This is a genomic window from Neisseria sp. 20925_1_37, from assembly GCF_041433255.1.
Lineage (GTDB): Bacteria > Pseudomonadota > Gammaproteobacteria > Burkholderiales > Neisseriaceae > Neisseria > Neisseria flavescens_D.
In genome coordinates this window covers 1-115,343 of sequence record NZ_JAPWBC010000006.1, presented here as the reverse complement: position 1 = coordinate 115,343, position 115,343 = coordinate 1, and the positions used below count along the sequence as shown (strand labels likewise).

Sequence of the window (115,343 nt, the reverse complement as noted above, 5' to 3'; positions counted from 1 at the left end):
GCTCCTCATGGCACTCGTATCCATGCGCCAATTATTGGACCATGCTGCCGAAAACAGCTACGGTCTGCCCGCATTCAACGTTAACAACCTCGAACAGATGCGCGCCATCATGGAGGCGGCCGACCAAGTTAACGCCCCCGTTATCGTTCAAGCATCCGCAGGCGCACGCAAATATGCAGGTGCCCCATTCCTGCGCCATCTGATTTTGGCCGCAGTCGAAGAATTCCCGCACATCCCTGTCGTGATGCACCAAGACCACGGCGCATCTCCTGATGTGTGCCAACGCTCCATCCAACTGGGCTTCTCCTCTGTGATGATGGACGGCTCGCTGATGGAAGATGGCAAAACCCCTTCTTCTTACGAATACAACGTCAACGCCACCCGTACCGTGGTCAACTTCTCCCACGCTTGCGGCGTGTCTGTCGAAGGTGAAATCGGCGTATTGGGCAACCTCGAAACTGGCGAAGCCGGCGAAGAAGACGGCGTCGGCGCAGTGGGCAAACTTTCCCACGACCAAATGCTGACCAGCGTTGAAGATGCCGTACGTTTCGTTAAAGATACCGGCGTTGACGCATTGGCTATTGCCGTTGGTACCAGCCACGGCGCATACAAATTCACCCGTCCGCCCACAGGCGACGTATTGCGTATCGACCGCATCAAAGAAATCCACCAAGCCCTGCCCAACACCCACATCGTAATGCACGGCTCCAGCTCCGTTCCGCAAGAATGGCTGAAAGTCATCAACGAACACGGCGGCAAAATCGGTGAAACCTACGGCGTACCGGTTGAAGAAATCGTCGAAGGCATCAAACACGGCGTGCGCAAAGTCAACATCGACACCGACTTGCGCCTCGCCTCTACCGGCGCCATCCGCCGCTTCATGGCAGAAAACCCATCCGAATTCGACCCGCGCAAATACTTGAGCAAAACCGTCGAAGCCATGAAACAAATCTGTCTTGACCGCTACCTCGCATTCGGTTGCGAAGGCCAAGCCGACAAAATCAAACCGATTTCTTTGGAAAAAATGGCAACCAAATACGCCAAAGGCGAATTGAACCAAATCGTTAAATAATCCGTATCTCGGATTCACACTAAGGCCGTCTGAAAACTTGAAAATAAGGTTTCAGACGGCCTTAGCTTTTGGAAAATTTATAGTAAAATCTTCCACCGACTACACATCAAAACACATCGAAAGCAAACATGAAACTCGCCGTTATTTTGCCGGCCTATTGTGCCGAAGCTTATTTGCCCGAATGCTTGGATTCACTATTGAGTCAAACATTCCGCGACTTTTTCGTCATCGCCATCAACGATGCTTCAACAGACAAAACCGGCGAAATCCTCGAGGCTTACGCAGCTAAAGATTCACGTTTGCAGGTTTTCCACCTTCCGGAAAACAGGGGCGAGCCGTTTGCCTGCCAATTTGCCATGGATATGCTCAAAGACGTAGAGGTCGAATATGTGGCACGAATGGACGCGGACGATATTTGCGCCTTGGATCGTTTTGAAAAACAGATTCAGTTTTTAGACAGCCATCCCGAAATCGATATTGTCGGCAGCCAAGCCACCATCTTTTTCGACGACCAAACCGGAAGAGAACCCGTTTTAAGCGACCTCCCCCTGCTCGACAAAGACATTAAAGCCTTTCTCTCCTTTGCCGCCCAAAACATGTTCAACCCCACCACTATGTGGCGGCACGACAGCATTAAAAACCTCGGGATAAACTACACCGCGACAGAAACCGCGCCCGATTTCCATATGTGGGTGCAATGCGCCCTACATGGCAAAACCTTTGCCAACCTGCCCGAACCTTTGTTGTTTTACAGGATACATCAAACTCAAGAAAGCAAAAAAAGAGACAAAATCAGCAGATCCGTCCAATACACCATGGAGTTGTGGATCAGTCATCTCTTCCCTGATTTGAACGCGACGGAAGTAACGCTCTTAAGCCGCATCTTGTACGAAAAGCAACTGCGCTTGACCACTGAAGAGCTGAAAACCATTTTTGCCGCCTATGACAGAATCAGCAAAGACCGCAGCATTTCATTGTTTGGCGAAGACCGCAATACAATGTTCGGCATGATAGACAATTTCTTCAATTTCTTAAAAAGCCGGTTGAAATTCACTTAAATTATAAAAGGCCGTCTGAAACCTCGGTTTCAGACGGCCTTTATCTATTTCAAAATCAATCCAAATCAGAACAAGCCGTGAATCACGCCGTCTGCGTCCACATCGATTTTCTCAGCAGCCGGAACTTTCGGCAGACCCGGCATTTTCATCATATTGCCGCACAACGCAACGATGAAGCCTGCGCCTGCAGAAACAGTGATACCGCGCACGGTAATGCGGAAGCCTTCGGGGCAGCCCAACAGTTTGGCGTTGTCGCTCAAAGAGTATTGGGTTTTCGCCATGCAGATCGGCATTTTGTCCAAGCCCAGTTTTTCCAGTGAAGCGATTTCGGCAGACGCTTCCGCGCTGAAATCAACATCTTCCGCGCCGTACACTTTTTGGGCAATCGCACGGATTTTGTCTTTAATGCTCAGCCCAACATCGTAGGAAAAATTGAAGTTGTTCGGTTGGTTTTCGATGGCGTTAACGACTTTGTACGCCAAGTCTGCACCACCCGCGCCGCCTTTGCCCCATACTTCGGTCAGGGAAACTTCAACGCCGTGTTCCGCGCAGGCTTTTTCAATCATAGCCAACTCGGCATCGGAGTCGGACACAAAGCGGTTGATGGCAACCACCACAGGCAGGCCGAATACGTTTTTCAGGTTGGAAATGTGTTTCAAGAGATTAGGCAGGCCTTTTGCCAAGGCTTCGAGGTTTTCTTCGCCAAGATTGGCACGTTCCACGCCGCCGTTATATTTCAAAGCGCGGACGGTGGCGACGACAACAGCCGCATCAGGTTTCAAGTCCGCCAGACGGCATTTGATGTCGCAGAATTTTTCCGCACCCAAATCCGCGCCGAAGCCTGCTTCGGTTACGGCATAATCGGCAAGGTGTTTCGCCAAACGGGTAGCGGTAACGGAATTACAACCGTGGGCGATGTTGGCGAACGGGCCGCCGTGTACAAAGGCCGGAGTGCCTTCGATGGTTTGTACCAAGTTAGGCTTAATCGCATCTTTGAGCAATGCCGCCATCGCGCCATTCGCTTTCAAATCTTTGGCGTAAACAGGACTACCGTCTTTGGCATAGGCGACAAGGATGTTGCCCAAACGCTCTTTCAAATCGCTGATGTCTTTGGCAAGGCAGAATACCGCCATCACTTCGGAGGCAACGGTAATATCAAAACCGTCAGGACGCATCACGCCGTCAACAGGTTTGCCCATGCCGTCGATGATGTTGCGCAACTGGCGGTCGTTCATATCGACCACGCGACGCCACAGCACACGTTTCGGATCGATGTTCAACTCGTTGCCTTGGTAGATATGGTTATCGAGCATGGCGGCGAGCAGGTTATTCGCCGCACTGATGGCGTGGAAGTCGCCGGTAAAGTGCAGGTTGATGTCTTCCATCGGCAAAACTTGGGCATAGCCGCCGCCTGCCGCACCGCCTTTAACACCAAACACCGGACCCAAAGAAGGCTCGCGCAGGGCAATAACCGAGTCTTTGCCGATATGGCGCAATGCGTCCGCCAAACCGATGGTTACAGTGGTTTTACCCTCACCCGCAGGAGTCGGATTAATGGCGGTCACCAAAATCAGACGGCCTTGCTTTTGCGGCAGCTTGAATGCCTCGGCAGGATTGATTTTGGCTTTGTAGTGACCATAGGGCTCGATGTTGTCAACGTTCAAACCCAGCTTGGCGGCAATTTCACCAATCGGGCGCATGGTGGAAGACTGGGCAATTTCAGCATCGGTTTTGAAGCTCATGATTTTCCTTTATTGAGAGAGGGAAAGGCCGTCTGAAACAATATAATAGAGACGGCTGGAAGAAAAAGAATATTAGTTCTATTATAGCGTTTTCCAAAGACAAACCGCAGTGAAAATTTCGATATTTCATCAACAAGCGGATTCATATTGTCAACAATTTGAAACAAAGGAATAAAACATGAGCAGCAACGCATGGCTGTTTTGGGCATTGGCATCGGCAGGCTTCGCCTCATTGACCGCCATTTTCGCCAAAATGGGTTTACAGGGCATAGATTCAGATTTCGCCACCTTTATCCGCACCTTGGTCATCCTCGCCGCTTTGGTATTGTTTTTAACCTACACCGGCAAATGGCAGGGCGTGAACGGCTTTACCGGCCGCAACTGGACATTCCTCATCCTATCCGGCCTCGCTACCGGCGCCTCTTGGCTTGCCTACTTCAAAGCCCTGCAACTGGGTAATGCCTCACAAGTCGCACCCGTCGACAAATTCAGCCTGGTCTTGGTCGCCCTGATGGCCGTTGTTTTCTTAGACGAACGCCCAAGCACGCAGGAATGGATAGGCTTAGGCTTGGTAACCGCAGGCGTATTGACTTTGGCTTTGAAACGATAAAGATTGGGACATCAAAAAAGGCCGTCTGAAAAATTTCAGACGGCCTTTGCTTTACTTCAAACAATCAGCTCACAATTAATTTGAACCGACTTTGATTTTTTGCCACAAGTTGACAGACAGTTTTTTCGCATCTGCGCTCATTTGAGGCATGACGAAACCGTCTTTCATGTCTTGCTCGTTCGGGAAAATAGAACGTGTGTTCACCAGCTCGGCAGGCATTTTTTCGCGTGCAGGTTTGCTGGCCGGTGCGAAGGTTACGGCAATACCGTTTTTCGCAGCCACTTCGGGATCAAGTGTGTAGTTGATGTATTTATGGGCATTGACGATGTTTTTCGCATCGGCCGGAATCAACCAAGATTCAATCCAGAAACCCATGCCTTTCGGCGTCAACACTTCGACGCCGACATTGTTTTTCACTTCTTCAGAACGCGCTTTGGCCAAGTTCAAGTCGCCGCCGTTACCTGCTGCCAAGCAGATATCGCCGCGCGCCAATTCGTCAATAATGGAAGGGCTGAAACGTTTTACATCAGGACGGATAGACTTCAATACTTCCGCCGCCGCTTTCAAATCTTCAGGATTCGAGCCTTTAGGATCTTTACCCAAGTAGTTCAACAAGATTGGGAACATTTCGCTCGGTGTATCCCACAAAGCGATGCCGCAAGATTTCAGCTTGTTGGTGTATTCAGGTTTGAACAGCAAATCCCAGCCGTTTTCAGGCAATTTTCCGCCCAAAAGCTCCTTGCCCTTCGCCGTAATCGCAATCGTATTCACACCTGAGAAGTATGGAACGGCGTATTGATTGCCCGGATCGGCGGTTTCCAACATCTTCAGCAATTCAGGGTCGATGTTTTTGTAGTTCGGAATCAGATCCTTATTGATTTTTTGGTATGCACCTGCCTCAATTTGACGTGGCAGGAAGGCAATACCGGGTACAACCAAGTCATAGCCGGATTTGCCGGTCAGCATTTTGGCTTCCAGCGTTTCGTTGTTTTCATACAAATCGTAAGTCAGCTTCAAATTGTTGGCTTTTTTGAAGTCTTCGACTGTACTTTCGTCAACGTAGTTTGACCAGTTGTAGATATTCAAAGTATCGGTAGCGGCTGCCTCGGCATTGGCAGCAGGCGCGCTGCCTGCTTGAGGTTGCTCGGCTTTTTTCTCGCCACCGCCGCACGCGGCCAAAGACAATGCGGCCAATACGGCTAATACAGATTTTTTCATACGGGCAGATTCCTGATGAAAGAGTGGTTAATGTCAATAAATAAGAAACCCTGCACCCCATAAACACCCCGGCGCAGAGTTAGGCTATTGTAATGGAAACGTAAGCAAACGAAAAGCAATATCCATCTGATTTTTATTGAAATAAGGCAAAGCAACATCATCTTTTTCCCAAAAGCGTTGCACCGGCTGTCGTTTTTGGGCAAAATACGGCTGATTTGCGCGCGTTTATAGAGAAAAAACTTGCATATAAGGAAATCTGTCTTTAAAATTGCGCGTTTACAGAATTTATTTTTCAGGAGATATTCAATATGGCAAACAGCGCACAAGCCCGCAAACGTGCCCGCCAGTCGGTTAAACAACGCGCCCACAACGCCAGCCTGCGTACTGCATTCCGTACCGCTGTGAAAAAAGTGTTGAAAGCAGTTGAAACCGGCGACAAAGCTGCTGCTCAAGCAGTTTACCAAGAATCCGTTAAAGTCATCGACCGTATCGCTGACAAAGGCGTATTCCACAAAAACAAAGCAGCCCGTCATAAAAGCCGTCTGTCTGCTAAAGTAAAAGCTTTGGCTTAATACTGACGCAGATGCCGGAAATCCTGACAATCAAAACAGGATGAATCGAGCTGATACGATGCCCCTGAGGTCTTGCCTTTCAGGGGCATTGCCGTATTCACAGCCCAAACCGACTAAATAAACCTATTTACCCTTTCATCAGGCCGTCTGAAAAACAACGGAAACTCTCATGAACAAGATGTTGAAACATTCCCTAAGTATCGGATTCATTGCCACCGCCCCACTGGCTGCCGCCGATACCGCCCTACACTGCACCACCATTCAAGACAACGCCACCCGTTTGGCATGTTACGACAACATCTACTCGGCGCAACTCCCTCCTCAATCCCCACTGCCGCAAACGCAAACCGAAACGGCCAAAACACCGGTTGACCTCGAAAAAAGCGTGCGCAAGAGCATCGAGAAAAAAGAAGCGGCCATCGTATTCGACAACCCTACCCATCCGAATATTTCAGACGACGTATTAAGCGAAACTGCCGACAGCTACACGCCTTTAAGCCTGATGTACGATTTGGATAAAAACGACACGCGCGGCCTGTTAAGCGTACGCGAGCACAACCCTATGTACCTCATGCCCGTTTGGTACAATAGCAGCCCTAACTACCACCCGGAATCCCCCAGTCGCGGCATAACTACGCAGGAAAAATTCAGCGGGCAAAAACGCCTTGAAACCAAAATGCAGGTTTCCTTCAAAAGCAAGATTGCCGAAGATTTATTCAAAACCCGTGCCGACGTATGGTTTGGCTATACCCAAAAATCTGACTGGCAAATCTTCAACCAAGGCCGCAAATCCGCTCCGTTCCGCAATACCGACTACGAGCCCGAAATTTTCATTACCCAACCCGTTAAAGCAGACCTGCCTTTCGGCGGCAAACTGCGTATGGTTGGCGCAGGTTTTGTTCACCAGTCCAACGGTCAAAGCCGCCCCGAATCCCGCTCATGGAACCGCGTTTACGCCATGGCAGGCATGGAATGGGGCAAGCTGACCGTTATTCCTAGAGTTTGGATGCGCGCCTTCGACCAAAAAGGAGATGACGACGACAATCCGGACATCAACAAATACATGGGCTATGGCGACTTGAAAGTCCAATACCGCTTCAATGACAAACAAAATGTTTATTCCGTCCTGCGTTACAATCCGAAAAGCGGACGTGGCGCCGTTGAAGCGGCCTATACTTTCCCCATCAAAGGCAAACTCAAAGGCGTTGTCCGCGGTTTCCACGGCTATGGCGAAAGCCTGATTGACTACAACCACAAACAAAACGGCATCGGCTTCGGCCTGATGTTTAACGACTGGGACGGCATCTAAATGACCCCATATTGTTTCAGACGGCCTTTGCAATCAAAGCGGCCGTCTGAAACAATAAAACAAAACAAGCCATTCGTTTAAAATACTCGTTTCCTAGCGTCCAAACGCGTATAATGCAAAGTTTGGGCAAAACTTGCCGGAATGAAACAAAGATGACAGAAGCCGCAGCCGAAAGCGGAAAAATCGCCAAGGCTTTAAAGAAATACCTGATTACAGGCGTGCTGGTTTGGTTACCGATTGCCGTAACCATCTGGGCGATGAGCTACATCATCTCCGCCGCCGACAGACTGATCAACCTATTACCGGAAAGCTGGCAGCCCCAGCATTTCTGGGGATTCAACATACCCGGCTTGGGCATTGTTGCCGCCACAGTCGTCTTATTCGTTACCGGCGTATTCGCCGCCAACGTATTGGGCAGACGGATTCTCGGCGCGTGGGACAGCCTTTTGGGACGCATTCCCGTCGTCAAATCCATCTACTCCAGCGTTAAAAAAGTTTCCGAATCCCTGCTCTCCGACAGCAGCCGCTCGTTCAAAACCCCCGTACTGGTTCCCTTTCCACAACCGGGCATTTGGACGATAGCCTTTGTTTCCGGCCATATCCCCGCTAAACTCAAAGGCAGCCTGCCGCAAGATGACGACTATATTTCCGTTTACGTCCCAACCACGCCCAACCCGACCGGCGGCTATTACATCATGGTTAAAAAAAGCGACGTTCGCGAGCTGGACATGAGCGTGGATCAGGCATTGAAATATGTAATTTCGCTGGGCATGGTGATGCCGGATGAAATACAAATTAAAACCATCCAAGATAAAAAAACTGATAGTTTATAGCACTTATTAATCAAATTCTTAACAACAGAATAATGCATAAATATCTATTAATCATAATATTTAGACTATCCCAAAAAATATAACCACTAAGGAATTACCACAAAGCTCGCACTTACTAATTCATAATGACTGGCAACCTACACAGACTGCGAACTTACTAGAAGTATCTAAATATGATTGAATGTAATAGTAATTTTGCGATTTTTTGGAAACGTAGTTATTATAAAGCGGAGAACTGCGCGGTAACTGGAATAGCTCCCTGCATATTTAATTTCAAAGATATTTAGGAAATACTTTAAGCATGGTTACACAAGGCAAAGAGAATGACTCACACAACCATGCCAATATCATTACCACAGCACTAATCCGTAAATAAATCTCCTCACATTTTACTCACAGGAATAATCATGAAACGGGAAATACTATCTATTATTTTTCTAGCTACATATAGCTCACTAGCATTTTCATCAGGGGAGCTTTCATGCAAAAAAATCATACCCATTAATGTAACAGAGGGTTGGAAAAGGAATTGTACTTATCATGGCTCATCTATAAATGAAGCTTATCAAGAATATCGCAATCTAACTCAAAATCTAGGCGAGGCCCCAAACGTTCTTCCAAATAAAAATCGTCGATATAAAACTTCTAGAAATGAAGTAGAAATTAATATTAATTGGAAAAATAAGAATCATGTGTTTGTAGCACAGACTTATCCCGAAGCCGAAAACTCAGGAATGGAAGTAGGCTTTAAAAAAATTAAAAATGTGATTCAAATTACAGAAATTGGTTGGACACCATAATTACCAATTTCTTAGTTATAAATTAAACACTTCAATATATAAACAAGGAAATAATATGCGTACCAACTATTGCGGCCTTATCAGCGAGCAATACTTAGACCAAACCGTTACCGTCAAAGGCTGGGTACACCGCCGACGCGACCACGGCGGTGTGATTTTTATTGACCTGCGCGACCGCGAAGGCATCGTTCAAGTCGTTATCGACCCTGACACTCCGGAAGCATTTGCCGCTGCCGACTCTTCCCGCAACGAATACGTTTTGAGCATTACCGGCCGCGTACGCAACCGTCCTGAAGGTACAACCAACGACAAAATGATTTCCGGCAAAATCGAAATCCTTGCCAAAGAAATCGAAGTCTTGAACGCTGCCGCTACGCCTCCGTTCCAAATCGACGATGAAAACATCAGCGAAAACGTTCGCCTGACCAACCGCGTTATCGACTTGCGCCGTCCTACCATGCAACGCAACCTGCGTCTGCGTTACCAAGTGGCCATGGGCGTTCGCCGCTACTTGGACGCGCAAGGCTTCATCGACATCGAAACGCCGATGCTAACCCGCTCCACTCCGGAAGGCGCGCGCGACTACCTCGTACCAAGCCGCGTTCATCCGGGCGAATTCTTCGCTCTGCCGCAATCTCCACAATTGTTCAAACAACTGTTGATGGTGGCCGGTTTCGACCGTTACTACCAAATCACCAAATGTTTCCGTGACGAAGATTTGCGTGCCGACCGTCAACCTGAATTTACCCAAATCGACTTGGAAACCTCGTTCTTGAACGAGGATGAAATCATGGACATCACCGAAGGCATGGCCAAACAAGTCTTCAAAGATGCATTGGGCGTGGATTTGGGCGACTTCCCACGCATGCCTTACTCTGAAGCCATGTTCTACTACGGCTCTGACAAACCGGATATGCGCATCAACTTGAAATTTACCGAGTTGACCGACCTGATGAAAACGGAGGAATTCAAAGTTTTCCGTGGCGCAGCCGACATGAAAGGCGGCCGCGTAGTCGCTCTGCGCGTGCCTAACGGTGCAAAATTCAGCCGCAAAGAAATCGATGAATACACTAAATTTGTCGGCATCTACGGCGCGAAAGGTCTGGCGTACATCAAAGTAAATGATGTGAGCAACCTTTCCAACGGCGAAGACAGCGGCCTGCAATCTCCAATCGTCAAATTCCTGTCTGAAAACGCCCTGAAAGAAATTATCGAGCGTACCAGCGCGCAAAACGGCGATATCATCTTCTTTGGCGCAGACAAAGCCAAAGTCGTGAACGAAGCCATCGGCGCGCTGCGTATCAAAGTCGGTTTAGAACACGGCAAAGACAACGGCTACTTCGTAGACGAATGGAAACCTTTGTGGGTTGTCGATTTCCCAATGTTCGAATACGACGAAGAAGCCGACCGCTACGTAGCCGTACACCATCCGTTTACCGCGCCTAAAGAAGGTCATGAAGACCTGATGGTTTCCGACCCTGCAAACTGCCTGGCCCGTGCCTACGACATGGTATTGAACGGCTGGGAAATCGGCGGCGGCTCTATCCGTATCCACCGTGCAGACGTACAAGAGAAAGTGTTTGCCGCGCTGAAAATCAGCCCTGAAGAGCAACAAGAGAAATTCGGCTTCCTCTTGGACAACCTGAAATTCGGTGCACCTCCTCACGGCGGCCTTGCATTCGGCCTCGACCGTCTGGTTACCCTGATGACCGGTGCCGAATCTATCCGCGACGTGATTGCCTTCCCGAAAACACAACGTGCACAATGTCTGCTGACCAATGCACCTAATGTGGTCGACGACAAACAACTTCGCGAGCTAAGCCTGCGTCTGCGTCAGAAAGCAGTTGAAACAAAAGAAGCATAATTTATCGGCTTAACCTTTAAAATATCAAGGCCGTCTGAAATTTTTGAAATTTCTTTCAAACTTTTCAGACGGCCTTTCTGTATTTTAGTCGTTTATATATAATCAACTCATAAACTGTTTTATTTTAAACGTTCACTTTAATGACGTTAGAGTATAAAAAACAACCGTTTGTAAGAAAAACAAACAAATAAGCTCCACAAGCACTATCATGACTGTTACAACAATAAAGGAACCAAACAATGTTTCTGATACTGACGGGGCTGATACTGACTTTTTTTATTTTGTTGTTTATTATTACTTCAATTATTCACAAAAAACAGTTTGCCTATAACACACACCAAGACTATAACTATCCCTCCCTCCCCTCTACCGCGCATGCAACCCTCAAAGGCTGCAGCCTAACCTTGCCCGCCACTGTCAACGGACGGGATACCATCATTGCCAAAATCCGTATCAAGTCCAACTGGATGGGACTGCTGTTCTTGCCTTTTATCGAAACCATTTCATCCAAAGGCAAATGGAAGCAATATTTCGAATACGGCGCAAAAGGCGTGCGCTATATCAATCTGAGCGACACCTTCTCCGACAGCGACAAAACCGTCCGTTTAGAAGGCAAATACCTGACTTTGGCCGATCAAGAAATCGAACTCTCCGTTTATCCGCGTGAAAACCTCGACGGCAAAAAAATCCTTGTCCTCGCGCCCCATGCCGACGATGCCGAACTCAGCGCATACGGTTTATACGAAAAACATGCTGCCAATTCAATGATCTGCACCTTAACCGCCAGCGAAGGCGGCAGCTTCCACTATGGCAACCTTTATAGCACGTGCGACTGCGACACTCAGGCCCAATATCTGCAAAAAGGCCGGATGCGCGTTTGGAACAGCCTGACCGTTCCCCTTTTGGCCGGTGTACCGTCTGAAAACATCCTGCAACTGGGTTACTTCGACAGCACTTTGACCGCCATGCGCCAAAATCCAGAAAAAGAGATTAAATCGACCAAAATCGATACAACCGACGTCGATATTTTCCGCCGTGCCAATACCTCCTCATTGGCGAAACACCTCAAGCCCGGCTCAACCTGGAACAGCTTGGTGGACAATCTCGGCTACCTGATAGAAACGTTCCAGCCGGATATTATCGTGACGCCGTCTCCCAATATCGATGCGCATCCCGACCACCAACATACTGCGCTGGCCGCCATCGAAGCCCTGCGTAAAATCAATTACCGTCGCGGCAATCTGTTTTTGCACACCATACATTATCTGAGCGACGACTTCCCTATTGGCAAAGTAGGTTCTTCCCTCAGCCTGCCGCCATCCTCCGAGCAACCGTTTTACTTCCAAAGCATCTATTCCCATCCTTTGGATAAAGAAGAGCAAAACCGCAAACTTCTCGCCCTGGACGCCATGAACGACATCCGTCCCAATTCAGACGGCTATATGCGTTGGAGTACCATGATATTCAAAGGCCTAAACAAACTGCGGCACCACATCCTCCATCTCGACAAAGACTTGGTCAACCGCTTTGTCCGCAGCAACGAATTCTTCTATACCGTCCCCATCAGCGACTTGTACCAAGAAGATACGCTGAAACAAATTACTTATCAGGGCAAAGCCCAATAAACCACAAAGGCCGTCTGAAAAGATGTTTCAGACGGCCTTTATCACACCAAATCAAAACAATAAAATCACTGCATTACAAACGAAAAACACCAAGCCCAAATCCAAACGCGGCAACCCAAGTTATAATAAAACCCTTCCCATACGCCCCACATCATCATGCCGATTTACTTCATCGCCGATTTGCACCTGAGCGAATCCCATCCTCAGCTGACCGCACTCTTCCAAAAATTTATGCAAGAAAAAGCCGTCCACGCCCAAGCCGTATACATTCTTGGCGACCTTTTCGATTTTTGGATCGGCGATGACGAAAACAGCCCTTTGGTTCACACCATCAAGCAAACCATCCGCAGCCTGACCGAGCGCGGCATCGCCTGCTATTTTATCCATGGCAACCGCGACTTCCTCATCGGCAAAACCTTCGCCCTCGATACCGGCATGACCTTACTGCCCGAGTACGCCGTTATCGACCTGTTCGGCACACCCACCCTACTCTGTCACGGCGACACACTCTGCACCGACGACCATTCTTATCAAAAATTCCGCCGTACCGTCCATCAAAAATGGCTGCAACGCCTGTTCCTGCTCCTGCCACTTACACTCCGGCTGAACATCGCCACTAAAATCCGCAAGCAGAGCAAACAGGACAAACAACACAAAACCGCCGACATCATGGACGTCAATCCGGCCTTTACCCACGAAACCGTCCAACGCTTCCACACGCCCCTGCTCATCCACGGCCATACCCACCGCGAAAACATCCACCGCAACGCCGATTACACCCGCATCGTACTCGGTGACTGGCGCGACAATTACGCCTCCATTCTCGAAGTCGATGCCGAAGGCTACCGTTTTATCGCCTTATAAAACATCAGGCCGTCTGAAAACCGGTTTCCCGATTGTTCAGACGGCCTGACTGACAAACATTCTCAAACGGTTTACGCAAACCAACCGCGTATCCGCTCCAAACCACCAAAGCGCACGCACGCATCCGCATTCGCCTCAGTTTTCGGTTTCGCCCGATAAGCAATGCCGAATCCCGCCTCCCGTATCATCGGAATATCATTCGCACCATCGCCCATCGCCACCACCTGCCACGGAGCCAAACCCAGACGCTCACGGTATTCACGCAACAAATCCGTCTTAGCCTGCGCATCGATAATCCGCCCTTTCAGACGGCCTGTCAGCTTGCCGTTTTCCACTTCCAACACATTCGCAAAATGGAAATCCAAGCCCAAACGCCGTTGCAGGCGTTCCGTAAAGAACGTAAAGCCGCCCGACACCAGCATAAACTTCACATCATTCCGTTTACACGCTTCCAACAAAAATTCCGCGCCCGGCGACAGCTGCAACACATTCTCGTACACTTCTTCCAACACGAGCTCGTCCAAACCGGCCAGCAAAGCCACACGCTTGCGCAAAGACTGCTCAAAGTCCAGCTCGCCGCGCATCGACCGCTCCGTAATCGCTGCCACTTCATCCTTTAGCCCAACACCGGCAGCAATCTCATCCACACACTCAATCGTAATCAGCGTTGAATCCATATCGCTGACAATCAGTCCCAAATCAGCAAAAGCCACATCCGGCAACACCGCACCATCTATCTGCTGCGCAATCAATGCCGCACGCATCTCGTCCGTCAATTCAAAATCATCATCAACCGGCACACGCAACACCGACTTTCCTGATGACGCAGACACCAAACCGCCAAACGCAGACCAGTCGCACGCGCCCAAATCCCTATGTTGCAACACCAAAACTTTCTTCATCTCATTCTCCTCATACCCCAAAAACCTTTGCAAAAAAATCTGGTACACATTCAGCTTAAAACAACAAAACCATATTTTTGCAAAGGCCTTAAAAAACCAAAACAGCATTATAGCCGAACAACCCCGGCAATTTTCAGACGGCCTGTAACAATTCAGCTCAAGCTACCAATACCAATCCCAGCATCAACTAACCAAGCAATTACTTAAAAATTTGATTTTAGGCAAGCCGACTAAAAATTTTTGCCAGTAACAGGCAACTTGTGTTGATTTTTCTTACAGTTTCGATATAGTTACTTATAGCTAGTTTGGCACTACTCCTTATATCTAGCTTTCATTGCATTACCACCTCCATTCGTTGCCAACGGCTCCCCTTCCGATGGCAACCTTTTTTTGGCCCAATGGTTTAACAATATCAAAATTGAATGAAATAAATGATTTGGAAATTTATATTTTAAAACAAATCCTTCCTCATCTGCGCACGCATTTCATGCCTTTCAGCTATTTTATCAATCAGTTTGAAGAAGGCCTCACTTTAGTTCAACTCGGTTAGTCAGAAGGTTTCAGCTTCCCCCCGACTCAATCAATATGGCCATGTACACACACATCAGAGTAATGCTCAGAGTATGGCTGCTCCCAATCACTGATACCTGCCGTTTTAATTGTTCTTAGCCTATCCTCTATTACCATCATCTCAGAATTCGATCCCTATCTGATAGCTCACTGAATTTGAATGAAAAAATTATTTAAATGTTAAAATGTGCAAAGCACTTGCTTTCAACTCTAACAAGGGATATAGTACCAAGTAACTAGTTCTTATTGATGAGAGCTATTCCTTGGATACTTGCCTCCGGTCCTCCAACCCGGGGGCATTTTTTTGCGTTTTTATTTTGTATTCATATGGATAGGATAAAGACGAAATACCCACCACAAATCAACAGACAAATCAAACCGCAAACTGCGTTTTCCAAACGCTCAGGCCGTCTGAAATCCTCTCTCCAATATCGTTAATCCCATATTTCAGACGGCCTGTTTAACCCTCTATTGCAAAGCTTGGCACAAGCACCGCTGACCGACGGCAATTAATTACTATATAATCAAACGCATTGTTACCCCTACAAAGGAGCCACACCATGACCACAAAAATTAAAATCGGTATTGTCGGTGCAACCGGTTACACAGGCGTTGAATTGTTGCGCCTGCTCAGCAGCCACCCCAACACAGAGGTTACTGCCGTCACCAGCCGAAGCGAAGCCGGTATTGCGGTTGCCAACTACTTTCCCAGCCTTCGCGGCATTTACGACCTTGCATTCCAAACGCCTGAAGATGCCGGGCTTGACCGTTGCGACCTCGTGTTCTTTGCCACGCCCAACGGCGTAGCTATGAAAGAAGCACCGTCCCTTGTCGAAAAAGGCGTACGCGTGATTGACCTGTCTGCCGACTTCCGCATCCGCGACATCCCCACATGGGAAAAATGGTACAAAATGACCCATACCGCGCCGCAACTTGTTTCCCAAGCGGTGTACGGCTTGTGCGAACTTTACAAAGACGACATCTCCAAAGCCATGTTGGTGGCCAATCCGGGCTGCTACCCTACCTGCGTTTCCCTGCCCTTATTGCCACTGCTTCAGGCTGGCCGTCTGAAAGCCAACGCGCCTCTGATTGCCGACTGTAAATCCGGTGTTTCCGGTGCAGGCCGCAAAGCCAGTACCCATGCCCTGTTGTGCGAAGCAGGCGATAACTTCAAAGCCTACGGCGTCAGCGGCCACCGCCATCTGCCTGAAATCCGACAAACCCTGTCCGGACTGCAAGACCATGTTTCAGACGGCCTGATTTTCGTACCACACCTTGCTCCGATGATACGCGGCATGCACGCCACCCTGTATCTGCACCTGCAAGAACATACCGATCCTGAAGCCTTACTGCGCGAATACTACCGCGACAGTCCTTTTGTCGATATTTTGCCTTCAGGCTCAACACCTGAAACCCGCAGCGTGCGCGGCGCCAACCTTTGCCGTATCAGTGTTCAAAGAGCGCCCGATCAAGACGATGTGTGGATTGTTCTTTCTGTCATCGACAACTTGGTCAAAGGCGCAGCTGGTCAAGCCGTGCAGAATATGAACATTATGTTCGGCCTGCCCGAAACCACCGGACTGACTAATGCACCATTGATGCCTTAAGCCAGCCATTCTTATTAAAAACACAAGGCCGTCTGAAACTTTGATCGTTCAGACGGCCTTTATCGATTCATTCACAAACATCACTCATACACCACGCCGGCAAGCATTTCTTCTTCATTCAAGTTGCCGTACTGTTGCTCCCAATCGTGGGTAGCCTCCACCATATCGCATTCTTTAGCAAAAGCCAGCAGCCTGCCATCCATCTGATCCAGACTCAAGCTGCCCAAACGTTCGCATTCCGAAGCCGTCAAATTACCGTCCGCTTCATGCGCTTCCGAAGATCCGAAAGGCAGAGCAAAAAAACCCAGCACCAACGCCAGCAGCACCCAAAAAGTATTTTTACGCGAACGAGTCATTTCACACCTCTCATCATATCATATAGCAGGTTTAAATCAGAAAAACTAAACCAAATAAAATTAAACTAAGAAAAATCGAATAAAAAATTAGAAATATCGATTTATCTAAGATAAAACGAATAATACTAAGAAAAAATAGAATATGCAATACTTTTTCTTAGATGAAGTAATTTTTTTCTTACAATTTTATAAAAACTAAGGTAAAATACACTCAAATCGTCCAAACCATATAAAAAACATACCTCCATAAAGGCATAAACATGGATACCTTTAAAGACCGCCTGGCTTTCTTATGGAAAGATGAAGCCCGCCAAGCCAAAATAGCCGCCGACATCGATATGACCATCGCCGGATTCAGCCGTATCTGGAACGAAGGCGGCCTGCCGAAATCGGAAACGCTAAAAAAAATCAAACAACTTAAAGGCTGCAGCATAGACTGGCTGTTGACAGGCGAAGGTTCCCCCTTCCCCGATTCCGAAGCCCCAAAAGCCACGGCAACCGACACACTGGGCAACCCTGTCGATATAGACGAATTTGTCTTTGTACCGCGTTACGACATCCAAGCCGCAGCCGGACACGGCCAGCTCGTCGGCGACGAACAGCCGATGTTCGCCATGGCGTTCCGACGCTATTGGATTGAAAATTATGTGACGCGCGACATCAAAAACCTTTCCGTTATCTCAGTCAAAGGCGATTCGATGGAAGGCGTACTGAATGATGGCGACACCATCCTCATCAACCACGGCCAAACCACGCCGCGCGACGGCCTCTATGTTTTGCGCCTCAACGAAAACCTTTTGGTCAAACGCCTGCAACTGATACCCGGTGGCATCGTCAACGTCATTTCTGCCAACGAAGCCTACCCTACTTTTGAAATCGACTTGAAAAACCCGACCGACGACGTTGCCATCATCGGCCGTGTCGAATGGTTTGGCAGAAGCATCTAAATCTGACATACTGGTGCTTGAAATTTCTGCCATACCCTCCATATAAGCTGGCAGATCCTGTATGCACAAACTTGCCTTGACTAACGGTTTGCGCGACAATAGTAAAAATATTCATATAAAAGGAATCACATCATGTCAGACGAAAGCCCTATTATCTTTACTGACAGCTGCTGCACCAAAGTTGCCGACCTGATCGCCGAAGAGAACAATCCCGATTTGAAATTGCGCGTATTCGTCAACGGCGGCGGTTGCTCCGGCTTCCAATATGGTTTTACCTTTGATGAAATCAAAAACGACGACGATTTCGAAATCCAAAAAAACGGCCTGACGTTCTTGGTCGACCCGATGAGCTACCAATATCTGGTTGGTGCAGAAATCGACTACACCGAAAGCCTGCAAGGTTCTCAATTCGTCATCCGCAATCCAAATGCCGAAACGACTTGCGGTTGCGGCTCATCCTTCTCCGTATAAACAATCCGTTTCTTCATGAAAAACAGGCCGTCTGTATCTTCAGACGGCCTTTTGTGTGAATTTATTTTAAACAATATTGGATTTATCTTATAATAATAATATCGGGCGTGAATATTTACTCTACAATAGACATAACATTGGACATGCATATTGCCATATAAATAAAAAATCATTGTCCAGCCGATTAACGACACAAAGGCACCCCCTATCCGGTCTGCCTAAGACTGTGGCCTCTGTTTTTGCCTGCATCGCAAGCCAAAACAGCTCAAACACAATAACAAAACCTCAGGTCCAACCCATTTGGTTGCCGCAGTCGAAATATTCATGGGATATCAATGAGCAAACAAGAAAAATTTTTCGACGTATATGTTTCTTATCCGCCGAACACGGATAAGGAGCGCATCCATGCCTGCCTGTATGACAACCTGCCCGAAAACGAAGTCGAGAGCCTGATTCAGGCCTTGGCCGAGCGTCCGCAAGCCATTGTGGCCGAGAAATGCACCCAAGACGAGCGCGAAAATGCGCAGCATTACTTCAGCTATTTGGGTTTGGACGTGATTGTCCGTCAGGCTATGGAATTGGAAGCGGTCGAAGAAGAACCCGTTTCGGCAGTCAATATCCCCGACCCTATCCAATGCCCCGTCTGCATGACGATTATTGACGAATTAGATGCACAGGAATGTAAAACCTGCCACTTTGATTTGACAGAAAAAAATGAGCTGACCATCCAGCGCAAGCGCATTGAATGGCAGGAAAAAATCTCTTTCGAGCATAAAAAACAAACCGAAATTGCCCACAAGCTCAAATACGAACGTGAGCAGGAAGAGAAAAAACTGCGCAAAAAAATCCGTGCCGAATTGGAATCCCAATTACGCGAAGAGTTAGGCCAAAATCCTGAGCTGGCCGCACTTGCAGCAAGGAAGAAAACACAGTTTCTGCTTACAATGGCTATCGTATTCGCCGTTTTGAGTCTGCTTGCACTCGGCTATATCGCTGCAAAATTCTTCTAAACTGATTTCAAAACTTAAGGCCGTCTGAAAACAGATTTTCAGACGGCCTTTTATTTCCTTATGGATTGAATCATTCCAATCAAGCCTCTTGCACATCAACGTCCACCGACCATCGGATTTTACCGTCGCGGTTTTGCTGCAACACCTGCACCCACAAACTCACGGCGCGATACAAATCTTGTCGGGATGTCGATTCGAGGAAAATTTGCGCGCGTTCGCGTTCGGCAAGGCGCACCATCAGCATCGGAGCGGCACCAAACTGGGAGACGCTTTCGGGCAAAAGCGGAGCGAGGGTTTCTTTGGCGGCGTTGAGAAATTCCATCGCATCGGCAACATGCGGCGCATCGGCACGGACGGCCGCCTGAAAACCAAAAGGCGGCATGGCGAACATTTGCCGCTCGTTCAATTCGTTTTCGGCAAACACAGCGTAATCCTGCGCTTTGACGGCGGCGAAGACGGGATGTTCGGGCAGTTGGGTCTGTATCAGCACCTTACCGGGTTTGTCGGCACGCCCCGCCCTGCCGGATACTTGCATCAGCTCGGCGAACAGCCTTTCCGGCGCTCGAAAATCCGCGCTGTACAGGCTGCCGTCGGCGTTCAACACGATAACAAGGTTGAGCCGCGCGAAATCATGGCCTTTGGCGAGCATCTGCGTGCCGACCAGAATGTCGATTTCGTTGTCGGCGATACGGCGGTACAAATCCGCCCAGTCGTTTTTGTGCGCCGTGCTGTCTCTATCGACGCGGACGACGGCAGCCTTGGGCAGAAAGGCGCGCAGGGTTTCTTCGACGCGTTGCGTGCCGTGGCCGACAGCGGTCAGGTCTTGGTTGCCGCAGTCGGGGCATTTGTACGGGACGGATTCGCGGTGGTCGCAGTGGTGGCAGCGCAGTTGGCGGGCGCGTTGGTGCAGCACCATTTTGGCGGAGCAGTTCGGGCAGCCGAAGGTATGGCCGCAGTCGCCGCAAAACAGCGCGGGCGCGAAGCCGCGTCGGTTGAGGTACACCAGCGACATGCCGCCTGCTTCAAAGTTCTGTTTCAAAAGCTGCAAGGCTTGCGGCGAGAAGCCGTTGTCTAGTTTCAGACGGCCTACATTAAGTATTTCCACTTGTGGTAGTTGCGCTGAAGCATGGGCCCGTTCGGTCAGTTGCAGCAGGCGGTACGCGCCGCTTTGCGCTTTGTGCCAGCTCTCCAAGCTGGGCGTGGCGCTGCCCAATATGATGGGACAGCCGCTCTGCTTCGCCCTCCACACCGCCAAATCGCGGGCGTGGTAGCGCAATTCGTTGTCCTGTTTGAACGAGCCGTCGTGTTCTTCATCGACCACAATCAGCCCGACATCAGGCAAAGGCGTGAACACCGCCAGCCGCGTGCCGATCACCAGCTTCGCCTGCCCCAACATGGCGCGCAGATAATCCTGCGTGCGCTTGCCTGCCGCCATCTGGCTGTGCAACACGGCGGTCGGTACGTCGGCAAAACGGTTTTCCACCCGCTTCAAAAGCTGCGGCGTGAGATTGATTTCTGGCAACAGAAACAACACCTGCCGCCCCTGCGCCAACACTTTCGCCATCGCATCGAAATACACCTCGGTCTTGCCGCTGCCGGTAATGCCGTACAGCAGAAACGGCTGAAATTTACCAAAGGCCGTCTGAATTTCATCGGAAGCCTTCTGCTGGTCGGCATTCAACACAAATTCAGAGTGCGAAGCCTGCCCGTGGTACGACCTTAAAACGGGCTTCGCTGCTTCCGTCGTTTCAATCCAACCCTGCTCCGCCCAATCTTCGATTAATTTCGCCGCCTGCGCGTTCACCTGCTTCAACGCCGCCATCGTCATTTCGCCCGACAGCAACGCGTCCCACAAAGCCGCTTTTTTGTTGAACCGAGCCGGCGGCGGCGTTTGCGCCCTGCCCGCTTCGTTCAAAGCATAAAACAACGGCGGCTGCGGCATTTCCACCGCGCGCGTTTCCTTCAAACCTTGCGGCAATGCGGCAAATACTGCCTGCCCGGTCGGATAGTGGTAATAACGCGACGTAAATGCCAACAAATCACGCCAGCTTTGAGGCAACGGCTTTTCTTCCATAAAGGCCGTCTGAACACTCAAAATCCGCGCCGTATCCATATCGGGCGCAATATCCGTTTCCCACACAATCCCGACAACGGTTTTATTGCGGAAAGGCACAAGCACCCGCGTTCCCGGAGGAAGCGGCTCGGAATAGGAATACGTCAAAAGGCCGTCTGAAAGCGGCACGTTTACGGCAATACGGTGGTAGAACATACAAACAATCAAATCATTTTTTCGTATTTTAACAGCCGAAAGCTATTTTCAGACGATAATTTGAGCCTGAGTACAATGCAGACATGACAGAGGTTTGATACAATGCCTTACTTTCAACACACGCAAGTCTCTCGCATGAAAACCAAGTTAATCAAAATCTTAACACCGTTTGCCGTTCTTCCTTTGTTGGCATGCGGTCAACCTGCCGTATCCAACGCTAACGCGGCACCTGCACAGGCTGCCAAAGCGGAAGCGCCTGCCGACAAATCTGTTGCCGCTTCTTTGAAAGCACGTCTGGAAAAAGTCTATGCCGCCCAAGATTTGAAAGTTTTGAGCGTCAGTGAAACACCGATTAAAGGCATTTATGAAGTTGTCGTCAGCGGCAAACAAATCATCTATACCGACGCCAAAGGCGACTATATGCTCGTTGGCGACCTCATCAACGTCAACACGCGCCAAAGCATGACTGAAGAACGTGCCGCCGATTTGAACAAAATCGACTTCGCTTCCCTGCCTTTGGACAAAGCCATCAAAGAAGTACGCGGCAACGGCAAACTGAAAGTCGCCGTTTTCTCCGATCCGGACTGCCCTTACTGCAAACGCTTGGAGCATGAGTTTGAGAAAATGACCGACATCACGATTTACACCTTCATGATGCCGATTCCGAGCCTGCACCCTGATGCCGCGCGCAAAGCCGAGCTGTTGTGGTGTCAACCTAATCCGACCCAGGCATGGATCGACTGGATGCGCAAAGGCAAACTCCCAAGCGGCAAAGCAAACTGCGAAAACCCTGTTGCGGAAACCACTTCATTGGGCGAACAATTCGGCTTCAACGGCACGCCGACCCTGGTCTTTCCTAACGGCCGCAGCCAAAGCGGTTACAGCCCTATGCCCCACCTCAAAGAAATCATCGAGAAAAACCAGTAATACAGGGTTTAATCTCCATCAAGGACGCTTTACGCGTCCTTTTTTTATGTCGCCCGCCATCAACTGCCTTCAGACGGCCTCGATACAGACAAAGATAAAAAAGGACGTGTCCAACACGTCCTTTTTTCCCTTTACCTTACAGGTAGAATTTTTCAATTACTTTCAGGTTTTCATCTAATTTGTACACCAGCGGCTGACCGGTTGGGATTTCCAAGCCCATGATGTCTTCGTCGGAAATGCCTTCAATGTGTTTGGCCAAAGCGCGCAGGGAGTTGCCGTGTGCCGCAACCAATACACGTTTGCCGCTCAAAATGGCCGGAGCGATTTGGTCTTCCCAGAAAGGCAGGACGCGCTCGAGGGTAACTTTGAGGTTTTCGCCATCAGGTACGACATCGCTAGGCAGGTTGGCATAGCGGCGGTCGTTGTGGGCGGAGTTAGGGTCTTTAGGATCCAGCAGCGGAGGCAGGGTATCGTAGCTGCGGCGCCAGATGTGGACTTGCTCGTCGCCGTATTTTTCTGCGGTTTGTTTTTTATCCATACCTTGCAGCTGGCCGTAGTGGCGCTCGTTCAAACGCCATGATTTGATTTGTGGAACAAACAGTTGGTCGGATTCTTCCAAAACGATGTTACAGGTTTTGATGGCACGAGTCAGAACAGAAGTAAAGGCGATGTCGAACTCGTAGCCTTTCTCTTTCAGCTTTTTACCTGCTGCTGCGGCTTCTGCCAAACCTTGCTCGCTCAGCTTGACGTCGCGCCAGCCGGTGAAAAGGTTTTTCGCGTTCCATTCGCTTTGTCCGTGACGGATGAATACTAATTCCATGATAGTTTGCTCCAATGAAGTTTGGGAAAAGGTATTTATAGCACACTTTGCCGCCGCGCTGATAACGCCGGCGGTTTCTTTTGATATGTTGCAAGTTTGCTTCTAGTCTTCAGACGGCCTTGTCGGAAGGTAAACGTCAAAACGCGTGCTTTTGCCTGTGTATTGATAAGCAGGTTTGCGCCCATCAAGAAATTCGCCCAAGCGCGGGCGTTTGACGACAATGCGTTTTTTAGCGCTATTCAATGCTGCGTCCAATAACTCGGCTTCGTCTTGTGCCGCGCCGACCAAATGATGAAAGTAAGCCATTTCTTTTTTCACAGCGGCGGTTTTGCGACGCTCCGGATACATCGGGTCGAGGTACACCACATCGGGTCTGCCTTTTTGCGCAGCCAATTTCTGCATTAAATCAACGGCATTGCCGAAGTGCAAAGTAATTCGCTGGGCAATCTCCCGTGTCTCTTCACTTTGTCCTGCCCTGTTGAGGCCGTTTGAAAGTAGACAGGCAACAGCAGGATTTTGTTCAAAAGTTTGTACATTCAAGCCCAACGAGGCAAGCACGAAGCTGTCGCGTCCCAGTCCGCCGGTAGCGTCCCAGACAGTCGGTTGCGCAGTATGGTTGACGGCTTTGGCAATCAACTCACCTCCGCCTTTAGTACGCCGGTAATGGGAGGCACCGCCATCAAAATCAACGCGGACACGGCCTTTTTCACCTGCGCGGCACAAGCTGATGCCGCTTTCGTCAGCGATAAGGAAACTGCCTTCTTCAGGCTGCCGGTCGATAACGGTCAGCCCGAACGGCTCGGCAAGGCTGCGAAGTTCGGCAGATGCGGTTTCGTCAAAATAAATCTTGTACATGATGCCCATGTTTCAGACGGCCTTGAAAACTCAGGCCGTCTGAACGTTTTAATTGATGTCCAAGCGTTCCATGCGGTAGCGCATGGAGCGGAAGCTGATGCCCAAAAGTTTGGCGGCTTGGGTACGGTTGTAACGGGTTTGCTGCAAGGCCTGTTCGATGATGCTGCGTTCCACTTGGTCGAGGTAATCCTGTATCTGCATGGTGCGCGGATCAAACGGCGGAATGGGGCTGTGATTGAGCGTGGTTTCGCGCGCATCAGGTTCGGCGATGTCGTCAAAGGAGAGGCTGTTGCGATCGGCTTTGGCCTGCGGGGCGTTTTGAATCTGCAAGTCGTCCACTTGTATCACTTGGCCGACCGTCAATGCGACGGCGCGTTCGAGGATATTCTCCAGCTCGCGGAAGTTGCCGGGATAGCTGTAATGCAGCAGGGCTTCTTGGGCTTTCGGGCTGAGTTTGTAGGTTTGATTGCCGTGGCGGTGTTTGTACAGCAAATACAGAATCAGCGCGCCCAAGTCTTCGCGCATTTCACGTAAAGGCGGCATGTGCAGGGAGACAACATTGAGGCGGTAATACAAGTCCTGGCGGAATGCGCCGCTTTCAACCAAGGCTTCGAGGTTTTTATGGGTTGCACAAATAATGCGCACGTCCACAAAGGTTTCCCGCGCATCGCCGATACGGCGCACGGCTTTTTCTTGGATGGCGCGCAAGAGTTTGACCTGCATGGCAAGCGGCAAATCGGCAACTTCGTCGAGAAACAGTGTGCCGCCGTCGGCGTGTTGGAAAAAGCCGAGACGGTCTTGGTCTGCGCCGGTAAAGCTGCCTTTTTTGTAACCGAAAAATTCGCTTTCCATCAGGTTTTCAGGAATCGCGCCGCAGTTGACGGCAATAAACGGTTTGTCGGCGCGGTCGGACAGCTCGTGAATCGTGCGCGCCGCCTGCTCTTTACCGGTACCGGATTCGCCGGAAATATAAACGGGAACAAGGCTGCGTGCCAATCTGCGAATCAGGTGGCGTACTTCGACCATTTGCGGCGAAGTACCCAACAGGCGCGGCATATCGTCATCGCCTTTCAGGATAGGCTCTTCTTGCAAAGCAGGATTGATGTTGCCGGTTGAAAACCGCTCTTTTAAGGAATTGAGCCCTTCCGGAACAGTCAAAGGCCGGTTAAATTCGCTCTGTACGCTCTTGGGCGGCGTAACAACAGGCTTGACCGGCTGGGGTTCGGGTTTATACAGGGCGGCAGAAACAGGCGCAGGCTGAGATTTGACTTTTTCAGACAGCGTGGGTTCGGCAGTATTGTCTGAAACCGACACTGCCGATTTAACCAATGAACGCAACTGCGACAACGTAATCGGTTTTTGCAGATAATCAAACGCTCCTGCTTTCAAGGCTTCAACGGCTTGGTCGGCATTGCCGAAAGCCGTGATCACGGCGACGGGCGTGTCGAGCATCAACTCGTCGATGTATTGAACCACCTCGAGGCCGGAGCCGTCGGGCATACGCATATCGGTCAACACCAGCGAATAATCGTTGTTGTCCAGCTTGTCTTTGGCTTCTTCAACACCAGCCGCCGTATCGACACGCAGACCCATTTTCATCAGGGTCATTTCCATCAGGTCGCGGATGTCTGCCTCGTCATCGACAACCAAAACCGGCTCTTGCAATTTATTCATCCTGCGCTTGCTCCTTCGGTAAAATCAATTCGAACCCGTTCATTTCAGGGTGATAATGCAGCTGTCCCATATTGGCGTGTGCCAACTCGCGTGCGACGTAAAGCCCCAAACCAGTGCCTTGTTTTTCGGTGGTGTAAAACGGCTCGAACAGATGATTTCGTACATCCGGCGGCACGCCTTTGCCGTTGTCCGCCACTACGATGGAAATATGCATCCTGCCGCTAGAGCGGATAAGGACGGTAATGGCGTTTTCGTCCTGACGGCTATGTCGCCAAGCGTTGTTGCACAAGTTCCACATCACTTGCTGCAAGTGCATGGGATCGACCAATACGGTCAGGTTGTTGCCGTCCATATTCATGCGCAGACAGCCGATGGCATCGGGATTGTTCAAGGTAAATTCCTGCTTGAACTCCAACCAGAATTTCATCAGATTAATCGGCTGGCGGCTGATGTTGTCTCGTTTGTTAAGCAGGGATACGTCTTCCAACATCTTGTCGATGCGTTGGATATTGCTGTCGATGATGTTGTACAGCTTGGCCTTGAGCGGATCTGCCTCATCGCCCTCTTGCAACAAATCGCTGGCATGGCGGATGGCGGACATCGGGTTGCGGATTTCGTGGGCAAGGTTGGCAGTCAACTGTCCGAGCGAAGTCAGCTTGGTGGACATGGCTTCCGCAGCCACTTCACGCAATGAGCGGACGTACAACATCAGCAGCTCGGTTTGCTCCTGAATCAGCGGAACAGCACGAACGTGCATGGCGTGTTGAAAAATATGAATATCGGTTTCAAAAGGTTTGTCGGGTTGGCGCTGCCAGCGTGCCACCAGTTCGCCGAACACGATTTCCTGCTGATCGATAATCAGGCTGGGAAAATAGATTTTTGCCTGTTTGTTAAACAGCCACACGCGCTGGGTCGCATCAATCACCACCACCGCTTCCTGTACGCGGTTCAAAACCAAATGGTTCAGGCCGCTGATACGGCGGTAGGCCAATTGATGGCGGCTGGCGGACTCTGTGGCCTGTTCGAGATAACGGGCGGCAAACGAGGTCAGCATCGCCACCAGATAGCTGGCGCCGATCAGCATTAAAGAATTCGCCACTGATTTTGCGTCCCAATTAAACGAATCGAAACGCATACTGCCGTCTAAAAACAGGTTCAAAATAAACAGCATTGCCGTATAGCCTGCGTACAGCATGGGATAATGGCCATAACTGAGCAGACACGACGTGGCGACAAACGGCAAAACCAAAATCCCGAAACCGGAAGCCGTACCGCCGGAGATATACACCAAAACCATGATCATGGTGATGTCGACCACGGCGCTGGCATTGGGCAAATCCAAGGATTGCCACTGCCAGCCCGGGCGGAGCACGGAGAGCATAATCAGGAAGAAATACAGTGTTATCCAGATATAAAACTCAACCGCCGGCAACGAAACGCCAATCAAATTGCCGCCCGTGTAGCTGCCGAAAGCGTGCAAAACCAAAAGCGGCAAGACGATGGCTATTCGGGCGATGTTGATGACGCCGGGAATCCGCTCCCTCAGATTACCCAGCTCTTGAAGATTGGCTCTGTTCATAAGTGAACCTTTTTTATTTTCATGCAATGTCGTAGTAAATTTAATTTATTTGAATATATTGGTTTTTGCCTTAAGACAAACTTTTCAGACGACCTGAGATGTCCAAGACCTTCCCTTTTTTGCCGCGCTTGCCCTCGATATCGCAAATGCGCAATTTTTCCTGATGCGCCGCACCGCGCTTGCCGACGGTTTCAACGATGAATTCCGCAGCCGTGGTTACGAGGACGTGTTCCAGTGATGCACCGTCGGTCAGCGACATCAACTGCAAACCGCGCCCTTTGGGCATGACTTTGAGTTCGCCGATGGAAAACGCCAAGAGACGGTGGTCGCTACTGGCCAGTACGATTTTGCAGTCGGGATTGATGAGCGAAGAAGCATAGACGGCAACCGGAGGCAGGACGGTTTCACTGCTGTCCACAGTCATCACTACTTTGCCCGCTTTCACGCGTCCGACCATATCGGCCAACTTGGTGATAAAGCCGTAGCCGCCGCTGCCTGAGAGCAGGTAGTGCTGTTCGGGCTGGCCGGTGAGCATGGCGACAGGTTTGGCGCCGTTTTGCAGCTCGATTAAGGATGAAACTGGCACACCGTCACCGCGTCCGCCGGGGATTTCAGCGGCATCGAGCGTGTAGGTTCTGCCCAATGAGTCGAGAATGACGACGGGCAAAACGGTTCGGCCTTCAAGGGTTTGTTTGAGACGGTCGCCTTCTTTGAAGGCAGTTTGGCTCAAATCGAGGTTGTGTCCGGCACGGCTGCGTATCCACCCTTTTTCCGACAGAATCAGCGTGATGGGTTCGTCGGCGGTGGTTTGCGTCAGCACTGCGCGTCCGGCTTCTTCCACCAGCGTGCGGCGCGCGTCGCCGAACTGCTTCATGTCCGCCTGCATCTCTTTGATAATCAGCTTGCGTTTTTCGTTTTCGTCGCCCAAAAGGATATTCAGACGGCCTTGTTCCTCGCGCAACTCGTTCAATTCTTTTTCGAGTTTGAAACCTTCCAAACGCGCCAACTGACGCAGGCGGATTTCCAAAATGTCTTCGGCTTGGATTTCGGTCAGCCCGAACGCCGCCATCAGGTCGGCTTTCGGGTCATCTGATTCTCGGATGACTTTAATCACTTCGTCGATGTGCAGAAAGACTTTCAGACGACCTTCGAGGATGTGCAGCCGTTTTTCCACTTGGTTCAAACGGAATTTCAGACGACGTGTTACGGTCACGACGCGGAAATCCAACCACTCCTGCAAAATCGTTTTCAAATTTTTCTGCGCGGGGCGGTTGTCCAAACCCATCATCACCAAGTTCATGGACACATTGCCTTCCAACGAAGTTTGCGCCATCAGCGTGTTGATGAAGGTATCCGTATCGATGCGGCTGGATTTCGGCTCGAACACCAGACGCACGGGATGTTCGCCGTCAGACTCGTCGCGCACGCGGTCGATTAAATCCAGCATCAGCTTTTTGGTGTTGAGCTGGTCTTGGTTGAGCTGCTTTTTACCCGCTTTCGGTTTCGGGTTGGTTTGCTCTTCGATTTCGGCAAGAATTTTGGCGGAATTGGCGTTAGGCGGCAGCTCGGTCACAATCACGCGCCATTGTCCGCGCGCCAGCTTCTCGATTTCGTAACGCGCACGCACGCGCACGCTGCCTTTGCCGGTTTCGTAAATCCGGCGCAATTCGTCCGCCGGCGTGATGATTTGACCGCCGCCGGCAAAATCGGGCGCTGGGATGTACTGCATCAGGTCGGCGGTTTCCAGCGTCGGCTTCTTCAACAGCGCAATCGCCGCCTGCGTGACTTCGTTCAAATTGTGTGACGGAATTTCGGTCGCCATGCCCACCGCGATGCCTGATGCGCCGTTGAGCAAGACCATGGGCAGGCGGGCGGGCAGGTGCAGCGGTTCGTCAAACGCGCCGTCGTAGTTCGGCACGAAATCCACCGTACCCTGATTGATTTCGGACAACAGCAATTCCGCAATCGGCGTCAGCCGCGCTTCGGTGTAACGCATCGCCGCCGCCCCGTCGCCGTCGCGCGAACCGAAGTTGCCGATGCCGTCGATTAAGGGATAGCGCAAGGTAAAATCCTGTGCCATCCTCACCATCGCTTCATAGGCGGAACTGTCGCCGTGCGGGTGGTATTTACCCAAAATCTCGCCGACCACGCGCGCCGATTTCACCGGCTTCGCCCCCGCCGTCAAACCCATATCGCGCATGGCAAACAAAATACGCCGCTGCACAGGCTTTTGGCCGTCTGAAACTTCAGGCAGCGCGCGGCCTTTGACCACGCTCATGGCGTATTCGAGATAGGCGCGTTCGGCGTACTGACCTAACAGCAGGTAGTCTTCGCCGATAGGAGATGGACTGGGAGCGGAAATGTGTTCTGTCATCAGGATGGTAAAACGAAATCAATTAAAGAAGGATATTGTAAAGCAAAATCGGCAGTCATAGCCAATTTGAGTGATGAACGGTAGCTCGGCGGCAATAAGGCTTACCGAATCAAGTCGGCAAATATGATTTGTTTCGACCAAAAAGGCCGTCTGAAACCCTTTCATGTTTCAGACGGCCTTTTTATTTTGGTTTTAAATCAAAACTTCGTTATTCTGCAGTAGCCGGTTTGGCCGCAGTTTTAATGGTTAAGGTCAACGCGGCGGCAATAGCCAGGGAAACACCGGCAAAAGTCATCGCGTTGGCAGGGTTTGAACCCAAGAAAGTTCTGTACACCCAGCCGAAAGATACGGTTTCAATCAGCATTGGAATCACAATCATCATGTTCACAATACCCATGTACACGCCGTAACGTTCTTTCGGAATAGAACCGACCACAATCATAAACGGCACGCCCATCATACTTGCCCAACCGACACCGAAACCAATCATCGGCGCAAACATCAGGTATTTGTTGCCGATGTGCGGAATGGTGAGCAAGGCCAGCGCGGCAAGGGTTACGGCAAAGGCGTGAACATATTTGGCGGCGTATTTGCGCGCCATCCACATCAGGCCGAAGGCGGAGATAAAGGTTACCACGTTGTAGAAACCGTTTACCAGGCCGGTCCATGCAACCGCTTGGCTATACGCTTCGGTATTTTCAACGGTCGAGTCCCAGACGGATTGGACGATACTGTGGGAAATATATTGCCAGTAGATGAAGAGCGCGTACCATTGGAAGAGATACACCAAAGCCAGTTGCCACAGGGCAGTCGGCATTTCGCGCACGGCAACGACAATATCTTTAACAGCATGAGCCGGACCGCTCGGCTGGGCTTTAATGGCCGCCATTTCTTCAGGGCTGGGCTCGCGTTCGGCTGTTGATAAAACGGTAACCAAAACCGAACCGATGGAGCAGACCGCACCAATATAAAACGAACCGAATACCCAATACGGAATGCCTGCTTCGGAAGTTTGTTGCAACCAGCCGATTTGTTGGAAGATGTAGAGGGAAACGTTGGCCAGGGTAATGCCCAAGCCGGTAAACACGGACTGCATCAAGAAACCGGTGGATTGCTGGTGTTCAGGAACAGTATCGGCAATAAAGGCACGGAAAGGTTCCATTGCCGTGTTGTTGCTGATGTCCAAGAGCCACAGCAGCAATACGGCCACCCACAAGGCGGTAACGTGCGGATAAATAAAGAGGCAGAGGCTGCAACCGATGGCGCCGATCAAGAAATACGGACGGCGGCGACCCAATCCCGGCACCCAAGTGCGGTCACTCATTGCACCAATCATCGGCTGAACCAGCAAACCGGTAATCGGGCCTGCCATATTCAAAATCGGCAATTGGCTCGGGTCGGCATGAAGGAAGCTGAAAATCGGGTTAATCGCAGTTTGCTGCAACCCGAAGCTGTATTGAATGCCGAAGAAACCGAAGTTCATCAGCATAATCTGGCGAAGTGTCATCGCCACTTGTGGGGAGATTTTCATAGGAAGGCTACTCCTGGATAATAAACTATGGAAACAACAAACTCCAATTTCAGCGGTATGACGCTCTTATTGTATTGGGCCGCCTTTTTTAATGAGGCAACCCTGTTTTCAGACGGCCTTTATTTTGACCGTTTATATAATCTTGTTTTGATGTGTGTTTGTGTTGTTTAAAGCTTATTTTTAGGCCGTCTGAAACTATTTATTCATTACAGACTGACGCCAGATGGTTTCCCCAACGACCTTGACGGGCTGAGCCGTACCGGCCGGATGTTCGATGTATTGGAACAGCAAATCCGCCGCCATTTCGCCCATGCGCAGATAAGGCAGCTCGGTGCTGGTCAACGGCGGAAACAGCGTTTCCGCAATCGCACTGTGGTTATCATAGCCGGCAACGGAGACTTGCTCTGGAACCCGCACGCCGCGCGTCCTCAAAATCCCGTACACGCGCACTGCCATTTCATCGTTGCCGCAGCAAATTACCGTCGGCGGAAGCGGCAAAGACAGCAATTTCAAAATAGCCGAAATCAAAGACCCGCTGTCATTGCTGAAGTCAGGATACCCTGTCTGTACCAAATCAGGATCAAAGACAATATCCGCATCCGCCAAAGCCCGGCGGTATCCGGCCAATCTCAATCTCGTCGCTTCCACACCCGGCTGCAAAGTTACATAAGCAATCCGTTTGTGTCCGCTTTGGATAATCCGGCGCACCAAGCCATACTGCCCTGCTTCATCGTCCGGCAAAACCGACGGCGTACCTGCCAAATCAAAGCAGTTGACCAACACCATCGGGCAACGATTGGGCACTTCCGGCAACAATACTTCCTGATGGAAACCGGCGACATATAAAATCCCCTCGGCACGGTGTTCCATAAAGGTACGGATCAGCGACTCCATCTGACCGGGCTGACCCGGCTTGTTGTCGATGTCGGCAATCATCAAAATCTTGCCTTGTGCGCGAATCCGCTGCTGAATGCCCTTAATCAAGAACATATCCGGAATGCCGTGTCCGCCCGTATTCTCACCCGTCCGCGAAATGGCGCCGGTAATCAGGCCGACCAAGCCGGAACGGTGGGACCGCATAATCCGCGCCGCAGAAGACGGGATATAGCCCAAAGCGGCAATCGCTGTTTCTACTTTGGAACGGGTTTTATCGCTGACCGGCGCATCGCCGTTAATCACCCGGCTGACCGTCTTGGGAGACACTCCGGCATAAGCAGCGACATCATAAATTGTAGCCATCTTACGAACCCGCCCCGACAGGATTTCAATAATGTTACATAGGATAACACAGCAGACATCGGTGTCATACCCTTTTTTTTACAGAAACTTGATGATAATCAATCATTTCTTTTTCATTTTGCATACATTTCTTAAACAAAACCACCCCCGCCACCTCCCAAAACCTGTTCAAATTTGTTAAACTACAAGCCACTACAAAAAAGCAGGAAATACCTATCCATCCTGCTTATTTTACCGTTACATACTAAGGAAACGAGATGACCGCATACTCAGACGCATGGCAGGCCTTGGAAGCCCATCATGCCGATACGCAACACGTTACCCTGCGCGAACGTTTCGCTGCAGATGCCGAACGTTTCAACAATATGCACGAAATTCTGCACGGTTTGTTATTTGATTACAGCAAAAACCGTCTGGATGAAAATACCCTTGATTTATTGTGCCGACTGGCCGAAGCAGCCGATTTGCCACAATATATGCAGGCCATGATCAACGGCGAAAAAATCAACACCAGCGAACACCGCGCCGTCCTCCACACCGCCCTGCGCCTGCCGGCCAATGCCCAACCCATTTACGTCGACGGCGAAAACATCGTGTCCAAAGTTCATCACGAACTCAACCGCACCCTCGAGTTCGCACGCCAACTTTTGGACGGCACCCACGCAGGCATTACCGGCAAACCGATTACCGACTTGGTTCACATCGGCATCGGCGGCTCCGATTTAGGCCCGCGCATGGCCACACAGGCGCTGCAACCCTATTGGCAAAACATCCGCGTCCACTTTGTCAGCAACTCCGATGATGCCGACCTGACCCAAACCCTTCTCGGCCTCAACCCCGAGACCACCGTATTCAGCATTGCCAGCAAATCGTTCCGCACACCGGAAACCCTGCTCAATGCCTATGCGGCGCGTACTTGGTACCGCGATGCAGGGTTGCCCGATTCCGGCATCTACCGCCACTTCTGCGCCATTTCCGCCGATGTGGCCGCAGCCCAAAACTTCGGCATCTCCCCCGACAAAGTCTTCGCCATGTCCGACTGGGTCGGCGGCCGCTATTCCGTTTGGTCGCCCATCGGCCTGCCGCTGATGGTTGCCGTCGGTGAAAAAGCATTCCGCAAAATGCTGGCCGGTGCGCACGCAATGGATACCCACTTCTTCGAGACCCCATTCCGCCGCAACATTCCCGTCCTGATGGCACTCATCAACGTTTGGTACAACAACTTCCAACATTCAGACGGCCAAACCGTTGTCCCATACAGCCACAACATGCGCCTCTTCACCCCGTGGCTCAACCAGCTCGATATGGAAAGCCTCGGCAAACAGCGTACTTCAGACGGCCAACCCGTTTCCTGCACCACCGGCGGCATTGTCTTCGGCGATGAAGGCGTCAACTGCCAACATGCCTACTTCCAGCTTTTACACCAAGGCACGCGTCTGATTCCCGTCGATTTCATCGTCCCCATGACCACAATCTACGGCAACCACCGCCAACACCGCTTTACCGTTGCCAATGCCTTCGCCCAAGCCGAAGCGCTGATGAAAGGCAAAACCCTAGACGAAGTGCAAATCGAATTGGCCGCCCTACCCCAAGACGAACGCGACCGACTTGCGCCGCAGAAAGAGTTCCCCGGCAACCGCCCGAGCAACAGCCTACTCATCAACAGCCTGACACCTTTCAACCTCGGCATGCTGATGGCGGCTTACGAGCACCGAACCTTCGTTCAAGGCGTAATTTGGCGTATCAACCCCTTCGACCAATGGGGCGTGGAATACGGTAAAGAGCTGGCCAAAACCATCGAACCCGAACTCGAACGCGGCACCCCGGCACACGACAGCTCCACCAACGGTCTGATTGCCTTCTACCGCAACTGCAACGCAGCATCGAAGGCAGTCCGAAAATAAAATATCCGTAAAACAAACATATCTGCCTGTCTTACGGACATTTCAAAAACCTATCAGCTTGTTCCAACAAAAGGCCGTTTCAGACGGCCTCTTGTTATTCTATAAAAATAACAGAAGTTCATTCGCCATACCCCCCATCTTTGCTACAATATCCCTTTTCTTTTTTATTGATTCCACTATGACAACCGCACCCCAATCCGGCACTTGGCGCAAGATTTTTTCGCGCAAAATGCTGATCTGCATTTTCACAGGCTTCACTTCGGGGTTGCCGCTTTATTTTCTGATCAACCTGATTCCTGCATGGTTGCGCAGCGAACATGTTGATTTGAAAACCATCGGCCTGATGGCACTTATCGGGCTGCCTTTCACTTGGAAATTTATCTGGTCTCCCGTCATTGATTTGGTCAGATTACCTTTTTTAGGACGGCGACGCGGTTGGATGCTGGTTACGCAAATTGGTTTGCTGCTGACCTTGCTCATTTACGCCTTCCTAAATCCTACTCAGCATTTATATGTAATTATGGGCTTATCGTTGGTGGTCGCCTTTTTTTCTGCCAGCCAAGATATTGTATTGGATGCATTTCGCCGTGAAATTTTGTCAGATGAAGAATTAGGCTTAGGCAACTCTATCCACGTTAATGCCTACCGTATCGCTGCTTTGGTACCTGGTTCGCTCAGCTTGATTTTGGCCGACTTGATGCCTTGGCACAACGTATTCATCATTACTGCACTATTTATGCTGCCCGGTCTGCTGATGACCCTGTTTTTAGCTAAAGAGCCTGACATTCCACCATCTGTGTCGCGTACATTTGCCCAAACAGTATCTGACCCTTTCAGTGAGTTCTTCTCCCGCAAAGGAATCAAACAGGCCATATTGGTATTGCTGTTTATCTTTCTCTACAAACTGGGCGACAGCATGGCCACTTCTTTGGCTACACCTTTTTATCTAGACATGGGCTTCAGCAAAACCGACATCGGCCTCATTGCCAAAAATGCCGGTTTATGGCCTGCTGTCATTGCCGGTATTGTAGGCGGTATTTGGATGATAAAGCTCGGTATCAATAGAGCTTTGTGGATTTTCGGCGTGGCGCAATGGGTTACTATTCTAGGCTTTGCCTGGTTGGCAAATTTTGGCAAGTTTGAAACCATCACACTGACAGAGCAAATGATGCTTGCGGCCGTGATTGGTGCAGAAGCAGCGGGCGTAGGTCTGGGTACAGCGGCGTTTGTTGCCTACATGGCTCGTGAAACCAATCCTGCATTTACGGCCACACAATTAGCCCTCTTTACCAGCCTGTCAGCCGTTCCACGTACATTTATCAATGCTTCGGCAGGCTATCTGATTGAAGCGATGGGCTACTTCAATTTCTACTGGCTGTGTTTCGCTTTGGGCATACCGGGCATGTTGCTGCTGTTTAAAGTGGCACCGTGGAATGGTGAAAAAGTGAGTAACTAGATTGCCAGTCTAAAACATCTAGCAAAACAAAAGGCCGTCTGAATATTCAGACGGCCTTTATCATACAAAAACTTTATTCGGCAGCAGGTTTGACAGTACTGCGGACATCGCCGCTTTTTTCTTTATGTTTCAAAACAGCGCGGTCGAGCTTGTCCATCAAAATATCAATCGCAGCATACATATCCTGTTCAATCGCTTCAACGTGCAAATCTTTGCCTGCCAGATGCGCATCAGCTTCGGCTTTTTGATTGACTTTTTCCACCGAGAGCGTAATGGTCACGGAGATGATGTTGTCGGCGTGGCGATTGATTCGTGCCAACTTGTCGGAAACATAGTTTTTGATGGCTTCGGTAACATCAAAATTCAGACCGGTGATTTTTAGATTCATGATACAGCTCCTTCGGTTGATTAGTCCGTCAAAACGGATAGGAATATATCTACTCGGTAAATTTTCGTTTGTGTGCCGGTGGTATGTCTAATGATTCTCTATATTTTGCAACTGTACGTCTGGCGATTTCAATGCCGCGTTGTTTTAATAATTTGACGAGGGTCTCGTCCGAATAGGGTTTGCTGCTGTCTTCGCTTTCAATCAGCTGGCTCAATACGGCTTTGATTGCGCCTTGGCTGAACCCTTCGCCGTCATCGTCGGCATTCACTGCCTGTGTGAAGAAATAGCGTAACGCAAACAGGCCGCGCGGGCAAGACAAATATTTCTGATTGGCGGCGCGCGAGATGGTACTTTCCGCCAAACCCAATTCGGCGGCGGCATCCTTCATCAGCATGGGCGACAGGCCGATTTCTCCGAAGATGAAAAAATCTTCCTGATTTTTGACGATATACTCGGCAAGGCGGAGGACCGTGCTTTTACGCAGCTCCAAAGAATCAATGCGCTGCTTGGCTTCGTTGATTTTTTCCTTCCACTCCGGTGCGCCCTCTTCCGCTGATTTCATCAGGTCGCAATATTCCTGATTGAGCTGCAGCTTCGGCCAAGCCTCCTCATTACTGATGACTTCCCAGCCATCCTTGCCCTCTTTGACCCAAACGTCAGGCTGAATATAAGGCGTGGGCGTGGCAGAGGCGAAACCGTAGGCCGGATAGGGATTGAGCTCGGCAATCATATCGAGCGCGGCTTCTATGGTTTCGCTGTCGGTATCGGGATAGAGTTTGCGGAAACGCAGAACGTTTTGTTTGCGGTTTTTGCCTAACTCTTGAAGCGAACTTTGCACCAAATGCGCGGCCATTTGTCTAGCCGGAGAAGCCGGCAAACGCATCAGCTGCAACATGAGCGACTCGGTCAAGTCGGCCGCAGCCACGCCGGGCGGATCAAAGGTTTGCAATACATCCAGCGCATTTTGCAGAGCCTCTTCGTCCAGCATCCATTCCAACGGCGTGTGGTCGATGATTTCTTCGAGACTGTCGGTGAGGTAGCCTTGTTCATCCAAAAAATCAATCAAGACGTGAACATAGGCCGCTTCCACTTGCGAGAGCGGATGTTCGCACACTTGGGCATGCAGATAGTGTTTGAAATCCTCTTCTTCGGCGATGTTGCTCCAAATATCTTCGGCATCGTCGCCGCTCAACTGCTGACCTGCGCGCGGCATGGTTACCGCACGGTTGAGCCCGCTATCGGCAAACTCATCGGTTTCCGGACGCTCAAGCAGAGGATTGTCTAATAACCAGTCTTCCACTTCGCGTTCAAGCTCAAGACCCGACATCTGCAAGATGCGCAAAGACTGCTGCAGCCGCTGGTTGAGCTGCTGGGTCTGTTTGAGTTTAAGGACGAGTGAAGACATGGTGTTTGATAGTAAACGTGTTTTATGGATTTCAGACGACCTGTATCTGACGGGTCGTCTGAAAGTATCGGATATATTGTTTATATATTGGATGATTATTTCAATATATTATTCTTTTATCAACTGATAAATGAATTATTCAACAGTAGAGATGGTTTCTAATTTAAAATAAACGCAATACGTCGAGTAAAAAACATGGCAACAGGCTTCCCGCGATAGGTAGCGGGTTGAAATTTTGTCTGCAAAACCGCTTTTCGTCCTGCGGCATCTAAACGCGAGTATCTACTGCTCTTTTTTACCCATACAAATACTTTGCCATCTATATTGATAAAGGCATTTAATACCACAGTCCCTTCCTCACCATTCTCTGTAGAAAGCTCTGGATAAGGTGGGGGAGCAACTTGGACAGGTTTCGTCTTTATCTCTTCTTTGAATCCATTTGGCACAGTATAAAAGAATCTGAATTTTTTAAGGCTTTCCAGTGTCTTACAATCCGTTTGTTGGGTTTTCTGATTATAAGTACACTCTTTATAAGGCTCGACTTGTTTTGGCAAACCTACTTCTTGAGCAAGTTTCAACAATTCCAGCGCATCCACTTCCCAATGGAGGCTTTTTCCCAGCTTACCTTCTTTATCCACGATAGCTGTCGCCGTTACGATACCGGTTATCGGCTTGCCATTTTTATCTATCACGCCTTGGCGCACACCCATATCCTGCCATGACTGTTCGGGCATGGCATGCACAGCAGTAGCTGCCAAAACGGCAAAGGAAGACAAAAAAAATTCGTTTCAACACAGATGCACCTTTTCAGACGGCCTAAACTCAATATTTGAAATTTTCGCCCAAATAAACCGAACGGACTTGTTCATTGTTGACCAAATCATCCGGCTTGCCTGAAGCCAATACCGTACCATCACTGATGATGTAGGCACGGTCGCAGATGCTGAGGGTTTCGCGCACGTTGTGGTCGGTAATCAATACGCCGATACCGCGTGATTTGAGGAACTCGATGATTTTCTGAATATCGATGACGGCAATCGGGTCAACGCCGGCAAAAGGTTCGTCCAACAAAATGAAACGCGGCTGCATAGCCAACACGCGCGCGATTTCGACACGGCGGCGTTCGCCACCGGACAAGGACGGCGCAGGGTTGTTGCGCAGGCGTTCGATGTTCAAATCGGCCAACAGTTTTTCAAGTTCGGCATCGATGCGGCTTTTGTCCTTCATGCTGATTTCCAAAATGGCGCGGATATTTTGTTCCACGGTCATTTTGCGGAAAATCGAGGCTTCCTGCGGCAGATAGCCGACGCCGAGGCGGGCGCGTTCGTGAATAGGCAGGTGGCGCAACTCTTGGCCGTCCAACATCACACTGCCTGCATCGGCGGCAATCAGGCCGACAATCATGTAAAAGCTGGTGGTCTTACCCGCACCGTTGGGGCCGAGCAGGCCGATGACTTCACCGCTTTCGATTTCAAGGGAGAAGCTTTTGACGACTTGGCGTTTTTTGAAACTTTTTTGCAGGTTTTGAACCACAAGACGGCTGTTGTTTGCGCTCATATTCTGTTGACTTTCGATATTGACCTCAGGCCGTCTGAACCTTTTTCAGACGGCCTTTTTGTGTGTTTTCTTATTTGTTTTTCTGCGTGCTGGACGGCTGGATGACAACGCTGACGCGGCCGGATTTGGCGGCGGATTTCACACCAGATTTGGCGCTGCCGTTGATGGTATAAACCTCGGTTTTGGTGTTGTAGGTAATGACCGCACCTTCAGCCACATCGCCGCCGCGCTGTACTTTGGCATTGCCGATCAGAGTAACCAGACTGGCTGCGGAAGAATACGTGACGGTATTGGCTTGGCCGTTGACCACGCCTTTGCCGCCGTCCAACTCTTGGCTGAATTTGACGGGCGAGCCGGTTGCTTTCATCAACTGCTCGCTTTTGTCGTTGCGCGAAACGGTTACGCTGCCGGCGCGGATATTGAGCGTGCCTTGTTTGATGATGACGTTGCCGGAAAAAGTGGTACTTTGGTTGTTTTGGTCAAGCGAGCCTTGGTCGGCTTCGATTTGAATCGGCTGCTTGCTGTCGCTTTGCAGGGCAAAGGCCGGGCTGGCGGCAAAAACGGCAACAAGGGCTAAGGTTTTACAAATTTTTTGTATCATAAATTGTGGCTTTCACTTTAGAAGGGAAATTCAACAAACCGGTTTTGTGGTCATAAGTCATGCCGTTTGCCTGACCGCCGGACTGTCCGTATTGGAAAGTAACGGGGCTGTCGGTATGGGCGTATTGTGCTTCGGTATCGACATTCAAACGTTCGGTTTTGACGATGCCGGCCAAACGCTTGGCATCTGCCGCTTTGTTTAAGACAACATTCTGTTCAAAAACGACTTTTTTGCTTTGAATATTGTACGCGGCCTTGTCGCTGCCGACTTCGTACAATAGGCTGCCGTCTCGGTAAAACGAAAGATGCGGTTTGTCCAAATGCACGTCCGCGCTATTCGGATATTGGACGGCATCGACCGCGCTCAGGTTTTCTTTCAGACGGCCTTCTTGGTCAAAACGTTTGCCGTTGATGCCTTTCATCGAATATTGCGGCTCATTCGGATTGAGGACGACTTCTTCGACCTGCACTTCGCTGATGCGGCCGAGCCACGCCGCCAGTGCGCCGAGTGAAACGGCCAACACCAGCGGAAAGGCGATTCCGTAACGCCATCTGATTTTCATCGTACATACTCTTTCAAAGCAGGTTCAAGCGTACCTTGCGCCTGCATAATCAAATCGCACACTTCACGCACCGCGCCTGCGCCGCCGGAACGTCGGGTTACATAATGGGCGTATTGCAAAGTAAACCAATGCGCTTCAGGGACGGCGACCGCCAATCCGCAACGCACCATCACGGGCAAATCAACGACATCGTCGCCGACAAAGGCGCACTCATGCTCCTCCACACCGGCCTGTTCGCGTAATTGGGCGTAGGCGGCACGTTTGTCGTGAATGCCTTTGAAGTAATAGTTGATACCGAGCTGCTTCACGCGGATACCGACGGAAGGCGCATCGCGGCCGGTAATAATTGCTGTTTGCACGCCACTGGCCTGAAGCATTTTCAAACCGTGTCCGTCCAAAGTGTGGAACGATTTGATTTCTTCGCCGTTGTCGCGGATAAAAATACGGCCGTCGGTCAAAACGCCGTCCACATCCAGTATCAGCAGTTTGATACCTAAAGCGCGTTGTTGCAGGTCGGAAGAGAGGTTTTGCATAAGGTTTCCTTATTTCAGACGGCCTATTCTAGCATAAGGCCGTCTGAAAACGTTTTTGCCGTCAATTCAGACAATTCGTGCCATCAATAAATCGTGCATGTTCAATGCGCCAATCAGCACGCCGTTTTCTTCAACCACCAGCAAACCGTTCACATGGCCGCTTTGCATGGCTTTCAAAGCTTCTGTGGCGAGACGGTCGGCGGAGATGATTTTTGGAGAAGCGTGCATGATGTCGTCCACTTTCAAACCCGCAAAGCTGTCGCGTTCTTGAAACAGACGGCGCAAGTCGCCATCGGTAAATACGCCTTTCAGACGGCCTTCGGCATCGGTTACCGCCAACATGCCCAAGCCTTTTTCACTCATGCGGACAATGGCTTCTTTCAACGGCGTACCCAACAAAACGGCTGGCAGAGCTTCATCTTTATGCATGATATCCGCCACACGCAGCAACAGGCGTTTGCCCAAGCTGCCGGCCGGATGGCTTAAAGCAAAATCATCCGGCGTAAACGCACGCGCCTGCAATAAAACCACGGCCAGCGCATCGCCCAACGCCATCACGGCGGTCGTACTGGAAGTCGGCGCAAGGCCGAGCGGACAGGCTTCTTTGGAAACTGCTGCGGTAATATGGATATCGGCATGGCGCGCCATGGTCGAAGTCGGATGGGCAGTGATACAAATAAGCGTGATGTTTTTGCGTTTCAATGCCGGAATAATCGCTGCAATTTCATCGCTTTCGCCGGAATTGGAAATGGCAACCACGACATCGTGGTCCACAATCATGCCCAAATCGCCGTGCGCCGCTTCGGCAGGATGGACGAAAAACGCAGGCGTACCGGTGGAAGCCATGGTTGCCGCCATTTTGCGGCCGATGTGTCCGGACTTGCCCATGCCGGTAATAACTACTCTACCCTTGCAGTGCAACAACGCTTCTGCCGCACGGACAAAATCATGGTCCAAAGCCGCCGCAATTTCACGCAAACCTTCGGCTTCCGTATCCAATACATCGCGCGCCCAGTCGAGATAAAGTGTGTTTTCCGCCATCAAAGCCACCTTTCGTGCTTGAATTTAGGTTTGTTTTGCCCAAATTAATCGGCTGTAAACTGTTCAAATTCATCGAATTGGCGTAGCATTACCGCCACTTCACAAACAAACCTATTATGTAAAAGGAATCAGAGATGACTATTTTATCGGACGTTAAAGCATTAGGACAACAAATCTGGTTGGACAATCTCTCCCGTTCGCTGGTACAAAGCGGCGAGTTGGCAGAAATGCTGAAGCAAGGTGTGTGTGGCGTAACTTCCAATCCTGCCATTTTCCAAAAAGCCTTTGCCGGAGACGCGCTGTACGCCGATGAAGTAGCCGCGCTCAAACAGCAAGACCTGACCCCGAAACAACGCTACGAAACCATGGCGGTTGCCGATGTGCAAGCCGCTTGCGACGTGTGCCTTGCCGAACACGAATCCACCGGCGGTAAAACCGGCTTCGTCAGCCTCGAAGTTTCGCCTGAATTGTCCAAAGACGCACAAGGCACGGTTGAAGAAGCGCGCCGCCTGCACGCCGCCATCGGCCGTAAAAATGTCATGATTAAAGTACCGGCAACCGACGAAGGCATCGAAGCGCTTGAAACCCTTGTTTCAGACGGCATCAGCGTCAACCTGACCCTGCTTTTCTCCCGCGCCCAAACCCTCAAAGCCTATGCGGCCTACACACGCGGCATTGCCAAACGTTTGGAGGCAGGACACGACGTTTCCCATATCCAAGTTGTCGCCAGCTTCTTTATTTCCCGTGTTGATGCCGCGTTGGACGCCACCCTACCCGACCACCTCAAAGGCAAAGTTGCCATTGCGCTGGCCAAAGCCGCCTATCAAGATTGGGCGCAATACTTCGGTAGCAGCGAATTTGCCGCACTTGCCGAAAAAGGTGCCAACCGCGTACAACTTCTGTGGGCATCTACCGGCGTGAAAAACCCTGCCTATCCTGACACGTTGTACGTTGACAGCCTGATTGGCGCCCATACCGTCAACACCGTTCCCGATGCCACACTCAAAGCCTTTATCGACCACGGCACTGCCAAAGCCACTTTGACCGAAGGTGTGGACGAAGCCCAAGCACAGCTTGCCGAAACCGCCAAACTCGGCATTGATGTCGAAACCTTGGCAACGCGTTTGCAGGAAGACGGTTTGAAACAATTTGAAGACGCTTTCGCCAAACTGCTTGCTCCCTTGGCTTAAGCGGATTGAACGGACGGCCGAGAAACTTAAATCATTTTGAAAAGTCTCAGGCCGTCTGAAACCCAAATTCGGGCGTGTACGGCACGCCCTTTTCTATCACGATTTGAATACCGTGCAGGCATACTATCCCTGCCCTACAAAACCACCCTGCCATGTATATAGGACGTTTCGCTCCCAGCCCTACCGGCTTGCTTCATATCGGCTCCCTACTGACCGCCGTCGCCTCCTATGCCGACGCGCACGCTCATCAGGGCAAATGGCTGGTCCGCATTGAAGACCTTGATCCCCCGCGTGAAATGCCCGGCGCCGCTGCCGACATTTTGCGCACGCTCGAAGCTTTCGGCTTTGAGTGGGACGGCGAAGTCGCCTATCAAAGCCGCCGTTACGACCTATATCAAGACACCCTCGACCGCCTCAAAGCAGCCAGGCTGGTGTATCCCTGCTACTGCAGCCGCAAAGACTGGCAGGCAGCGGCAACACATGGCGCAGACGGATTTGTATATAACGGCCGTTGCCGCAATCCTCAGCAAAGACCCGACACGCAAAACAAAACACCGGCATGGCGCATTCAAGTTCCCGATCGCGTAATCGGTTTTTCAGACGGCATTGTCGGACATTACGCACAAAATCTGGCACACGATATCGGCGATTTCGTCCTGCTTCGTGCCGACGGCTATTGGGCATATCAGCTTGCCGTGGTTGCCGACGATGCCGATCAAGGAATAACCCATATTGTCCGCGGTCAGGACTTGCTCGTTTCCACGCCGCGCCAAATCTATCTGCAACAATGCCTCGGCGTTCCCACACCGGCCTACGCCCACCTTCCCCTACTGACCAATAACCAAGGGCAAAAATGGTCGAAACAAACCCTTGCCCCGGCTTTGGATTTGAATCAAAAAGAACAACTTCTCCGCCAAGTCCTGACCTACCTCAACCTACCCGATGCACCTGCTATGAACCGTCCGCAGGAATTGCTCGATTGGGCGGTAGCGCACTGGCAAATGGACAAAATCCCAAAATCGTCCATTATCACGGACTGAATTAGCATGATTACAACAAAATTACTCTAGGTATTACAATATTTCATAAAATTATGTAAGTAATCTTCCGATCCATCCCAAACCATGCCCAAGAAGCGAAAAATCATGTATATTTCAAAAATTTCCTAAAATTGTCACAAACTGATAATTTCAAGGTTGTAACAACATACGGCTGACGCGTTATTGAGGATGACAAAGCGCGGCAGATCTCCCACGATACAACAAAAAGAATACCGCTATGCCAAGTGCCATTATTGTAGAAGACGAAGTATTAGCAGCAGAACGCTTACGTGTATTATTGGAAGAGTGCAATGTCGTACTGCTCAACGTCTTTCACCATGCCATGCCAGCATTGGAGTGGCTGAGCGTCCACGAAGTCGACATCGTTTTTGCCGACATCGGCATGCCGGAAATCGATGGTCTCGAATTTGTCGAACGCATTAAGCGTACCGCCAAACGCCAGCCGGAAATTGTATTCACCACAGCCTACGAAGAACACGCCCTGCGCGCGTTTGAGCTGGCTGCCGCAGACTATCTGCTCAAACCAATCAAAATGACCCGCCTGCAAACCGCGCTTGACCGCATCATCGAGAAAAACCGCGAAAAAGCAGACAGTTTCACCCATTTCAAAGTGTACAACCGCGAACGCATGGTTGAAATCCCATGGCAACAGGCGCGCTACCTGATGGCGGAACACAAAACCGTCTATCTGTTTACCGGCGATGGCCACAGCTACGAATTACCGAAGACCCTAGTTTACTGGGAAGAGTTGCTTGGCGACAAGGTCATCCGCATCCACCGCAATGCCCTCGTCTTCCGCCACACCCTCGACAGCCTGATTCGACTGGACGATGACGAAAACGACGAATCCGCATCCACATGGGGCGCAAAAATTCTCGATATTCCGACCCCGCTACCCGTCAGCCGCCGACAACTGTCTACTCTGCGGAAAATCATTAAAAACAGCATCTAACAATGCGCTCCTTGATAAATCAAAGGCCGTCTGAAAAGATATTTTCAGACGGCCTTTTAACTTCTCAACCAAATAGTAGAAAATTAAAAAAGAATAGCCCAAGTCTGTCATTTAGCTCTATCCAAGCTTTCAATTTGATCAAACCTTGTTATATCCACAAACAAGGTTTTCTATTTTTCAATCCAGCATCTCTCAATTATTATCACTCAACAGAAAAGGCCGTCTGAAACATTCAGACGGCCTCGATACTTAGCCTTACAGATTAAAAGAACAATTCACGCCAACTGATGCGCTTGAGTCCGCATGTACGGCCTTGTACTTCCAGGCTGACCAGCTGGTTAGACAAGAGACTGCGATCGCCTTTGGTTGCAAAACATTTATTGTTTGGCACGCTCGGCGTAGCGTTCAACTCCTTATCCGTACCCGTGCCGCCGCTATCGCCATCGGCAGTTACCGGAGAATCGTCGGCTTTGCTGGAATTCATATAAGTAAAGTTGATAACGCCATCAAAAGTCATACCGTTGGCGTAATAAATCTGGCCATTATTTTCACGTTTGATAAATATGCGATCTTTGCTGGAGATACGCGCATCACGCAAGCCCAAACGGCCGCCGTTTTCAGCATTTACGCCTAGAATAATCGTTTTCGCTGTCGTTTGTGTGGACGTACTATCCGGCAAACAAACATCGGTACTGGAAGAATCAGTATGAATTGTTTTGGTTTCATACTTGCGGATGGTCACAACGGCTGTACGCAAAATCATCGTCGGCTTGACAGTCACACGTTCATTCGGACCTAAAGTCAGACTCCAGCCTTTTTTGCCTTCACCAACCTTATTGTCGCTGACATAAATGTGTTCTCCGTCACTTTCTCTGGTTTGCTGTTCCAACTCACTGCTGTTTGCCAAAACTGCTTTTTTGGATTCATCAGTAGACACATCGTCGTAAATACCGTAAACGGCATTGATTTGGCCATTGGTATTGGTCAATTCATTCTGATAAATCTCGCTACCCGTACCAAAAATGACGACATACTTATCTTTACTGCGGCGTGATACCGCAGGCGCAGACGTAATCGGTTGATTCCCCGATCCTTGGAAAATCATTTGCGCAGACCATTTGGACGGAGTTTCACCACTCAAGTCAAAGCGGAACATATTGCCGTAACGGTCGCCGGCATAAGCAATATCGACAATACCGTCAAAATCGGTGTCTACCAAAGTGGGGGTAGAGAGACCACCTTTGCCATTCGGTGCAGAAATTTTGGCCAAGAGCTTGCCAGCTTCAGAAGAAACATTAGTGCCAGTATTTTTCGTCCCTGCCTCTTTCCCTGTCATATCATAGACATACAAAGCTGTTTCATTGTCGGCACTATTCACATCTTCAGTGCGATAGCCACTAGCCAAGAAGCCTGCATAACGCACGTCAGATTCCAGATTAACCGGAGTAGCATTGCGTTTAATGGAGACACGGCCAATTTGTGTCGAACCAATGGTATAACCCAGCTTATTGCCAGAGCCTTTTTCTGTTTCAAACAAAGGTACAGTCGTATTCCAACCACTACGATCACTGTTCGCCACTGCACCGATATTCAACGCATACGCACCGCGTCCACCTTGGCCCATCGCACCAAACATAAAGGTTTGCTTATCAGGTGTTTGGCGGAGAACAAAGCCACCATTAACCATATAACGGTGCGGCGTGCCAGAGCCGTAACCATCGCGAGCAATATCCTTCAGAACTTTGCCCAAAGTTGTTGCTTGACCTTGATCGTCCTCGCGCTCCATACCTGCCGGAATATAGCTGAGTTTCAAGTCATAAGGATTGCTAGGCGTACCATTACGGAAAATATGTACCATGCCGTCATTGGCAGCAGCGACCAAAAACTCTTGACGGTTGTCGCGCTTATCGCCAATCGAAGCAACCGAACCGTCCAAAATATCGCCCAAATTGCGCTCATCTTTACTTGCGTCAGCTGGATCAGTTGGACGGATGCGATAAGACTGGTTATAACCTTTTGCCTCTGCATCCGCTTTGATGGTTTCATCACTACCTACTCGGCCAGTCCATTTCAGCAATGCATTTTTCCATTCCAACTTATCTTTCGCACTGCCGTCTGAAATGTCAAAATCGGCATTTGAAGCCTCATTATCTGCAACTCTATCGATAAAATAGGTCTTACTGCCATCATTAACCAAAGTGAGGCGGTTATTAAATGATGGCTGAACAAACTCGGTCGTATTGATAGGCGTACCATCGCGGTTTAATTTATAAAACCGCAACTGACTGCTCCAAGAGCTGGTATTTAAATGAACCGTTGCCGCCATATCGGGAACACCCATACTGGTCGTTGCAGGCGCAGTTGAAGATGTTCCCTCAAATTTTGTTATTTTACTGTCATTTTCAATATTATCGACGATGGTTTTGAAAGCATCGAGCAACTTTTCAGGTTTTGCGGCATTAAAATACCATTCCGGGCGACTGGCACCCTTTTTCAGATACTCTCGCCCAACTTCAGAGACTCCCTCACCAAAGCCCACAGTAAAAGTCTGAACCAATTGCTTGCTATAATCCGCACCTTTAGGGTCGCTTGGATCACCATCCCAGCTTTTACCCGCAGCATCTACACCATCTTTTGCCGCAGTTTTAATATCTTTTTCCGCCAAAGTCTGACTGAAGAAACTCATACCGCGTTTCTCATTACCATAGTTTCTATCCCAAATAGGAACAATGATTTCGCCACTACCTATCCACATTCGCCTACGATAATAATCGCTATACCCGAATTTATAATCGGTATATTGGCACATCACTTTTTTCTCATGCGGCGGGATATGAGCATCATATTGATAAAGTGGTAGGTCAAAATATCCACTAAAACCACGACCATCGTTGAAAAATTCACCTTTTCCATATTTATCGTCATAAGCCTTCGCTGCAGACGGCCCGAAATATTGGTATGCAGGTGTATCCGCGCTATGTTCGATGGCGCGATAGTAGTTTGAATAGTAATAATCTCGATCGTAGTTGAAGCTGGTATTGCGCGATAAGCGAGGATCCTCACCGGCATCCTGATTGCTACAACTCATATTGGCATCACCATCAGATACCACAACAACATAAGATTTCTGGCAGCGATATTTGATATTGGGGATGACGAAATTTTTGACGACTTCATAATAACGGCGCGTTGTCGGCGTACCTTGATAAGCCAACATCTCGTCTACCTTCTTACTGACATATTCCCAGTTGCGACCTGCGGAACCATCCGTAAAGCCTTCAGTATCCTTCATATCGCCTTTGGTATCGTCAGGGCTAGGCAGTTCTGCATATGCGTAAATAGCATTATTCTCTTTCCTTTTTTTCTCATCCCATTTCCAATACCGAGGATTATTGTGCAAAGTCTGCAAGCCCCAGTTGAACTGATCTTTATATTGCGCTAAAACCTGCTTTAATGCTGATTTTGCAATGTTGATTTTTTTTTGCTCATCACGGACATGATAATCACCCTTTGCATCAGCCAACATACTGCCTGAGTCATCAATCAAAAACATAATATTGTGTTTGACTTTGGGTTGACCGCTGACGTCGGTTTTGTTTTGCAGGTAAAAAGGAGTTTGGGCAAATTGCTGCGTATTTGCCTGAACGGAAATGCTGATGAGTGCTAAAGCGGAAGCAACGCTTGCATGAATGAGGCGATGGCGGCCTGATGGAGCGTTTTGCATAATGTGTTCTTTTTTCATCGGATAATCTCAGCTAAAAATGACGTTGTTTTTATTTTTTATAAGGTTACGATTCTAGCATAAACAGCCTGTTTCATGTTTGATTCGGCTGAATTTCCCTACACCTGCATTTCAAACACAACAAAAATGAAACAATCTGCCTGCTCAGTTTTAAGACGGCCTGACTGAATATTTAGTTCAACCTTATTCATCAAGCATTCCAAAAGCAAGGGACTGTACCGTAAAGATAAAACGTTTTTAAATTATCGATTACTTACTCTACGCTTGAAATTCCTATTACTTTGACTTAAAATACACTGCTTCTACGGCATAGACCGCTATGTCTGAAAAAGCACGTTACACAGCAAAATCAAAGCTGCGGAGCGTGTTTTTTTTTAGCCGAGATTTCCGAAGGCTGTCTTTTTTGTAAACAATTTTTATTTTTCAGACGGCCTGACCCATTTTTTTTTCGAACCGACCATCATCAGGCAAACAGGATTCCATCATGACCACTCCGGCTCTTCTCGTTCTCGCTGACGGCAGCGTATTTCACGGCACATCAATCGGTTACGAAGGTTCGACTTCCGGCGAAGTCGTGTTCAACACTTCCATGACCGGCTATCAGGAAATCCTGACCGACCCTTCCTACTGCAAACAAATCGTTACCCTCACCTATCCACATATCGGCAACACCGGCACCAACGCCGAAGATGAAGAAAGCCGCAGCGTTTACGCCGCAGGCTTGATTATCCGCGACCTACCGCTCTTGCACAGCAACTTCCGCACCTCCGAAAGCCTGCATGACTATTTGGTACGCAACAAAACCGTCGCCATCGCCGACATCGACACCCGCCGCCTGACCACCCTGTTGCGTGAAAAAGGCTCGCAAGGCGGTGCAATCTTGACCGGTGCAGATGCCACCGTTGAAAAAGCACAAGAACTGATTGCCGCATTCGGCAGCATGGTCGGCAAAGACTTGGCAAAAGAAGTTTCCTGCACAGAAACTTACGAATGGACCGAAGGCGAATGGGAATTGGGCAAAGGTTTTGTTACCCCTTCCGAACAGCCTTACCACGTCGTCGCCTACGATTTCGGCGTCAAAACCAACATCTTGCGCATGCTCGCCTCTCGCGGCTGCCGCCTGACCGTCGTTCCCGCCCAAACCAGCGCGGAAGAAGTATTGGCACTCAATCCTGACGGCGTATTCCTGTCCAACGGCCCCGGCGACCCCGAGCCTTGCGACTACGCCATCAAAGCCGTACAAAAATTAATGGAAAGCGGCAAACCGATTTTCGGCATTTGCTTAGGACACCAACTGATCAGCCTCGCAATCGGCGCAAAAACCCTGAAAATGCGCTTCAGCCATCACGGTGCTAACCACCCAGTACAAGATTTGGACAGCGGCAAAGTCGTCATCACCAGCCAAAACCACGGTTTCGCCGTCGATGCCGACACCCTGCCCGCTAACGCACGCATTACCCACAAATCCTTGTTCGACAACACTTTGCAAGGCATCGAACTGACCGACAAACCTGTATTCTGCTTCCAAGGCCACCCCGAAGCCAGCCCCGGTCCGCAGGATGTCGGCTATCTGTTTGACAAATTCATTGACAATATGAAAGCGGCGAAGCAATAAAGCTGATTTTTTCAGACGGCCACACTCAACTCAACAACAGGCCGTCTGAAAACCAAACCTCAAAAAATATAAATTCAGACACCCTCTCAACATCTACACAGTCTGAAAACCCAACCCTCGAATCAGAAAGGAAGAACCATGACAGAAAAGCAAATGCGCATTCTTTCCGTCGTCGCCACCCTGACCGCCGTCGGCATGTACGTTTCCTATATCCCACAAATCCAAAATAACCTTGCCGGCAACCCCGGCTCGCCGCTGCAACCCCTCGTTGCCGCCATAAACTGCACATTATGGGTTGCCTACGGCTTTTTGAAAGAAAAACGCGACTACCCCGTCATGCTGGCAAACGCCCCGGGCATCATTTTGGGCTTGATTACATTTGTCACTAGTTTTTAAGGAAGTTTTCAGACGGCCTGTGCAACATAAAAACGCAAAAGGTCGTCTGAAAAAGAGTCACCAAAAAATATCAACGGCAGGAATTTTCAGTTCGCTTTTTATCGAAAGGTAGACGGAACAAATACCGCAAGAGTTTTTTCAGACGACCTTTGAATCCATCGGCAGGATGTGTGCCGCAAGGCAGGCACGCGGTGGGCTAGGGTTGCAGGGAAAATAGAGAACGCGTGCGTGCGTACCGCACACACCCTACATGCGGGCTACGACTTGCTACGTTTGCTATATAAACTAGGAGATTGTCATGGACAATAAGAAAATTTCTGTAATCAAATTTTTGAATACGGATAAACGCAATGGATATATTAAAAAACTGGATAACAATGCGGAAAACGATTTTTTCTTTGTAGAGAAAGAATTACTCAATATTACATTTGAACAACTTAAAGAAGGTGTGGAAGTTCAATTTGAACCAAACGGGAATTTTGCAAATAAAATAGAAATTCTTAAACCTGAAAGATCTGTAATTTCTTCTAAAATTAAAAAGTTAGATACCCAAAAGCGAACTGGGTTTATTTCTAAAATAAATCAAAATGCAAAAAAAGATTTTTTCTTTGCTGAAAAAGGATTGCTCAATATTAAGTTTGAACAATTAAAAGAAGGCATGGATGTTCAATTTGAACCGAACGGAGATTTTGCGAATAAAATAAATGTAATAAATAACAAACCAGCCATGGTAGAAGCCAAACAGGCTGTATCAGATAATTCACAAAGGCAAGTAGTTAATTCTATTTCTGAAGCTATAGAAACTATTATTTCTAGTATAAGAGAAAATGCTAATCTAATTACAGATCCGTATATCTTTGAAGACTATACAAATATAATACTAAAAATGCTTGTTACGGAGATATATCCAATTCCACAACAGAATCAAGCGGGAATGTTTGATGGTTTATTTAAAATAAAGAATCTAGAAGTAATCTATGATTGTACTTTGTCATCAAATTATGAAGACTACAAAAGAGAGCAGATACATAATTATGCTGCAAAATTGGAGCAAACAAGTTTAACTGTAAATGGTAAAGAAATTAGTCTTAGTAAAAATTCTGACAAGCAAATCTGGATTATTACCAAAGGATCAACAAAAAAGATAAAAGAAATAAATGATATAAGAGTAAAAGAAGTTGATATTCATAGCCTAATTAATGAAATTGAGAAAAAATTCATAAATAATTTAAATTATAATGACTATGTTGATAATTTAAAGAATATTTAACTAAGAAAGACCCACCCCATGCCCAAACGTACTGACCTAAAATCCATCCTTATCATCGGCGCCGGCCCTATCGTTATCGGTCAGGCCTGCGAATTTGACTATTCCGGCGCACAGGCCTGCAAAGCCTTGCGTGAAGAAGGCTATAAAGTCATTCTGGTGAATTCCAACCCTGCCACGATCATGACCGACCCTGAAATGGCGGATGTTACCTACATCGAGCCGATTATGTGGCAGACGGTGGAGAAGATTATCGCCAAGGAGCGTCCTGACGCGATTCTGCCTACCATGGGCGGCCAGACCGCGCTGAACTGTGCGCTGGATTTGGCGCGCAACGGCGTGCTGGCGAAATACAACGTCGAATTAATCGGTGCGACTGAAGACGCGATCGATAAGGCGGAAGACCGCGGCCGCTTTAAGGAGGCGATGGAAAAAATCGGTTTGTCCTGCCCGAAATCTTTTGTCTGCCACACCATGAACGAAGCCTTGGCGGCGCAGGAACAGGTCGGCTTCCCGACGCTGATTCGTCCGTCTTTCACCATGGGCGGTTCGGGCGGCGGCATTGCCTACAACAAAGATGAATTCTTGGCGATTTGCGAACGCGGTTTTGATGCGTCACCTACACATGAGTTGCTGATTGAGCAGTCTGTTCTCGGCTGGAAAGAGTACGAGATGGAAGTTGTACGCGATAAAAACGACAACTGCATCATTATCTGCTCGATTGAAAACTTCGACCCGATGGGTGTTCATACTGGCGACTCCATCACTGTTGCGCCTGCACAAACATTGACCGACAAAGAATACCAAATCATGCGTAATGCTTCGTTGGCAGTGTTGCGCGAAATCGGCGTGGATACGGGTGGCTCAAACGTTCAGTTTGCGGTAAACCCTGAAAACGGCGAAATGATTGTGATTGAGATGAATCCGCGCGTAAGCCGTTCATCCGCGTTGGCATCTAAAGCAACGGGCTTCCCAATTGCCAAAGTAGCGGCCAAACTGGCGGTCGGCTTTACGCTGGACGAGTTGCGCAACGACATTACCGGCGGCCGCACCCCAGCTTCGTTCGAGCCTTCTATCGACTATGTCGTGACCAAAATCCCGCGTTTCGCATTTGAAAAATTCCCTGCCGCAGACGACCGCCTGACCACGCAGATGAAATCGGTGGGCGAAGTGATGGCGATGGGCCGCACGATTCAGGAAAGCTTCCAAAAAGCCCTGCGCGGCTTGGAAACAGGCTTGTGCGGCTTCAACCCTCGCAGCGAAGACAAAGCGGAAATCCGCCGCGAACTGGCCAACCCCGGCCCTGAGCGTATGTTGTTTGTAGCCGATGCGTTCCGCGCAGGCTTCACGCTGGAAGAAATCCACGAAATCTGCGCCATCGATCCTTGGTTCTTGGCGCAAATCGAAGACTTGGTGAAAGAAGAAAAATCGGTTTCAGACGGCCAGTTGCAAGATTTAGATTATGCCGCTTTACGCCGTCTGAAACGCAAAGGCTTCTCTGACAAACGTTTGGCACAATTGTTGAACGTAAGTGAAAAAGAAGTCCGCGAACACCGCTACGCGCTGAAACTGCATCCGGTTTACAAACGCGTCGATACCTGTGCCGCCGAGTTTGCCACCGAAACCGCCTACCTCTACTCCACTTACGAAGAAGAATGCGAATCCCGTCCTTCCGATCGTAAAAAAGTGATGATTCTCGGCGGTGGTCCAAACCGTATCGGCCAAGGTATTGAATTTGACTACTGCTGCGTTCATGCCGCACTCGCCCTGCGCGAATCCGGTTTTGAAACCATCATGGTCAACTGCAACCCCGAAACCGTGTCCACCGACTTCGACACCAGCGACCGCCTATACTTCGAGCCGCTGACATTGGAAGACGTATTGGAAATCGTCCGCACCGAAAACCCATGGGGCGTGATTGTGCATTACGGCGGCCAAACCCCGCTCAAACTGGCCAACGCATTGGTGGCAAACGGCGTGAACATCATCGGCACATCTGCCGACAGCATCGACGCTGCCGAAGACCGCGAACGCTTCCAAAAAGTATTGAACGACTTAGGCCTGCGTCAACCGCCTAACCGCATCGCCCACAACGAAGAAGAAGCCCTCGTTAAAGCCGAAGAAATCGGTTATCCGTTGGTTGTCCGTCCTTCTTACGTACTCGGCGGCCGCGCCATGCAGATTGTTCACTCTGCAGAAGAGTTGCAAAAATACATGCGCGAAGCCGTACAAGTTTCCGAAGACAGCCCCGTATTGCTCGACTTCTTCTTGAACAACGCCATCGAAGTGGACGTAGACTGCGTTTCAGACGGCCAAGATGTCGTTATCGGCGGCATTATGCAACACGTCGAACAAGCAGGTATCCACTCCGGTGACTCCGGCTGTTCATTGCCTCCATACTCATTAGACGAAGAAATTCAAGACGAAATCCGCCGTCAAACCAAAGCCATGGCATATGCACTGGGCGTGGTTGGCTTGATGAACGTACAGTTTGCCGTACAAGGCGGCGTGGTCTTCGTACTGGAAGTGAACCCACGCGCCAGCCGTACCGTACCGTTCGTATCCAAAGCCACCGGCGTACCGCTCGCCAAAGTCGGCGCACGCGTGATGGCAGGCATTTCGCTGAAAGAGCAAGGCGTAGAAAAAGAAGTCATCCCGGACTTCTACGCCGTTAAAGAAGCCGTGTTCCCATTCATCAAATTCCCGGGTGTGGACACCATTCTCGGCCCTGAAATGCGCTCTACCGGCGAAGTCATGGGCGTAGGCGCAAGCTTCGGTGAAGCCTATTTCAAAGCCCAACTCGGCGCAGGCGAACGCTTGAGCACAACCGGCAAAGTGTTCCTCGCCGTACGCGACGAAGACAAACCGCTCATCGTCAAAACCGCACAAAACTTCCAAGCACTCGGCTACGGTGTCTGCGCCACACGTGGTACCGCCGAATACTTGAAAGAACACGGCATCATCGTGCAAGCGGTCAACAAAGTGCAGGAAGGCCGCCCACACATCGTGGACGCAATTAAAAACGGCGAAATCGCACTGGTGGTCAACACCGTCGGCAGCACAGTGCAATCTGTTACCGACAGCCACAGCATCCGCCGCACCTCCCTCACCCAACGCGTACCGCAATACACCACCATCGCCGGCGGCGAAGCCATGAGCGAAGGCGCAAAAAGCCGCGAGCACTTGGGCGTGTACAGCGTACAGGAATTGCATGGTCGTCTGAAAAACAAAGCCTAATCAATCCTATCGGATTTAAATAGCTAAGAGGCCGTCTGAAACCTGATTGCTCAGTTTCAGACGGCCTTTTCATATTTCAAATTCCAACCGTCTGTCCATCAAAACAACCTTTTCTGCCATCTCCAAACAAGCAATAGCAACATGAAATATAATTTCGTTATTGATTGGATTTATACGACAAAATTGTTGTTTTTTCATCATAATCCAAAAATATCGAGTTTAACGCCTATTCCCCTTGCTTTATAATGGCCGTCTGAAATAAAAATACAATTAAAGCAGAAGCATGTCTTTGCAACTTAAGCAGATTTGCATAATTAAACATATGCTTTAATCATAATAATGATAAAATAATACGGCTTTCCTCTAAATTAAAGGGAAAACTGCACAAGAAACGGAAAATAAAATGAGTGTCGGATTATTGCGTGTTTTGGTTCAAAGCCAGACCATCTCAAATCAACAAGCGGAACATTACAACAACCTTTTACAATCGGGCAAAGAAATCCTGCCCAACCTGTTTTCAGACGGCATCATCTCCCCTAAAGCTTTGGGAGAGTTAGTCGCGCGCGTATTCAGCTATCCTCTTTTGGATTTGCGCTACTACCCACGCAATAATGTAGTCAGCGACATTCTGACGGAAGAGCAAATGGTGCAAAACCGTTGCATTCCGATTTTCAAACGCGGACGCAAGGTTTATTTCGCCGTATCCGATCCGACCCAAATCCAAAACTTTCAAAAAATCGCTTTTGCTTCAGGTTTAAGTGTCGACTTGGTAGTGGTTCCCGACGACCAGCTCAGCTCATTGCTGGAATGGCTGGGCCAACGTTCGACCACCATTCTGAAAGAAATCAACGACGAACATGAAGCAACGCAGCAATCTCAATCGCTTTATATCGATAATGAAGAAGCTGAAGACGGCCCTATCCCCCGTTTCATCCACAAAACCTTATCCGATGCCCTGAATGCGGGTGCATCGGACATCCACTTTGAATTCTACGAACAAATGGCGCGCGTCCGTTTCCGCGTGGACGGACAGTTGCGTGAAGTCGTACAGCCACCTGTCGCCGTGCGCGGCCAGCTGGCATCGCGCATCAAAGTGATGGCGCGTTTGGATATTTCCGAAAAACGTATTCCGCAAGACGGCAGAATTCAAATTGCCTTCCATAAACACGGCCGTCCGATTGACTTCCGTGTCAGCACGTTGCCGACATTGTTTGGCGAAAAAGTGGTAATGCGTATCCTAAATTCCGATGGTACATCGCTCAATATCGACCAGCTCGGTTTAGAGCCTTTCCAAAAAGAAATGCTGCTTGAGGCCATCAACCGCCCTTACGGCATGGTGTTGGTTACCGGTCCGACAGGTTCGGGCAAAACTGTTTCGCTCTATACCTGCCTGAGTATTTTGAACACGGAAGATGTGAACATTTCAACGGCAGAGGACCCGGCTGAGATTAACTTGCCGGGCGTCAACCAAGTCAACGTCAATGAAAAACAAGGCCTGACGTTTGCTGCTGCACTCCGATCCTTCTTACGTCAAGATCCTGATATTATTATGGTCGGTGAGATTCGTGACTTGGAAACCGCCGACATCGCCATTAAAGCCGCCCAAACCGGCCACATGGTTTTCTCTACCCTGCATACCAATAATGCACCGGCCACGCTGTCCCGCCTTTTAAACATGGGTGTTGCGCCTTTCAACATCGCCAGCTCGGTCAGCCTGATTATGGCGCAAAGACTGTTGCGCAGACTGTGTCCGAACTGCAAACGCGAAGTTGAACGCCCGCCGGTTCCGGCATTGAAAAAAGCCGGCTTTACCGATGCGGACTTGGCTCAAGATTGGAAGCTCTACCGCCCGGTTGGCTGCGACAGCTGCCGTGGCAAAGGCTTTAAAGGCCGCGTCGGCATTTATGAAGTCATGCCGGTCAGCGATGAAATGCAAAAAGTCATTATGAACAACGGTACAGAAGTTGATATCATGAACATGGCCTATCAGGAAGGCATGGTAGACCTGCGTCGTGCCGGCCTCATGAAAGTCATGCAAGGCCTGACTTCTTTGGAAGAAGTAACTGCTCATACCAATGACTAAACTGCCATATTTTCGAAAATTACAATAAAGCGGCACGGGGAAACAGTCCGCTTTATTTCTTACTAACAAGGGATAACTCATGGCTCAAGCAGAGCAAAAAAGAAGTCTGTTCGGTTCAAGAAGCAAAGGCAAGCGTTTTACATTTGAAGGAAAAAACATCGAGACCGAACGTCTTGTCCGCGGCGAAGTAGTTGCCAAAGATGAAGAAGAGGCGCGCAAAAAACTCCAGCGCAGAGGCATTCGTCCTTTACGTATCAGCAAAGTCAAAACCGCACGCAAACGCCGTATTACCCAAGAAGACATCACGGTGTTTACGCGCCAACTGGCAACGATGATGAAGGCAGGCTTACCGCTGATGCAGGCTTTTGAAATCGTTGCGCGCGGCCACTCCAATCCGAGTATGACCGAAATGCTGATGCAGGTTCGCTCCGATGTCGAACAAGGTAGCGCATTGGGTAAATCGTTCTCCAAATATCCAAAATATTTCGACCGTTTCTATTGCAATCTGGTCAGCGCAGGCGAGTCCGGCGGCGTACTGGAAAGCTTATTGGACAAACTGGCTGTCTATAAAGAAAAAACCCAAGCCATTAAGAAAAAAGTTAAAACCGCGCTGACCTACCCGATTGCCATTATCGTGGTGGCGATTGCGCTTATCTTCATCATGATGATGTTTGTACTGCCTGCCTTTAAAGAAGTTTATGCCAATATGGGTGCAGAGCTGCCAAGCCTTACCCAACTTGTCATGAACTTGTCTGATTTATTCGTCGACTACGGCTGGATTATGATCATCCTTTTGATTGTTTCGGCCTTCGGCCTGTACAAACTCCATGAAAAATCGCCTACTTTCCAAAAACGAATCGATGCTTTGATTTTGAGACTGCCTGTTTTTGGCACCATCGTCCGAAAAGCAACCATCGCCCGTTGGGCGCGTACGACTTCTACCCTCTTCGCAGCCGGTGTTCCTTTAGTGGAAGTATTAGATTCAGTTGCAGGCGCATCCGGCAATATTCTCTATGAAGAAGCCACTCAAGACATTCGAGCCAAGGTAACCCAAGGTCTGTCACTGACATCCAGTATGCAAAGTACAGATATGTTCCCCAACATGGTGATCCAAATGGCGGCCATCGGCGAAGAGTCAGGCTCTTTGGACGATATGCTGAACAAAGCAGCCGAATTCTACGAAGATGAAGTAGACAACTCCGTCTCCCGCTTATCTGCCTTGATGGAGCCTATCATCATGGTGGTATTGGGTTCGCTCATCGGTATCTTGCTGATTGCCATGTATCTGCCGCTGTTTAACTTGGGTAATGTCGTAGGTTGATATGCTTGATAGTATTTACTCTGCCATCGACGCCCTCTCCGTTCTTGCACCATTCGCCATTCCTTTAGCCGTTATTTTGGGATTACTGATTGGCAGCTTTCTAAACGTTGTTATTTATCGCACGCCGATAATGATGGAACGCGAATGGACACAATTTTCCAAAGAGCATTTAGGCATCGAGCTGACAGACGAAGAAAAACAGCCATTTAATCTACGCAAACCGGATTCACGCTGCCCTGAATGCAAAAGTCCGATCCGATTTTGGCAAAATATACCCATCCTCAGCTATGTTTTCCTGGGCGGGAAATGCCACTCCTGCAAAACCGCTATCGGCATACGCTATCCGCTGATTGAGCTGCTGACAGGTGTCTTATTCGGTATTGTCGCGTGGCAATACGGCTGGTCATGGGCGACTATTGGCGGATTCATTCTGACTGCCATATTGATTGCGCTGACCTTTATCGATGCCGATACTCAATATTTACCCGACAGCCTGACTCAGCCCCTAATTTGGATCGGCCTGCTGTTTAATCTGAACGACACATTCGTACCCCTGCATTCAGCCGTTTGGGGTGCGATCGCAGGCTATATGAGCCTTTATACTTTATGCGCTGTCTATAAATTTCTGACCGGTAAAATCGGCATGGGCAATGGCGACTTCAAACTTTTGGCCGCGCTCGGTGCATGGCTGGGCGTAGGGATATTGCCTGTTCTGATCTTCATGGCTGCCTTGGTCGGACTGGTGGGCGCACTCATTGCCCGCGTCGGCAAAGGCCAATATTTTGCTTTTGGTCCCAGCCTTGCTGTGGCAGGATGGATTATTTTGGTTGCCAATGCACCTATTACCCAACTGGTACAATGGTGGCTCGTACAATCAGGATTCCGATAATGACATTATGGATAGGCTTGACCGGCGGTATCGGCAGCGGCAAATCATCTATTGCCCAAATGTTTGCCGAACTTGGCGTACCCATTATCGATGCCGATGCCATCAGCCGTTCACTGACCGCTGAAAACGGCGAAGCCCTTTCTGCCATCCGTCAGCTTTTCGGCGATGAGGTTTTTGACAGTGAAGGCCGTCTGAATCGTATGGCTTTACGGGAAGAAGTTTTCAGACGGCCTCAATCCAAAAAACAACTGGAAAACCTGCTTCTGCCGTTAATCTTAAACAAAATTCAACAGCAGAAACAACAACTTGCCTTCTCTACTTACAGCATTATCGATGTCCCGCTTTTGATTGAGAATCCGGCATTTAAGGTGGAGACTGACCGCATTTTGGTTGTAGATGTTCCAGAGTCCGTCCAAATCGAACGCGTACACCAACGCAATGGTTTTTCAGAAGAACAAACGCGTCAAATCATGGCCACTCAAGCTTCTCGATCTGACAGACTGCTTCATGCCGACGATGTATTGGACAATACCCATAGCATGGAAGAAGCAAAAATCAAGGTTGCCCGTTTGCATCAATACTATCAATCCATTGCACAATCACTGAAAGAAACTGCATGACCGCTCCTGTTGTAAAATGTCCAACCTGCCACAAAGAAGTCGTTTGGAACACCGACAGCCCCTACCGCCCTTTCTGCAGCAAACGGTGTAAACTCATTGATTTAGGCGAATGGGCGCAAGAAAAATACACCGTTTCTTCGGAAGACGACCCCTTTTCAGACCTGTTGGACGGCAAATAAACTGCGCCGCTTCCTTCAGCCTATCCAAAACAGGCTCAAAACAGTAAAATACCCTCTTTATTCCAATCTATTCCATCCACCATGCTCACCTTCCAACAAATTATTTTCAAATTACAAAACTACTGGGCAGACAAAGGCTGCACCGTTATCCAACCTTTCGATATGGAAGTCGGTGCCGGTACTTCCCATCCTGCCACTTGTCTGCGCGCATTAGGCCCAGAGCCTTGGTTTGCCGCTTACGTTCAACCCAGCCGCCGCCCCAAAGACGGCCGCTATGGCGACAACCCCAATCGCCTGCAACACTACTATCAATTCCAAGTTGCGCTCAAACCAGCTCCCGCCAATATTCAAGACCTATACCTCGACTCCCTGCGTGAATTGGGTATCGACCCTAAAGTACACGACATCCGTTTTGTCGAAGACGACTGGGAAAACCCTACTCTCGGTGCTTGGGGCTTGGGTTGGGAAGTTTGGCTCAACGGCATGGAAGTAACCCAATTCACCTATTTCCAACAAGTCGGCGGTATCGACTGCTCCCCTGTACTTGGTGAAATTACCTACGGTATCGAGCGTCTCGCCATGTATCTGCAAGGTGTGGAAAACGTGTACGACCTCGTTTGGGCAAAAACCCTTGATGGCAACATCGTCACTTACGGCGACGTTTATCATCAAAACGAAGTCGAACAATCCACCTACAACTTCGAATACAGCGATGCCGATTGGCTCTTGCGCCAATTCAACGACTATGAAGAACAAGCCAAACGCCTGCTTGCAGTTGAGGACACCAGTCTTGCCCTGCCTGCTTACGAGCTTGTACTCAAAGCCGGCCATACGTTCAACCTCTTGGATGCACGCGGCGCCATTTCTGTTACCGAACGCGCAACCTACATCGGCCGTATTCGCGTACTGAGCCGTATCGTTGCTCAAAAATTCGTTGAAAGCCGCGAGAGACTGGGCTTCCCATTGCTTAAAAACCAATAAGCCTGCATATACTTACCACGCCGCCCTTTGATACATTCAAGTGGCGGCGTTTCTATTTTCAGACGGCCTTGACGTCGATGCCATTACAAACACTTCCAGCCTGCTTTCAGGTAAAATAAGCCCTTTACTACATAAACCGTCTGAAAACATGAGTTCATCCTCTACTGCAAAAATTCCCTTTTTCTTACTTTCCCTCGTTGCCATCATTCTTGACCAACTGAGCAAATGGGAAATCTTGAAACATTTTACCGAAGGCGAACGCCTCAATATCATTCCAGACTTTTTTGACCTGACGCTTGCCTATAATCCAGGCGCGGCATTCAGCTTTTTGGCCGACCAAGGCGGCTGGCAAAAATTCTTCTTTTTAGGTCTGGCCGTCGTCATCAGCCTGTATTTAGCCCGTGCCATCTGGCGTGATGAGTTTGGCCGCTGGGGTAAACTGGGGGCTGCCATGATTATCGGCGGCGCAATTGGCAATGTGGTTGACCGTCTGATTCACGGCCACGTTGTCGATTTTCTGCTTTTCTATTGGCAAAACTGGTTCTACCCAGCATTTAACATTGCCGACAGCTTTATCTGCGTTGGCGCAGTTTGCTTGGTATTAGATGGTTTGCTGCACAAAAAAACACCTTCAAACGACACAAAGGCCGTCTGAAAACGGAACACACATGACTCAAAAAACCATTATCCTTGCCAATCCCCGCGGCTTCTGTGCCGGTGTTGACCGTGCCATCAGCATTGTTGAACGTGCACTCGAAGAATTCGGCGCGCCCATTTACGTCCGCCATGAAGTCGTTCACAACAAATTCGTCGTGGACAATCTGCGGGCAAAAGGTGCCGTCTTTGTCGATGACTTGGCGGATGTCCCAAAGGGTGCCACACTGATTTACTCCGCTCACGGCGTATCCAAAGCCGTACAGGAAGAAGCGGTGCAACGTGGTTTCCGCGTTTTTGATGCCACCTGCCCTTTGGTAACCAAAGTCCATAAAGAAGTAGCCCGCCTTGATGAGCAAGATTACGAAATCATCATGATCGGCCACAAAGGCCACGTCGAAGTAGAAGGCACAATGGGGCAATTGCCTCCGGGTAAAATGTTTCTGGTTGAGACAGTGGAAGATGTAGCCGGGCTGAACGTCAAAAATCCTGACAAACTTGCCTACGTCAGCCAAACCACTTTATCGGTGGACGAAACCAAAGACATTATTGCTGCTTTAAACCAACGCTTCCCCAATATCCGCAATCCGCACAAAGAAGACATCTGCTACGCCACAACCAACCGCCAAACTGCCGTTAAAGAATTGGCGGAAGAATGCGATCTCGTAATTGTTGTCGGCTCGCCCAACTCTTCCAACAGCAACCGCTTGCGTGAAGTAGCCGCATTACGCGGAGTTGATGCCTATATGGTCGATAATGCCTCCTATCTGAAAAAAGAATGGTTTGAAAACAAAACCAAGGTCGGTGTCACTGCCGGTGCATCTGCGCCCGAAGTCTTGGTTCGAGAAGTCTTACAAACCATTCAAGATTGGGGACACGAGACCATACGCGAAGGAGAGGGCGCAGAAGAAAGCATTGTATTTGTCTTGCCTAAAGAATTGCGTCGTGAGGGAGAAAACAAGCAAATCCTAAATAAAGGGTAAGTTTGTTATTTGCTTTATTTGAAAACTCAAGGCCGTCTGAAAATTTTCAGACGGCCTTGAGTTTATTTTGCTAATAAAAAAGACCTGCCTTAAAAGCAGGTCTTCTCATACATGATCCTGATTATTTCTCAGAAGTATGTTGCTGACGGCGTAAGATAGCCGGAATTTCAAAATCATCTAGTACAGACTGGTTGCTGAAATCAGCCGCAGTCAGATTCATAGAACGGATATTGCGGTTGGTACGAACCAGGCTTTCAGCACTGCTTTGGCTTTGAGCTTGAGGCGCTTCTTCCGCACCGCGTACCAATTGTTGGGTACGGGCAGCAGCGCGCAGTTGGTTGTCAGTACCGTTTTCTTTCAAGCCGGTAGCAATGATGGTAATACGGATAGCGTCTTCGCTCATGCTCTCATCTTCGGCGGCACCAAATTTGCATTCCACTTCAGGGTGTGCATTTTGGTTGACGATACGCATAATCTCGTTGAATTCAGACATTTTCAGGCAGCCAGGAGCAGTGGTAATGTTTACCAATACACCGCGTGCACCATCCAAAGTAACGTTATCCAAGAGCGGGCTGGAGATAGCTTGATCAGTAGCCAAACGGGCACGGTCGATACCTTGCGCGAAACCTGAACCCATCATAGCGATACCACGATTGCTCATCACAGTTTTCACGTCGGCAAAGTCCAAGTTGATCATGTCGCTAGGGCAAGTCACCACTTCGGAAATACCGGCAACCGCATCACGCAGTACATTATCGGCCGCACGGAAAGCTTCACGCATGGTCACGTCTTCGCCCAAGGCAGTCATCAATTTGTCGTTCGGGATAATGATCAGGGAATCGACACGCTCTTTGAGTTGATCCAAACCTGCTTGAGCGATATGTACGCGTTTACCTTCGTAAGCAAACGGACGGGTTACAACCGCAACAGTCAGGATACCCATTTCTTTAGCGATTTCAGCCACAACAGGAGCAGAGCCGGTACCGGTACCACCACCCATACCGGTAGTGATGAACAGCATGTTTGCACCGCGGATGGCATCTTCGATGGCTTCGCGATCTTCTTGGGCAGCGGCGCGGCCGATTTCAGGATTTGCACCGGCACCTAAACCGCGAGTCAGGTTTGTACCCAATTGAATGCGTTTAGCCGCATTGTTTTTAGCCAATGATTGCGCATCGGTATTGGCACTGATGAACTCAACACCATGAATAGTGTTGGCAACCATGTTGTTGATGGCATTACAACCGCCGCCACCCAAACCGATAACTTTAATAACAGCAGGGCTTGTTGCTGATTCTGCTACGTCGTAAACAAATTCCATTCAATAATCCTCCGCGCCCCGCTTTATAAGGACGGTTCAAAAATAACTTATTATCCGTATTATATAAGAAGTATCCAGATACTGGCAAAATTCTTCTTACCATTCGGCTGTCGGCGTTATATTTTTACTACATTTTTTAACAGAAAATATACAAGTTTTAAATTATCCACTTGGCAATTATTTAAAACCGTTTAATTCCACTTGAATATTCAGGACAAATGGTTGCTGCACCGCCTGCCCTGAACGCTTTTATCAGAAATTATCTCTGAAGAATCTTTGGATTTTTTCCCACAGACCCATTTTTTTGCCTGAATCATTCAGGGCAATCGCACCGGTTCGGCTGGTTTGCTCACCCTCTTCGGCAGCATAGGCCGTCTGAAGCAGACCGATTGCTGTTGAATAGCGTGGATTGCGGATACGCTCGGATACGCCGCCCATTTCTTGTGGAACACCGATACGCGCCGGCAAATTAAAGACTTCTTCCGCCAACTCAACAATACCGGTCAACATAGAAGCACCGCCGGTCAAAACGATACCGGAAGTCAGCACTTCTTCAGGGAAGCCGGAACGGCGCAATTCGTTCAGCGTCAATTCCAAAATCTCTTCTACGCGCGGGCCGATGATTTCAGCCAATACCCGGCGTGAAATTTGACGTGATTGACGGTCGCCAACGCTAGGAACTTCAATCATTTCATCCAAGCCGTCCATACTCGGAATCGCAGCGCCGTAATGGATTTTGATGTACTCGGCTGCACTGTGCGGCGTACGCAGGGCTTGCGCCAAGTCTTTGGTAATCAAATCGCCGGCAACGGGAATAACCGCGGTATGGCGGATGGCGCCATTGGTATAAACCGCGATGTCGGTTGTACCGCCACCGATATCGATGACGCACACGCCCAAATCTTTTTCGTCTTCAGTCAAAACGGCGTGACCGCTTGCCAAAGGCTGAAGCATGATTTGATCCATTTGCAGACCACAGCGTTGGATACATTTTTGGATATTTTGCAAAGCAGTGTTCGCACCGGTAATGATATGTACACGGGTGTCCAAACGCACGCCGCTCATGCCGATAGGCTCTTTCACACCGGGTTGATTGTCGATGATGTACTCTTGAACCACGGTATGCAAGATGTTGTGATCAGGCGGAATATTGATGGCTTTGGCCGTTTCGATGGCACGATCGATGTCGGCTTGCGATACTTCACCATCTTTAATTTTTACCACGCCTTGTGAATTCAGGCTGCGGATATGGTTACCGGCAATACCGGTGACGACGTGGGAAATTTTGGTATCTGCCATCAGCTCGGCATCTTCTACCGCCTGACGAATGGCTTGCGCAGTAGCGTCAATGTTGGTCACCATACCTGCACGCAGGCCGCGTGAAGGGCTTTGACCCAAGCCAACAATGTGGATTTCGTTATCTTCCCGAATCTCACCGATTAAGGCGATGACCTTGGACGTACCAATGTCTAAGGCACTGATATATTTATTTTGTTGTTCCATAATTGCTCGTTTGCTATGTTGTCTGACTGACGGTTTGATTATTTTTGAAACAAGATTGCTTCACGTCTAATCGGCTATTCACTGTCGGAAGGATTTTCAGACGGCCTGTAACGGACTGAAAAACCATCCTTATAACGCATATCGACATACTCGATACGACTTTGTTTTTTACGCAGCAACGATGGCCAAATCTGGGCAAACTGCTGCAAACGTTTGATTTCGTTTTCACGCCCCAAGCGCACGGTAATGCCGTTGTTCAATACAAGCAGCCATGCCGAACGCGGCGTATAGATCAATTCTTTGATGGTCAGTTTCAACGGACTCAAAATACCGGAAAAGTCCGCATAATGTTTGACCATGTCTTTGCCTGTCCCCTGCTGCCCTTCAAATATAGGCAGGTCCTGTTTCAGGCTTGCGGCAAACACATTGCCCTTACTGTCCACCAAGCCGCCAGCGCGCCAGTATGCAACCGGCACACGCTCGGTCAGGATAATTTCCACTGTTTCCGGAAAACGGCGGCGTACCATTGCCGAATCAATCCAAGGCAACTCCTGAAAAGCGGCCTGCGCCGAATCAATATCGGCGCGAAACATATTACCCCTGATATGCTCTCGTGCAACGGTTTGCAATTCTTTGCTGGAAGCATATTTCAGCTTGCCCTGAATGGCAATCTGTTTCACAGGAAAATATTTGGAATTGTAAAGCCAAGCTATGCCCGAACCTATCAGTAGAAAGGCCATCAGCAACAATAGCCGGCGGGTCAGCCGACCCAGTGCGCCTGCATCATCCCACATGAGCGGTCTTCAAAATCTCAATACATAAATCAGCAAAATCTACGCCGGTATGGGCTGCAGATTTTGGCACCAAACTGTGGCTGGTCATGCCGGGCAAGGTATTGATTTCCAAAAGATACAGCTTACCGTCCGTATCTTTTAGGAAGTCCACGCGCGAACAACCGTCCGCACCAATCGCCTGCGCGCCACGCACGGCCAGTTCGCGCATCAGGTTTTCCTCCGCCTCGCTCAAATCTTCCGACGGGCATTGATAAACCGTATCGTCGCGGTTGTATTTAGCCTCGTAGTCATAAAACTCGGTAGCCGGAATAATATGAATACTCGGCAGGCCTTTGCCATTCAATACCGGGCAAGAATACTCGCCGCCGCCGATAAAGCGTTCGGCAATGATTTCGCCCTGCAAGTGTTTCAATTCTTCGTAAACACTTTTCAGACGGCCTTTTTCTTTTACTTTTACCACGCCGACGCTGCTGCCTTCCGAGGCAGGTTTCACAAACATCGGTAAGCCCAATTTCTCTTCAACGGCATCAAAGTCGCTGTCGTCATGCAATACGGCAAATTCAGGGACAGGCAAGCCCACGGCCTGCCAAATCAGTTTGCAGCGGTATTTGTCCATACCCAGCGCAGAAGCGGCCACACCGCTGCCGGTGTAAGGAATACCCATCAGTTCCAACGCACCTTGAACCGCGCCATCTTCGCCGAAAGTACCGTGCAGAATATTAAAGGCCGTCTGAAAACCTTGTGTTTTCAATTCAGACAACGGGGTTTCTTTGGGGTCGAACGCATGGGCATCGACCCCTTTGCTTTTCAAGGCAGCCAAAATAGCGGCGCCGCTGTCCAGCGAAACTTCACGCTCGCTGGAGAAGCCACCCATCAACACGGCCACTTTGCCAAAATTCTGCATAATTTCCACTTTCTTAAATACTGATACAGACCGTCTAAATATTGTTCAGACGACCTATCTTGTCCTCAAAGGCCAATATGCCTGTTTATTATGATTGTTTCGACAATTCCACCAATGCAGACGGAACGCGGTTGATGCTGCCGGCACCCATATTCAGTACAACATCGCCGTCTTGCAAAACATTCAGCAGCATTTGCGGCAGGTCGGCAACGTTTTCGCAGTAAATAGGCTCAAGTTTGCCCAATACGCGGATGGCACGCGCCAAAGCGCGGGAGTCGGCCGCAGCAATCGGCTCTTCGCCTGCGGCATAAACTTCGGTCAACACCAGCGCATCGACGGTATTGAGGACTTTGGTAAAGTCTTCAAACAAATCGCGTGTACGGGTATAGCGGTGCGGTTGGAAAGCCAAGACCAAGCGTTTTTCAGGGTATGCGCCGCGTGCGGCGGCCAGAGTTGCCGCCATTTCGACAGGATGGTGGCCATAATCGTCCACCAGCAACGCGGTTCCGCCGTTTGGCAATTTGATGTCGCCATATTTTTGGAAACGGCGGCCGACACCTTCAAAGCCGAGCAAACCTTTTTGAATGGCTTCAACCGATGCGCCAACTTCCAGCGCAACGCCGATAGCCGCCAACGCATTGAGGACGTTGTGGCGGCCGGGCATATTCAAAACAACTTCAAACGGTTCTTGCTCATGTCCTTTCATTTGAACATGAACGGTAAATTTCATTTGCGCGCCAACGTTTTCAATATCGGTCGCGTAGATATCGGCAGTATCATCCAAGCCGTAAGTGGCGTAAGGCTTGCTCACTTTGGGCAAAATCGCGCGGACGTGTTCGCTGTCGATACACAAAAAGGCTTTGCCGTAAAACGGCATACGGTGGATGAAATCCACAAACGCCTGATGCAACTTCTCAACGCTGTGGCCGTAAGTGTCCATATGGTCTTCATCGATATTGGTCACGACGGACATAATCGGCGTCAGATACAGAAAAGAAGCATCGGATTCGTCGGCTTCTGCGACGATGTATTCGCCTTTACCCAAACGGGCGTTGGTCCCTGCGGCGTTGAGTTTGCCGCCGATAACGAAAGTCGGGTCAAGACCTGCCGCGCCGAGAATAGAAGCGGTCAGGCTGGTGGTTGTGGTTTTGCCGTGCGTACCGGCAATGGCGATACCATCGCGGAAGCGCATCAATTCTGCCAACATCAACGCGCGCGGAATGACGGGAATCTGCTGTTCCAACGCGGCAACAACTTCAGGATTGTCTTTTTTAACGGCAGTAGAGGTAACAACCACGTCGGCGCCATTGACGTGTTCGGCAGTATGACCTGGGTAAACTTGGATGCCGAGAGCGCTCAAATGCTCAGTAACGGCATTACGCGCCTGATCCGAACCGGAAACTTTAAAGCCCAAATTGTGTAAAACTTCGGCAATACCGCTCATGCCGACGCCGCCGATTCCGACAAAATGGATGTTGGTCACTCGATTTTTCATCATAACGTTGCGTTCCGGTTGGTTTTTAGTGCGTAAAGGCGTTATTTTAAAGGGCTATCCGCTTCTGCGCTATGCTTTTATTGTAAAGGGATTTTAACAAAAGCAATAAAGGCCGTCTGAAATGCCTTTAATCAACTTTTCAGACGGCCTTTAATCGAAGTCTGCCTGCTTATTCAGTGCAGGATATGGCAACTTCCGCCACATCGTCCGCACTGTGCGGCAACGCCAAGGTACGGGCATTTTTCGCCCATTTCAGGCATTTTTCACGGTTTAATCCGCCGAGGATTTCGGCCAGTTTTTCTGCCGTCAGTTGGGTTTGCGGTAGCAGCAAACCAGCTTCGGCCTGCACCATAAAACGCGCATTGGCTGTTTGATGGTCGTCTACTGCGTGCGGATACGGCACCAGCAATGCACCCAAACCGGCAGCCGTCAGCTCGGCAATCGTCAGCGCACCGGCACGGCAAATCACCAAATCGGCATCACGGTAGGCGGATACCATATCGGTAATAAATTCGACGCACTCGGCTTGCACACCTAATGCATCGTAATCCGCCTGTAGGTTGCCCAATTTATTGCGGCCGGACTGATGATATATTTGCGGACGGGCCGCCTCAGGCAATAATGCCAAAGCTTGCGGAACGGTTTTGTTCAACACATCCGCACCCAAACTGCCGCCCACCACCAAAACTTTCAGACGGCCTTGACGGTTTTCAAAGCGTTCTTCGGGAACAGGCAATGCCGCAATATCGGCACGGACAGGGTTACCCACCAATCCGCCCTCATGTTGAAAGGCTTTAGGGAATGCATACAGGACACGTTTTGCCCAACGCGACAGTTGGCGGTTGGACAAACCGGCTACGGCGTTTTGCTCGTGAATCACAATCGGCACACCGGAAATTTTTGCCGCCAAGCCGCCGGGGAAAGTAACGAAACCGCCAAAACCGATAACGCACTCGACACGGTGTTTCTTAATAATCTGCTGCGCCGCACGGACGGTTTTATACAGCGTAAATGGCAACATCAGCTTGCGCTTGATGCCGTTGCCGCGTATGCCTTTAATCGCCAGCGTTTCCAAGCGTATGCCGTATTGCGGCACGATACGCTCTTCCATCGAATCCTGACTGCCCAGCCAAATCACATGATGGCCGCGCTTTTGCAGCGACTCGGCAACCGCCAATGCAGGGAAAATATGACCGCCCGTACCGCCGGCCATCAGCATAAAAGTTTTACCGCTCATGGTTTTACTCCACTGAATAACCGCGCATTTTTTGGCGGTTTTCATAATCAATGCGCAATAACAAAGTAACGCACACCAGCATGATAAAGACAGCCGAACCACCGTAAGACATAAACGGCAAAGTCAGGCCTTTAGTGGGCAGGATACCAATGTTTACACCGATATTGAAGAAACTTTGAATACCAATCCAAATACCGATACCGTTGGCAATATACGCGCTAAACATCAAGCCCGAATCACGCGCTTGCTTGCCGATGGAAAACGCACGCCACACCAGCCAGCCGTAGCAGAACACCAAAACCAGCATCCCGAAAAAGCCGAACTCCTCGCCGATGACGGCAAAAATAAAGTCCGTGTGCGCTTCAGGCAGATAGAAACGTTTTTCCAAACTCGCACCCAAGCCCTCGCCAAACCAGCCCCCGCGCGCAATCGCCATCAAGGAATGCGTCAGCTGATAGCCTTTACCCAAAGGATCGCTCCAAGGGTCCAAAAACGCCGCCACACGCGCCATACGGTAAGGCGCGGCCAAAATCAGCAAGCCCATACCGCTCGCAACGGTCGCCACCAATACGGCAAAATATTTCCACGGGAAACCTGCCAAAAACAGCATACCCATGGTAATCACGACAATCACGACAAACGAGCCAAAGTCCGGCTGACCCATAATCAAAACCAAACCGACCGCCACCAACATAATCGGCAGAATCAAGGTCTTAAACTTGCGGAAGCGTTCTTTTACCCTTACCCAAGCTTCACTTTTAAAAGGGCTGCACACCAAATCGCCAATACCGGTAAACAAAGACGACCAACCCAAAGAATCCAAATCACGCAACATTTCTTCACGGCGCGTAAACAGGCTGGACAAATACAAGACCGTCGCCAATTTGAAAAATTCAGTCGGTTGCAAGTTGAGCGGCCCGATATGAATCCAGCGCGTCGCGCCATTAATCTCACGGCCGACAAACAAAACCAGCAACAACAGCAAACCTGAAACAGCAAAATAAAACGGAATAATCCGCCGCCAGAAACTCATCTTCAGCAGGAAAAGCGGCAAGCATATAGCCACTGTAAACAGGATAAACATTGCCTGTTTGGACACAAAAGAAAACTGGCTGCCCCCTTCCGATGCTGCATACGCAATAGAAGCCGAATAAATCATAATCAGGCTGAAGACCGTCATTAAGACGACCATCCACAAGAGAGAAACATCAAACTTCCGACCATCGCGCGCAATCGGCCGGTCAAGCATTTTGGAAAGACTAATCATGAAAACATCCGTAACGGCTTGAATAAAATATTCAGACGGCCTGCTAATGGGCAAGAGGCCGTCTGAAAAAATGAATTAACGTTATTTTAAAGGTTTATTTCCAAACCAACAATTCAGAATCTACGGTTCAAAAAAGAGAAAGCGTGTTGACCTATCCTTAGGAAGGATTGGCGGATTATTTTAGATAAAAATCCCAGTATCAAGCCCCCTGCCCTGTCGAGCTTTTCAGACGGTCTGATAAGCAATCGATATAAGTTTTAACCCTGCATTCATCCCTTCGGTAGGCATAGAACCTACGGCAGAATCTCAATTTCCGCATTGTGTTTCACACTGCGGTAGAGTTCGTCGACTTCCTCGTCCGTTACCGCAATGCAGCCGTTGGTCCAGTCTTTTTGTAGGTGTTTTTTACCGATAAAACCCCAGCCGTTTTTCATGCCGTGGATTTTAATCAACCCGCCCGGGCTTTGGCCTTGTGCCGCCGCGTAGGCTTTGTCGGCTTCGTTGGGATAGGAAACGCCGAGGTTTTTGTGGTATCCGCTGTTGGGATTGCGCTCATTGATGCGGTATTTTCCTTCGGGCGTTTTGCCGTCGCCTTCAAACTGTTTATGCCCAACCGGCTGCTTGCCCAACGAAATGGGATAGGTTTTCAGCAGCCTGCCTTGCGAGTACGCCGACATGGTACGTTTGCTTTTATGCACGACCAATCTGTCGATAACTGCATCTTCAGGTAACGGCGCTTCACTTGGCATAGTAACGGTTGTCGTAGAACGAATTGGTGCGGCAAACCAAAATACTGAAGCGGCGACAGCCGAAAGCACGACTGCCACCAAGCCGATTTTCAACCCTCTTTTCATCTTTCAGACGGCCTTACAAAGCTTTGAACGCCTCGATAAACACTTCCGAACGGTGTGCATAGCCTTTGAACATATCGAAGCTCGCGCAGGCGGGGCTGAGCAGCACAATATCACCCGCTTCGGCTTGGGCGTATGCCGTCTGAACCGCTTCTTCCAAAGTGGCGCAGTCGGTCATATTCAGACCGCAGCCGTCCAAATCGCGGCGGATTTGCGGCGCATCGACACCAATCAGGAACACGCCTTTTGCCTTGCCGGCAAGCGCGTCGCGCAGGGGCGTGAAATCCTGCCCTTTGCCCATGCCGCCCAAAATGACGAAGAGCGGATTTTGCAAACCGGCAATCGCGGCGGCGGTCGCGCCGACGTTCGTGCCTTTACTGTCGTCGATAAACACCACGCCGTTTTTCTCGCCGATTTTTTCGACGCGGTGCGGCAGGCCTTGGAAGGTTTTGACGTGTTCGAGCAATGCTTCGCGCGGCAAACCGATAGCCTCGCACAAAGCCACGGCAGCCATAACGTTGGCGGCGTTGTGCAAGCCTTGCAGCGGGATGTCTTGCGTGGCAATCAAATCTTCATTGCCTTGTTTCAGGCGGCCTGTCTCACGTTCCAACCAAAAATCGGCTTCGTGTTCCAACGAAAACCATTTCACCTCGCGCCCTGCCCGTTTCATCGCACGACAGAACACGTCGTCCGCATTCAAAACCTGCACGCCATCGCCACGGAAAATCTTGTCCTTGGTATGCGCATAGTCGAGCAAATCATCGTAGCGGTCGAGATGGTCTTCGGAAATGTTCAGCACCGTCGCCGCGGTCGGGCGCAGGCTTTCGGTATTTTCCAGTTGGAAGCTGGAAAGCTCCAACACCCACACGTCCGCCTTTTTGCCTTCGCGCTGCAATTCAGCCTCCAAAACCGGCGTGCCGATATTACCCGCGATAACAGTATCCAGCCCACACTTGATGCAGAGATAGCCGACCAAGCTCGTTACCGTCGTTTTGCCGTTGCTGCCGGTAATCGCAATCACTTTGTCGCCACGACGGTTCACAATGTCCGCCAGCAATTCGATGTCGCCCAACACGCGCCCGCCGTTTTGCTTGAACGCTTCAATATCTGGCTGCCGCTCGCTGATGCCGGGACTGAGCGCCAAAATATCGAAACCGTTATCCAGCGCATCTTTCATGCGACCCGTGTAAAACACCAGCCCGTCAAACATCTTACCGATTTGCGACACGCGCTCAGCTTTCAGCTCCGCATCATACGCAGCAACCTCCGCACCGTTTTTGCGCAGGTAGGCAATCATGGAAATACCCGTGCCACCAAGCCCGGCGACGAGGATTTTTTTGTTTTGAAAAGTCATTTTGGTTTTGTCCTAAGTTTTTTCAGACGGCCTTTGAATAAGGATTCAATATCCTGCCTGATTTAATATGCGATAAGCATCGCAACCTCGTTGCAATCCATTATTACAAGCCTTACCAAACCACTCTTTGGTGATCTTATAGTTCTGACGAACACCTTCTCCTTTGGCATACATCACACCCAAATTATATTGGGCTTCTGCAAGCCCTTGTTCTGCTGCCTTGCGATACCACTGCACTGCCTGTGCATAGTCTTGACTGGCTCCTTGTCCTTCCTCATACATCACACCCAAATTAGATTGGGCATCGGCATACCCTTGCTCTGCCGCCTTGCGATACCACTGCACTGCTTGTGTATAGTCCTGACGGACTCCTTTACCTTTTTCATACGCCACACCCAAATTATATTGGGCTTTAGCATACCCTTGTTCTGCTGCCTTGCGATACCATTTGACCGCTTCAACATAGTCTTTGCGGACACCTTGCCCATCGTAATACATCACACCCAAATTATATTGGGCTTTTGCATCCCCTTGTTCTGCCGCCTTGCGATACCATTTGACCGCTTCAACATAGTTTTTGCGGACACCTTGCCCATCGTAATACATCACACCCAAATTATATTGGGCTTCTGCATCCCCTTGTTCTGCCGCCTTGCGATACCACTGCACCGCCTGTGCATCATCTTGACGGACTCCTTGCCCATTGTCGTACATCACACCCAAATTATATTGGGCTTTTACATACCCTTGTTCTGCCGCCTTGCGATACCACTGCACCGCCTGTGCATCATCTTGACGAACTCCTTGCCCATTGTCGTACATCACACCCAAATTATATTGGGCTTTTGCATCCCCTTGTTCTGCCGCCTTGCGATACCACTGCACCGCCTGTGTATAGTCCTGACGAACTCCTTGCCCATTGTAGTACATCAAACCCAAATTAAATTGGGCTTTAGCATACCCTTGCTCTGCAGCTTGAAGCGTTTTCTTAAAATCCGGTACATTATCAGCCCAAACTGCCTGCACCAAGCCCAAAGATAACAGGGCTACCATCATTTTTTTTAATAATTTATTCATTCTAAAATCCATTTCTTTCAAATTATTATTTCTGTTTTATCCTAGTTTTTCAGACGACGTTTTATTTCTTTCTCGGTTTTGCCTGACGATAGCCGTTACCGACATTTTTACCTGTATTGATACAAATGCGCCCTTCACATATGTAGGCATCCGACTCAGCAAATGCTTTGGCAGTTTCAATGGCATGTTCATAACTCTCCAATTCCGCACGCCTATCAGCCAAATCAACAACCGTATATCGCACCACCACAAACAATATAATGACAGCAATAACTAATACTACGCCTATGCCGATATACCAGCTTTTGATAATTTTATTGAGTTTTCCCACTTCACGATTTAATTCATCAACTGCCTTCTTATACCCTTCACTTGCTAAGCCCAACGACTGCTCAGTTTCTTGTCGGATAGTCTTCCCTGCATTGTCAACTATATTACCAACCTGTCGTCTGAACCGGTCAGATTCCTCCGACAAAGCACACTGTTGCTCATTAATTCGGCCATCAATTTTCTTCCCCTGTTCGATAATGTCCGCCCGCAACATTACCAACACCTTTATAGCCTCATCAAATTTCTTATCGTCCATTTAAACCTTCCCCGATATACGGATTTAAAGCGTTCTGATCATTGCACGACTTGAATGTACCAACTCCTGTTGCCGCTCCAATTCCTGCTGTTCTTTATCTTCAGCCAACAGATTTTCTCCCTGCCTCAGCATACGCTGACCTTCTTCCGACTGCGCCAGACTTTTACCCAACGCATCCAACTGACTGCTGTCCGCAGACAAAACTGCAGCGTATAAATCACTGCCGTTCAAATTGTTCCAGTCGGTATTATTGTAGTCGAAAGAATGTTTTTGATGATCAGACCGTTTCTGCCTTTTCTGCTCATCATGATGATACAGTACCCCGCTTTTCTCTAGTCGGTCTATGATACCTCCATTGAGATTCAACCCGCTTGCCATCCCTACCCTTGCCCCGTTAATCAGGCTCCAATGTGAAGATTTGTTCTGCTCAATACGATAGCCTTCTTCCGTCAGTGTTCGCGTTTTCAAATTTCCTGAAAAAGTAATTTCTACTTTTCTGCCGATACCTTCAGGATCGATTTCTCGTTGAAGTTTGAAATTGATCATTTCCGAAGTTCGCCCACCAACAAAATCAAAATTTTCGTTTTTGTAAGGACGTATAGCAAAATCCTTGATGTACCTTCTACCATCGGGCTCAACCACAAACCGTGCTTTGTCGTCCAACATAAAAGCACTGGTATTCCAGATATATGCTCGCTCGACCAAATCATCTTTTCCATCATCGTACATAGCAAGCGTCAGAGATACCCATCCTCTATCTAAGCCGAAATGCTTCATAACTTCAGCCTTACTGTACTCTCCAGGTTTTAATCTATAAGCAGGTTTCTGATAGTTTTCATTAAAAAATTTATTTACATATTCAAAATCTGACGCTCTTGCAAACCGTCCAGGACCATTCATAAACATTTGCGCAGAAACTGAGTATGGCTCACGTTTTTGAGAAATAATGTGGGTATCAATTTTATTTTTAGGTGGAATGGGTTGCCCATATAAATAAAGACTTGTCATTTCTTCCATTGTTGGTAACTTATTCATTTCAATTCTTTCATATTTTAATCTAGAGTCAAATTATTAATTTAATAATTTGATAGATGTCAAAATTCAATCAATACTAAAATTGTCAACCAACTCACAATTACCAAATATGCAGCTACTCCATAAACACCAATAACAACACCCTGCCCAATCTTGCTTCTAACAATTTTTATCAACTTACTATAAATTATTAAATAAATTAACATAATACAACCAAGGAGTATAAAATATGGTATAAAGGAAATTTTCAACCATACCCAAGCATCTTTCCAAAATAATAAAAGCAATACTAAGTAAAGTAGAGACATCATTAACATTTGGTAGTATCTAATAGATTGAATTTTAAATGAGTAAATAACTACCCCAAACACTATACCCAAAACAGCATGCAAAATGAAAAAATAATTATCAAACAATGAAGAAAAATCCATAACCCTCACCTTTTTAATATCTAATGACTTTAATGTCTTTAATAACCAAAATAGTTTATTCCAGCCATTCTAAAATCCTTACTCATACCAATAATCCGGAGCAGAAAAAAATTTACTATATCTGCTTATTTCATAATAAGTATTTTTCCTTCTTATACCTGGTTTATATTCACTTAACCAATGCAGATATTGGTGAGATGGTAGCATTCTTTCAGGATAACGATCCGCTTACATCTCAATATGACAACATTCAGGATTTTTCTTTTAAACTCATCTGTATCTTTATATGGAACAACCGAATCCACAAATATTTCACTTCCGCCGCTATCAGTTTCATATTGGATTTCTTTATAAACCTGTTCTTTCAATATCAGTTGAATAGCATCAATTTTCCATTCTACCTGCTGCAAATTCTTGGACGATATTGGCAACAAAATCTTTCTTATTAAAATCCACACTGCTTGTCAAAAATAGCTCCAACCTAAATTAATCATTTCAGGATATTTTGATTTGGGTCTATCGTATTAAATAACTCTTTTAATCCTTTTGAATCTAATAAAATCAAAAATCTCTCATCATTCTTAATAATTTTACTGAATAAAAAAGCTTCTCCCGCTGCTGCCTCTCGAGTAAGTATTTGGACAGAATGGGTGTTATACTTAATTTCAATCAATATCAAATATACTGAATCAAATTTATCATAGGGATTTAATGTACTTTTAATTCTATTAAAACCAGAGAAAAAATGAGAAAAGTCTTTTGGTTCTAAACGGTAATGGACAGATTTTGTACCAAATAAGTCCTTATAACCCAAACCTTCCCCTACTCTTTGTTTAATTTGCTCAGCAGTAGAAATGGGCGAAAATGATTCAACAAATCCATAGAGAGCATATACATCGATAGATTTAACACCCTCACTAGGAATTTGTATCACCTCATCTAATTTTTTTGTATTCTTAGCAAAATAAGTATTCATATTCATATTATGCAACTCCTGTTTTTTCGAAATGTTCACATCTTTTACCAAAGTTTCTGTTTGGCAAGCTGATAATGTTATACAAAAACTAATTCCAAGTAGAAATCTCAACATATCTATCCTTTCTTATATCTTTTCCACAATTTTAAAAATATAGATAACTGGGAATTTCAAAAACTTCTCCGCAACGGCTCACTCCATAATAGCTTCTTGTTTTTTCAATTTTCTGATAAACACGCTTTTGTTCTTCATCCATTTTAAAATTTGGCCTTATTTGCCAATACTCCAACATTACATATCCATAAAATTTCCCAGTGAATTTATAGACATATTTAACCGGACCGCTACCGTCATTAATATCACCTATATATACATGACAGCAATCATCATTAAATGATTTAAAATTAGCAATATCAAAAGTCTCAGAATTTTTAGAAAAATCTTGATTTTTTTTATACCCACCCAAAGAAATATCTGAACTCTTATTTATCAACAAAATTATTGCATCATTAACCATTTTTTCTTTTGAATATTCAGAAAAATACTTTCTGTCCCTAATGCAATATCCTTTATCTACGATTTGCGACATACCCATATATAAAATTAACGGGGTAACAATGATTAAAATTGCTATACATCGCCGCACTTTTATAGGAAGTGTGCACGTATATTTATAAATTCTCCATACGATGTACACAATAATAGGAAAAAAGACTATTCCAACTAACCACATCAGCATTATTCCTACAACATCCATATTACCTCCTGTTTTAGCCGTAGGCTGGATTCAGAATCCGACCTTTTCATGATTTGAGTTTAAAGCCCCCCCTTTATCATGATGATTAATCTATTTTTACATTTGCTATCATAATCACTTTTCAGACGACCTCAACCTTCAAAATAACTGTCCACGCCATATTGCTTTAATACGTTTTTCAATTCAGGAATGCGGATTATGGGATCAACCGCCATCGGCGGCATAGGCGGTTCAACACCGTCTTCGTTTTGGTTACGGCACCAATCTGCCATTGCAAAAACTTGGATTAAAACAGGTTCGGCAAGTGCTTTGTCGATGTCCAGTTCACTCATGGCTTGGGCAAAGCAGGCGATCCATTCGTTGCGGACTTGTACGTTGACGGCAAAAGGCATATGGCGGGCGCGCAGTTGGGGATGGCCGTATTTTTCGACAAAAAGTTGCGGGCCGCCGAGCCAGCCGCTGAAAAATTCGTAGAGCTTTTCGCGTATCAGGGTCATGTCTTCGCCGTGCATTTGGCGCAAGGCTTGGTATTGCGGCTCAAGTTCCATTAAGTCGTAGAAACGGTCGGTCAGGGTGCGGATGCCGGTTGCGCCGCCGAAAGATTGGTACATGTTTGGAGACTTTCTGTGTGGATTATTGCGGAATTTATTTTTGAAATAGAGGATTCAGGCAAGCATGCTTACCATTACATAATGGCCGTCTGAAACTTTCAGACGGCCATTGGAGATTTAGCGGATTTTAAGGGTACTCAAACCAATCAGTACCAAGACGATGGTGATAATCCAGAAACGGACGACGACTTGGGTTTCTTTCCAGCCTTTTTGTTCGTAATGATGATGAATCGGCGCCATCAGAAAGATGCGTTTTTTGGTGCGTTTGTACCAACCGACCTGTAACATAACGGAAATGGCTTCAACAACAAACAGGCCACCCATGATGACGAGGACAAATTCTTGGCGGATGATGACGGCAACGGTACCAAGCGCCGCGCCAAGCGCGAGCGCGCCGACGTCGCCCATAAAGACTTGTGCCGGATAAGCGTTAAACCACAAAAAGCCGAGACACGCGCCACACATGGCGGTACAGAAAATCACCACTTCGTTTGCGCCGGCAACGTAAGGCAATTGCAGGTATTGTGCAAATTGGGAGTGTCCGCTGGCATAAGCAAAGATGGCAAGACCGGCTGCAACAAGTACAACAGGGAATGCGGCCAAGCCGTCCAAACCGTCGGTCAGGTTAACGGCATTGGATGTGCCGACGATGGTCAAGTAGGACAATACCAAGAAACCGACTACGCCAAGCGGCAAGGCAACTTGTTTGAAGAAGGGAACAATCAGGATATTGTTGGCAGAGTTTGTCGCAAGGTAGAACAATGCCAAACCAGCGATGATGGCAACGCTGGACTGCCACACCATTTTAAATTTGGCAGACACGCCGTTAGGGTCTTTATAAACCACTTTACGCCAGTCGTCGTAAAAACCGAGTGCGCCGGTAGCAAGCAGGACGCCTAAGAGAATCCAAATATAAGGATTTGCCCAGTTGCCCCACAAAATTGTGGACACGGTAATGGCGGTCAAAATCAGCGAGCCGCCCATGGTTGGCGTACCGTTTTTGATCAGGTGGGTTTGAGGTCCGTCGGTACGGACGGCTTGGCCAACCTTAAGCGCAGTCAGCTTGCGGATGGTCCACGGACCAAGCAATAGAGAAAACGCCAAAGCAGTCAAAGCCGCCATAACGGCGCGGAATGTGGTGTATTGAAAAATATTCAGGCCGGTTAACCAGTTACTGAAATGTGCGAGCCATAAAAACATGGGGCTTCCTTTTTTGTTTTTGTTGTTACGGCGGGCTTATTGCCCAATTAAAAATAAATCGGTATGCCGTCTGAAATTTCAGACGGCCTTGTTGAGTAAGATTATTTCTCTACCACGCAAATCGGATAGTTTCCAGGATTCTTTCCGCCGCCCAAGTCCAAGCAGGTATCTTCATAAATAAATGCCTGTACTTTCATTCCGGCATAAAACGCGGCAATCAGCAAACCAGCCAATAGAAAAATTTTTTTCATATTTCAGACGGCCTTTTACGCAGTTGTTGTTGCCAACGCCTCGACCACTTCTTCCATCTTCATAAAGCGCGAGCCTTTGACCAATACAGTAGCGCGTTCGGGCAAATCGTGGCTCAACACTTGAATCAGCGGATCTTTGTCAGCAAACCACAAACCTTCCGCTCCAAACGTTTCCGCTGCTTCAACGCTGTTGTCGCCGACAAAATACGCGGCCTCGATGCCTTTATCCCGTGCATACGCGCCAACTTCGACGTGCATGGCGGCGGCTTCATCCTCACCCAATTCACCCATATCACCCATTACAAAAATACGCGGCGCAGGCATAGCGGCGAGCACATCAATGGCGGCTTTCATACTGTCAGGGTTGGCATTATAAGTATCGTCAATCAAAGTTGCATCTTTAATGCCTTGCTTGATATTCAGACGGCCTTTGATATTACTGAAATTTTTCAGGCCGTCTGAAACTTCGGCAAGGCTCAAACCTGCCGCCAAAGCCAGAGCCGCCGCTGCTACGGCATTATGCACATTGTGACGGCCAGGGACCGGCAGTACCACAGCAACACGTTCATTACCACGCACCAAATCAAACGCACAAGACAACGGCTTCAACTCAATATTTTCCGCATGGACATCGCCACTGGCAACACCGAAAGACTGAGCGTTCAATTGTGCAGTAGCCGCTTCAAATGTAGCGATATTGGCATCTTCGCACGGAATCAACGCAATGCCGTCTGAAAGCAAACCTTCGTAGATTTCACTTTTTGCTTTGGCAATGTCGCCAACACCATCGAAACCGCAACCGACATGCGCGCGCAAGGCATTATTGACCAAAGCAACGTTCGGACCGGCGATTCGGGTCAGCAAAGACAACTCGCCAAAATGGTTCATACCCATTTCAATGACGGCATAGCGGTGTTTTTCGTTCAGTTTTAACAAAGTCAGCGGCAGGCCGATATGATTGTTGAAATTGCCGGCAGTCGCCAACACAGCTTCATTACCGAATCGATGACGCAATACGCCGGCCAACATCTCTTTAACCGTCGTTTTACCGGAAGAGCCGGTAATGCCAAAAACAAACGGATTCACATTTTCACGCCACGCCTTCGCCAGTTTTTGCAAAGCCACAAGCGTATCGTCAACCTTCAATGCGCCTTCCAGAGCCGCGCAATCTTCGCGCGAAACCACAACCGCCGTTGCCCCTGCTACCAACACATCTTCAACAAAGTCATGCGCGTCAAAACGCTCACCGTCAAGCGCGAAAAATACGTCGCCATCCTGAATATCGCGGCTGTCTGTAACAATACGCGAAACGGGTTGATTTTCAGACGGCATCGGAAGGTCGAGGGTTTGACAAATAAAATTAAGGTCTAATGGTTTCATAGCTTTTTTAATTAATAATCAAATGACTGTTTATTTATCTGAAAATCGATGTTGAATAACCCGATAACCATTATTTCCAGCCTTTCCTGTTTTTGCACACAAACTATCTCCGCAACGCACAATATCTGAACTGTTAATCCTATTCAGCATATCTGCCTCTAATTTCTTTTGAGAGATAATGTTCGAATAGAAGAAAACCAATGCAATACCACCAAGAACTAACATAGTTAAAGTAAGTACCATACCCAATACAGTCATTCTAAATATTTTTTGGTTTTCACTTTTAACTGCGCATAAATAAGTATTAAATTCACGCACCTGATCAACCATCTGTTTCCGTGCATCATCCATATTTTGAGTATACGCTTTTACTTGCACCGAGGCTTGATGAAGAATGTCATCCCTGACCATATCAACTATCATTTTTCGCTGCTGATTTAAAGAACTATCTAGCTCCTTTTGGATATTATCTACAATTTTTCCACTATCCTCTTTATATTTTTCCATGACCATGACCATATCGATCATCAGGTTCTGTATTTGCTCTGAAGCTCTATCAAGCTCATTCATTATTAATCTCACATGTCAATCCAAACTCCCTATGGATAAACTTCCATAGGGAGACTAAATTACCAATATTCATACAAAAACTATACAGAACGGGAAAAATTCCGCTGTTGTTCTTCTTGTTGCAGCGTATTTCTGCTTTCACGTTCAGTCAATTCTTGCAATTTTGTTTGTTCGATACGTCCTTGGATTTTCTCGCTAAAACCAGCAACTTCTTCCTGATTATTTGCTAGAAGCTTTTTGGCATATGAACCGTCAGTATCGTTTAGCAAACCTTGAAGCATCGAGCGGGTTTCCTCATATTTTGATAAAGGCTTATGTTGTTCGATACCATTATCAGCATTTTTTTCTTTTTCCTGCTGCTGACCTTCGAGCAATTTTTCATATCTATCTAATCGGAGCAAATCGGCTTTTTCCGATAAAATCCGCCTACGAACACCCTCTTGGACTTTTGGACTAGAACTCATAAAATCTTGTTTGTAATGACGTAATTTACTATCATATACAGCCTCAATTATTTCAGCATCAGTTGCAGTTTTAAAATCAAGGCCGCTCTCTTTCTCTCCACGATCAATCTTACTCATCGTACCTCTCCGGTGCTGAACAGCCAAACTCCATACCATATCTTGCACGGCTTTTCCTCGTTTAGAAAAATCAAACCCTGCCTGTTTCAATGCCTGTAATTGGGGCTGATAATGTTTTGAAGCAATAAACTCATGTTGCGACTGATGAAATTTAGAATCAGTGATTGCTAAATCTTTCCATTTTTGATCAAACCCTTTTGTTTTAGGTTCTAGCCCATCAAAAGCATGATTATAGTTATTGCTATATTTCAAGTATTCTGCAAGTGTCCCCTTAGTAGTAGATAATTGATAAGAACCATAAGAAACACCTCCTGGGTCACCGACTCCTGAAGAAATTGTTGCAGGTCCTCCACTTCCTGACTCATATCCCTTTGAAGTTTTACCTAAAAACCATTTATCTAACTCCTGTTGCGCTTTTTGAAGCTCTTGCTCATATGTTGCCATCTTAATTAATTTTCCTTAAATAACAAATCTAGATTTTAAATATTTAGATTAACACTTCCAATGGCTTGGTCGCGTCAAGCTAAATTGAAAAAGCGTGTATAACGGAGACATAAATGGCTCAGAATCAAAATTTGCATCCGCATTCACATAAATAACCGCCCTATCTTTAAAACTGATTTGATAGGCTTTTTCCGTTGGTATAAATTCACTTCTACAACCCACTAACTCCTTCACTACTCCCTTACCCAAATTAGCTTCCAAAATTTTTTTAAATTGTTTATTCGGATATGAGCTTGATAAGTCGATTGAATTAATATAACCATCTCGACCATGTATAATGACTTCACTATCTTTCAAAGTTTTGACCTTTATTCGACTGGAGTTATACATATTCTTCTCTTTTTTTAGGTTGCCATACTGCCATTTCATACCCTTAATATGGTACCGGTCTGCCTCAGTCCCTACTTCAGGCTGCTTCGTGTCTGAGAAAATCAACAATAATTCTTTAAGCTGCATATTACTCTGAGAAACTGGAACATTTCTGGTTTTTGCAGAAATATCTATAGAAAATACGATACAAAGCAAACCTAACAATAATTTTCTATTCATTTTTCAATCCTAAAATCCTTAATTTAAAACTTACCCACTAAATCTTATTAAAAATAAATTAATAAGAAAATACAAGACAATTAAAAAACCTATATTTAATTCAGACGGCCTATCTGTTCTGATTAATCAGCGGATACGGATTCACCGCGCCGTTTGGCAGATACACGCCGTAATGCAGGTGAGCCGGTGTAGCCCTGGCATTGCCGGTTTTACCGACATAGCCGATAACCTGCCCTTCTTTTACTCGCTCATACAGGCGGATACGGGCAAATTTATTCAGGTGGGCATAGTAATGCCACGCACCCGGCCCTTGAATACCGATAACTTTACCGCCCAATCGGTTGCGTCCAATTTTGGTTACGATACCGGGCGTGGTACTGCGTATCGGCGTATTTTTCTTAGCAAAAATATCTACACCTTCATGCCTGCGCCCCTGACTGCGCGCCGCGCCCCAAGTATCGTCAAAACGCTTGCCTTTAACAGGATTCGGTAGGCTTTGCTCGGCAGGAGGCTGTTGCGCCCTCAACTGCTCGATTTCGGCAGCAGGGCGCGGAAGTTGTTTGGTTGTACAGCCTGCGAATAAAACTACGGCTGCACTGATTAATAAGGTTTTTGTCGGCATTTTCAGCATCAAATCGGTCTCCTTGTTGTTCAGACGGCCTTGTTAAAAAGTCCTCCGAAACAAACAACTGTGATGGGTTTAATGGCTGACGTGCCGTAATGCGTGTGTCGTATTGCTTTTATTGTATATGTTTAAATCTTTTTCAGACGGCCTTAAGGTTTCGGGCCGTCTGAAAATTTGCGATATGGCTTAACCGCGCTCTGCTAATGATTTTTCTGCGATTTCAAAATCGGAGAAATGGTGCTTCACGCCTTGTACATCCTGATAGTTTTCATGTCCTTTACCGGCAATCAGAATGATATCGTTCGTGGCAGCCTGCTCAACCGCATAACGGATGGCAACGGCACGATCAACTTCGACGCGTTCAGGATTAGGCACGGCAGGTAGGATGTCGTTGATGATGTCTTGCGGATTTTCTAAGCGCGGGTTATCGCTGGTAACCACTACTTTATCGGCACCCTGAACTGCTGCCGCACCCATCAATGGGCGTTTGCCGCGGTCTCGGTTACCTCCGCAGCCAAATACGCACCACAAAGCCGCGCCCTGTGGTTTGATTTCCTGCAAAGTGGAGAGTGCTTTTTCCAGTGCATCCGGCGTGTGGGCATAATCGACAACAACCAAAGGTTTGCCGCTGTTCATAATGCAATCCATGCGGCCTGAAGCAGGACGGATTTTTGCCAGTACTTCCAAAACGTTATTTAGTGGATAACCGTTGGCACACAGCAAGGCAACGCAGGCGGCGAGGTTTTGCGCGTTGAACCGTCCGAGCAGACGGGTACGGCATTTTCCTTCGCCCCACGGGGTTTGGAATACGGCTTCCATGCCGTCTGAAGAAGCGGTGAAAGCGGTAATGCGGATATCGGCTTGCTCGCTGAAGCCGTAGCCGTAAACGGCTAAATTGGGACAGTCTTTTTTCAGACGGCCTGCGAGTTCTGCACCGTATTCGTCATCGACATTGATGATGGCGTGTTGCAGACCATGCCAGTAGAACAGGCGCGATTTGATGGCACCATAGGCTTCCATGGTGCCATGATAGTCGAGGTGGTCGCGGGTGAGATTGGTAAAGATTGCGCTGCGAAACGGCACGCCGTTGACGCGCGATTGGTCAAGGCCGTGACTGGAAACTTCCATCGCGGCGGCTGTTGCACCTTGCTGGCGGAAACGGTAGAGCAGGGTTTGGACATCGACAGGAGCAGGCGTGGTATGCGTGGTCTCTTCCAATGCGCCCCAAAAGCCGTTGCCGACCGTGCCGATAATAGTGGTTTTTTCGCCCAACAGATCGGCGGCTTGCGCCAGCCATTGTGTGATAGAGGTTTTACCGTTGGTACCGGTTACGCCCCAAACTTTAAGGTCGTCTGAAACATTGCCGTAAACCTGTGCCGCCAACATACCGGCGCAATGTTTCAGATCTTTAATGCCTTGATTGGGAACGTTCCATTCGGGATTCCATGTGAATTTGCCGTCATCATCCCAAAAAACAAAGGTGGCACCGTTGGCGATGGCGGCAGGGATATAGCTGCGGCCGTCTGTATATTCGCCCTGACAGGCAACGAAAATGTCACCCTGTTTAATTTGTCGGCTGTCTGAATGCAACAAACGCCCTGCTGCGTTTTCACACAGCAGAGGCGGAAAGTTGGTTTCAGCCAAGGGGGTTAACTTGCTGAACATAAACAATATCTCTTTGATTGTTTGGATTATGACGGTACTTTGACAGTAGCGGTATTACTTAAAGGCTTGGTCGGGGAAACGCCTAAGATGTTCAAGCTTCCGCTCATGACTTCTTTGAATACGGGACCGGCAACCACGCCGCCGTAATAGCCGTTGGCAGTAGGTTCGTCGATGGTAACGGCCACGATCACGCGTGGATTTTTAGCCGGAGCAAAGCCGATAAACGTACCGACGTGTTTGTTGTCCACATAGCGGCCATTGACCAGTTTACGCGCCGTACCGGTTTTCGCACCTACGTCGAAACCATCCACAGCACCGGCAGTACCGGTACCGCCGGCTTCAGTAACGGAAACCATCAACTCGCGCACTTTTTTCGCAGTAGAGGCTTTGATGACGCGCTTGCCTTTAGGGGCAACCGCTTGTTTTTCAAAACTTACCGGCAACAATTCGCCGTCATGGGTCAAGACAGTATAGGCTCGCGCCAATTGCAATAAGCTTAATTGCAGACCATAACCGAAAGACATGGTTGCCTGTTCGATTTTTTGCCATCTGCGCCAGCTTCTCAACAAACCTGCAGTCTCACCAGGAAAGCCTGAATGCATACGCACGCCCACACCTAAATCGTGATAGAAATCGTACATTTCTTTAGGCGTAAACATGGCAGAAAGTTTACTGGTACCGACGTTGGAAGATTTTTGCATAATGCCGCGCACATCCAAAGTAGGATAAACGTGGGTATCTTGTACGGTAGCCGGACCGATTTTGTAAGGCAGGGTGTTGAACGTATCGGTTGCATCCACTTTGCCTGAATCCAATGCTTTGGCAATGGTAAACGGCTTCATGGCAGAACCAGGTTCAATCATGTCGGTTACGGAGCGGTTGCGGCGCTGTTCGCTATTTGCTTGACCCGGTTGATTCGGATCGTAAGCCGGGCTGTTGACCAACGCCAAAATCTCGCCAGTTTGTGCATCCAATACCACAACTGTACCCGCTCTGGCTTTGTGATAAGCCACAGCCTTGTTCAACTCGTCATACGCCAGCGTTTGAATACGCTGATCCAAAGACAAAATCATGTCTTGCCCGTTTTTAGGCACGCTGTTGCGCGGAGAGTCGAGGCTGTCTACGATATTGCCTTTGTTATCGCGCAATACGACTTTCGCACCATCTTCACCGCGCAGGCTGTCTTCACGGGAAAGCTCCAAGCCTTCCTGACCTTTGCCGTCGATATTGGTAAAACCGATAACGTGCGCAAACAGATTGCCCATCGGGTAATGACGTTTCAATTCTTTTTGGAATGCGATGCCTTTAATGCCCAATGCCTTGATTTCTTCTGCTTTCTCGTAGCTGAGTTGACGTTTCAGGTAGATAAAGCCTTTGTCTTTTTTAGACAATTTATTTTTCAAAACTTCAACAGGCACATCGGCAATGGCCGACAATTTTTCCAACTGCTCGTCAGTCGGCATTTCCTCCATACCGGAAGGCATGGCATACAATGATTCAGTAGGCGCACTCAAAGCCAATGTGGCACCATTGCGGTCGGTAATCATACCGCGTGATGCCGGCAGCGGAAGCGTACGCACAAAACGTTGGTCGCCCTGATTTTTCAAAAATTCATGCTGACTGGTTTGCAGATAAACCCCGCGTACCAACAGACCGGTAAACGCCAGCGCAACAGCGCCCAGCACCAAACCGATACGCCCGTTACTTGTCAACGGTTTTTTTGTTTTTGTAGTTCCAGACAGCATTTGAGGTTTATATTCGTTCTTAATTAACATGTTGGACTTCTCATGACTTAGCTGCTCAGTGAGCTATTAATTCCCGTAAACACCTTGAAAACAAGGCTATATTCTTATTTTTTGCGTTCCAGCATAGCCGTATTATGCGCACCCGGCGGAAGCAGATGTTGCTTTTCGGCCGCCACTTTAATCAGTTTGTGGTTGGCCAATCTTGCCTGCTCCAGCTTCAAGCGCGCGTAATCCTGTTCCAACTGAATTTCCCGCTTTTGCGCCTTATCCAACTCGATAAAGTGCAAGCGCGACTGATTTTGCTTAAACACTACGGCAAAGGCCGAAACCGTCACCAAAACCAGTAATAAAATATTCAACTTACCCATTTCAAACTTTCAGACGGCCTGTCAACAGAAACATCCCTTGCGACAATGCCGAAACGCTTCCCTAGTCAACAACCGAAATTTCGCCACTGCTTCGCTCCGCCACACGCAAAACTGCACTGCGTGCACGCGGATTGGCTTCAGTCTCTGCCGAACCCGGTTTAATTGCTTTGCCCACAGCCTTCAAAGGCGGCTGAGGCAAATCCGCTTCCTTAACCACTGCCCAACGGGGCAAAGGCGCATGTTGCGAATATTTTTTAATAAACTGCTTCACAATTCTGTCTTCCAGCGAATGGAACGCAATGACGGCCAAACGTCCACCCTCTTTCAGACGGCCTGCAACCTGTGGCAAGACTGCCTCTACCTCTTCGAGCTCGCGGTTAATAAAGATGCGAACTGCTTGGAAGGTGCGCGTTGCAGGGTCTTGTCCGCGCTCACGAGTACGGACGTTTTGCGCCACAAGCTGCGCCAGCTTGCGGGTTGTATCGATGGGACTTTCCTCCCGTTGCGCAACAATGGCGCGCGCAATCTGGCGACTAAACCGCTCTTCACCATAATTCTTAATTACCTCGTGTAAATCCTGTTCGGATGCAGTTGCAATCCATTCTGCCGCAGACATCCCGCGGGTCGGATCCATCCGCATATCTAACGGCGCATCAAAGCGGAAACTGAATCCGCGGCTGCCATCGTCAATTTGCGGCGACGAAATCCCCAAATCAAAAAGCGCACCGTCAATCTTATCGATGCCCAATTCATCCAAGGCCGTCTGAAATGTCTCAAAACCATTGTGTACGACACGGACACGTTTATCTTGCGCCGCCAGCTCATTAGCTACCGCAATCGCCTCCGGGTCTTTATCAAAAACAACCAAACGACCCTGCTCACCCAAACGTGACAAAATCAGCCGGGAATGCCCTCCCCTACCGAACGTACCGTCCACATAAATCCCATCTTCACGGATTGCTAACGCATCCACCGCCTCATGCAACAAGACAGCAACATGCTGATAATTTTCAACTTTACTCACAATTGCAAATCCGTTTGACTCAATTGGAAAGCCAATTCATCAGGATCGATATCCAAAGCCTGATTCATTTCCTCTTCCCAATGTTCGCGGCCCCACAACTCCATACGGTTTGCACGGCCAACCAAAGTAACTTCTTTTTCAAAATCCACGCGTTTGCGCAGATTGGCCGGAATCAAAACGCGTCCGGCGCTATCCCACTCCAAAATCTCCGCATTGTGCAGCAGCAAATTCTGATACCGTTGCAAAGATTCATTGCCGGCCACTTTCAACTTCAAAATCTGCTCGGCTTTTTCTTCCCAAATGGGCTCGGGGTACATCAATAATTTTTTTCGAGAATCCAGTGTGACCACAATTGCAGGCGTATAACGGCGCAGCAAAATATCACGGAATTTGGCAGGAATCGCCAACCGCCCTTTACTGTCCATACTCAATTCATGAGCACCGCCAAACACATCACACCCCAAATTCGATTAAAATAAAACTAGAGTGGGATTAAAAATCCCACCTTCCTAAAATATTTCGTTTTCACTTCTACGGAACACTTTTTAGGAAAAAGTAACCACTTTCACCCACTATGCCCCACTAACCGACACTATAAGAAATTTTGGCAATCAGGTCAAATCAACCCTTTATCTGAAATGAAACACTAAACACTTAAAATTCAATAGGTTATATATATAGAAATGCATGGCAAATTAATATTTCAGTCATTCCATATAGCATAAAACACTATATATAGTATTATTTGTGTTATTAAAATACTACATATAGTATTTTTATACCCAATTACTACCCCTCTCACAAGGGGCTATAATATACAAACAAATTCAAATTTTTTACATTATCTAACAGTCATGAAGCCACAACTCCCCCTCCCTTCCACTGATGCACAAGCCTCTTCAGCACACCTGACGAAGCTCATAAAAGACGAAATTGAACAACATCAAAACTGGATACCCTTCTCCCGGTTTATGGAGCTTGCCCTTTACACACCTCAATACGGCTATTACAGCGGAGGCAGCCATAAAATCGGCATGGACGGCGACTTCATCACTGCACCTACCCTTTCCCCCCTATTCGGACAAACCCTTGCCAAACAACTTGCCGAATTACTGCCGCAAACAGCAGGCAATATCTATGAATTTGGTGCAGGCACAGGCCATCTCGCCACCACACTCTTGCAAAATCTTTCAGACGGCTTGAATCATTACTACATTATTGAGCTATCGGCAGAGCTTGCAGAGAGACAACGTGAACATATTCTTGAGCACACATCTCCCGAAGCAGCCGCCAAAATCATCCACCTCACCACATTGCCCGAACACTTTGACGGTATCATCATCGGCAACGAAGTATTGGATGCCATGCCGGTTGAACGCTTGATTTATCAAGATGAAGGGTTTCAACAAATCGGCGTGAGCCTAGAGAATGACGAGCTAATCGAAGCCATCAGACCATTGACCCAAGCCGAACTGATACAAACAGCCTCCTTGTACCTCCCTCCCCTCCATTCATACACAAGCGAGCTACATCCTGCACAATATGCCTTTATCCAAACCCTGGCCGCCAAATTGCAGCGCGGCGGCATAATATTTATCGATTACGGCTTCGATGCCGCTCAGTATTACCACCCGCAACGTAAAGAAGGCACATTTATCGGCCACTATCGCCATCACACTATCCATGACCCATTTTTCAATATCGGCCTGACCGATCTAACCGCACACGTCAATTTCACTGATATTGCACGCGCCGGCACGGAATCAGGTTTAGACTTAATCGGCTACCTGCCTCAATCTTATTTCCTACTCAATCTCGGCATCACTGATCTGCTGGAACAGGTTGGCAGCCCGGATTCGGTTGAATATATCCAAGCCGCCGCCTCAGTACAAAAACTGATACATCAGCACGAAATGGGCGAACTTTTTAAAGTGATCGCTTTTGGCAAAAACATCGATATCGATTGGAGAGGCTTCAGCCACGGCGATATTTGCCATAAGCTATAGCCTGATAACCTACTTTTTATTTTTTAAAAACAATAAGAAATAAAAAAAATTAAAATTAACGCTTGCCAAATATTCAAAAAAAACTATAATAGCGACTTCACGAAACGGCGAATTAGCTCAGTCGGTTAGAGCAGAGGAATCATAATCCTTGTGTCCGGGGTTCGAGTCCCTGATTCGCCACCAAATTTCGGGGGTATAGCTCAGTTGGTAGAGCGCTTGCATGGCATGCAAGAGGTCAGCGGTTCGATCCCGCTTACCTCCACCACTAAACAAAAAAGCTCTTGTTAAACGCAAGAGCTTTTTTGTTTGGTTTGATTAATAACTGATTGCTCATTCATTAAGCCATTTCAATACCCAATCAATAAAGGCCGTCTGAAACATTTCAGACGGCCTTTTATCTTTTAATTACTTCACAAGCTTCAATACTTTTTTCGGCTTTTCTTCCGCAGATTCAGCTTTTTTATCTTCAGCCGCTGGAGCTTCAACAGAAGCAGGCTGATATGGCTCTACCTCAAACCCCATACCCTCTCCACTTTCGCGGCCAAATATACTGATAATATGACCGACCGGAATCCAAATCTCGTGCGCTACGCCGGAAAAACGGGCAGAGAAATTGACCCATTCGTTGTCGATATTCAAGTTATGGCTGGCAGTAGGGCCAATATTTAAAACAATTTCATTATCACGCACATACTGCATCGGCACACGGGTATGTTCATTTACCCAAGCCACGATGTGTGGTGTTTGGTTATTATCCAAACACCATTCATACAAAGCACGCAACAAATACGGTTTGGTTGAAGTTGCCATAGATCCGTCCCTTAACGACGCATGGCTTTTTCAGCCGGCGTCAATGCTTCAATAAAGGCTTCGCGTTGGAAAATCCGCTCGGCGTACTTCAGCAAAGGCGCAGCAGATTTACCCAGTTTGATGTCGTAATAGTCCAAACGCCACAACAGTGGAGACAAGGCAACATCAATCATAGAGAAGTCGTCGCCCAAGATGTATTTGTTTTTAGTAAAAGACGGTGCCAACAGAGTCAAACCATTGCCAATGGCTTCACGCGCTTTAGCTTGTTCTTTATTGGTAGATTCAGGGTTTTCCAACACTTGCACCAAGCTGAACAATTCTTTTTCCATGCGGTACAGCACCAAACGGCCGCGACCGCGCATAACAGGATCACCCGGCATCAACTGAGGATGAGGGAAACGCTCGTCAATGTATTCGTTGATAATGTTTGATTCGTGCAAAATCAAATCACGCTCAACCAAGACCGGTACTTGGTTATACGGATTCATCAAAGCCAAGTCTTCAGGTTTATTGAACACGTCCACATCTTTGATTTCAAAATCCATGCCTTTCTCATACAATACAAAACGGCAACGTTGGCTGAATGGACAAGTAATACCCGAATACAAAGTCATCATAATCTTCTACTCCTGATCAATCTTTTCAGACGGCCTTAAGCCTTATAAAAATTCTGAAAGAATTATACATAATTTCAAATACTTAATCCATAAATTAAAAATAACACACTGTTTACATTAAGAAATTTTTAGATTTTCATTAATTCAACATAAATTAATCAAGCAAAAAAAGGCAAACCCGAAACAGGCTTGCCTTTTTGATTCAAAAGAATTAATGAACGTCTTTCCAGAATTCTTTTTTCAGGAAGTACGCCAACGGCAACATTACGGCAAACAGGAATGTCAAAACCATGTAACCGATACGGTGGCGTTGCAATTGAGCAGGCTCACCCATGTATACCAGGTAGTTTACCAAATCGCGCACATAAGCATCGTACTCTTTTTGGATTACTTTACCGTTAGGCAGACGACGGCTGTGCAGACCGGTAGATTCCCAATACAGTTTAGGAGTCAGGTTGCCATGCTCGTCTTTAATCATAACAGGCTGACCTTTGGCATCCAACTCAACGGCTTGAACACCTTGTTGCTCCCACAATGGGTGAGGCATACTCGCGCCGGCCAAAACGGTATTGTTCCAACCGTTCGGACGAGTTGGGTCTTTATAGAAACCGCGCATATAAGCGTACAGGTAGTCTGCACCTTTAGAACGAGCAATCAGGGTCAAATCCGGCGGAGGCGCACCCAACCATTTGGAGGCATCTTTCGGATCCATTGCCGCTACCATTACATCACCAACGTTGTCTGTTGTGAACATCAGGTTTTTCTTGATTTCATCTTCAGTCAAACCAATATCTTTCAGACGGTTGAAGCGCATACCGCTTGCAGAGTGACAAGACAAACAGTAGTTTGTAAAGATTTGCGCACCGTGCTGCAGACTGACTTGATCACGCAGGTCGATATCGACTTTTTCGTAGTTTGCATGGCCGCCGCTGGCGACGGCTGCACTCATAGGCACTGCCAGCAATAAGGCAGCAAACCAGTTTTTCAAAGTTTGTTTCATTTTCGCTGCCCTCATCAGATATTGGTTGCAAACAAGTAAGCACCGACAACGGTAATACCGACGTAAACAAAGAACATAATTTTTTGTTTAGTAGTGCTCATGGTTACGCGTTCAGGAACTGGTTTGTTGGTATCCAGTTTGGTATAGAACGGCATACCCAGGAAGAATGCAAAGTAGACGAAAGACAGGATACGTGCAACCAAAGTACGAGTATCAGTTGCTACCATTGCACCCAAAATACCCAAACCGATGAAGGCAATGATGAACAGAACCAACGCAGTTTTGAAGATTGGGCCACGATAGCGGACAGATTTAACCTCGCCTTTATCCAACCAAGGCAACAAGGCGATCAGGACAACTGCTGCACCCATACCGATTACACCCCATACCTGAGTACCGGCAAAGGAAGGAATCGCACGCAAAATTGCGTAGAACGGAGTGAAGTACCATACCGGCGCAATGTGAGGAGGTGTTTTCAGCGCATTTGCTGCATCGAAGTTTGGCGCTTCCAAGAAGTAGCCGCCGCCTTCAGGTGCAAAGAACAACACAGAACAGAAGACAATCAGGAATACAACAACACCCAAGATGTCTTTAACAGTGTAGTAAGGATGGAATGGGATACCATCGCGTGGAATACCGTTTTCGTCTTTGTTTTTCTTGATTTCAACGCCATCAGGGTTGTTAGAACCCACTTCGTGCAGGGCGATGATGTGAGCCACAACCAAGCCGAGCAATACTAGAGGTACTGCGATAACGTGCAGGGCAAAGAAGCGGTTCAAAGTAACGTCGGAAACGTTGAAGTCACCGCGGATCCAAGTGGACAAATCAGGACCGATAACAGGGATGGCGGAGAACAGGTTAATAATTACCTGCGCACCCCAGAAGGACATTTGACCCCAAGGCAACAGGTAACCCATAAAGGCTTCTGCCATCAATGCCAAGAAAATCAGGGAACCGAAAATCCACACCAATTCACGAGGTTTTTTGTATGAACCGTAAATCAGACCACGGAACATGTGCAGATAAACGACGATGAAGAAGAAAGATGCGCCGGTGGAGTGCATGTAGCGGATAATCCAGCCGCCGGACACGTCGCGCATGATGTACTCTACTGCGGTAAAGGCAGCAGGCAGATGGTAGGCGTTAAGGTTGCCGTCCGGTTTGTAGTTCATGGTCAGGAAAATACCGCTGACGATTTGAATTACAAGGACAAGCAGGGCTAAAGAGCCGAAGTAATACCAGAAGTTGAAGTTCTTCGGCGCATAGTATTGAGCCAAATGCTCATTCCACATTTTAGACAGAGGGAAGCGAGCGTCCATCCAGCCTAACAATGCTTTTGCTTTGCTATTGGTTTGGTTTGCCATAATTATCGTTCCTTATTTTTAGTCTTCGCCCACCAAAACAGTTGTATCGCTCAGATATTTGTAAGGCGGTACAACCAAGTTGGTCGGTGCAGGAACACCTTTGTATACTCGGCCTGCCATGTCGAATTTCGAACCGTGGCACGGGCAGAAGAAGCCGCCTTTCCAGTCTGCGCCCAAATCCGCAGGGGCAACGTCGGGACGGTAGGTCGGAGAGCAACCCAGGTGGGTACAGATACCGATAGCGACGAGGAGGTTCGGCTTGATCGAACGGGTCTCGTTTTTACAGTTTTCGGGCTGATGATCCACTTCGGAATTAGGATCTGTAACTGCGCCATCCAAACTTTTCAAGTCTTTGAGCTGTTGATCTGTGCGGTTGACCAGCCAAATCGGTTTACCCTGCCATTCGGCAGTCAGCATTTGACCTGCTTCGATTTTGCTGACATCTACTTCGACAGCAGCACCGGCAGCCTTAGCTTTCTCCGATGGGAAGAAGCTGGCCACGAAAGGCGTAGCTACGCCTAGAGCCGCCACACCGCCTGCACCGCATGTAGCCAGTGTCAGGAAACGGCGGCGACCGTTGTTGATTTCTTGATTATCCATTATTCAGTCGTCCTAAAATTTTGGGAATACCGAGCCATTAAACAGCGTAATTCTACCTAGTTTGTTGTAATACTCAAAGCATTATTTAAAATAAGGTAAAGTTTTTATGATATTGCTCAATACTCAGGCAGGGTTGTTTTCATCAAAGTGAACCACTTCGATACCGAATTTTTCTGCCACGGCATCGCCTAAGGCGCGTACGCCGTAACGTTCTGTCGCGTGGTGGCCTGCGCTGATAAATGCCACACCCGTTTCATTGGCAAGATGATATTGCGCTTCGGAAATCTCACCGGTCAGATACGCATCGACACCTTCGTCTACGGCCGTCTGAAAAAATCCCTGCGCACCGCCGCTGCACCAGGCAATGCGTTTGATTTCGCGTTCAAGATCGCCGATAACGGTCGGCTTGCGGTCAAATACCGCCTCAATGCGTTCAGACAATTGCGCCAGCGTTTGCGTGGTTTTCAGACGGCCTGTATTCAACAGGTTTTGCTCGCCGAATTGTTTTTCGAGCACCCAATCAAGTTTCTCGGCCAACTGCGCGTTATTACCCAATTGCGGGTGTGCGTCCAGCGGCAGGTGGTAGCCCGCCATATTGATTTGGTGTTGCAGCAAGGTTTCAATGCGTGCTTTTTTCCAACCGGTAATCGTGACAGGCTCGCTTTTCCAAAACATACCGTGGTGAACCAAAAGCAGATCCGCCCCCTGCTCTACGGCAAAATCGATCGCTGCTTTGCTGGCGGTAACCGAAGTGGCGATTTTGGCAATTTCTTCTTTGCCTTCAACCTGCAAACCGTTGGGCGCATAGTCCTTAAACAACCCAACCTGCAAAGTCTCATCGCACCAAGCCAGAATTTCGCGGCGTAAAGCCATATTCCGCTCCTTATATCTATCTTCAAAAACAGCTTCGCATTCTAACCGCAAAATCTGTTTATGCCTCAAATTCTTACATTCCGATTTCAGCAATCATTCCCAACATTAATCATTTGCACATCATCATGAATTATTTTAATATACGCCACCTTACCCACAGGCCGTCTGAAAACACATGGACTCTATTATTGAATTGCGTCATCTCAAAACCTTGCTGGCTTTAGAAGAAACCGGCAGCGTTTCCCTTGCCGCCAAACGGGTTTTCCTGACCCAATCCGCCCTGTCGCACCAAATCCGTGCCTTGGAAAATTATTACGAAACGCCGTTGTTTGAACGCAAATCCACACCTTTGCGCTTCACCCCGGCCGGTATGCGCCTATTACAACTGGCGCGCGAGCTGTTGCCGCAGGTTGCCGCCGCCGAACGTGATTTGGTGCGGATTATCGAAGGCGAAGCCGGCGAACTCAGGCTTGCCGTCGAATGTCACACCTGCTTTGACTGGCTGATGCCTGCCATGGGCGAGTTCCGCCCCTTATGGCCGCAAGTTGAATTGGACATCGTTTCCGGTTTCCAAGCCGATCCGGTCGGGCTGCTGCTGCAACACCGCGCCGACCTTGCCATCGTTTCCGAAGCCGAGCCGCTCAACGGCATCAGCTACCGCCCTCTGTTTGCCTATGAAATGGTCGGCATCTGCGCAGAAGACCATCCGCTTGCCGACAAAGACGTTTGGGAAGCGGAAGACTTTATCGACGAAACCCTGATTACTTATCCCGTCCCCGACGAAATGCTGGACTTACCCAAAAAAGTGCTGCTGCCCAAAGGCATTAATCCGCCGCGCCGCCACAGCGAGCTGACCATTGCCATTATTCAATTGGTTGCCAGCAAACGCGGCATCGCCGCCCTACCCTACTGGACGGTCATGCCGTATCTGGAAAAAGGCTACGTCGTTCATCGCAAAATCACTTCAGACGGCCTGCAAAGCAAACTTTATGCCGCCATTCGTACGGAAGACGCCAACAAAGGCTATCTGGACAACTTCTGTCAAATCACACATGACCGCTGTTTTGCCGACTTGCCGGGCTTGAGCGAATTGGAAATGTAAACTTGAAACAATCAAAAGGCCGTCTGAACAATTTTCAGACGGCCTTTTCAATACACAAAAATTTCACTGTTTCTCTTCGGATTCATCCAAACCCAAACACGCCGACAAATCGATTTCAGACGGCCATGTTTTATCGGGAGCAACCCGAATATCGAAATGCTCGCTGCGATAGTCGAAAACCAAACGCCAAGCGTGCAGAAACAGATGTTCCGCCTCATCGCCGCCATACAGCGTATCACCCAAAATCGGACTGCCTATGCTTTTCATGGCCACGCGCAGCTGATGGGTTTTGCCGGTAAACGGTTGCAACACAAACAGGCGCAAACCGGGCTTCAGGCTTTGGCTGCTGAAACGGGTAACGGCAAAATTATCCTCATCACGCGTCAGCTTCCATGTACCGCGCCGCGAACGCGCCATACCGCCTTTCACCCAGCCCTGCTTTTTCGCCGGCTTATGCGTACCGAGTGCCAAATAAGTTTTACGCATGGTTTTCTCGGCAAACTGCGCCGATAAAGCCGCCGCGCTGTCGCGGTTGAGCGCAAGCAGCAACAGGCCGCTGGTGGCTTTGTCCAAACGGTGAACCAGCCACACGCGCTCAACGCCGAGCTGCTGCGCCAGCGATACGGTCAGGCAAACCTCCCCTTCCGATTCGCTGTGCACCGATATGCCGCAAGGCTTATTGATGACCACAAAGTCTTTGTGTTCAAAAACAAGGTCCCACATTTCAGACGGCCTTCAACATGATACCGTCGCCAAGCAGAGTCAAAATACCCAGCAGACAGAACAAGATACACGCGGCAATGCGCACTGCTTTAGCCGGAATTTTGCGCATCAGCATTTCGCCCAAATACACGGCAGGCACGGAAGCAATCATCAAACCAGCAATACTGCCGACCACGACGAGCAGGATAGATTGGTATTTTGCCGCCAAAAGAACCGTTGCAATCTGCGTTTTGTCGCCGATTTCCGCCAAGAAAAACAGGACGACCGTCGCCGTAAATGCGCCGTATTTCAGCCACTTGCTGTCAGGATCTTCGTCTTTATCCGGCAGCAACAGCCATAATCCGACCGCAATAAAGCTGCCGCCGACCACCCATTTCATGACTTCGGGCGAAATAGCGGATGCCAGCCAGACGCCGAGTGCGGCTGAAACAAGATGGTTCAACAGGGTTGCAACAAAGATACCGGCAACAATCGCGTTTTTGTGGGCAAAACGTGCTGCCAAAAAGAGCGCCAGCAATTGCGTTTTATCGCCGATTTCGGCAATGGCAACGCCCAGCGTCGAGGAGAAAAAAGCTTCCATGATTTAAGATACTCAACCGAAAAGCGGGCAAACAAAAAGCGCTGTGCATACCGCCCGCAAGGGTATGGACAACGCTTACGTCTTGCCTGTCTTCCGATAAAGCAGAGAAGATACCGCTGCCACGGCCGCACAAGCCGATTATGTTGACAACGGTTTCGGCATTGCGCCGAATGGCTACTCCCGTAAGAGTGAAGCGCGCATTGTAAGGCAAACCATGGCTTGAAGCAACAAAAAGAAAAACAAAAGGCCGTCTGAAACCCAATGTAAAGCAGGTTTCAGACGGCCTGCGATTACTTGCCGCATACTTCAAATTTACGGCCGAATCCTTTGCCATTATATCTGCCAAAACCATGCAGCATATCGTTTTCAATCACTTTAAACAAACCCGGGCTGGCTGTAACCCCTTCAGGCATATTATCCGGCAGGGTCTGACGCATCTTGACAGTAGCGGCTTTAAAATCTTCCATATTGCGCCAACGGGCTACGTTGACCAAATGATATTTACCGTTTGGATCTATATTTTGGTGCAGGCGCGTAGCTATATAGCCCGGCTGGGTTTTCAAAAAATCACGCGCTTTTTGCCAAGAAGCCAAAGCTTCGGCTTCTTTACCCTGCGGCACTTCAAAAGTATTAATGAGGATGACACTGTTTTGAAAGGCTTCACATTTTTCCTGCCACTGTTTGGCATTTGCAGTACAACCGACAGCGACAAAGGCAGTGGCGGCAGCGGCAATCAGAGCTGTTTTTTTACGGATATTCATATGGATAGTTCCTTATAGGTTTGAATTGATGTGAGATATTTAAGCTCTTCCGAACATTCGGGGCATTACGGATTCGCCTTTGATGTAGTGGTAAACGACCATGCCGATATGCCCCAGAGACAAGAACAGCAACGAAAATGCCAGTGCTCCGTGAATCTGTCCTTCCTGAGTAATTTGTCTCATAACACCTGTGACTGGAACGGCAAGCATCAGGAGATACATTGCCCAATGTCCAAATTTGGCAGCCATACTGCCAACCGGTCGATTGCTGGACTGGCGGATTGCTCGCATCACACGCCAAGCAGACAATATCAGCAGAAGAAAGCCAACCGCCTTATGAGGATTAGTCAAAAACTTCAGACTTTCATCCATATTCCAAGCAATGGCGGTTGCAAACATAAACAGATAGCAGGCCGCCATAGTCCAATGCAGAAAGCGGGTTGTAGTGCCGTAACGTTGCGGAGTATCAGGTTTCATGATGTTTTCTCTTAAATTAACAATTAAATGGATTTCAATTTGGGTTTACGGATAGAAAATCCGTCTTTCATGCTCAGTCCCAACAGCGTCAGATTAGCCATACCGGCAATCAGTTCTACGATTTGAACGATATAAAACACGCTGTCAAACTGTCCGGCAGAAGCGCGGTTATTCAAGAAAAAGGCACAAGGCAGCAAAATCAGCATTCCGTTGGCAGCGATAAACGGCATGCGTCGGCGTTTCGCGGCAATCGCAGTATGTTTGCTTTTGCCGCCCATTTTCATGCCTGTTGTGCCTGCGGTTGCCATGCAGGCAATCAACCCGAACAGCGCATAAACAATGATTTGCTTCACGGCGGCGACAGTTTCGTGCGAGCCGAAGAGTTCGCTGAACACGGTGCTGCTCCAAAACGAAGCGATGAATAAAAATGCGCCCACCCCTGCGGCGGCGTGGATTTTGCGTAAAGTATTGCGGTTCATTATGGTTTCCTTGAACATTTAAGAGAGGTCGTCTGAAAGCATTTAAATAGCAAGCTATTTAGTTGAAATAAGTATAGTGTGCTATTGATTAAGATAGCAAGCTATATTTGTGGTATAATCCGCAACAATATGATTTTAAAGGAAACAAAGTGAACGAAGTTTTTAAAACTGAATCGGCAGGCTATCTGATGAACCACATTGCCCGCCAATTTGCCATTTTATTGAGCGAAGGCTTAAAACCACTGGGGATTGCGCCTGCACAATTTCCAATTTTGATCGAGCTATGGAATAAAGACGGCTTGAGCCAACAGGAATTAGTTGAGCGTGCCGATTTGAAGCAGGCAACGATTGCCAACACTCTGGCACGGATGGAGCGAGACGGATTGATTACACGGGAGCCTAATCCTGAAGATGCACGCAGTCGTTTGATTATGCTGACAGAACACGCGCGTGCTTTACAATCAAGCTCCACCGAAATTGCCAAAGCCATCAACCAAGAATCCTTGGCGGATCTGTCGGCAGACGAGCAGAAGCTGTTTTTGGAAATGGCACAGAAGATTATATTGAAGCAACAAAAGATGATAAAAGTCTGAAAAATATAAAAAAGGCCGTCTGAAACCCAATGTAAACAGGTTTCAGACGGCCTTTTTCACAGCGATTAATTATCGGAGAACAAATCGCCTACTTTTTCGCCTACTTTTTCCCAAAACGATTTTTTGCGCGGGGTTTGGCTGAGATTGAGACCGGAGGAGATTTTTTCAAATTCTTCCAACAACTCTTTCTGACGGTCGGTCAGGTTAACCGGCGTTTCAACCAAAATGTGGCAGTACAAATCGCCGGTCGAGCTGGAACGCAGAGACTTGATGCCTTTGCCTTTCACGCGCATACGGCGGCCGGTTTGCGTTTCTTTCGGAATGTGCAGTTTGACTTTGCCGTCCAAAGTCGGCACTTCGACTTCGCCGCCCAATGCGGCAATGGCAAAGCTGATCGGCAGTTCGCAATGCAGGTCCAAGCCGTTGCGCTCAAAGATTTTGTGCTGTCTCACGCGGACATTGACGTACAAATCGCCTGCCGGTGCGCCGTGTTGACCCGGCTCGCCCTCGCCGCTCAAGCGGATGCGTTGACCGTCGTCGATGCCTGCCGGAATGTTGACTTCAACCGTTTTGCTGGTTTTGGTGCGGCCTTCGCCACGGCATTTGACGCAAGGATCTTTGATTTCTTTGCCTGTGCCGTGACAAGTCGGACACGTCTGCTGCATTTGGAAAATGGCTTGGCGGACGTGTACCGTACCTGAGCCGTGACAGGTCGAACAAGTCGATGCAGATGTGCCCGGTTTGGCACCTGAGCCGTGGCAGACATCACATTCTTCGTAAGTTGGAATATTGATGCGTTTTTTCACGCCTTTAGCGGCTTCTTCAAGCGAAATCTCTATGCCAACCTGCAAGTCCGCGCCGCTGTAATCCGGCTGACGGCCGCCTGCGCTGCCGCCACCACCGAACATTTGGCTGAAAATATCGGAAAAATCGAAGCCTTGCGCACCACCGAATCCGCCTTGGCCGCCGAAACCGCCAAAGCCACCGAATCCGCCCGCACCTGCGCCCTGTTCGAACGCGGCATGGCCATATTGGTCGTACATGGTACGTTTTTCCTTATCAGACAAGGTGTCGTAAGCTTTTTGGACTTCTTTAAATTTTTCTTCCGCTTCTTTGTTGTCAGGGTTGCGGTCGGGATGGTATTTCATTGCCAGCTTGCGGTAGGCTTTTTTGATTTCATCGTCGCTAGCGCTGCGGGCAACACCAAGGGTTTCGTAATAATCTTGGGTACTCATAATTTGATAGTGTTTTGAATAAGTTTGAACTGGGTCGGATATGTGGGCGAGTATCAAAAACTCAAGTCAGTATTTTCAAGGCCGTCTGAAATTGTGCTTTTCCGACATCCAAACATTCAGACGGCCTTTGTCAAACCGACAGGCCCGACAACCTGCTATAATCCCATCTTTATTTTTTCCAACGTTTTCAAGCGAAAAACAGAATGACCATGCAAGAACATTACCAACCCGCCGCCATTGAGCCTGCGGCGCAGAAAAAATGGGACGACGCCCGTATTTTCAACGTCTCCGAAGACGCTTCCAAACCCAAATACTACTGCCTCTCCATGTTCCCCTACCCCAGCGGCAAGCTGCACATGGGGCATGTGCGCAACTACACCATCGGCGACGTATTGAGCCGCTTCAAACTCTTAAACGGCTTCAACGTCATGCAGCCTATGGGTTGGGACGCGTTCGGTATGCCTGCGGAAAACGCGGCGATGAAAAACAACGTCGCCCCCGCCGCTTGGACGTACGACAACATCGAATACATGAAAACCCAGCTCAAAAGCCTGGGTTTTGCGATTGACTGGGAGCGCGAAGTCGCCACCTGCAAACCCGAATACTACCGCTGGGAGCAATGGCTGTTTACCAAGCTGTTTGAAAAAGGCATCGTCTATCGCAAAAACGGCACGGTAAACTGGGACCCTGTCGATCAAACCGTCCTTGCTAACGAGCAAGTCATCGACGGGCGCGGCTGGCGTTCGGGTGCGTTGATCGAAAAACGCGAAATCCCGATGTATTACTTCAAAATCACCGATTACGCCGAAGAGCTGCTCAACGATTTGGACAAGCTGGAACACTGGCCGGAACAAGTCAAAACCATGCAGCGCAACTGGATCGGCAAATCTCGCGGTATGACCGTGCGCTTTGCTGTTTCAGACGACAGCAAACAAGGCTTGGAAGGCGATTACGCGAACTTCCTGCAAGTTTATACCACCCGCCCCGACACGCTGATGGGCGCTACTTATGTTGCCGTTGCCGCCGAGCATCCGCTGGCAACCGCCGCGGCCGCCGACAAACCCGAATTGCAGGCATTTATCGCCGAATGCAAAGCCGGTTCGGTTGCCGAAGCCGATATGGCGACGATGGAGAAAAAAGGCGTGCCGACCGGCCGCTACGTCGTCAACCCGCTTAACGGCGACAAGCTGGAAGTGTGGATTGCCAACTATGTATTGTGGGGCTACGGCGACGGCGCGGTGATGGCGGTTCCGGCGCACGACGAACGCGATTTCGATTTCTCCACCAAATACAATCTGCCTAAAAAACAAGTTATTGCCGTCGGTGACAACGCATTCGATGCAAACCAATGGCAAGAATGGTACGGTGACAAAGAAAACGGCGTATTGGTCAACAGCGGCGACTTGGACGGCATGAATTTTCAGACGGCCTTCGACGCCATCGCCGCCAAGCTGCAAAGCCAAGACGCAGGCGAACCGAAAACCCAATACCGCCTGCGCGACTGGGGTATTTCGCGCCAACGCTACTGGGGCTGCCCGATTCCCATCGTCCATTGCGAAAAATGCGGCGACGTACCCGTCCCCGCCGACCAACTGCCCGTCGTTCTGCCTGAAAACGTCGTACCCGACGGCATGGGTTCGCCGCTGGCAAAAATGCCCGAGTTTTACGAAACCACCTGCCCATGCTGCAGCGGCGCGGCGAAACGCGAAACCGACACCATGGACACCTTCATGGAATCGAGCTGGTATTTCTTCCGCTACATGTCGCCCAAGTTCGCAGAAGGCATGGTATCGACTGAAGCCGCAAAATACTGGGGCGCGGTCGACCAATACATCGGCGGTATCGAACACGCGATTTTGCACCTCCTGTACGCGCGTTTCTTCACCAAACTGATGCGCGACGAAGGTTTGGTCAATGTTGACGAACCGTTTGAACGCCTGCTCACGCAAGGCATGGTCGTCTGCGAAACCTACTACCGCGAAAACGACAAAGGCGGCAAAGACTGGATCAACCCTGCCGATGTCGAATTGACTTTCGACGATAAAGGCCGCCCCGTTTCCGCTGTTCTGAAAGCCGACGGACTGCCCGTCGTCATCAGCGGCACGGAAAAAATGTCCAAGTCCAAAAACAACGGCGTCGATCCACAAGAGCTGATTAACGCCTACGGCGCGGACACTGCCCGCCTGTTTATGATGTTCGCCGCACCGCCCGAACAGTCCCTCGAATGGAGCGACAGCGGCGTCGAAGGCGCGCACCGCTTCCTGCGCCGCCTGTGGCGTACTGTTTACGAATACCTGAAGCAAGGCGAAGCAGTCAAAGCGTTTGCAGGCAGCCAAGACGGTTTGTCTAAAGAACTCAAAGACCTGCGCCACAAACTGCATTCCACCATCGCCAAAGTCAGCGACGACTACGGCCGCCGCCAGCAGTTCAACACCGCCATCGCCGCTGTGATGGAACTGCTCAACCAATACGACAAAACCGACACCGGCAGCGAACAAGGTCGCGCCGTCGCCCAAGAAGTATTGGAAGCCGCCGTATGCCTGTTGTGGCCGATCGTTCCACACATCTGCGAAACCCTGTGGAGCGAATTGAACGGCGCGAAACTGTGGGAAGCAGGCTGGCCGACAGTCGATGAAGCCGCTTTGGTCAAATCCGAAATCGAAGTGATGGTTCAAATCAACGGCAAACTGCGCGGCAAAATCACCGTCGCCGCCGACGCCTCCAAAGCCGACCTCGAAGCCGCCGCCCTTGCCAACGAAGGCGCAGTGAAATTCATGGAAGGCAAGCCTGCGAAGAAAATCATCGTCGTTCCCGGACGCTTGGTAAATATCGTCGTCTAAACCGCTTTTAAGGTTTAGCCACACGGATAAAGGCCGTCTGAAACTTGGTTTTCAGACGGCCTTTTTAAGGTAGATTAAGCTGATAAGTCCAATAACACATTGGGATGGAAGGTTCTATTGGATTTAGAATCACTCTATACACGTCCCCAAAACATAAATCCGTTGTATTCCTCACGATGTTTTGGCACAATTCGAAGCCAATCAACCACGCTTGTACTTGGCATCCTAATGGCTTCAAAACCCTTCCTAAAATGGGCTGGTGGCAAACATAAACTTGTCCCCTTTATCGAACACAATCTACCCACTCCTGCACGAAAACGTCTGATTGAACCCTTCTGCGGTTCTGCCGCTTTGTCTCTTGCATTGGATTTCGAACATTATCTGCTCAATGATATTAACGCTGACTTAATCGGCTTATTCCGTATCCTAAAAGAAGAAAAATCCGGATTCATAGACTATACCCGCTCTTTCTTTACTTCCGAAAACAATAGCGATTCAAGATTCTATGAATTGCGGGAACAATTCAACTTCAGCCAAGATCTACACGAACGTTCAGCGCTATTTATTTATTTGAACCGCCATGCTTTTAACGGTTTATGCCGTTACAACAGCAAAGGGGCATTCAATGTGCCATTCGGACGCTACAAATCTCCTTACTTTCCACAACAAGAAATGGAAGGTTTCATTCAAAAATCTGACAGAGTTGAATTAATGTGCGGAGATTTTCAAACAATCCTATCTCTGACAAACAATACAGATACTGTTTATTGTGATCCTCCTTATGCACCTTTAAGCCCAACCGCTTCATTTACCACTTATGCCAAAGAAGGCTTCAATTTGGACGATCAAATCCGCCTTTCCCAGACAGCCCAACAAATTGCACCTAACTCTCAAGGCGTTTTGATTTCAAATCATGATACTGAATTTACGAGAAATATTTATTCTTCTGCCATTCTGAAAACGGTTGAAGTACAACGCAATATTGCCGCAAAGGGCAGCAGTCGCAAAAAAGTCGGAGAATTATTGGCAATTTATGAGTGATTTCGACAAACTGGCTGAAGAAGCTGCCATTTATCAAAGTCGTTTGAAAAAAATCGTTTCAGACGACCTTGTTCTCTACAACGAAAATTCCCTTAACGTCATGCGGAAGATATTGGAAAAACATCCAAACGGCTGTTTTGATATGATTTTCGCAGACCCTCCTTACTTTCTTTCCAATGACGGCTTCAGTTGTCAAAATGGACAAATGGTTTCCGTTAATAAGGGCAACTGGGATAAATCCAAAGGAATGGCGGCAGATTTGGAATTCTACGAAGAATGGCTCCGACTGTGTTACGCCTTATTAAAACCAAACGGCACAATTTGGGTTTGCGGCACATTCCATAATATCTATTTAATCGGCTACCTGATGCAAACCATCGGATACCATATTTTGAACAATATTACTTGGGAAAAACCCAATCCTCCCCCTAATTTGTCCTGCCGTTTTTTTACCCATTCGACAGAAACAATCTTATGGGCAAAGAAAAATAAAAAAGCCAAACATACGTTTCATTATGAAATGATGAAAGTACAAAATGATGGCAAGCAGATGAAATGTGTTTGGACATTTCCTCCACCAAATAAAACCGAAAAAATATTCGGCAAACATCCGACACAAAAACCTCTCGCCTTGCTTGAACGCTGCATACTATCGGCTTCAAATATCGGAGATTTAATTTTTGACCCATTCATGGGCAGCGGCACAACAGGCGTTGCTGCCTTAAAACATGGTCGGAAATTTTGTGGTTGCGAACTAGAAGAAGATTTTTTTGAATTAGCAAAGAAAAGGCTACAACAAAAGCTGTAGCCCCATCTTATTTTAAATTATTCGAACAACACCATCTTTACCCTGTCTGGCCATTTCACGAACTTCCCGCATGAATTCTTTTTTAAAATAAAATGCATGATTCTTATTTGAAATATTCCGATTATATTGTGCAGAAAATATAGGATGGTATGGCTTGAAATCTTTTGATCTGATTTGTATAAAACTACCGTTTGATGTATGAATATATCCGTCGCCGGAATTAATATCAGCTAACAGCTTACTTTTAATTTGCGTGAAGTCAGCAGATAACTGTCTGAAAAGTTCACCCTCTTCATTTATTTGCACATGATAGGCTGACTGTATGTACCATTTATCAGGATCGTTGTCGACTTTACAAATAGGAACATATAGCAAATTCTTGATTTTTTGGTATATCCAACTATCTTCAAAGCTTATCTGATCGCTGATTAACTGATCAAAGTTACTGGAAATCTGCGAGATAAACATAGTCTCTAGTGGTGCACCATCTGTATCTGCTTTATTGGTTTTCAGCTCACCATCAGAAAAATCTGTCAAAGCATTTGTATTCTTAAGTCCTATCAATTTCTCGATAAACTGCCCTACCCCACCTTTATTTATCTTCATTTCAGCGGTGAACTCGGGAAATTTGGTTTGATATTCAAGTTTTAGATCTCCTAGCGTCCTTCCGGCGTTTTCTCTAAAAAAATCATACGAATCAGTTAGATTCATTATCACAGTTCCCGTCATTAACATAGTCCTTAAAAGTTAAAAGTTCAGGCAAAGAAATATCTAATGCGCTAGCCAAACGAATAAGATTTAATAGGGCGGGGTTACGCTCTCCACGTTCTATCATTCCGATATAAGTCCGGTGCATATTCGCTTTTTCAGCCAATGTTTCCTGACTTAAATCCTGGAGTTGTCTTAAATGACGAACATGTTTGCCAAATTGTTTTAAAATTTCTGATTTCATGATGACTATTCTTAATGTTTGCAAATTAAATTCCACATACAATAAGTATCAACTTTAGTTCTAATACGAAAGGCCGTCTGAAACCCTATAGTCAGGTTTCAGACGGCCTTTTTAACTGCCCGATTTTATTCGCCGTAATAGGCTTTGGTCAGGATTTCTTCCATATCGGCCACCATGGCGAGGCGTGGGTTGGCCGGGGTGCATTGGTCTTCAAAAGACATCATGGCCAGCTCTTTTCTGCCGTCGAGGAAGGTTTTCTCATCGATGCCCTGCTCTTTAAACGACATTTTGATGCCGACGTTGACTGCCAGCTCATGACAGGCGCGGGCGAAGGATTCGACGCCCTCTGCCGGTGTGCTGCATGGCAGGCCTAAAGTACGGGCGATTTCCTGATATTTCAGGTCGGCTTTGTAGTAGTTGTACTTCGGCCAAGTGGCGGTTTTCTGCGGACGCGTGCCGTTGTAGCGGATGACGTGCGGCAGCAGGATGGCGTTGGCACGACCGTGCGGAACGTGATATTTGCCGCCGATTTTGTGCGCCATCGAGTGGTTGATGCCCAAGAACGCATTGGCAAACGCCATGCCTGCGATGGTGGAAGCATTGTGCATATGCTCGCGCGCTTCTGGATCGGCCGCACCGTGTTTGTAGGAACGTTCGAGGTATTGGAATACGAGCTTGATGGCTTGCAGGGCGAGGCCGTCTGTAAAGTCGTTCGCCAGTACGGAAACGTACGCTTCTACGGCGTGGGTCAGTACGTCCAAACCGGTATCGGCGGTTACGCCTGCCGGCACGGTCATGGTAAACGCAGGATCGACAATCGAAATGGTCGGTGTCAGCGAGTAGTCGGCAATCGGATATTTTTTGTCGCCGTCGCTGATGACGGTAAACGGCGTCACTTCGGAGCCTGTACCCGACGTGGTAGGAATGCCGATAAATTTGGCTTTGCGGCCCAATTCAGGGAAACGGAATGCGCGTTTGCGGATGTCCATGAATTTTTGCACCAAGTCTTCAAAATCGACTTGCGGCTGCTCGTAGAAGAGCCACATGGCTTTGGCCGCGTCCATCGGCGAGCCGCCACCCAGCGCAATAATGGTGTCCGGCTGGAAGCTGCGCATCAAATCCGTGCCTTTATAGACGGTTTGGACGCTCGGATCGGCTTCAACGTCGGTAAACAGCTGGATGGTCACTTTGTTTTTGCGTTGATGCAGTTGGTGGGTGATTTTATCGACAAAGCCCAGATCAACCATCGAACGGTCGGTCACAATCATGACTTTTTCGCAGTCTTTCATGTCTTGCAGATATTGGATGGAATCGCGTTCAAAATAGATTTTGGCGGGCACTTTGAACCATTGCATGTTGTTTCTCCGACGGCCTACTTTTTTGATGTTTAACAGATTGACTGCGCTGACGTTGCCGCCGACGGCGTTTTTACCGTAAGAGCCGCAGCCGAGGGTCAGAGAAGGCAGGAAGGCGTTGTACACGTCGCCGATGCCGCCGAAGGTGGAAGGCGAATTCCAAATCACGCGCAGGGCTTTGACGCGGGAGCCGAACGTTTTGACCAATTCTTCGTCGGCGGTATGGATGGCGGCTGAGTGTCCCAAGCCGTCAAAGGCAACCATTTCTTCAGCGAACTTCAAACCTTGTTCGGTCGAATCTGCCTTAATCATGGCCAAAACAGGCGAAAGTTTTTCGCGGGTCAGCGGCTCGTTCGGGCCGACTTCGCGGCATTCGGCGATGATGATGTTGGTTTTTTCAGGCACTTTAAACCCGGCCTGTTCGGCAATCCATGCCGCCGGTTTGCCCACTACCGCAGAATTGAGTTTCGCTCCGCCGCAGCTGGCGCAATTCGCCGTTACGCCGAAGATAAACTCTTCGAGCATGGCTTTTTCTTTTTTGTTGGCAAAGTACACGCCGTAAGATTTGAACTCTTCGGCCAACTCTTTGTAAATCTCTTTATCGGCAATCACCGCTTGCTCGCTGGCGCACACCATGCCGTTGTCGAAAGATTTCGACATCACAATATCGTGTGCCACCTGTTTGATGTCCGCTGTTTTTTCAACATAAGCAGGTACGTTGCCCGCCCCTACGCCGAGCGCAGGTTTGCCGCAAGAGTATGCAGCTTCCACCATCGCATTGCCGCCGGTCGCCAAAATCGTTGCCACACCCGGATGCTTCATCAGCGCGGAAGTGCCTTCCATAGACGGCTTTTCAATCCACTGGATACAGTTTTCCGGCGCACCGGCCGCAATCGCCGCATCGCGCACGATACGCGCGGCATGGGCGGAACACTGCTGGGCGGACGGATGGAACGAGAAAATAATCGGATTACGGGTTTTCAGCGCAATCAGGGATTTGAAAATGGTGGTGGACGTCGGATTGGTTGTCGGCACAATACCGCAAACCACGCCGACCGGATCGGCAATTTCAGTAATACCGGTTACATCGTTTTCGCTGATGACGCCCACGGTTTTCAAATCGCGCAGGCGGCGCACGACGTTTTCGCAGGCAAACAGGTTTTTCGTCGCCTTATCCTCAAACACGCCGCGCCCCGTTTCTTCCACCGCGTGCATGGCGAGTACACCATGTTTGTCCAGCGCGGCGATAGAGGCTTTGGCAACAATAAAGTCAATCTGCTCCTGATCGAGCTTAAGAAACTCGTCCAATGCCCGTAAACCCTTGTCAACCAGGCTGTTTACCTCGGCTACGGCTGGGCTGACGACGTTGTCGGCTGATGCGTTCATGGTGTATCTCCTTAATAAAAGGTGGCAATAAGGTCAATAAATTTTCACTACGATAACTATAGGTAATTTAGTTACATTTTGCTTTGACCTACATCACAAACCATGATTGAACTTTTCAGACGGCCATTTTATCGTTTATTCATTTTAATTCTTTGAAGTATAATATTTTTATCTACGCAAAAACAAAGACGGTTATTCTTCGTCGCTTTCCTCGATAATTAAGATAAAAACAGAAAATCGATGTATTAAAATTACAAACGTAAATGAAAAAGGCCGTCTGAAAATATTTTTCAGACGGCCTTTTTCATGTCTATCTTTTATTGGCTAATGTCTTCCAGCGTACGGCCTTTGGTTTCCTCACCCAATACCAAGACTACTGCCACAATCAGCAGCATAACCAGCGCAAACATCATAAAGATATTGCCGAAACCGCCGCTATTGCCTACCATCGCCGCTACTACCATGGGCGCGAGTATGCCGCCGACGCGGCCAATGGCGCCTGCCCAACCGGATGCGAAGGCACGGAAGCGCAAGGGGTAGAGTTCGGGGGTGTAGGTGTATAAAACGCCCCATGCGCCCAAGTTGAAGAAGGACATCAGGCTGCCCCAAACCATGACTTCGGCGGCAGTTGTACTTTGCCCGAAAAACCATGCGCACACGGCGCAAGCTGCCAGAAAGCCTGCCAGCGTTGCTTTGCGGCCGATTCTTTCCACCAAAGCCGCGGCGGCAATATAGCCGGGCAGTTGCGCAACAATCATCACCAGCACATATTCAAAGGTTTTGACCACGGTATTGCCCTGCTCGACCAGTAGTTTGGGCAACCAAGTGAAAATGCCGTAATACGAAAACACGATGCCGAACCAAACCAGCCACAGCATCAGCGTACGCCGTGCAAACGGATGTTGCCAAAGCTGGAAGAAGCGGATGCGTTCGCGCGGGGCGGCCGGTGCGGCAACGGCTTCTGTCGGCGGTGTGATGCCCGATTGAATTTCCAGCGCGGATACCAAACGGTGCGCTTCGTCGGTTTTGCCGCGGGAAAGCAGGTAAGGCACGGATTCGGGAACAAATTTCAACACCAACGGCACATAAAACAGGGGCAAGGAGCCGAATAAAAACGCGCTGTGCCAGCCGGTTTGCGGAATAAAGAAATAAGACACCAGCGCGGCCGAGAGCCAGCCCAAGCCCCAAAAGCTTTCGAGCAACACAATAAAACGGCCGCGTACTTTCGGCGGCGCATATTCGCTGACCAGCGACACGGCAACGGGCAGTTGGCCGCCCAAACCGACGCCGACAAAAAAGCGGAACACCAGCAAAACCGTCAAATCAGGCACGAGCGCGCACAAACCTGTGGCAATGCTGTACACCACCATCGTGCCGGCAAAAACGGTTTTCCGTCCGAACCTGTCCGCCAGCCAGCCGCTGAATACCGCGCCCAGAGCCATGCCGACAAAGGCAATGCTGACAATCCAACCCAACTGCGCCGGAGCCAGCGCCCAGTCTTTGCCCAAAGCCGGCAATACAAACGACACCAAGCCTGTATCCATGGCATCAAACAACCAGCCTATGCCGACCAACACTAAAAGTTTGTAATGAAAACGGGAGGGCGGCAGATTGTGCAGCCGCGTCAAAATATCCATCACTTCTTTCCTTTGTTTGCGTATTATTGAATTGGATTTTATCAATAACTGCTTTAATTTCAGTGACAAACCTGAAACCAAGACATTGTGTCGATTTTAACATTGGTACCATATGCAAAGAATAGGAAGCGCGTATTTTTTAGATATTTTTATCGCCAGAACCGCACGCCCTATTAAAACGCTGAATAAGGGTTCACGGCAGGCCGTCTGAAACCGATGGTCTGTTTTTCAGACGGCCTGCCGTTTTTTGCAAAGGCTTCATGCTTGGGTTATGATGTTTATTTGTAATATGTAAACAGATGATTGCCTGTTTTTACATAACAGGCCGTCTGAAACAACGGAGAACGATATGAATGCGGTTGTAATTGCGGTCATCATCATGCTTGTGCTGTCTTTATCGCGCGTGCATGTGGTGCTCAGCTTGGCTGTCGGCGCGTTTGTCGGCGGCTTGGTGGCCGGTATGCCTTTGGAGAATGTAACCAACGCGGCCGGCGATGTGGTGCAGCAAGGGATTATTCCTGTTTTTAACGAAGGTCTGAAAGGCGGGGCGCAAATCGCGCTGTCTTATGCCATGCTCGGCGCGTTTGCCATGGCCATCACGCATTCCGGCCTGCCGCAACAGCTCGCCGGCGTGATTATCCGCAAACTAAACGGCGGTGAAGGCAATGCGAAAGGCGAAGGCGCGGTCAAATGGCTGCTGCTGGCGATTATTTTGTGCATGGGTGTGATGAGCCAAAACGTTGTGCCGATTCATATTGCGTTTATCCCGATGATTATTCCGCCGCTGCTGTTGGTGTTCAACCGTTTGAAACTCGACCGCCGCTTGGTGGCCTGCGTGATTACGTTTGGCTTGGTAACGACTTATATGTTCCTGCCTTACGGTTTCGGCGCCATCTTCTTGAACGACATCATGTTGGGCAATATCCGCTCGGCAGGCATGGACACCAGCGGCATCAATGTGATGCACGCAATGGCGATTCCGGCTTTGGGCATGGTTTCCGGCTTGCTGCTGGCCTTTTTGCACTACCGCAAACCACGCATTTATCAAAACAATACTACTGACACGGAAGACAACCGTGCGGCAGTTCAACAACAAGAGCCTTCAACCTATCGCAGCTTGGTAGCGGCCGTGGCGATTGCCGTGTGTTTTGCCATCCAGCTTATGTATGAAAACTCATTGGTATTGGGCGCGATGTTGGGCTTTGCCGTGTTTATGATGTTGGGCGTGATGAACCGCTCCGCCGCCAGCGATGTATTCGGCGAAGGCATTAAAATGATGGCGATGGTCGGCTTTATTATGATTGCGGCACAAGGTTTCGCCGCTGTAATGAACGCAACCGGCGAGATTCAGCCTTTGGTCGAACACAGCATGGCTTTGTTCGGCGGCAATAAAGGCATGGCCGCCTTTACCATGCTATTTGTCGGCCTGCTGGTAACCATGGGCATCGGCTCGTCTTTCTCCACCTTGCCGATTATTACCGCGATTTATGTGCCTTTGTGCATCAGCTTGGGCTTCTCCCCAATGGCTACCGTGGCCATCGTCGGCACCGCCGGCGCGCTGGGTGATGCGGGTTCCCCTGCTTCCGACTCAACGCTCGGCCCAACCATGGGTCTGAACGCCGACGGTCAGCACGACCACATCCGCGATTCGGTTATCCCGACTTTTATCCACTACAATATCCCGCTGATGGCTGCCGGCTGGATTGCCGCGATGGTGCTGTAATATGAGCGATATTCAGGAATTGGAACACCGCGTCACGGAGCTGGAAATTCAGACGGCCTTGCAGGAAGATTTAATCGGCAGCCTGAACGACACCATCGCCAAGATGCAGCAGGCTTTGGATTTGCAACAAGGCCAGTTGCGGCTTCTGTATCAACGGATTCAGGACAAAGGCGCAAACGGCGAACGCGAACCATACAGCCTGCGCGATGAGATTCCGCCGCATTATTGATGAACTGAAAAAGGGCGTGTTGGATACATGCCCTTTCCTTTCATAACAAAGGCCGTCTGAAAGTCAGTCAAGCTTTCAGACGGCCTTTTAAACAATCAAACCTTACAAACAAGCCAATTCGTTGGCCATTTGCTGCTCGACGGTTTCACGTTGGCGGATAAGTTTACATTCGCTGC

At 48.6% G+C, this 115,343-nt stretch carries 105 protein-coding genes and 2 tRNA genes; 42 read left to right on the top strand and 65 right to left on the bottom strand.

Annotated elements, in window-relative coordinates:
• Positions 1 to 7 precede the first annotated feature (7 nt).
• Together fba and O3661_RS06590 are read left to right on the top strand one after the other, a co-directional pair.
• Positions 8 to 1,072, top strand: a complete 1,065-nt coding sequence (fba, locus tag O3661_RS06595) for a class II fructose-bisphosphate aldolase (RefSeq protein WP_003686828.1) — start codon at positions 8 to 10, stop codon at positions 1,070 to 1,072.
• A 128-nt stretch (positions 1,073 to 1,200) separates the two neighbouring features.
• Positions 1,201 to 2,130, top strand: a complete 930-nt coding sequence (locus O3661_RS06590) for a glycosyltransferase family 2 protein (RefSeq protein WP_371492726.1) — start codon at positions 1,201 to 1,203, stop codon at positions 2,128 to 2,130.
• 65 nt (positions 2,131 to 2,195) lie between these two features.
• Here O3661_RS06590 and O3661_RS06585 read toward each other — a convergent pair whose 3' ends face one another.
• On the bottom strand, positions 2,196 to 3,872 hold the full coding sequence (locus O3661_RS06585; RefSeq protein WP_371492724.1) for a formate--tetrahydrofolate ligase: 1,677 nt from the start codon (positions 3,870 to 3,872) through the stop codon (positions 2,196 to 2,198).
• Between the two features lie 178 nt (positions 3,873 to 4,050).
• Here O3661_RS06585 and O3661_RS06580 point away from each other — a divergent pair, with 178 nt between their 5' ends.
• Complete coding sequence (locus tag O3661_RS06580) at positions 4,051 to 4,482, top strand: EamA family transporter (RefSeq protein WP_003680126.1); 432 nt, start codon at positions 4,051 to 4,053, stop codon at positions 4,480 to 4,482.
• A 75-nt stretch (positions 4,483 to 4,557) separates the two neighbouring features.
• Here O3661_RS06580 and O3661_RS06575 read toward each other — a convergent pair whose 3' ends face one another.
• Complete coding sequence (locus O3661_RS06575) at positions 4,558 to 5,700, bottom strand: extracellular solute-binding protein (protein WP_101755988.1); 1,143 nt, start codon at positions 5,698 to 5,700, stop codon at positions 4,558 to 4,560.
• Positions 5,701 to 6,008: 308 nt separating this feature from the next.
• On the opposite strand from O3661_RS06575, the gene rpsT reads away from it, so the two are divergent.
• The 7 genes from rpsT (at position 6,009) to lpxH (ending at position 13,567) form a co-directional block, all read left to right on the top strand.
• The gene (gene rpsT / locus O3661_RS06570; protein WP_107723701.1) at positions 6,009 to 6,272 is read left to right on the top strand and encodes a 30S ribosomal protein S20; all 264 of its coding nucleotides are present in this window, start codon (positions 6,009 to 6,011) and stop codon (positions 6,270 to 6,272) included.
• A 169-nt stretch (positions 6,273 to 6,441) separates the two neighbouring features.
• A complete protein-coding gene (locus O3661_RS06565; RefSeq protein WP_371492723.1) occupies positions 6,442 to 7,581 on the top strand; it encodes a phospholipase A in 1,140 nt (379 codons plus the stop codon).
• 152 nt (positions 7,582 to 7,733) lie between these two features.
• Positions 7,734 to 8,414 (top strand): DUF502 domain-containing protein, encoded by a 681-nt coding sequence (locus O3661_RS06560; protein WP_296116534.1) that lies wholly within the window; start codon positions 7,734 to 7,736, stop codon positions 8,412 to 8,414.
• A gap of 407 nt (positions 8,415 to 8,821) precedes the next feature.
• Positions 8,822 to 9,214: a hypothetical protein gene (locus O3661_RS06555; RefSeq protein WP_049332338.1), complete on the top strand. Its 393-nt coding sequence runs from the start codon at positions 8,822 to 8,824 to the stop codon at positions 9,212 to 9,214.
• 55 nt (positions 9,215 to 9,269) lie between these two features.
• On the top strand, positions 9,270 to 11,078 hold the full coding sequence (gene aspS / locus O3661_RS06550) for an aspartate--tRNA ligase (protein WP_371492722.1): 1,809 nt from the start codon (positions 9,270 to 9,272) through the stop codon (positions 11,076 to 11,078).
• Between the two features lie 239 nt (positions 11,079 to 11,317).
• Positions 11,318 to 12,703 (top strand): PIG-L deacetylase family protein, encoded by a 1,386-nt coding sequence (locus tag O3661_RS06545; RefSeq protein ID WP_371492721.1) that lies wholly within the window; start codon positions 11,318 to 11,320, stop codon positions 12,701 to 12,703.
• A 156-nt stretch (positions 12,704 to 12,859) separates the two neighbouring features.
• Complete coding sequence (gene lpxH, locus O3661_RS06540; RefSeq protein WP_371492720.1) at positions 12,860 to 13,567, top strand: UDP-2,3-diacylglucosamine diphosphatase; 708 nt, start codon at positions 12,860 to 12,862, stop codon at positions 13,565 to 13,567.
• Between the two features lie 71 nt (positions 13,568 to 13,638).
• Here the strand turns inward: lpxH and serB are convergent, their stop codons facing one another.
• Entirely contained in the window at positions 13,639 to 14,469 is an 831-nt protein-coding gene (gene serB, locus O3661_RS06535) for a phosphoserine phosphatase SerB (RefSeq protein ID WP_371492719.1), read from the bottom strand.
• Between the two features lie 1,130 nt (positions 14,470 to 15,599).
• On the opposite strand from serB, the gene argC reads away from it, so the two are divergent.
• The gene (argC, locus tag O3661_RS06530; protein ID WP_371492718.1) at positions 15,600 to 16,646 is read left to right on the top strand and encodes an N-acetyl-gamma-glutamyl-phosphate reductase; all 1,047 of its coding nucleotides are present in this window, start codon (positions 15,600 to 15,602) and stop codon (positions 16,644 to 16,646) included.
• An 80-nt stretch (positions 16,647 to 16,726) separates the two neighbouring features.
• On the opposite strand, the gene O3661_RS06525 is transcribed toward argC, so the two are convergent.
• The gene (locus tag O3661_RS06525) at positions 16,727 to 17,002 is read right to left on the bottom strand and encodes a hypothetical protein (RefSeq protein ID WP_003680156.1); all 276 of its coding nucleotides are present in this window, start codon (positions 17,000 to 17,002) and stop codon (positions 16,727 to 16,729) included.
• A 260-nt stretch (positions 17,003 to 17,262) separates the two neighbouring features.
• On the opposite strand from O3661_RS06525, the gene O3661_RS06520 reads away from it, so the two are divergent.
• The 3 genes from O3661_RS06520 to O3661_RS06510 all read left to right on the top strand — a co-directional run bounded on the left by O3661_RS06520 (position 17,263) and on the right by O3661_RS06510 (position 19,430).
• Positions 17,263 to 17,949, top strand: coding sequence for a helix-turn-helix transcriptional regulator (locus O3661_RS06520; RefSeq protein WP_003680158.1), 687 nt, complete (start codon positions 17,263 to 17,265; stop codon positions 17,947 to 17,949).
• Between the two features lie 132 nt (positions 17,950 to 18,081).
• Entirely contained in the window at positions 18,082 to 18,420 is a 339-nt protein-coding gene (gene erpA / locus O3661_RS06515; protein WP_003680162.1) for an iron-sulfur cluster insertion protein ErpA, read from the top strand.
• A gap of 335 nt (positions 18,421 to 18,755) precedes the next feature.
• A complete protein-coding gene (locus O3661_RS06510; RefSeq protein ID WP_371492717.1) occupies positions 18,756 to 19,430 on the top strand; it encodes a hypothetical protein in 675 nt (224 codons plus the stop codon).
• A 79-nt stretch (positions 19,431 to 19,509) separates the two neighbouring features.
• Here the strand turns inward: O3661_RS06510 and O3661_RS06505 are convergent, their stop codons facing one another.
• Positions 19,510 to 21,699 (bottom strand): primosomal protein N', encoded by a 2,190-nt coding sequence (locus tag O3661_RS06505; RefSeq protein ID WP_371492716.1) that lies wholly within the window; start codon positions 21,697 to 21,699, stop codon positions 19,510 to 19,512.
• Between the two features lie 135 nt (positions 21,700 to 21,834).
• Here O3661_RS06505 and O3661_RS06500 point away from each other — a divergent pair, with 135 nt between their 5' ends.
• On the top strand, positions 21,835 to 22,626 hold the full coding sequence (locus O3661_RS06500) for a DsbC family protein (protein ID WP_107723712.1): 792 nt from the start codon (positions 21,835 to 21,837) through the stop codon (positions 22,624 to 22,626).
• Positions 22,627 to 22,762: 136 nt separating this feature from the next.
• Here O3661_RS06500 and O3661_RS06495 read toward each other — a convergent pair whose 3' ends face one another.
• From O3661_RS06495 to O3661_RS06465, 7 genes are all read right to left on the bottom strand, one after another.
• Positions 22,763 to 23,446, bottom strand: a complete 684-nt coding sequence (locus O3661_RS06495; protein WP_049337039.1) for a 2,3-diphosphoglycerate-dependent phosphoglycerate mutase — start codon at positions 23,444 to 23,446, stop codon at positions 22,763 to 22,765.
• 102 nt (positions 23,447 to 23,548) lie between these two features.
• Positions 23,549 to 24,301 (bottom strand): class I SAM-dependent methyltransferase, encoded by a 753-nt coding sequence (locus O3661_RS06490; RefSeq protein ID WP_371492761.1) that lies wholly within the window; start codon positions 24,299 to 24,301, stop codon positions 23,549 to 23,551.
• Between the two features lie 48 nt (positions 24,302 to 24,349).
• A complete protein-coding gene (locus O3661_RS06485; protein WP_371492715.1) occupies positions 24,350 to 25,975 on the bottom strand; it encodes a sigma-54-dependent transcriptional regulator in 1,626 nt (541 codons plus the stop codon).
• Positions 25,968 to 27,554: a nitrogen regulation protein NR(II) gene (locus O3661_RS06480; protein WP_049322539.1), complete on the bottom strand. Its 1,587-nt coding sequence runs from the start codon at positions 27,552 to 27,554 to the stop codon at positions 25,968 to 25,970. Before O3661_RS06480 ends, O3661_RS06485 begins: the two co-directional genes overlap by 8 nt.
• A 70-nt stretch (positions 27,555 to 27,624) precedes the next feature.
• Positions 27,625 to 29,928 (bottom strand): DNA topoisomerase IV subunit A, encoded by a 2,304-nt coding sequence (gene parC / locus O3661_RS06475; protein WP_371492714.1) that lies wholly within the window; start codon positions 29,926 to 29,928, stop codon positions 27,625 to 27,627.
• Between the two features lie 208 nt (positions 29,929 to 30,136).
• The gene (locus tag O3661_RS06470) at positions 30,137 to 31,459 is read right to left on the bottom strand and encodes an MFS transporter (RefSeq protein ID WP_049348776.1); all 1,323 of its coding nucleotides are present in this window, start codon (positions 31,457 to 31,459) and stop codon (positions 30,137 to 30,139) included.
• Between the two features lie 195 nt (positions 31,460 to 31,654).
• Positions 31,655 to 32,698 carry a LacI family DNA-binding transcriptional regulator gene (locus O3661_RS06465; RefSeq protein WP_371492712.1) on the bottom strand — a complete coding sequence of 348 codons (1,044 nt, stop codon included), beginning with the start codon at positions 32,696 to 32,698 and terminating at the stop codon, positions 31,655 to 31,657.
• A gap of 257 nt (positions 32,699 to 32,955) precedes the next feature.
• Here O3661_RS06465 and pgi point away from each other — a divergent pair, with 257 nt between their 5' ends.
• Positions 32,956 to 34,602 carry a glucose-6-phosphate isomerase gene (gene pgi / locus O3661_RS06460; protein WP_371492711.1) on the top strand — a complete coding sequence of 549 codons (1,647 nt, stop codon included), beginning with the start codon at positions 32,956 to 32,958 and terminating at the stop codon, positions 34,600 to 34,602.
• Between the two features lie 178 nt (positions 34,603 to 34,780).
• Entirely contained in the window at positions 34,781 to 36,058 is a 1,278-nt protein-coding gene (locus O3661_RS06455) for an AmpG family muropeptide MFS transporter (protein WP_371492710.1), read from the top strand.
• Positions 36,059 to 36,131: 73 nt separating this feature from the next.
• Here O3661_RS06455 and hpf read toward each other — a convergent pair whose 3' ends face one another.
• The 8 genes from hpf to O3661_RS06415 all read right to left on the bottom strand — a co-directional run bounded on the left by hpf (position 36,132) and on the right by O3661_RS06415 (position 42,145).
• Positions 36,132 to 36,446 carry a ribosome hibernation-promoting factor, HPF/YfiA family gene (gene hpf / locus O3661_RS06450; protein ID WP_371492709.1) on the bottom strand — a complete coding sequence of 105 codons (315 nt, stop codon included), beginning with the start codon at positions 36,444 to 36,446 and terminating at the stop codon, positions 36,132 to 36,134.
• Positions 36,447 to 36,495: 49 nt separating this feature from the next.
• Entirely contained in the window at positions 36,496 to 37,851 is a 1,356-nt protein-coding gene (rpoN, locus tag O3661_RS06445) for an RNA polymerase factor sigma-54 (protein WP_371492708.1), read from the bottom strand.
• 158 nt (positions 37,852 to 38,009) lie between these two features.
• Entirely contained in the window at positions 38,010 to 38,627 is a 618-nt protein-coding gene (locus O3661_RS06440) for an energy transducer TonB (RefSeq protein ID WP_371492707.1), read from the bottom strand.
• Positions 38,628 to 38,673: 46 nt separating this feature from the next.
• Complete coding sequence (gene lptB / locus O3661_RS06435; protein WP_003679854.1) at positions 38,674 to 39,408, bottom strand: LPS export ABC transporter ATP-binding protein; 735 nt, start codon at positions 39,406 to 39,408, stop codon at positions 38,674 to 38,676.
• A gap of 70 nt (positions 39,409 to 39,478) precedes the next feature.
• Entirely contained in the window at positions 39,479 to 40,009 is a 531-nt protein-coding gene (gene lptA, locus O3661_RS06430) for a lipopolysaccharide transport periplasmic protein LptA (protein WP_070589313.1), read from the bottom strand.
• Complete coding sequence (lptC, locus tag O3661_RS06425; protein WP_107696730.1) at positions 39,990 to 40,571, bottom strand: LPS export ABC transporter periplasmic protein LptC; 582 nt, start codon at positions 40,569 to 40,571, stop codon at positions 39,990 to 39,992. The genes lptA and lptC overlap by 20 nt, the downstream gene beginning before the upstream one ends.
• Complete coding sequence (locus O3661_RS06420; protein ID WP_003686818.1) at positions 40,568 to 41,104, bottom strand: HAD family hydrolase; 537 nt, start codon at positions 41,102 to 41,104, stop codon at positions 40,568 to 40,570. The genes lptC and O3661_RS06420 overlap by 4 nt, the downstream gene beginning before the upstream one ends.
• Before the next feature lie 66 nt (positions 41,105 to 41,170).
• Positions 41,171 to 42,145 carry an SIS domain-containing protein gene (locus O3661_RS06415; RefSeq protein WP_371492705.1) on the bottom strand — a complete coding sequence of 325 codons (975 nt, stop codon included), beginning with the start codon at positions 42,143 to 42,145 and terminating at the stop codon, positions 41,171 to 41,173.
• Between the two features lie 134 nt (positions 42,146 to 42,279).
• Here O3661_RS06415 and tal point away from each other — a divergent pair, with 134 nt between their 5' ends.
• The 3 genes from tal (at position 42,280) to O3661_RS06400 (ending at position 45,348) form a co-directional block, all read left to right on the top strand.
• The gene (gene tal / locus O3661_RS06410; protein ID WP_371492703.1) at positions 42,280 to 43,335 is read left to right on the top strand and encodes a transaldolase; all 1,056 of its coding nucleotides are present in this window, start codon (positions 42,280 to 42,282) and stop codon (positions 43,333 to 43,335) included.
• A gap of 152 nt (positions 43,336 to 43,487) precedes the next feature.
• Positions 43,488 to 44,375 carry a tRNA glutamyl-Q(34) synthetase GluQRS gene (gene gluQRS, locus O3661_RS06405; protein ID WP_371492702.1) on the top strand — a complete coding sequence of 296 codons (888 nt, stop codon included), beginning with the start codon at positions 43,488 to 43,490 and terminating at the stop codon, positions 44,373 to 44,375.
• Between the two features lie 238 nt (positions 44,376 to 44,613).
• On the top strand, positions 44,614 to 45,348 hold the full coding sequence (locus O3661_RS06400; protein ID WP_036493381.1) for a LytTR family DNA-binding domain-containing protein: 735 nt from the start codon (positions 44,614 to 44,616) through the stop codon (positions 45,346 to 45,348).
• Positions 45,349 to 45,610: 262 nt separating this feature from the next.
• Here the strand turns inward: O3661_RS06400 and pilC are convergent, their stop codons facing one another.
• A complete protein-coding gene (gene pilC, locus O3661_RS06395; protein ID WP_371492700.1) occupies positions 45,611 to 49,072 on the bottom strand; it encodes a PilC family type IV pilus tip adhesin in 3,462 nt (1,153 codons plus the stop codon).
• A 502-nt stretch (positions 49,073 to 49,574) separates the two neighbouring features.
• On the opposite strand from pilC, the gene carA reads away from it, so the two are divergent.
• From carA to ispH, 12 genes are all read left to right on the top strand, one after another.
• Positions 49,575 to 50,705, top strand: a complete 1,131-nt coding sequence (gene carA / locus O3661_RS06390) for a glutamine-hydrolyzing carbamoyl-phosphate synthase small subunit (RefSeq protein ID WP_371492699.1) — start codon at positions 49,575 to 49,577, stop codon at positions 50,703 to 50,705.
• Between the two features lie 138 nt (positions 50,706 to 50,843).
• Positions 50,844 to 51,101, top strand: coding sequence for a SemiSWEET family transporter (locus O3661_RS06385; protein WP_049331825.1), 258 nt, complete (start codon positions 50,844 to 50,846; stop codon positions 51,099 to 51,101).
• Positions 51,102 to 51,399: 298 nt separating this feature from the next.
• On the top strand, positions 51,400 to 52,371 hold the full coding sequence (locus O3661_RS06380) for a hypothetical protein (RefSeq protein WP_371492698.1): 972 nt from the start codon (positions 51,400 to 51,402) through the stop codon (positions 52,369 to 52,371).
• 18 nt (positions 52,372 to 52,389) lie between these two features.
• Positions 52,390 to 55,605 carry a carbamoyl-phosphate synthase large subunit gene (carB, locus tag O3661_RS06375; protein ID WP_371492697.1) on the top strand — a complete coding sequence of 1,072 codons (3,216 nt, stop codon included), beginning with the start codon at positions 52,390 to 52,392 and terminating at the stop codon, positions 55,603 to 55,605.
• Between the two features lie 403 nt (positions 55,606 to 56,008).
• Positions 56,009 to 57,688: a type IV-A pilus assembly ATPase PilB gene (gene pilB, locus O3661_RS06370; protein WP_063069314.1), complete on the top strand. Its 1,680-nt coding sequence runs from the start codon at positions 56,009 to 56,011 to the stop codon at positions 57,686 to 57,688.
• A 79-nt stretch (positions 57,689 to 57,767) separates the two neighbouring features.
• Positions 57,768 to 59,009 carry a type II secretion system F family protein gene (locus O3661_RS06365; protein ID WP_371492695.1) on the top strand — a complete coding sequence of 414 codons (1,242 nt, stop codon included), beginning with the start codon at positions 57,768 to 57,770 and terminating at the stop codon, positions 59,007 to 59,009.
• Position 59,010: 1 nt separating this feature from the next.
• A complete protein-coding gene (locus O3661_RS06360) occupies positions 59,011 to 59,898 on the top strand; it encodes an A24 family peptidase (protein ID WP_371492694.1) in 888 nt (295 codons plus the stop codon).
• A complete protein-coding gene (gene coaE, locus O3661_RS06355; RefSeq protein ID WP_371492693.1) occupies positions 59,898 to 60,518 on the top strand; it encodes a dephospho-CoA kinase in 621 nt (206 codons plus the stop codon). Before O3661_RS06360 ends, coaE begins: the two co-directional genes overlap by 1 nt.
• Complete coding sequence (yacG, locus tag O3661_RS06350) at positions 60,515 to 60,697, top strand: DNA gyrase inhibitor YacG (protein ID WP_003682475.1); 183 nt, start codon at positions 60,515 to 60,517, stop codon at positions 60,695 to 60,697. The genes coaE and yacG overlap by 4 nt, the downstream gene beginning before the upstream one ends.
• A gap of 81 nt (positions 60,698 to 60,778) precedes the next feature.
• On the top strand, positions 60,779 to 61,678 hold the full coding sequence (gene glyQ, locus O3661_RS06345) for a glycine--tRNA ligase subunit alpha (protein WP_371492692.1): 900 nt from the start codon (positions 60,779 to 60,781) through the stop codon (positions 61,676 to 61,678).
• Positions 61,679 to 61,826: 148 nt separating this feature from the next.
• Positions 61,827 to 62,333: a signal peptidase II gene (lspA, locus tag O3661_RS06340; RefSeq protein WP_063069310.1), complete on the top strand. Its 507-nt coding sequence runs from the start codon at positions 61,827 to 61,829 to the stop codon at positions 62,331 to 62,333.
• Between the two features lie 13 nt (positions 62,334 to 62,346).
• On the top strand, positions 62,347 to 63,315 hold the full coding sequence (gene ispH, locus O3661_RS06335) for a 4-hydroxy-3-methylbut-2-enyl diphosphate reductase (RefSeq protein WP_371492691.1): 969 nt from the start codon (positions 62,347 to 62,349) through the stop codon (positions 63,313 to 63,315).
• A 121-nt stretch (positions 63,316 to 63,436) separates the two neighbouring features.
• Here ispH and ftsZ read toward each other — a convergent pair whose 3' ends face one another.
• From ftsZ to mraZ, 28 genes are all read right to left on the bottom strand, one after another.
• On the bottom strand, positions 63,437 to 64,636 hold the full coding sequence (gene ftsZ, locus O3661_RS06330; protein WP_003682480.1) for a cell division protein FtsZ: 1,200 nt from the start codon (positions 64,634 to 64,636) through the stop codon (positions 63,437 to 63,439).
• 252 nt (positions 64,637 to 64,888) lie between these two features.
• Positions 64,889 to 66,139 (bottom strand): cell division protein FtsA, encoded by a 1,251-nt coding sequence (gene ftsA / locus O3661_RS06325; protein ID WP_371492689.1) that lies wholly within the window; start codon positions 66,137 to 66,139, stop codon positions 64,889 to 64,891.
• Positions 66,140 to 66,213: 74 nt separating this feature from the next.
• Positions 66,214 to 66,933, bottom strand: coding sequence for a cell division protein FtsQ/DivIB (locus O3661_RS06320; RefSeq protein WP_371492687.1), 720 nt, complete (start codon positions 66,931 to 66,933; stop codon positions 66,214 to 66,216).
• Positions 66,923 to 67,837, bottom strand: coding sequence for a D-alanine--D-alanine ligase (locus O3661_RS06315; protein WP_371492686.1), 915 nt, complete (start codon positions 67,835 to 67,837; stop codon positions 66,923 to 66,925). Before O3661_RS06315 ends, O3661_RS06320 begins: the two co-directional genes overlap by 11 nt.
• A gap of 88 nt (positions 67,838 to 67,925) precedes the next feature.
• Entirely contained in the window at positions 67,926 to 69,335 is a 1,410-nt protein-coding gene (murC, locus tag O3661_RS06310; protein WP_070826291.1) for a UDP-N-acetylmuramate--L-alanine ligase, read from the bottom strand.
• A 166-nt stretch (positions 69,336 to 69,501) separates the two neighbouring features.
• Entirely contained in the window at positions 69,502 to 70,569 is a 1,068-nt protein-coding gene (gene murG / locus O3661_RS06305) for an undecaprenyldiphospho-muramoylpentapeptide beta-N-acetylglucosaminyltransferase (RefSeq protein WP_371492760.1), read from the bottom strand.
• A gap of 4 nt (positions 70,570 to 70,573) precedes the next feature.
• A complete protein-coding gene (locus tag O3661_RS06300; protein ID WP_371492684.1) occupies positions 70,574 to 71,836 on the bottom strand; it encodes an FtsW/RodA/SpoVE family cell cycle protein in 1,263 nt (420 codons plus the stop codon).
• 293 nt (positions 71,837 to 72,129) lie between these two features.
• Positions 72,130 to 72,690 carry a murein L,D-transpeptidase family protein gene (locus O3661_RS06295; protein ID WP_371492683.1) on the bottom strand — a complete coding sequence of 187 codons (561 nt, stop codon included), beginning with the start codon at positions 72,688 to 72,690 and terminating at the stop codon, positions 72,130 to 72,132.
• A gap of 13 nt (positions 72,691 to 72,703) precedes the next feature.
• Positions 72,704 to 74,041, bottom strand: coding sequence for a UDP-N-acetylmuramoyl-L-alanine--D-glutamate ligase (murD, locus tag O3661_RS06290; RefSeq protein ID WP_371492682.1), 1,338 nt, complete (start codon positions 74,039 to 74,041; stop codon positions 72,704 to 72,706).
• A gap of 45 nt (positions 74,042 to 74,086) precedes the next feature.
• Complete coding sequence (locus O3661_RS06285; protein ID WP_371492759.1) at positions 74,087 to 75,130, bottom strand: SEL1-like repeat protein; 1,044 nt, start codon at positions 75,128 to 75,130, stop codon at positions 74,087 to 74,089.
• A gap of 49 nt (positions 75,131 to 75,179) precedes the next feature.
• Positions 75,180 to 75,704 (bottom strand): hypothetical protein, encoded by a 525-nt coding sequence (locus O3661_RS06280; RefSeq protein WP_049350848.1) that lies wholly within the window; start codon positions 75,702 to 75,704, stop codon positions 75,180 to 75,182.
• Between the two features lie 24 nt (positions 75,705 to 75,728).
• Complete coding sequence (locus O3661_RS06275; RefSeq protein ID WP_371492680.1) at positions 75,729 to 76,739, bottom strand: hypothetical protein; 1,011 nt, start codon at positions 76,737 to 76,739, stop codon at positions 75,729 to 75,731.
• Positions 76,740 to 76,798: 59 nt separating this feature from the next.
• Positions 76,799 to 77,170, bottom strand: coding sequence for a hypothetical protein (locus O3661_RS06270; protein ID WP_371492679.1), 372 nt, complete (start codon positions 77,168 to 77,170; stop codon positions 76,799 to 76,801).
• A 490-nt stretch (positions 77,171 to 77,660) separates the two neighbouring features.
• Complete coding sequence (locus O3661_RS06265; RefSeq protein WP_371492677.1) at positions 77,661 to 78,152, bottom strand: hypothetical protein; 492 nt, start codon at positions 78,150 to 78,152, stop codon at positions 77,661 to 77,663.
• A 139-nt stretch (positions 78,153 to 78,291) separates the two neighbouring features.
• Positions 78,292 to 78,903: a hypothetical protein gene (locus O3661_RS06260; protein ID WP_371492675.1), complete on the bottom strand. Its 612-nt coding sequence runs from the start codon at positions 78,901 to 78,903 to the stop codon at positions 78,292 to 78,294.
• 131 nt (positions 78,904 to 79,034) lie between these two features.
• Entirely contained in the window at positions 79,035 to 79,514 is a 480-nt protein-coding gene (locus O3661_RS06255) for a group II truncated hemoglobin (protein ID WP_371492673.1), read from the bottom strand.
• Between the two features lie 117 nt (positions 79,515 to 79,631).
• Complete coding sequence (mraY, locus tag O3661_RS06250) at positions 79,632 to 80,714, bottom strand: phospho-N-acetylmuramoyl-pentapeptide-transferase (protein ID WP_004518887.1); 1,083 nt, start codon at positions 80,712 to 80,714, stop codon at positions 79,632 to 79,634.
• Positions 80,715 to 80,815: 101 nt separating this feature from the next.
• On the bottom strand, positions 80,816 to 80,965 hold the full coding sequence (locus O3661_RS06245) for a hypothetical protein (protein WP_003685853.1): 150 nt from the start codon (positions 80,963 to 80,965) through the stop codon (positions 80,816 to 80,818).
• Positions 80,966 to 80,980: 15 nt separating this feature from the next.
• Positions 80,981 to 82,345 (bottom strand): UDP-N-acetylmuramoyl-tripeptide--D-alanyl-D-alanine ligase, encoded by a 1,365-nt coding sequence (gene murF, locus O3661_RS06240; protein ID WP_371492672.1) that lies wholly within the window; start codon positions 82,343 to 82,345, stop codon positions 80,981 to 80,983.
• A gap of 30 nt (positions 82,346 to 82,375) precedes the next feature.
• The gene (locus O3661_RS06235; RefSeq protein WP_371492671.1) at positions 82,376 to 82,915 is read right to left on the bottom strand and encodes a lytic enzyme; all 540 of its coding nucleotides are present in this window, start codon (positions 82,913 to 82,915) and stop codon (positions 82,376 to 82,378) included.
• Between the two features lie 80 nt (positions 82,916 to 82,995).
• Complete coding sequence (locus O3661_RS06230; RefSeq protein ID WP_371492670.1) at positions 82,996 to 83,940, bottom strand: hypothetical protein; 945 nt, start codon at positions 83,938 to 83,940, stop codon at positions 82,996 to 82,998.
• Positions 83,941 to 83,988: 48 nt separating this feature from the next.
• On the bottom strand, positions 83,989 to 84,549 hold the full coding sequence (locus tag O3661_RS06225; RefSeq protein WP_371492669.1) for a hypothetical protein: 561 nt from the start codon (positions 84,547 to 84,549) through the stop codon (positions 83,989 to 83,991).
• Positions 84,550 to 84,658: 109 nt separating this feature from the next.
• Positions 84,659 to 85,180: a M23 family metallopeptidase gene (locus O3661_RS06220; RefSeq protein ID WP_371492757.1), complete on the bottom strand. Its 522-nt coding sequence runs from the start codon at positions 85,178 to 85,180 to the stop codon at positions 84,659 to 84,661.
• 180 nt (positions 85,181 to 85,360) lie between these two features.
• Positions 85,361 to 86,839 carry a UDP-N-acetylmuramoyl-L-alanyl-D-glutamate--2,6-diaminopimelate ligase gene (locus tag O3661_RS06215; protein ID WP_371492668.1) on the bottom strand — a complete coding sequence of 493 codons (1,479 nt, stop codon included), beginning with the start codon at positions 86,837 to 86,839 and terminating at the stop codon, positions 85,361 to 85,363.
• A gap of 26 nt (positions 86,840 to 86,865) precedes the next feature.
• The gene (locus tag O3661_RS06210) at positions 86,866 to 88,614 is read right to left on the bottom strand and encodes a peptidoglycan D,D-transpeptidase FtsI family protein (protein WP_371492667.1); all 1,749 of its coding nucleotides are present in this window, start codon (positions 88,612 to 88,614) and stop codon (positions 86,866 to 86,868) included.
• Between the two features lie 74 nt (positions 88,615 to 88,688).
• A complete protein-coding gene (ftsL, locus tag O3661_RS06205; RefSeq protein ID WP_003681879.1) occupies positions 88,689 to 88,952 on the bottom strand; it encodes a cell division protein FtsL in 264 nt (87 codons plus the stop codon).
• A 61-nt stretch (positions 88,953 to 89,013) separates the two neighbouring features.
• Positions 89,014 to 89,976, bottom strand: a complete 963-nt coding sequence (rsmH, locus tag O3661_RS06200) for a 16S rRNA (cytosine(1402)-N(4))-methyltransferase RsmH (RefSeq protein WP_371492666.1) — start codon at positions 89,974 to 89,976, stop codon at positions 89,014 to 89,016.
• On the bottom strand, positions 89,973 to 90,428 hold the full coding sequence (gene mraZ / locus O3661_RS06195; protein WP_039864286.1) for a division/cell wall cluster transcriptional repressor MraZ: 456 nt from the start codon (positions 90,426 to 90,428) through the stop codon (positions 89,973 to 89,975). The genes rsmH and mraZ overlap by 4 nt, the downstream gene beginning before the upstream one ends.
• A gap of 402 nt (positions 90,429 to 90,830) precedes the next feature.
• Between mraZ and O3661_RS06190 the strand changes: the two genes are divergently transcribed.
• The 3 genes from O3661_RS06190 (at position 90,831) to O3661_RS06180 (ending at position 92,247) form a co-directional block, all read left to right on the top strand.
• Positions 90,831 to 91,982, top strand: a complete 1,152-nt coding sequence (locus O3661_RS06190) for a class I SAM-dependent methyltransferase (RefSeq protein ID WP_371492665.1) — start codon at positions 90,831 to 90,833, stop codon at positions 91,980 to 91,982.
• 106 nt (positions 91,983 to 92,088) lie between these two features.
• Positions 92,089 to 92,165 (top strand) — tRNA-Met (locus tag O3661_RS06185).
• 6 nt (positions 92,166 to 92,171) lie between these two features.
• Positions 92,172 to 92,247 (top strand) — tRNA-Ala (locus tag O3661_RS06180).
• A 140-nt stretch (positions 92,248 to 92,387) separates the two neighbouring features.
• On the opposite strand, the gene O3661_RS06175 is transcribed toward O3661_RS06180, so the two are convergent.
• The 6 genes from O3661_RS06175 to O3661_RS06150 form a co-directional block, all read right to left on the bottom strand.
• Positions 92,388 to 92,792 (bottom strand): ClpXP protease specificity-enhancing factor, encoded by a 405-nt coding sequence (locus O3661_RS06175; protein WP_063068439.1) that lies wholly within the window; start codon positions 92,790 to 92,792, stop codon positions 92,388 to 92,390.
• An 11-nt stretch (positions 92,793 to 92,803) separates the two neighbouring features.
• Positions 92,804 to 93,409 (bottom strand): glutathione S-transferase N-terminal domain-containing protein, encoded by a 606-nt coding sequence (locus tag O3661_RS06170; protein ID WP_039861850.1) that lies wholly within the window; start codon positions 93,407 to 93,409, stop codon positions 92,804 to 92,806.
• A gap of 211 nt (positions 93,410 to 93,620) precedes the next feature.
• Positions 93,621 to 94,409 (bottom strand): cytochrome c1, encoded by a 789-nt coding sequence (locus O3661_RS06165; protein WP_180947878.1) that lies wholly within the window; start codon positions 94,407 to 94,409, stop codon positions 93,621 to 93,623.
• A 14-nt stretch (positions 94,410 to 94,423) separates the two neighbouring features.
• The gene (locus O3661_RS06160; protein WP_003681866.1) at positions 94,424 to 95,773 is read right to left on the bottom strand and encodes a cytochrome bc complex cytochrome b subunit; all 1,350 of its coding nucleotides are present in this window, start codon (positions 95,771 to 95,773) and stop codon (positions 94,424 to 94,426) included.
• 18 nt (positions 95,774 to 95,791) lie between these two features.
• Positions 95,792 to 96,373: a ubiquinol-cytochrome c reductase iron-sulfur subunit gene (gene petA, locus O3661_RS06155; protein WP_003681863.1), complete on the bottom strand. Its 582-nt coding sequence runs from the start codon at positions 96,371 to 96,373 to the stop codon at positions 95,792 to 95,794.
• A 123-nt stretch (positions 96,374 to 96,496) separates the two neighbouring features.
• The gene (locus O3661_RS06150) at positions 96,497 to 97,246 is read right to left on the bottom strand and encodes a Nif3-like dinuclear metal center hexameric protein (RefSeq protein ID WP_371492664.1); all 750 of its coding nucleotides are present in this window, start codon (positions 97,244 to 97,246) and stop codon (positions 96,497 to 96,499) included.
• A gap of 175 nt (positions 97,247 to 97,421) precedes the next feature.
• Here O3661_RS06150 and O3661_RS06145 point away from each other — a divergent pair, with 175 nt between their 5' ends.
• Positions 97,422 to 98,348 carry a LysR family transcriptional regulator gene (locus tag O3661_RS06145; RefSeq protein ID WP_003748251.1) on the top strand — a complete coding sequence of 309 codons (927 nt, stop codon included), beginning with the start codon at positions 97,422 to 97,424 and terminating at the stop codon, positions 98,346 to 98,348.
• A gap of 63 nt (positions 98,349 to 98,411) precedes the next feature.
• On the opposite strand, the gene O3661_RS06140 is transcribed toward O3661_RS06145, so the two are convergent.
• The 5 genes from O3661_RS06140 to O3661_RS06120 all read right to left on the bottom strand — a co-directional run bounded on the left by O3661_RS06140 (position 98,412) and on the right by O3661_RS06120 (position 101,368).
• On the bottom strand, positions 98,412 to 99,071 hold the full coding sequence (locus O3661_RS06140; RefSeq protein WP_371492663.1) for a TIGR01621 family pseudouridine synthase: 660 nt from the start codon (positions 99,069 to 99,071) through the stop codon (positions 98,412 to 98,414).
• Position 99,072: 1 nt separating this feature from the next.
• Positions 99,073 to 99,651, bottom strand: coding sequence for a TMEM165/GDT1 family protein (locus tag O3661_RS06135; protein ID WP_371492662.1), 579 nt, complete (start codon positions 99,649 to 99,651; stop codon positions 99,073 to 99,075).
• 290 nt (positions 99,652 to 99,941) lie between these two features.
• Entirely contained in the window at positions 99,942 to 100,412 is a 471-nt protein-coding gene (locus O3661_RS06130) for an antibiotic biosynthesis monooxygenase (protein ID WP_371492661.1), read from the bottom strand.
• 39 nt (positions 100,413 to 100,451) lie between these two features.
• Positions 100,452 to 100,889, bottom strand: coding sequence for a cytochrome b (locus O3661_RS06125; protein ID WP_371492660.1), 438 nt, complete (start codon positions 100,887 to 100,889; stop codon positions 100,452 to 100,454).
• Between the two features lie 23 nt (positions 100,890 to 100,912).
• A complete protein-coding gene (locus O3661_RS06120) occupies positions 100,913 to 101,368 on the bottom strand; it encodes a hypothetical protein (protein ID WP_371492658.1) in 456 nt (151 codons plus the stop codon).
• A 188-nt stretch (positions 101,369 to 101,556) separates the two neighbouring features.
• On the opposite strand from O3661_RS06120, the gene O3661_RS06115 reads away from it, so the two are divergent.
• Positions 101,557 to 101,961, top strand: a complete 405-nt coding sequence (locus O3661_RS06115) for a MarR family winged helix-turn-helix transcriptional regulator (RefSeq protein ID WP_049332004.1) — start codon at positions 101,557 to 101,559, stop codon at positions 101,959 to 101,961.
• A gap of 65 nt (positions 101,962 to 102,026) precedes the next feature.
• Here O3661_RS06115 and dnaJ read toward each other — a convergent pair whose 3' ends face one another.
• Entirely contained in the window at positions 102,027 to 103,196 is a 1,170-nt protein-coding gene (gene dnaJ, locus O3661_RS06110; protein WP_063076833.1) for a molecular chaperone DnaJ, read from the bottom strand.
• Positions 103,197 to 103,405: 209 nt separating this feature from the next.
• Between dnaJ and leuS the strand changes: the two genes are divergently transcribed.
• The 3 genes from leuS (at position 103,406) to O3661_RS06095 (ending at position 107,885) form a co-directional block, all read left to right on the top strand.
• Positions 103,406 to 106,036, top strand: a complete 2,631-nt coding sequence (gene leuS, locus O3661_RS06105; protein ID WP_371492656.1) for a leucine--tRNA ligase — start codon at positions 103,406 to 103,408, stop codon at positions 106,034 to 106,036.
• Positions 106,037 to 106,264: 228 nt separating this feature from the next.
• Positions 106,265 to 107,077, top strand: a complete 813-nt coding sequence (locus O3661_RS06100) for a DNA adenine methylase (protein WP_107862949.1) — start codon at positions 106,265 to 106,267, stop codon at positions 107,075 to 107,077.
• A complete protein-coding gene (locus tag O3661_RS06095; protein WP_314272928.1) occupies positions 107,070 to 107,885 on the top strand; it encodes a site-specific DNA-methyltransferase in 816 nt (271 codons plus the stop codon). The genes O3661_RS06100 and O3661_RS06095 overlap by 8 nt, the downstream gene beginning before the upstream one ends.
• A 12-nt stretch (positions 107,886 to 107,897) precedes the next feature.
• On the opposite strand, the gene O3661_RS06090 is transcribed toward O3661_RS06095, so the two are convergent.
• The 4 genes from O3661_RS06090 to O3661_RS06075 all read right to left on the bottom strand — a co-directional run bounded on the left by O3661_RS06090 (position 107,898) and on the right by O3661_RS06075 (position 113,215).
• The gene (locus tag O3661_RS06090; RefSeq protein ID WP_143485309.1) at positions 107,898 to 108,596 is read right to left on the bottom strand and encodes a MutH/Sau3AI family endonuclease; all 699 of its coding nucleotides are present in this window, start codon (positions 108,594 to 108,596) and stop codon (positions 107,898 to 107,900) included.
• Complete coding sequence (locus tag O3661_RS06085; protein ID WP_003681417.1) at positions 108,583 to 108,837, bottom strand: helix-turn-helix domain-containing protein; 255 nt, start codon at positions 108,835 to 108,837, stop codon at positions 108,583 to 108,585. Before O3661_RS06085 ends, O3661_RS06090 begins: the two co-directional genes overlap by 14 nt.
• Before the next feature lie 125 nt (positions 108,838 to 108,962).
• Positions 108,963 to 111,578 carry a bifunctional acetaldehyde-CoA/alcohol dehydrogenase gene (gene adhE, locus O3661_RS06080; protein WP_049331971.1) on the bottom strand — a complete coding sequence of 872 codons (2,616 nt, stop codon included), beginning with the start codon at positions 111,576 to 111,578 and terminating at the stop codon, positions 108,963 to 108,965.
• 317 nt (positions 111,579 to 111,895) lie between these two features.
• The gene (locus O3661_RS06075; protein ID WP_371492655.1) at positions 111,896 to 113,215 is read right to left on the bottom strand and encodes an MFS transporter; all 1,320 of its coding nucleotides are present in this window, start codon (positions 113,213 to 113,215) and stop codon (positions 111,896 to 111,898) included.
• 349 nt (positions 113,216 to 113,564) lie between these two features.
• Here O3661_RS06075 and O3661_RS06070 point away from each other — a divergent pair, with 349 nt between their 5' ends.
• Both O3661_RS06070 and O3661_RS06065 read left to right on the top strand, forming a co-directional pair.
• Positions 113,565 to 114,938, top strand: coding sequence for a Na+/H+ antiporter family protein (locus O3661_RS06070; protein WP_049331975.1), 1,374 nt, complete (start codon positions 113,565 to 113,567; stop codon positions 114,936 to 114,938).
• 1 nt (position 114,939) lies between these two features.
• Positions 114,940 to 115,167 carry a SlyX family protein gene (locus O3661_RS06065; RefSeq protein ID WP_049331977.1) on the top strand — a complete coding sequence of 76 codons (228 nt, stop codon included), beginning with the start codon at positions 114,940 to 114,942 and terminating at the stop codon, positions 115,165 to 115,167.
• The last annotated feature ends 176 nt before the right edge of the window (positions 115,168 to 115,343 follow it).

Excerpts from the sequence above, each read along its gene's own strand:
- O3661_RS06065 (WP_049331977.1), top strand. The coding sequence starts at position 114,940 with ATGAGCGATATTCAGGAATTGGAACACCGCGTCACGGAGCTGGAAATT.
- O3661_RS06400 (WP_036493381.1), top strand. The coding sequence starts at position 44,614 with ATGCCAAGTGCCATTATTGTAGAAGACGAAGTATTAGCAGCAGAACGC.
- O3661_RS06560 (WP_296116534.1), top strand. The coding sequence starts at position 7,734 with ATGACAGAAGCCGCAGCCGAAAGCGGAAAAATCGCCAAGGCTTTAAAG.
- O3661_RS06585 (WP_371492724.1), bottom strand. The coding sequence starts at position 3,872 with ATGAGCTTCAAAACCGATGCTGAAATTGCCCAGTCTTCCACCATGCGC.
- O3661_RS06580 (WP_003680126.1), top strand. The coding sequence starts at position 4,051 with ATGAGCAGCAACGCATGGCTGTTTTGGGCATTGGCATCGGCAGGCTTC.
- O3661_RS06070 (WP_049331975.1), top strand. The coding sequence starts at position 113,565 with ATGAATGCGGTTGTAATTGCGGTCATCATCATGCTTGTGCTGTCTTTA.
- O3661_RS06320 (WP_371492687.1), bottom strand. The coding sequence starts at position 66,933 with ATGTGGGATGATGCAGGCGCACTGGGTCGGCTGACCCGCCGGCTATTG.
- O3661_RS06480 (WP_049322539.1), bottom strand. The coding sequence starts at position 27,554 with ATGAACAGAGCCAATCTTCAAGAGCTGGGTAATCTGAGGGAGCGGATT.
- O3661_RS06230 (WP_371492670.1), bottom strand. The coding sequence starts at position 83,940 with ATGGCAACATATGAGCAAGAGCTTCAAAAAGCGCAACAGGAGTTAGAT.
- carA (WP_371492699.1), top strand. The coding sequence starts at position 49,575 with ATGACCACTCCGGCTCTTCTCGTTCTCGCTGACGGCAGCGTATTTCAC.
- murC (WP_070826291.1), bottom strand. The coding sequence starts at position 69,335 with ATGATGAAAAATCGAGTGACCAACATCCATTTTGTCGGAATCGGCGGC.
- murF (WP_371492672.1), bottom strand. The coding sequence starts at position 82,345 with ATGAAACCATTAGACCTTAATTTTATTTGTCAAACCCTCGACCTTCCG.
- petA (WP_003681863.1), bottom strand. The coding sequence starts at position 96,373 with ATGGATAATCAAGAAATCAACAACGGTCGCCGCCGTTTCCTGACACTG.
- rpsT (WP_107723701.1), top strand. The coding sequence starts at position 6,009 with ATGGCAAACAGCGCACAAGCCCGCAAACGTGCCCGCCAGTCGGTTAAA.
- O3661_RS06565 (WP_371492723.1), top strand. The coding sequence starts at position 6,442 with ATGAACAAGATGTTGAAACATTCCCTAAGTATCGGATTCATTGCCACC.
- O3661_RS06420 (WP_003686818.1), bottom strand. The coding sequence starts at position 41,104 with ATGCAAAACCTCTCTTCCGACCTGCAACAACGCGCTTTAGGTATCAAA.
- O3661_RS06190 (WP_371492665.1), top strand. The coding sequence starts at position 90,831 with ATGAAGCCACAACTCCCCCTCCCTTCCACTGATGCACAAGCCTCTTCA.
- O3661_RS06510 (WP_371492717.1), top strand. The coding sequence starts at position 18,756 with ATGAGCAAACAAGAAAAATTTTTCGACGTATATGTTTCTTATCCGCCG.
- O3661_RS06300 (WP_371492684.1), bottom strand. The coding sequence starts at position 71,836 with ATGATTAGTCTTTCCAAAATGCTTGACCGGCCGATTGCGCGCGATGGT.
- pilC (WP_371492700.1), bottom strand. The coding sequence starts at position 49,072 with ATGCAAAACGCTCCATCAGGCCGCCATCGCCTCATTCATGCAAGCGTT.
- murG (WP_371492760.1), bottom strand. The coding sequence starts at position 70,569 with ATGAGCGGTAAAACTTTTATGCTGATGGCCGGCGGTACGGGCGGTCAT.
- O3661_RS06235 (WP_371492671.1), bottom strand. The coding sequence starts at position 82,915 with ATGAATGAGCTTGATAGAGCTTCAGAGCAAATACAGAACCTGATGATC.
- O3661_RS06210 (WP_371492667.1), bottom strand. The coding sequence starts at position 88,614 with ATGTTAATTAAGAACGAATATAAACCTCAAATGCTGTCTGGAACTACA.
- O3661_RS06470 (WP_049348776.1), bottom strand. The coding sequence starts at position 31,459 with ATGAAAATCTCCCCACAAGTGGCGATGACACTTCGCCAGATTATGCTG.
- O3661_RS06130 (WP_371492661.1), bottom strand. The coding sequence starts at position 100,412 with ATGAATATCCGTAAAAAAACAGCTCTGATTGCCGCTGCCGCCACTGCC.
- O3661_RS06505 (WP_371492716.1), bottom strand. The coding sequence starts at position 21,699 with ATGTTCTACCACCGTATTGCCGTAAACGTGCCGCTTTCAGACGGCCTT.
- O3661_RS06280 (WP_049350848.1), bottom strand. The coding sequence starts at position 75,704 with ATGGACGATAAGAAATTTGATGAGGCTATAAAGGTGTTGGTAATGTTG.
- ftsA (WP_371492689.1), bottom strand. The coding sequence starts at position 66,139 with ATGGAACAACAAAATAAATATATCAGTGCCTTAGACATTGGTACGTCC.
- O3661_RS06220 (WP_371492757.1), bottom strand. The coding sequence starts at position 85,180 with ATGCTGAAAATGCCGACAAAAACCTTATTAATCAGTGCAGCCGTAGTT.
- O3661_RS06295 (WP_371492683.1), bottom strand. The coding sequence starts at position 72,690 with ATGAAAAGAGGGTTGAAAATCGGCTTGGTGGCAGTCGTGCTTTCGGCT.
- yacG (WP_003682475.1), top strand. The coding sequence starts at position 60,515 with ATGACCGCTCCTGTTGTAAAATGTCCAACCTGCCACAAAGAAGTCGTT.
- O3661_RS06270 (WP_371492679.1), bottom strand. The coding sequence starts at position 77,170 with ATGGATTTTTCTTCATTGTTTGATAATTATTTTTTCATTTTGCATGCT.
- O3661_RS06135 (WP_371492662.1), bottom strand. The coding sequence starts at position 99,651 with ATGGAAGCTTTTTTCTCCTCGACGCTGGGCGTTGCCATTGCCGAAATC.
- O3661_RS06495 (WP_049337039.1), bottom strand. The coding sequence starts at position 23,446 with ATGGAATTAGTATTCATCCGTCACGGACAAAGCGAATGGAACGCGAAA.
- carB (WP_371492697.1), top strand. The coding sequence starts at position 52,390 with ATGCCCAAACGTACTGACCTAAAATCCATCCTTATCATCGGCGCCGGC.
- O3661_RS06085 (WP_003681417.1), bottom strand. The coding sequence starts at position 108,837 with ATGAAATCAGAAATTTTAAAACAATTTGGCAAACATGTTCGTCATTTA.
- O3661_RS06485 (WP_371492715.1), bottom strand. The coding sequence starts at position 25,975 with ATGAATAAATTGCAAGAGCCGGTTTTGGTTGTCGATGACGAGGCAGAC.
- gluQRS (WP_371492702.1), top strand. The coding sequence starts at position 43,488 with ATGTATATAGGACGTTTCGCTCCCAGCCCTACCGGCTTGCTTCATATC.
- O3661_RS06150 (WP_371492664.1), bottom strand. The coding sequence starts at position 97,246 with ATGGCTTTACGCCGCGAAATTCTGGCTTGGTGCGATGAGACTTTGCAG.
- lspA (WP_063069310.1), top strand. The coding sequence starts at position 61,827 with ATGAGTTCATCCTCTACTGCAAAAATTCCCTTTTTCTTACTTTCCCTC.
- O3661_RS06360 (WP_371492694.1), top strand. The coding sequence starts at position 59,011 with ATGCTTGATAGTATTTACTCTGCCATCGACGCCCTCTCCGTTCTTGCA.
- O3661_RS06215 (WP_371492668.1), bottom strand. The coding sequence starts at position 86,839 with ATGTTCAGCAAGTTAACCCCCTTGGCTGAAACCAACTTTCCGCCTCTG.
- O3661_RS06545 (WP_371492721.1), top strand. The coding sequence starts at position 11,318 with ATGTTTCTGATACTGACGGGGCTGATACTGACTTTTTTTATTTTGTTG.
- O3661_RS06175 (WP_063068439.1), bottom strand. The coding sequence starts at position 92,792 with ATGGCAACTTCAACCAAACCGTATTTGTTGCGTGCTTTGTATGAATGG.
- murD (WP_371492682.1), bottom strand. The coding sequence starts at position 74,041 with ATGACTTTTCAAAACAAAAAAATCCTCGTCGCCGGGCTTGGTGGCACG.
- parC (WP_371492714.1), bottom strand. The coding sequence starts at position 29,928 with ATGACAGAACACATTTCCGCTCCCAGTCCATCTCCTATCGGCGAAGAC.
- O3661_RS06170 (WP_039861850.1), bottom strand. The coding sequence starts at position 93,409 with ATGATGACTTTGTATTCGGGTATTACTTGTCCATTCAGCCAACGTTGC.
- O3661_RS06095 (WP_314272928.1), top strand. The coding sequence starts at position 107,070 with ATGAGTGATTTCGACAAACTGGCTGAAGAAGCTGCCATTTATCAAAGT.
- O3661_RS06245 (WP_003685853.1), bottom strand. The coding sequence starts at position 80,965 with ATGAAAAAAATTTTTCTATTGGCTGGTTTGCTGATTGCCGCGTTTTAT.
- hpf (WP_371492709.1), bottom strand. The coding sequence starts at position 36,446 with ATGAATCTAAAAATCACCGGTCTGAATTTTGATGTTACCGAAGCCATC.
- rpoN (WP_371492708.1), bottom strand. The coding sequence starts at position 37,851 with ATGTCTTCACTCGTCCTTAAACTCAAACAGACCCAGCAGCTCAACCAG.
- O3661_RS06500 (WP_107723712.1), top strand. The coding sequence starts at position 21,835 with ATGAAAACCAAGTTAATCAAAATCTTAACACCGTTTGCCGTTCTTCCT.
- O3661_RS06090 (WP_143485309.1), bottom strand. The coding sequence starts at position 108,596 with ATGAATCTAACTGATTCGTATGATTTTTTTAGAGAAAACGCCGGAAGG.
- O3661_RS06490 (WP_371492761.1), bottom strand. The coding sequence starts at position 24,301 with ATGTACAAGATTTATTTTGACGAAACCGCATCTGCCGAACTTCGCAGC.
- fba (WP_003686828.1), top strand. The coding sequence starts at position 8 with ATGGCACTCGTATCCATGCGCCAATTATTGGACCATGCTGCCGAAAAC.
- ispH (WP_371492691.1), top strand. The coding sequence starts at position 62,347 with ATGACTCAAAAAACCATTATCCTTGCCAATCCCCGCGGCTTCTGTGCC.
- argC (WP_371492718.1), top strand. The coding sequence starts at position 15,600 with ATGACCACAAAAATTAAAATCGGTATTGTCGGTGCAACCGGTTACACA.
- erpA (WP_003680162.1), top strand. The coding sequence starts at position 18,082 with ATGTCAGACGAAAGCCCTATTATCTTTACTGACAGCTGCTGCACCAAA.
- O3661_RS06590 (WP_371492726.1), top strand. The coding sequence starts at position 1,201 with ATGAAACTCGCCGTTATTTTGCCGGCCTATTGTGCCGAAGCTTATTTG.
- O3661_RS06100 (WP_107862949.1), top strand. The coding sequence starts at position 106,265 with ATGGCTTCAAAACCCTTCCTAAAATGGGCTGGTGGCAAACATAAACTT.
- pgi (WP_371492711.1), top strand. The coding sequence starts at position 32,956 with ATGACCGCATACTCAGACGCATGGCAGGCCTTGGAAGCCCATCATGCC.
- O3661_RS06465 (WP_371492712.1), bottom strand. The coding sequence starts at position 32,698 with ATGGCTACAATTTATGATGTCGCTGCTTATGCCGGAGTGTCTCCCAAG.
- O3661_RS06455 (WP_371492710.1), top strand. The coding sequence starts at position 34,781 with ATGACAACCGCACCCCAATCCGGCACTTGGCGCAAGATTTTTTCGCGC.
- lptA (WP_070589313.1), bottom strand. The coding sequence starts at position 40,009 with ATGATACAAAAAATTTGTAAAACCTTAGCCCTTGTTGCCGTTTTTGCC.
- O3661_RS06275 (WP_371492680.1), bottom strand. The coding sequence starts at position 76,739 with ATGAATAAGTTACCAACAATGGAAGAAATGACAAGTCTTTATTTATAT.
- serB (WP_371492719.1), bottom strand. The coding sequence starts at position 14,469 with ATGAAGAAAGTTTTGGTGTTGCAACATAGGGATTTGGGCGCGTGCGAC.
- O3661_RS06315 (WP_371492686.1), bottom strand. The coding sequence starts at position 67,837 with ATGCAGAATTTTGGCAAAGTGGCCGTGTTGATGGGTGGCTTCTCCAGC.
- O3661_RS06145 (WP_003748251.1), top strand. The coding sequence starts at position 97,422 with ATGGACTCTATTATTGAATTGCGTCATCTCAAAACCTTGCTGGCTTTA.
- O3661_RS06555 (WP_049332338.1), top strand. The coding sequence starts at position 8,822 with ATGAAACGGGAAATACTATCTATTATTTTTCTAGCTACATATAGCTCA.
- O3661_RS06415 (WP_371492705.1), bottom strand. The coding sequence starts at position 42,145 with ATGGCGGAAAACACACTTTATCTCGACTGGGCGCGCGATGTATTGGAT.
- O3661_RS06115 (WP_049332004.1), top strand. The coding sequence starts at position 101,557 with ATGAACCACATTGCCCGCCAATTTGCCATTTTATTGAGCGAAGGCTTA.
- O3661_RS06160 (WP_003681866.1), bottom strand. The coding sequence starts at position 95,773 with ATGGCAAACCAAACCAATAGCAAAGCAAAAGCATTGTTAGGCTGGATG.
- O3661_RS06285 (WP_371492759.1), bottom strand. The coding sequence starts at position 75,130 with ATGGATTTTAGAATGAATAAATTATTAAAAAAAATGATGGTAGCCCTG.
- coaE (WP_371492693.1), top strand. The coding sequence starts at position 59,898 with ATGACATTATGGATAGGCTTGACCGGCGGTATCGGCAGCGGCAAATCA.
- O3661_RS06260 (WP_371492675.1), bottom strand. The coding sequence starts at position 78,903 with ATGGATGTTGTAGGAATAATGCTGATGTGGTTAGTTGGAATAGTCTTT.
- O3661_RS06380 (WP_371492698.1), top strand. The coding sequence starts at position 51,400 with ATGGACAATAAGAAAATTTCTGTAATCAAATTTTTGAATACGGATAAA.
- O3661_RS06575 (WP_101755988.1), bottom strand. The coding sequence starts at position 5,700 with ATGAAAAAATCTGTATTAGCCGTATTGGCCGCATTGTCTTTGGCCGCG.
- dnaJ (WP_063076833.1), bottom strand. The coding sequence starts at position 103,196 with ATGAGTACCCAAGATTATTACGAAACCCTTGGTGTTGCCCGCAGCGCT.
- leuS (WP_371492656.1), top strand. The coding sequence starts at position 103,406 with ATGCAAGAACATTACCAACCCGCCGCCATTGAGCCTGCGGCGCAGAAA.
- O3661_RS06265 (WP_371492677.1), bottom strand. The coding sequence starts at position 78,152 with ATGAATATGAATACTTATTTTGCTAAGAATACAAAAAAATTAGATGAG.
- glyQ (WP_371492692.1), top strand. The coding sequence starts at position 60,779 with ATGCTCACCTTCCAACAAATTATTTTCAAATTACAAAACTACTGGGCA.
- O3661_RS06365 (WP_371492695.1), top strand. The coding sequence starts at position 57,768 with ATGGCTCAAGCAGAGCAAAAAAGAAGTCTGTTCGGTTCAAGAAGCAAA.
- lptC (WP_107696730.1), bottom strand. The coding sequence starts at position 40,571 with ATGAAAATCAGATGGCGTTACGGAATCGCCTTTCCGCTGGTGTTGGCC.
- O3661_RS06525 (WP_003680156.1), bottom strand. The coding sequence starts at position 17,002 with ATGACTCGTTCGCGTAAAAATACTTTTTGGGTGCTGCTGGCGTTGGTG.
- tal (WP_371492703.1), top strand. The coding sequence starts at position 42,280 with ATGACTATTTTATCGGACGTTAAAGCATTAGGACAACAAATCTGGTTG.
- O3661_RS06140 (WP_371492663.1), bottom strand. The coding sequence starts at position 99,071 with ATGTGGGACCTTGTTTTTGAACACAAAGACTTTGTGGTCATCAATAAG.
- O3661_RS06120 (WP_371492658.1), bottom strand. The coding sequence starts at position 101,368 with ATGAACCGCAATACTTTACGCAAAATCCACGCCGCCGCAGGGGTGGGC.
- ftsZ (WP_003682480.1), bottom strand. The coding sequence starts at position 64,636 with ATGGAATTTGTTTACGACGTAGCAGAATCAGCAACAAGCCCTGCTGTT.
- O3661_RS06520 (WP_003680158.1), top strand. The coding sequence starts at position 17,263 with ATGGATACCTTTAAAGACCGCCTGGCTTTCTTATGGAAAGATGAAGCC.
- lpxH (WP_371492720.1), top strand. The coding sequence starts at position 12,860 with ATGCCGATTTACTTCATCGCCGATTTGCACCTGAGCGAATCCCATCCT.
- ftsL (WP_003681879.1), bottom strand. The coding sequence starts at position 88,952 with ATGGGTAAGTTGAATATTTTATTACTGGTTTTGGTGACGGTTTCGGCC.
- O3661_RS06385 (WP_049331825.1), top strand. The coding sequence starts at position 50,844 with ATGACAGAAAAGCAAATGCGCATTCTTTCCGTCGTCGCCACCCTGACC.
- lptB (WP_003679854.1), bottom strand. The coding sequence starts at position 39,408 with ATGAGCGCAAACAACAGCCGTCTTGTGGTTCAAAACCTGCAAAAAAGT.
- O3661_RS06125 (WP_371492660.1), bottom strand. The coding sequence starts at position 100,889 with ATGAAACCTGATACTCCGCAACGTTACGGCACTACAACCCGCTTTCTG.
- mraY (WP_004518887.1), bottom strand. The coding sequence starts at position 80,714 with ATGTTTTTATGGCTCGCACATTTCAGTAACTGGTTAACCGGCCTGAAT.
- O3661_RS06165 (WP_180947878.1), bottom strand. The coding sequence starts at position 94,409 with ATGAAACAAACTTTGAAAAACTGGTTTGCTGCCTTATTGCTGGCAGTG.
- aspS (WP_371492722.1), top strand. The coding sequence starts at position 9,270 with ATGCGTACCAACTATTGCGGCCTTATCAGCGAGCAATACTTAGACCAA.
- adhE (WP_049331971.1), bottom strand. The coding sequence starts at position 111,578 with ATGAACGCATCAGCCGACAACGTCGTCAGCCCAGCCGTAGCCGAGGTA.
- O3661_RS06225 (WP_371492669.1), bottom strand. The coding sequence starts at position 84,549 with ATGAATAGAAAATTATTGTTAGGTTTGCTTTGTATCGTATTTTCTATA.
- O3661_RS06075 (WP_371492655.1), bottom strand. The coding sequence starts at position 113,215 with ATGGATATTTTGACGCGGCTGCACAATCTGCCGCCCTCCCGTTTTCAT.
- pilB (WP_063069314.1), top strand. The coding sequence starts at position 56,009 with ATGAGTGTCGGATTATTGCGTGTTTTGGTTCAAAGCCAGACCATCTCA.
- O3661_RS06255 (WP_371492673.1), bottom strand. The coding sequence starts at position 79,514 with ATGTACCAATCTTTCGGCGGCGCAACCGGCATCCGCACCCTGACCGAC.